Origin of the sequence: Streptomyces sp. NPDC005281 (assembly GCF_040607495.1) — a bacterium.
Taxonomy (GTDB): domain Bacteria; phylum Actinomycetota; class Actinomycetes; order Streptomycetales; family Streptomycetaceae; genus Streptomyces.
This window is the reverse complement of the sequence record NZ_JBEXGX010000031.1, coordinates 1-93968: the sequence shown is the minus strand read 5'-3', so window position 1 is coordinate 93968 and position 93968 is coordinate 1. Positions and strand designations below refer to the sequence as shown.

Here is a 93968-nt window from a genome sequence, read left to right as displayed (position 1 = left end):
CAGACCCGATAACTCAGACACGCGCCCAGACACCCGACCACCCCCTGGGACCACTACCCAGGAACCTACGCCCGAGGCCTAAAACAACGGCATTGCCCCTAGGGCCTGTCTGACAATTCCCGTCTGCCCTGCGACGCCATGCACGCTCCCCCAAGCTCTTCGAGCAGGGGGCACCCCCAGAGCACGCACCTGACGCCGCCGGGCCGCCCTTCGGGCGACGACGCGAATTGTCAGACAGGCCCTCGCGCCTCACCCGATCGAGAGCCTCCGGCACGGCGGAGTGCCGCTCCACCCGCCCGGCGCCCTGCGCAGAGCCCGAGCCGCGCCCGGCGCCTGTGCAGAGCTCGAGCCGTGTGGTCCTTCGGCCCTTCCGGCGGGCTCCCGGCGCGTATCTTGATCGCCATGCCGACCAGCTTTTCCGCCAGTCCGCTGCCCGCGTCCCGCACCGAGCCCGACGGCTCGGCCGTCATCCGCGTGCTCAGCTACAACATCCGCTCGATGCGCGACGACACCGACGCCCTCGCCCGGGTGATCAGCGCCTGCGCACCGGACCTCGTCCTGGTCCAGGAGGCGCCGCGCTTCTTCCGCTGGCGCAAGAAGCTCGCGCGTCTGGCCGCCGCCTCCGGCCTCGTCGTCCTGTCCGGAGGCGCCACCGCCTCCGGTCCCGCGCTGCTGTGCACCCTGCGGGCCACCGTGGAGCGCACCGAGGACGTCCTGCTCCCGCTCACCCCGGGACAGCACCGGCGCGGTTTCGCCACGGCGGTCGTCCGGTTCGGGGGCGCCCGGCTCGGTGTCCTGAGCTGCCATCTGTCGCTCCAGAAGGACGAGCGTCACGAACAAAGCGGCATGCTCCTCGACCGTCTCGCCGGTCTCGGCACTCCGCACGCCGTCGCGGGCGGAGACCTCAACGAGCGGCCGACAGGACCGGCGTTCCGCCGTCTCGCGGGGGTGCTCCAGGACGGCTGGGCCACCCGTCCCTGGGGCGGGGAGCACACCTGGACGTTCGCGGGCCCCCACCGGCGCATCGACGCCCTCTTCGCGACCCCCGGCGTCGAGGTCCTCGGCTGCGGGGTGCCGCTCGGCCTCCCCGGCGTGAGCGAGGCGGACCTGAGGGCAGCCACGGACCATCTGCCCGTCCTCGCCGCCCTCAGAGTGCCCGCGTCCTAGTACGGCGGCGCCGGGGGATGCCGGGGGGATGCCGGAACCTCCCGGACCGACCCGGGCCGTGGTCAGACGACCGCGCCGCGCCCCGGGTCGTCGCGGTCCTCGTCGTCGTCCTTCATGCGCGTCACCAGGGTGGCGAAGCCGCCGAGGAAACCGCCGATGCCGAGGGTGGTGAGCCACCAGGTCATGTCCCAGCCGAGCAGCACGGCCAGCAGAAGCAGGGCGGGGCCGCCGAGCACGCCGAGCCAGGCGAACTTCGCGGTCGTGTCCGCAGCGGGCAGCGGAGGCGGCTCGGGCGGGACGAAGTGGCCCTCGTCGTCCTCGTCGAAGTCGTCCTCGGACGACTCGGCCGCGCGGTAGTCCCGCGGTCCGCCGACACCGGGCGCGAACGCGATCGAACTGCCGAGCGGCCTGACGGCGGAGGGCTGATCGCCGGAGGACGCCTCCGGCTCGGAGCCTGCTCCCTGATCCGGGGCGTCGTCGCCCTCGTCCGTACCGTCCCCGGTGCTCTCGGCGCCCCCGCCGCCCGTCCCGGAGCCGGTGTCCGGCCCGGGTTCCGGGAGCGCGAGGTCCTCGATGGACCGGAACGGCCGCGAGCCCGGCGGGTCCGGCGGCTCCGCGCCGTAACCCGCGACGATCGACTTCCAGACGGCGTCCTCGTCGAAGGGCACGCTCTGCTCGTCGTCGGCGGACTCCCCGCGGGCATCCCCGAGCGACTCCCCGATCAGGTCCCCGGCGGACTCGGCGCGCGCGTCGCCCAGCTCCTCGCCGCGAGCCCCGTCGAGCGGCTCGCCGACGGGGACGCCCTTCTCCTCGGAATCACCGCGGTCCGCGTCGTGCTCAGCCACCGGCTGCCGTCCCTTCCTGCCTACCCACCCGACCGGTGTCGGCCTCCTTGCCGGCACCGGGCGCGAGCCGGGTGACGAAGGAGTGGCTCTCCTCGAAGATCCGGTCCGCGTCGTGGTCCAACGTCGCGACGTGGTAACTCTGTTCCAGCACGATCTCCGTCACGTCCGTGGAGGACACCCGGCCGAGGATGCGCGCCGAGTCGGCGGGGGAGACCACATGGTCCTGGAGGCTGTGCAGGAGCAGGAGCGGCTGGGTGACCTGCGGCAGCTCCGCGTCCACGACCCCGCACAGCAGGCGCAGCGAATGCGCGGCGTGCAGCGGCACCCGGTCGTAGCCGAGCTCCTCGGAGCCCTCCTTGGCGATGTCGCTCGCGATGCCCTTCACGGACGGAACGAGGTGACGGAGCACGGGCAGGGCGTGCGCGGTCAGGCCCTGCACCTTGTTGAGTGGGTTGACCAGCACGATGCCGCTGATCTCGTCGCCGTGCCTGGCCGCGAGCCGCAGGGCCAGCGCGCCGCCCATCGAGAGCCCGAGGACGAAGACCCGCGAGCAGCTCGCGCGCAGGGCGCGCAGCTCGCGGTCGACCTCCGCGTACCAGTCCTGCCAGCCGGTGACCTGCATGTCCTGCCAGCGCGTGCCGTGTCCCGGCAGCAGGGGCAGCGCGACGGTCAGACCGCGCTCGGCGAGATACTCCGCCCAGGGTCGCAACGACTGCGGGGAGCCGGTGAAACCGTGGCAGAGAAGGACGCCGACCTCTCCGCCCTCGTGGCGGAACGGCTCGGCTCCAGGAAGGACCGGCACCTCGGTCTCCTGTTCATGAGTGGGCTGAAAACGACTCCGGGTGTGCTTCACCGTACGCGACGGTACTGACACCGACCAGGGTCGTCGGGGCCTTTGACTGTGCTCCGGGTTAAGGTCTGATCCACGACACAGGAGGCACACGGGTGATCTACGGCGCAATGAAGTTTTCCATCGGAGGGCCGCTGAAGCTCGCCTTCAGACCCTGGGTGGAAGGCCTCGAGAACATCCCCGCCGAGGGCCCGGCCATCCTGGCGAGCAATCACCTGTCGTTCTCGGACTCGTTCTTCCTGCCTGCGGTCCTCGAACGCAAGGTGACCTTCATCGCGAAGGCCGAGTACTTCACGACCCCCGGCATCAAGGGCCGGATGACGGCCGCCTTCTTCAAGGGCGTCGGCCAGCTCCCGGTGGACCGTTCCGGCGGACGCGGCGCGGGCGAGGCGGCCATCAAGAGCGGCATCGGGGTGATCGAGCGCGGTGAGCTGTTCGGCATCTATCCGGAGGGCACCCGCTCGCCCGACGGCCGCCTCTACCGCGGCAAGCCCGGCGGCCTCGCGCGCGTGGCCCTCGCCACCGGCGCGCCCGTCATCCCGGTCGCGATGATCGACACCGAGAAGATCCAGCCGCCCGGCAAGCTGATGCCCAAGCTGATGCGTCCGGGCATCCGCATCGGCAAGCCGCTGGACTTCAGCCGTTACAGCGGCATGGAGCACGACCGGTTCGTGCTCCGCGCGGTGACGGACGAGGTCATGTACGAGATCATGAAGCTGTCCGGCCAGGAGTACGTCGACATGTACGCGACGGCAGCCAAGCGGCAGATCGCGGACGCGGCGAAGGCCGAGAAGGACGCCGACAAGGCGGCCAGGGCGGCACTCGCCCAGGCGGAGAAGCAGGCGGCGGCGGAACAGGCCGGTCCGGCGACGGGTCCCGGGGGCGAGGGAGAAGACGGACCGGCCGAGACGCAACGGTCCGGCTCCTAGGCGCGTCCGTAGGGACGTCGGCAGTGTGGGGTGGGGGGGCATGGCCAAGCGCGAGAGAGTCATGAGGATGTCGGTCGAGCAGCCGCTGTGGCGTGCGCTGACCGGGTACCGGGTGCTGACCGTGCTGTACGCGATCGGGCTCTTCGCCACCACGTACGACAGGTTCGCCCGCCCGTGGGTGGCCGTGGCGTTCTTCGCGTTCCTGCTCGTCTGGACGCTGGCCACGCTCCCGAGGGTCGCCGGCGCGGCCAACTGCACCAAGCGGTTCCTCGCCGCCGACCTCACCGTCGCGCTGGCCGGCATCCTGCTCACCCGTGTCGCCGACTCCGCCACGCGCATCGACTCGGGGGGCCCGACCCTGCCGTCGATATGGACGGCGGGCGCGGTCCTGGCCTTCGCGATCAAGGGCGGCTGGCGCTGGGCGGCCTTCGCCTCCACGCTCGTCGCCGCGGCCAACATCGTCGAGCGCGGCTCCCCGACCCGGGACACCGTGCACAACGTGATCCTCGTCTGGGTCGCCTCCATCGCCATCGGCTACGTCGTCGAGGTCGCCCGCGCCTCCGAGCGCACCCTCGCCCGCGCCCTGGAGATCGAGGCGGCCACCCGCGAACGCGAGCGTCTCGCCCGGGACATCCACGACGGAGTGCTCCAGGTCCTCGCCATGGTGCAGCGGCGCGGCACCGCGCTCGGCGGCGAGGCGGCGGAGCTCGGCCGCATGGCCGGTGAGCAGGAGGCCGCGCTGCGCACCCTGGTGTCGGGCGGTCTGGTGCCCGTCTCACGGGTGTCGGAGGACGCGGCGCTCGGCGCGGTCGTACGGGCCGTGGACGAGCCCGACGACGAGGATCCCGCGGGGCCGCTCGACCTGCGCGCCCTGCTCGCCCCGTACACCACGGCGCGCGTGACGCTCTCCGAGCCCGGCGCGCCGGTGCCCCTCGACCCGTCGGCGGCGCGCGAACTGGCCGCCGCCGTCGGCGCCGCGCTGGACAATGTCCGCAGGCACGTGGGCGCGGACGCCCGCGCCTGGATCCTGGTCGAGGACGAGCCGGACTCGGTGATCGTGACGGTGCGCGACGACGGCCCCGGCATTCCGGAGGGGCGGCTCGCACAGGCCGAGGGCGAGGGCCGCCTCGGAGTGGCGCTCTCGATCCGCGGCAGGCTGCGCGAGCTGGGCGGGACGGCGGAGCTGGTCTCCGTCCCGGGACAGGGCACCGAGGTCGAGCTGAAGGTACCGAAGGACGCGCGGGGGAAGGCCAGGACACGATGACGAAGGCGGCGGCAGGACGATGACGGGCGGGACGGCGGCGGAGCCGCGGGTGGGGGAGAACCCCGTCAGGGTCATGGTGGTGGACGACCACCCCATGTGGCGTGACGCCGTGGCCCGTGACCTGGCGGCCGCCGGGTTCGACGTGGTCGCGACCGCGGGCGACGGCGAGCAGGCCGTGCGCCGCGCGCTGGCCGCGGCGCCCGACGTCCTGGTCCTCGATCTGAACCTGCCCGCCAAGCCCGGTGTCCAGGTCTGCAAGGAGCTGGTCGGCGCCGACCAGTCCCTGCGGGTCCTGGTCCTGTCGGCCAGCGGCGAGCACGCCGACGTGCTGGAGGCGGTGAAGTCCGGCGCGACCGGCTACCTCCTGAAGTCGGCGTCCGCCGAGGAGCTGACCGACGCGGTGCGCCGGACGGCCGCGGGCGACCCGGTGTTCACCCCGGGCCTCGCCGGACTGGTCCTCGGCGAGTACCGCCGGCTGGCCTCGGAGCCCGTCGCCGCCACGGGCTCCGACGGGCCGCGGGCCCCGCAGCTGACCGACCGTGAGACCGAGGTGCTCCGGCTGGTCGCCAAGGGCCTGAGCTACAAGCAGATCGCCGAGCGCCTGGTCATCTCCCACCGCACCGTCCAGAACCATGTGCAGAACACCCTGGGCAAGCTCCAGCTGCACAACCGGGTCGAGCTGGTCCGCTATGCCATAGAGCGCGGTCTTGACGAGGCGTGACCGGGCGCGGACGACACCGCCGGGAGGGGCCGATGCCGCCCTTCGGGTGATCTGCACTGATCAACTACAGGACAATTCACCGGAACAGCCCTTCCGCACCATGCCGAAGTGACCTGGATCACTACTAGCGTGAGTCCGACAGCCAACTGTGGCGAAGGGACTTTCCATGCGGGTCGGAGTACTGACCGGTGGCGGCGACTGCCCCGGGCTCAACGCCGTCATCCGGGGCATCGTCCGCAAGGGCGTGCAGGAGTACGGCTATGACTTCGTCGGCTACCGGGACGGCTGGCGAGGGCCGCTCGAAGGCGACACCGTACGGCTCGACATCACCGCCGTGCGCGGCATCCTGCCGCGCGGCGGAACCATCCTCGGGTCCTCGCGAACCAACCCCCTCAAGCACGAGAACGGCATCCGCCGTATCAAGGAGAACCTCGCCAAGCAGGAGGTCGAGGCACTCATCGCGATCGGCGGCGAGGACACCCTGGGCGTCGCCGCGCGGCTCGGCGACGAGTACGGCATCAACGTCGTCGGCGTTCCCAAGACCATCGACAACGACCTCTCAGCCACCGACTACACCTTCGGCTTCGACACGGCGGTCAACATCGCGACCGAGGCCATCGACCGCCTCCACACCACCGCCGAATCCCATATGCGCGTCCTCGTCTGCGAGGTGATGGGCCGCCACGCCGGCTGGATCGCCATCCACTCGGGCCTCGCCGGCGGCGCGAACGTCATCCTCATCCCCGAGCAGCGCTTCGACGTCGACCAGGTCTGCGCCTGGGTGTCCTCGCGTTTCAAGGCGTCGTACGCGCCGATCGTCGTCGTCGCCGAGGGCGCCATGCCCAAGGACGGCGACATGGTCCTCAAGGACGGCACCCTGGACTCCTTCGGGCACGTCCGGCTCTCCGGGGTCGGCGAGTGGCTGGCCAAGGAGATCGAGCGACGCACAGGCAAGGAGGCCCGCACCACCGTTCTCGGGCACGTCCAGCGCGGCGGGACGCCCAGCGCCTTCGACCGCTGGCTCGCCACCCGCTTCGGCCTGCACGCCATCGAGGCCGTCCGGGACGGCGACTTCGGCAAGATGGTGGCCCTGCGCGGCACGGACATCGTCCGCGTTCCGATCTCGGAGGCCACCGCCAAGCTGAAGACGGTCGACCCCACGCTGTACGAGGAGGTCGGGGTCTTCTTCGGCTGACGGCGGCCCCTTCGCGGCCCGGGGGTATGGGACGTACATTCGGCCCATACCCCCAGAACGGGAGAAACCGGTGGAGATTCTGGCGTTCGGCGTCCAGTCCGACGAGAAGTCCCTGATCGAGAAGGCCTTCGAAGGACGCCACGAGGTCCGCTGTCTCGACGTCTTCCTCACCGAGGACACCGCGCCCATCGCGGCCGGCTACGAGGTCATCTCCACCAGCGTCAACTGCGGCCTCGGGAACCGTGTTCTCCAGACCCTCGCGGCCGGTGGCACCCAGCTCGTCACCCAGCGCTCCACCGGGTTCAACAACATCGACCTGGAGGTCGCCGAGCGCCTCGGCATGACGGTCGCCCGGGTCTCGTACTACTCGCCCTACTCGGTCGCCGAGTTCGCCTGGACCCTCGGCATGGCCGTCAACCGCCGTATCGTGCGCGCCGCCAACCGCACCCGCGACTTCGACTTCCGTCTCCACGGGCTGATGGGCCGTGACATGCACGGCCGCACCGCGGGCGTCCTCGGCACCGGGAAGATCGGCGAGGCCTTCGCCCGCATCGCCCACGGCTTCGGCATGAACCTGCTCGGCTGGGACATCGCGGAGAACCCGGCCTGTGTCGAACTCGGCATGGAGTACGTCTCCAAGGAGCGGCTTCTCGCCGAGTCCGACCTGATCTCGCTGCACGTCCCGCTGATCCCGCAGACCCAGCACCTCATCGACGCCGGCGCCCTGCGTGCGATGAAGGACGACGCCATCCTGGTGAACTCCAGCCGCGGCGGCCTGATCGACAGCCAGGCCCTCGTCACCGAGCTGCGCGAGGGCCGCTTCACCGGCGTCGGCCTCGACGTGTACGAGGCGGAGGCCGGGCTGTTCTACCTCGACAAGTCCCTCGAAACCGTCGAGGACGACACCCTGGCCCGCCTCGTCACCTTCCCGAACGTGTTGGTCACCTCGCACCAGGCGTACTACACCCGCGACGCCGTCGGCCAGATCGTCGACGCGACCGTCGGCAACGTCCTCGACTACACCGAGGGCCGCCGCTCCGAGAACGTGCTCGTGCCCCGCAGCTGACCGATCAGCTCCCGCACGACGGCGGCGCCGTTCAGTGTCAGCACCGACTCCGGGTGGAACTGCACGCCCGCGAACCCGGGACCGCGCAGCGCGTGCACCTCGCCGTTCGCGGCGCGGCTGACCTCGACGGTGTGCGCCGACAGCTCCACCAGCGCCTCGTCGTCGCAGCGCGCCGTGAAGCTGTTGTAGAAGCCGACGGTCTCGGGCCGCCCGAAGAGGTCGATACGGGTCTGCGCGCCCTGGTACGGCACGTCCTTCCGTACGATCTCCAGCCCCAGCCCGGCCGCGATCAGCTCGTGCCCGAGGCAGACACCGAGGACGCCGTACCGGTGTTCACGGAGCACCTCGGCGGTCAGCCCGCGCAGGAAACGCATCTTGGGGTCCGCCGCGTCGCCGGGGTCGCCGGGGCCCGGGCCGAGGACCACGGGACCCTCGTGCGCGAGGACCGCCTCGCGCAGTCCCGGTTCGTCGTAGCGGCGTACCGTCACCTCGAGCCCGGACGACCGCAGCACATGCGCGAGCATCGCGGTGAAGGTGTCCTCGGCGTCCACGACCAGCGCGTGCCCCGCGAGATCCCGGGACCGCTCCTGCATCCGCAGCCAGAACGGCGCCAGCGAGGCCCGCCGCCCGTCCAGCGACGCCCGTACCCGCGGATCGTCGCCCAGTGTCGGCCGGGCGCCGTCCGGGCGCGGCCGGCCGGGCAGCACCCCCAGCGCCGCCAGCACGCCCGCCGCCTTGGCGTGCGTCTCGGCGACCTCGCCCGCCGGGTCCGAGCCCCGGACGAGGGTGGCGCCGACCGGCACCCGCAGCCGGCCGTCCGCGTCGATGTCGGCGGTGCGGATGAGGATCGGGGAGTCGAGGGTCTGTGCCCCGGGTCCGCCGTCCGGCCCGTCCTCCCGACGCCGCCCGACCAGCGCCAACGCGCCCGCGTAGTAGCCGCGCCCGCCGACCTCGTGACGCTCGATGACCCGGCAGGCGTTCTGCACCGGAGAGCCGGTGACGGTCGCCGCGAACATGGTCTCCCGCAGCACGTCCCGCACGTCCAGCGAGGAGCGGCCGCGCAACTCGTACTCGGTGTGCGCGAGATGGGCCATCTCCTTGAGCCGCGGCCCGATCACCACCCCGCCCATGTCGCCGACCGTGCACATCATCTTGAGCTCCTCGTCGACGACCATCGAGAGCTCCTCGATCTCCTTGCCGTCGGCGAGGAACGCGAGCAGGTCCTCGGGCGTCGGACCCCCGGCCGGATAGCGGTACGTCCCGCTGATCGGGTTCATCACCACCGTCCCGGCGGACATCCGCACATGCACCTCCGGGCTCGCCCCGACCAGCGTCCGCTCCCCGGTGTGCACGACGAACGTCCAGTACGCGCCCCGCTCGCCGACCAGCAGCCGGCGGAACAGCGCCAGCGCGTCGGCCCGTCCGAATCCGGGGATCCGCCCCTCGTACGTCCGCCGGATCACGAAGTTGGCGCCCTCGCCGCGCCCGATCTCCTCGCGCAGCACCCGCTCGACGATCCCGGAGTACTCCTCGTCGCCGACGTCGAAGCCGCCGCCCTCGACGCGGACGTCGTGGGCCGGCAGCTCCGCCAGCGCCCTCGCGAGCGGCAGTTCGTGACGTTCCTCGGGGGCGAGCACCGTCAGCGGGGTGCCGTCGTCGCGGACGTCGAAGCCGCGCTCCCGGATCTGCCGGAACGGGATCAGCGCGAGCGCCTCGTCCGGGATGTCGGCGAGACGCTCCACCTCGCGCACCGGCCCCAGCAGCAGTTCCACCACGTCGTGGTCGCGGCCCGGAGTGCGGCGGCGCAGCAGGGCGAACGGACGGGGATCGTCCAGCAGGTCGAGCAGATTCATCGGTGCGGTCCTTCTCTCGAATCGTGCATCTCGGAGAGGAACGGCCCGGGTCCGCAAACACCGAAGGCCGCCCTCGGGCGGCCTTCGCGAAGTTTTTGTCTACGCGCAGTCAGCGGGCCGCCGGATGAGCGGTCCACCACCAGTTCTGGTTCGAATGCGCGAACATGCGCCGCACCTTACCCGAGGGTGAGGGGCGGGCAACAGCGTGAAACGGCCCCGCGAGGCGTTCCTACCGTCCGGTCACCGGCCATGGATGGCCAGACAGCCCGAACGCACCGAGAAACGAGAACCATGCACGCAGTCCGTTCGCCCCAGACCCGCAGGACCGGCGCCCGCGCCCTGACCGTGCTCCTCGCGGCGGCCGCCCTCGCCGCGGGATCCCTCGTCCCCGCGAGCTCCGCCCCGCGCGCGGGCGACTCCGAGGACCTCACCCAGATCGCCTACCGCGGTTACATCTTCACCGTCCCCGACTCCTGGCAGATCGTGGACCTGAAGAGGCATCCCGACACCTGCGTGCGCTTCGACCGGCACGCCGTCTACCTCGGCACCCCGGGCAGCGACCAGAACTGCCCGGCCAGGGCCACCGGCCGTACCGAGGCGATTCTGGTCCAGCCCGCACCCGTGGCGGCAAGGGCCGTCACCGAGAACCCGGTGGCCCGCACCTACCGGGCCACCGCCGACCGCATCGCCGTCACCGCCGCCTACGGATACGACCGCGCGCGCATCCAGGACGTCCTGCGCAGCGCCGGACTTCCCGTCGCCGGCGCACGGCGCGAGGGGCCCGCGGAACAGGCCGCGGCGGCCCCGCTGCCCACCGACGCGACCTCCTTCCGCGGCGAGGGCTTCGACGCCTGCACCGCCCCGAGCCAGTCGGCGATGGACGCCTGGCGCGACAACTCCAAGTACGGCGCCATCGGTGTCTACATCGGCGGTCTCAACCGTGCCTGCGCCCAGCAGCACCTGACCGCCGACTGGGTGCGCACGCAGTACACGCGCGGCTGGCGGTTCTTCCCGCTGTACGTCGGCCGGCAGCCCTCCTCCGACGGCGGCAGCTGCGGCGGCGGCTGCTCGGCGATCACCAGCCCGGTGCCGCAGGGCACCGCGGCGGCCGACGACGCCGTCAAGCAGGCGGCCGCGCTGGGCTTCGGCAAGGGCACGGTGATCTACGACGACCTGGAGCACTACGAGCCCGGAGGCAAGATCACCGACCAGGTGCTCGCCTACGTCCAGGCCTACACCGTGCGCCTGCACGCACTCGGCTACCGCTCCGGCGCGTACGGCAACACCTCGTCCCTGGTGTCCGACCTGATCGCCAACAAGAGCACCGTCACCCTGCCCGACGTGATCCACTTCGCTCGCTGGAACGGTGTGTCGGGCACGTCCGACTCCTCGATCCCCTCGGCCCTGTGGGCCAAGCACCAGCGTGTCCACCAGTACGTGGGCGACACGACCGAGACCCACGGCGGTGTGCGGATCTCCATCGACCGCGACCGGCTCGACGTGGGCTAGGGGACCCTGGAGCCTCTCCCCGGGCGGGCGTCGCGGCCGTCCGGGGAGCCGTCGTTCGAGCGCGGTTCGTCTCACTTGATGAGCATGTGGACGGGACGCCCGACCCGACCCCGTAATGTTGTCCGGGTGACCGTGAACGCTAAGTCCAGCGCGAGCGCTGGCAACACCTGGCGAAACCTGCCCGCGGCGCAGCAGCCCGAGTACCCCGATGCCGAGGCTCTGCGCGATGTGATCGCGGAGCTCGAGTCGTATCCGCCGCTCGTCTTCGCGGGCGAGTGCGACCAGCTGCGCGCCCGGATGGCGTCCGTCGCCAAGGGAGAGGCGTTCCTTCTCCAGGGCGGCGACTGCGCCGAGGCCTTCGACGCCGTGTCGGCCGACCAGATCCGCAACAAGCTCAAGACCCTGCTCCAGATGGGCGCCGTCCTCACGTACGCCGCCTCGGTCCCCGTGGTGAAGGTCGGCCGTATCGCCGGCCAGTACTCCAAGCCCCGCTCCAAGGGCACCGAGACCCGCGACGGCGTCACCCTGCCGACGTACCGGGGCGACTCGGTCAACGGCTTCGACTTCGACGAGAAGTCCCGCATCCCGGACCCTGAGCGCCTGAAGCGGATGTACAACGCGTCCGCCTCCACGCTCAACCTGGTGCGCGCCTTCGCCACCGGCGGTTACGCCGACCTGCGCCAGGTGCACGCCTGGAACCAGGACTTCGTGAAGTCGTCCCCGTCCGGCCAGCGCTACGAGCAGCTCGCGCGCGAGATCGACAACGCGATGAACTTCATGCGGGCCTGCGGGACCGACCCCGAGGAGTTCAAGACCGTCGAGTTCTACGCCTCCCACGAGGCGCTGCTCCTCGACTACGAGTCGGCGCTGACCCGCGTCGACTCGCGTACGGGCCACCTGTACGACGTCTCGGGCCACATGGTGTGGATCGGTGAGCGCACCCGTCAGCTGGACGGCGCGCACATCGAGTTCGCCTCGAAGATCCGCAACCCGATCGGGATCAAGCTGGGTCCGACGACGACGGCCGAGGAGGCGCTTCAGTACATCGAGCGTCTGGACCCGGACCGCGAGCCCGGCCGTCTCACCTTCATCGTGCGCATGGGCGCGGACAAGGTCCGCGACAAGCTGCCCGAGCTGGTCGAGAAGGTCACCGCCTCCGGCGCGACCGTGGCCTGGGTGACCGACCCGATGCACGGAAACACCTTCGAGGCGGCCTCGGGCCACAAGACCCGCCGCTTCGACGACGTGCTCGACGAGGTCAAGGGCTTCTTCGAGGTCCACAAGGGTCTGGGCACGCACCCGGGCGGCATCCACGTCGAGCTCACCGGTGACGACGTCACCGAGTGCGTGGGCGGCGGCGACGAGATCTTCGTCGACGATCTGCACCAGCGCTACGAGACGGCCTGCGACCCCCGTCTGAACCGCAGCCAGTCCCTTGACCTGGCCTTCCTCGTCGCCGAGATGTACCGCGACCAGTAGCAGATCAACAGGCCGCTCGCCTGTTACCGGCACCTGAAGTGGGGCGCGGATCACATACGATCCGCGCCCCACGCCACTTTTGCGGTTGCTGTGCGACGGGTAAGGTTAGGTTTGCCTCACCGATCATCGGGACGGCGCGACCCAACGATTCCGGCGGGAGGTGAACCGCGTGTACGTCTGCAGTTGCTTCGGGATCACCGAACAGCAGGTGAAGAAGCACGCGGAGGACGGCGCCTGTACTCCTCGGCAGATAGCCTCGGCCTCCAAGGCGGGCACGGACTGCGGTTCGTGCGTACGCCGGATCCAGGCACTGCTGGGCAGGGGCTCGTGTCCGCGCCGCGAACTGGCCGACCAGGGCATGCCGGTGCTCTCCGAGGTCCTCGGATCCACCGGGACGGGCGCGCGCGAGACCGTCGGGTACGGCACCGCCGGCCGCGAGGCCGCCTGACGCTCCGGACCTGGCCCTCGGGTCCTGGTTCCCGGCGCCGAAGCTCTGGCCCTCCGGTCCCGGCTCTCCTGTCCTAGCTCTCCGGCTGCTCGACGAGCTGCGCGATGTAGAGCGCCTCGCCGAGCTTCTCGACCAGCTCCAGCTGGGTGTCCAGATAGTCGATGTGGTGTTCCTCGTCCTCGAGGATCGACTCGAAGATGTTCGCGGACGTGATGTCACCCTTCGTGCGCATCACCTCGATCCCGCGCTTGAGGCGGTCGATCGCCTCGACCTCCACCTGCCGGTCGGCCTGGAACATCTCGGTGACGGTCTGCCCCACCCGGACATGGAAGAGCCGCTGGTAGTTCGGCAGCCCGTCCAGGAACAGGATGCGGTCGGTGAGCACCTCCGCGTGCTTCATCTCGTCGAACGACTCGTGCCGGGTGTACTTCGCGAGCTTCGTCCAGCCGAAGTTCTCCTGCATCTTCGCGTGCAGGAAGTACTGGTTGATCGCGGTCAGCTCACCGGTCAGCTGCTCGTTGAGGAATTCGATGACCTCGGGGTCGCCCTGCATCGCAGAGGCTCCTTCCAAGCGGGGTACTGGGCAGATTGCGCCGCATCTTCGCACCAGTGTCCCGGAGCGTCCAGTAAGTGCATGCTTACTACGAGTTGCCCCGATCCGGCCCGCGCTGGTCATGGGCACTGTTCCGGGTCTGTCAGGATGGAGTCATGGGTCAGCCGGTGGAGCGCGAATCTGGAGAAACGGCACAGTCGGAGCTTCCGCCGGGACAGCGACTTCAGCGCGGCTGGCCGGTCACGCACTACGGACCCGTCCCCAAGTTCCGCCCCGAACGCTGGGAGTTCCGGGTCTTCGGCGCCACCGCCGACGGCGGGAAGCAGTGCTGGACCCACGAGGAGTTCACCGCCCTTCCGTACGCCTCCGTCGTGGCCGATCTGCACTGCGTCACGAAGTTCAGCATGCTCGGGGCCGAATGGGGTGGCGTGCCCGCCCGTACGATCCTGGAGATAGCCCCGCCCGCGCCCACCGTCACCCATGTGATGGTCTGGGCCGAGTACGGGTTCAGCTCGAACCTGCGCCTCGCGGACTTCGCCTCCGGGCGCACCATCTTCGCCACCCACAAGGACGGCGAACTGCTGACGGCGGAGCACGGTTTCCCGCTGCGCCTGGTCGTCCCGCATCTGTACGCCTGGAAGGGCCCCAAGTGGGTGCGCGGCGTCGAGTACATGACCGCCGACCGCCGCGGCTTCTGGGAGGAGCGCGGCTACCACAACGTCGGCGACCCCTGGCGCGAGCAGCGCTACTCCTACCAGGAAGAGCCCGGGGACGGCCCCGAGCTCTGAGTCCTGGTGTCGCTCTCCGAGCGCGTCAGTGGTGGTATTCGTGGACCACCGCGTGGCCCTTGCCCCGGCCGATCAGCCACTTGTTGACGGGCGTCGTGACCGCGAAGGCGATCACCAGCGAGACCGCCAGCGAGAACCAGAAGACCGCGTCGGCCAGTTCCGCGTCCATCGCGGCCGGCCACAGCGTGATCACCCCGTTGTCGATCAGCTCCATCACCGCGATGGACAGGGTGTCCGCGGCCAGCGCCACCCGGAAGGCCGTACGGAAGTCGACGCCCGCTTTCAGCACTCCGCGCAGGGTGAGCGAGTAGCCGAAGAGGAAGGCCAGCACGATCGCCAGGATCGTCGTCGGCAGGTTCCCCCACCCGAAGGCCGTTCCCACGACCATGCCGAGCACCTCGCCGATGGCGCAGCCGGTGAGGCAGTGCAGGGTGGCCAGGGCGGCCATGGGCCAGGTGGCCGCGGCCGGTCCGTGGTGAGGGGTGTGCGCCTGCGGGCGCGTGTCCGCGCGGGTGTGTGCCTCGTGCCCCATGAGATCCCCCAATGTCGAGTCACGGCTGCTTGACGTAGGAGGAACCACATACCCCCCTGGGGTATTCCCGAGGCGCCGGACCGGCCGCGGGACCGTCTATCCGTCGCGGAGTTTCTTCAGTCGCTCCACGTCGGCCGCGTGACCTTCCTTCCCGCCGGGCGTCTCGATGATCAGCGGGACACCCTCCGTCGCGGGATGTGTCATCAGGGCGCGGAACGGGTCCTCGCCTATGTGGCCGGAGCCGATGTTCTCGTGCCGGTCCTTGTGCGCGCCGGCCACGTCCTTGGAGTCGTTGGCGTGGATCAGCTTCAGCCGTCCCTCGCCGACGGTGTCGACCAGCAGGTCGAGGGTCTGGTGCATACCGCTCGGTCCGGTCAGATCGTGGCCCGCCGCGAAGATGTGGCAGGTGTCGAGGCAGACGCCCAGCCTGGGGTGCGCGTCCAGGGCCTCGAAGTAGGGTCCGAAGTCCCAGGTGCGTGAGCAGAGGGAGGCGCCCTGGCCGGCCGTCGACTCCAGCAGGAGGAACGGGTCGTCGTCATGGGTCAGTTCGTCCAGCAGCGGCAGCAGGTGGGCGCGCACCTGCTTCAGGGCGACGGAGCGCTCCCGGCCGCCGGTGGCGCTCCCGGTGTGCACGACCACCCCGAGGGCGCCGATGTCCCGCCCGCGCCGCAGCGAGTGCCGCAGCGACTCCACCGACTTCTCGACCGTCGCCTCGGTGTGCGAGCCGAAGTTGATCAGATACGGGGCGTGGACGTACGCGGGGATCGAGCCGGCGGCGCACGCCGCGCGGAAGTCCTCGTCCTGCTTCGGATTCCCGGTGGGCGTCGCCCAGCCGCGCGGGTTGGCGACGAAGACCTGCACGGCCTCGGCGGCGAGGTCGCGGGCGTAGGCCAGGCCGACGGTGCTGAGGCCGCCGGCCACGGGGACATGGCCGCCGACGGGGTTGCGGAGCTGCTTGCTGGTCACACCCGCCAGGGTGTCACGGGCCCCCGGGCACCCCACGGGCGGTCCTGCGCGCGGATCTCGCGGGGGAGCGGCCTCCGAGCGGCTGCCCGTTCGGAGGCCCTGTGCCCCTGTGTCGCTGCGGTCCTGCGGTCCTGCGGCTCTGTGGTCCGTCGGATCCGCTCAGCGGATCTGGATCGTGATCGTCGAGCCCTTGGGCGCCGTGTCGCCGCCGTGCACCGACTGCTTCTTGACCGTGTCGCTGAAGAGCCCGAGCAGTCCGCGGTCCTTGGAGACCTGGAACCCGGCATTCTCCAGCGTCTTCGTGGCGTCGTCCACGCTGTCGCCCACGACGTTCGGGACCTCGATCATCTCGGGGCCCTTGGAGAGCGTCAGCGTCACCGTGTCGCCCGTGGCGGCCTTGAGACCGGCGGCCGGCGACTGCCGGGCGACCTGGCCCTTGTCGAACTCCGAGTGGACCCGCTCCACGGCGATCTTCACCTTCAGGCCCGCGCCCTCCAGCAGCGTGGTGGCGTCCTCCGCCGACGAGCCGGTGACGTCGGGCAGCTCCATCGGCCTGCCCTTGCTCACCACGATCGCGATCGCCGAACCCGAGTGCCGCAGGGTGCCCGCGGACGGATTCGTGCCGATCACGAAGCCCCTGGGCACGTCCTGGCTGAAATCGCGCGTGACCATGCCCGCCGCGAGCCCGTCGCCCTTGAGCACCTCTTTCGCCTTGAACAGCGCGAAGCCGTTCAGGTCCGGCACCTTCACCGTCCGGGGGCCGTCGGAGACGGTCAGCGTCACGGAGTCGTTGTCCCGGATCCGCTGACCGACACCGGGGTCGGTGTCGATGACCGTGCCGCGCTTCACGGTGTCGCTGTAGGCGTGCTTGACCCGCTTGACGTCGAGCCCGGCGTCCTGGAGCTGGTTCCTGGCCTGCTGCTCCGTCTTCGCCAGGACGGGCGGGACCTTGGTGAACTGGCCCGAGTTGATGTACCAGACGCCGGCGCCGAGGCCGAGGACCAGCACGATCGCGGCGACGACCAGCAGCATCCCGCGCCGCGGCCGGGCGCCCGGGGGCCGCGTGCCCGGAGGCTGGGTGGGCATGACCGGCGCTGTGGTGAACGGGCTGCTCTGCTCGAACCGGCTGGTCCGGTCGACAGCGCCGTCGTCCTCGTTCACCGGCAGCAGACGGGGGACGGACAGCGAGCGCGGGATCACGCTCGTACGGTCGTCGGCGTTGTCGTGGCCCACGGACAGGGCACCCGGCGGAATCGCGTCGAGCTGGTCGGCGGTGAGGCCGGCCCTCGCTTCGAGGACCTGGCCGAGCAGTGCCACCGCGTCGGCCGGGCGGATCTCGGGATTGCGGGCCGTGGCCGCGGTGACCAGTTCGTCCAGCGCGTACGCCATGCCCGGCACGGCGGCCGACGGAGGCGGCACGTCCTCGTGGAGGTGCTGGTAGAGAACCTGAGCGGCGGAGTCGGCGCTGTGCGGCTTGGCGCCGGTGAGCATTTCGTAGAGGACGACTCCGCAGGCGTAGACGTCGACCCGGGTGTCGGAGGTGCCGTGCTCGATCTGCTCGGGGGCGAGGTACGACACGGTGCCGAGGACGGTACCCGTCGTACTGGTCACCGTGTCCACGGCGCGGACGAGGCCGAAGTCCGCGACCTTGACCCGGCCGTCGTCCCCTATCAGGACGTTCTCCGGCTTCATGTCGCGGTGCACGAACCCGGCGCGGTGCGCCGCGCCGAGCGCGGCGAGCACCGGCTCAAGGATGTCGAGCGCGGCCCGGGGCTGGAGGGCGCCACGCTCGCGCAGCACGTCACGCAGGGTGCACCCGGCGATGTACTCCATGGCCAGATAGACGTACGACCCGTCCGCCCCCTGGTCGAAGACCTGCACCACGTTGGGGTGCGCCAGTCGCGCCACCGACTTGGCCTCGCGGATGAACCGCTCGACGAACGAGGCGTCGGCGGCCAGCGTCGGGTGCATCACCTTGAGAGCGAGCACGCGGTCGAGGCGGGTGTCCAGGGCCCTGTAGACCGTGGCCATCCCGCCGACCGCGATCCGTGCCTCGACGCGATACCGGCCGTCGAGCACGTGTCCGACAAGCGGGTCCTGAAGGGTCGTATCCACGCAGGTGAGTCTACGAGCCGCCACTGTCACGGCGCCCCGTTCGGCCGATACAGGGGCCCGACTGCAGCCGAGCTGTGACGCGCACCTGACGCACGAAGATCTGTTCGTCGTACAGATGTCCGATCAGATCCTGTCTGTCGCCGCAAGACCACAACACGACAACCTGCTGCGACTCCCCGGGCGGACCGGCGATCAGAACGCCGGGCGCTCCGGGTCCAGCGCCGCCATGCCCTCCGTTGGGGAGGACGCCGCCGCGAAGTGCCGCCGGGGGATGCGTCCCGCCCTCCGCGCCAGCCGCCCCGCCTCCACCGCGTGCCGCATGGCCTCCGCCATCAGCACGGGCTCCTGCGCCCGTGTCACCGCCGAGGCGAGCATCACCCCCGCACATCCCAGCTCCATGGCGAGCGCGGCGTCCGACGCCGTACCGGCCCCCGCGTCCAGGATCACCGGCACGCCCGCGTGCCCGACGATCAGCTCGAAGTTGTGCGGGTTGCGGATCCCGAGCCCGGACCCGATGGGCGAGCCGAGCGGCATGATCGCCGCACAGCCGACGTCCTCCAGCTTCCGCGCCAGGACCGGGTCGTCGTTCGTGTACGGCAGCACGGTGAAGCCGTCGTCGACCAGCGTCTCCGCCGCGTCCAGCAGCTCGATCGGATCGGGCAGCAGGGTGCGCTCGTCGGCGATGACCTCCAGCTTGACCAGATCGGTGCCCAGCGCCTCACGCGCCAGCCGCGCGGTCAGCACGGCCTCGCCCGCGGTGTAGCAGCCGGCCGTGTTCGGCAGGACACGGATGTCCAGCCGGCCGAGCACCGACAGGACCGAGCCGTGCACGGACGCGTCCACGCGCCGCATCGCGACCGTCGTCAGCTCCGTGCCGGACGCCACCAGGGAGCGCTCCAGCACGTCGAGGCTGGGCGCGCCGCCCGTCCCCATGATCAGCCGGGACGTGTAGGCCGTACCGCCGAGGACGAAGGGGTCGTCTGCCATGGGTCAGCCTCCTTGGACGGCGGTGAGGACTTCGACGCGGTCGTCCTCGGCGAGCGCGGTGGACGACCACTGCGTTCGAGGGACGACGGTCTCGTTCAGTGCGGCGGCCACCCCGGACGACGCCGGGGTGAGGGTCGCGACGAGCGCGTCCAGAGCGGTTCCTGCGGCGATCCGCCGCCGCTCCCCGTTGACGACGATGTTCATACGGGCAGCTCCGTGCGGGCCGTGGCGCCGAAGCGCAGGGGGGTGAAGGGGCGGGCTTCGGCGGGGAGTTCGCCGGTGGTCAGGACATGGGCCATCACATCGCCGGTCACGGGCGTCAGGAGGACACCGTTGCGGAAGTGCCCGGTGGCCAGCAGCAGACCGTCCAGCGCGCTCGGGCCGAGCATCGGAGCGTTGTCGGGCGAGCCGGGGCGCAGACCCGCGCGGGTCTCGACGAGCGGCAGCTCGGTGATCCCGGGGACCAGTTCGTGGGCGTCGCGCAGCAGTTCGTAGACGCCGCCCGCCGTCACGGTGGTGTCCCAGCCCAGCTCCTCGCTCGTCGCGCCCACCACGAGCTCGCCGTTCTCGCGCGGCACCAGGTAGACGTGGCTGCCGCGCACCACGGCCCGCACGGTGCGGCTCAGGAACGGCGCGTACCGCCGCGGCACGGTCAGCCGCAGCACCTGCCCCTTGACCGGGCGCACCGGCGGCACGGCGTCCTGCGGGACACCCGCCAGACGCCCGCTGAGGCTGCCCCCGGCGAGCACCACCCGGCCCGCGGTGAGTTCGGTGCCGTCCGTGGTGACGACTCCGGCGGCCCGGTCCCGTACGACCGTCAGGCGCTCCGCCCAGGTCCTGTGCAGTGCCACCCCGGCCCGCTCGCACGCCGTGACCAGGGCTCCCGCGAGGCGCCGCGGGTCGATCTGGTGGTCGCCGTCCACCCGCAGACCCCCGCGCACACCGGGCGCGAGCATCGGCTCAAGGCGGCGGCACTCGCGGCCGCTCAGCCACTCCGACTCCAGCCCCGAACGGACCTGGAGCGCGTGCAGTTCCCGCAGATGGGCGCGGTCGTCGGCGTCCAGCGCGACGGCCAGCGTGCCCGACCGGCGGTAGCCGAGATCCTCGCCGGTCGCCTCGGTGAGCTCGGCGGCGAAGTCCGGATAGCGGCGCGCCGAGGCGAGGTTGAGGCCCAGCAGGGTCTCCTCGCCGAAGTGCAGCTCGGTGACGGCGGCCAGCATCCCGGCCGCGACCCGGGCGGCCCCGCCGCCCGGCTCGGGGTCCACGAGCGCGGTGGTGAACCCGCGTTGCGCGGCCCGCCAGGCCGTCACCAGACCGATGATCCCGCCCCCGACGACGAGGACGTCCGACGAACGTGCAGACGGCATGGGCGTCCAGCCCCTCCCTTCGCCGGCATGACCCGGATCAGGTTCGTACGGTCGGAGGCCGCCAGCCTCCCTCTCAGCCCGGTGCGTCCGGGCTCCCGCGAGTGCTTTACGTTGGCCACCCTAGCCCGCCCCCGTCCGTCTCGGTAAGGGAGCCTCCGCCCGTGGCACGACCCCTCGACGGCCTCGTCCTCGCGCCCGTCGCCGACCAGGCCGCCGGCCAGGTCGGCACCCTCACCCGGTTCACGTACCACGAGGAGGACGGCGTGGTCTGGGCCGAGTACGCGGGCGGCGACATCGTCCGCGGACACCTCGTGGGCACCCGCGAGGGCGACCGCCTCGACTTCCGGTACGTGCAGCTCAAACGCGACGGGACCACCGCGTCGGGCCACTGCGTGTCCCTCGTCCTCGAACTGCCCGACGGCCGTGTCCGGCTGGAGGAGACCTGGACGTGGGAGTCCCGGCGGGGTTCCGGGACGAGCGTGGTGGAAGAGGTGCGCGGGACCCGCCGTGTGGAACAGGTCACCGAGCACGTCAGCTGACTGACGAATCGTCACGTGTCTATGGTGATCAGGTGAGCGATCAGACGCAGGCACAGTCCCCGTCGCGCAGGCCCACGGCACGGCGGGTCGTCGTGGTGGGCGCGGGCATGGCCGGGGTGCAGACCGCGGTCGCCCTGCGCGAACAGGGTTTCACCGGCACCGTCACGCTGATCGGCGCGGAGCCGCATCAGCCCTACGACCGGCCACCGCTGTCCAAGGCCGTCCTGCTGGGCAAGGCCGAGGGCTCCGCCTTCGACGTCGACTTCGAGGCCCTGGACATCGACCTCAGGCTGGGCAGCGAGGCCCTCGCCGTGCGGCCGGGCGACCATGAACTGGACACGGCCGGGGGACCGGTCCCGTACGACGTCCTGGTCGTCGCCACCGGCGCCGAGCCGATCCGGCTCCCCGGCGCCGAAGGCGTGCCCGGAGTGCATCTGCTGCGCACCCTGGACGACGCCGACCGGCTGCGACCCGTTCTCGCCCGGCAGCACGACATCGTGGTGGTCGGAGCCGGCTGGATCGGCGCCGAGTTCGCCACCGCGGCGCGCGAGGCGGGCTGCGCGGTCACCGTCGTCGAGGCCGCCGACCGGCCGCTCGCCGGAGTGCTGCCGGCCGAGGTGGCCGCCCCGATGGCCGCCTGGTACGCGGACAGCGGGGCCTCGCTGCGCACCAACGCGCGCGTGGAGCGTGTCGAGCCGGGCGCGGTGGTCCTGGACGACGGCTCCCGGGTGCCCGCGGGCGCCGTCGTGGTCGGGATCGGGGCGCGGCCCGCGACCGCCTGGATCGCCGGCTCCGGCATCGAACTCGGCGCCGACCGCGAGATCGTTGCCGACGACCACCTGCGCACCTCCCTGCCGGACGTCTACGCGGTCGGCGACTGCGCCTCCTTCCCGTCCGGGCGCTACGAGCGGCGCCTTCTCGTCCACCACTGGGACAACGCCCTCCAGGGTCCGCGCACGGTCGCCCTGAACATCGTCGGGGAGACCCCGGCCGCCTACGACCCCGTGCCGTACTTCTGGTCCGAGCAGTTCGGCCGTTTCGTGCAGTACGTCGGCCACCACGGGCCCGCCGACACCCTGGTGTGGCGCGGCGACCCCGCGGGCGTCTCCTGGTCGGTGTGCTGGCTCCGCGGGGAACGGCTCGTCGCCCTGCTGGCGGTGGGCCGCCCGAGGGATCTCGCCCAGGGCCGCCGGCTGATCGAGGCGGGTGTCGCCATGGACCCGGAGCTGCTCGTGGACCCGTCGAGGCCGCTGAAGGCCGCCACTGCCTGATCCCTCACCCCGCGGTCGGACGCCCTCGGCTTCCGACTGTCGGCCCGGGATGGCACGCTTGTCCCGTGACCGAGATTGACGCAAAGATCGATGCTCTCGTCCCCGCCTGGCTCACCCTCCCCGACATCGCCGAACAGTTCGGTGTCGAGGTGACACGCGTCCGGCAGCTGCTCAAGGAGGGCCAGCTGATCGCCGTACGCCGTGGTGAGAACCGCGCGCTGCATGTCCCCGCCGACTTCATCGACGTGGCCGAGCAGAAGGTCGTCAAGGGCCTGGCAGGCACCCTGACGCTCCTGAGGGACGACGGCTTCTCCGACGAAGAGGCCCTCGAGTGGCTCTTCACCCCCGACCCGACCCTGCCCGGCACCCCCGCGCAGGCGCTGAGCGAGAATCGCGGCACGGAGGTGAAGCGCCGCGCCCAGGCGCTCGCCGTCTGACCTTTTTCGAGACCGTCCGGCACGGGGAGCACGGCGGCGGGACCATCCCGGCCGCCGCGCTCCCCGCGCACCGACAACGGGGGACCCACGCATGCCCGAGAACGCCGCCACGACCGCGCGGGACCGCCTCGCCGACGCCCGTGTCTATCTGTGCACGGACGCCCGCAGACGCCAGGGCGACCTCGCCGAGTTCCTCGACGCGGTCCTGGCGGGCGGTGTCGACATCGTGCAGCTGCGCGACAAGGGCATGGAGGCGGGGGAGGAGCTGGAGCACCTCCAGGTCTTCGCGGACGCCTGTGCCCGGCACGGCAAGCTCCTCGCGGTCAACGACCGCGCGGACGTGGCCCACGCCGCCCGCGCCGGAGTCCTGCACCTGGGCCAGGGGGACCTTCCGGTTCCCGCGGCCCGCGCGATCCTCGGCGACGAGGTGGTCATCGGCCGTTCCACGCACGCCGCGTCCGAGGCCGAGGCCGCCGCCGTCCAGGAGGGCGTGGACTACTTCTGCACCGGCCCCTGCTGGCCCACCCCCACCAAGCCCGGCCGCCACGCACCCGGCCTCGGCCTGGTCCGCAGCACGGCGGCCCTCGGCACCGACCGTCCCTGGTTCGCGATCGGCGGCATCGACCTCGGCCGGCTGGACGAGGTGCTCGAAGCGGGCGCCCGCCGCGTCGTCGTCGTACGGGCGATCACCGAGGCCGACGATCCGGGCGCCGCAGCGGCGGAGTTCGCGAAGCGGCTGCGCACGGCGTAGGCCGCCGGGCATCCGCTCGGACAGCCGCCCGGCCGGGCGGCTGTCCGAGGGGTGGACAAGAAGTCGACAGTTCGGACAAAAGTCAGCGGTTCGGTTGGGTGACCGACGCCCGCTGGCTAACCTGCGAGTATGGCCCTCGGATCTGCTTCCACCAGGACTGATCGCGCGCGCACCGTGCGCGACATGCTCGCGACCGGCAAACAGACCTTTTCCTTCGAGTTCTCGGCGCCGAAGACCCCCAAGGGCGAGCGGAATCTGTGGAACGCCCTGCGCCGGGTCGAGGCCGTGGCCCCCGACTTCGTCTCCGTGACCTACGGAGCCGGCGGTTCGACGCGGGCCGGCACGGTCAAGGAGACCGAGCAGATCGTCCTCGACACGACCCTCACCCCGGTCGCGCACCTCACCGCGGTCAACCACTCCATCGCGGAACTGCGCAACATCATCGGGCAGTACGCGGACGCGGGCATCCGCAACATGCTCGCCGTGCGCGGAGACCCGCCGGGCGACCCCATGGGGGAGTGGGTCTCCCACCCCCAGGGTCTGACGTACGCGGCCGAACTCGTGCGCCTCATCAAGGAATCCGGCGATTTTTGTGTCGGGGTCGCCGCCTTCCCCGAGATGCACCCCCGCTCCGCGGAGTGGGACCTGGACGTCTCCCACTTCGTCGACAAGTGCCGCGCCGGCGCCGACTACGCGATCACGCAGATGTTCTTCCAGCCGGAGTCCTACCTCCGTCTGCGTGACCGCGTCGACGCGGCGGGCTGCGCGACGCCGGTCATCCCCGAAGTCATGCCCGTGACAAGTGTGAAGATGTTGGAACGGCTGCCCAAACTCTCGAATGCTTCGTTCCCGGACGCCCTGAAAGAGCGGATCCTCACAGTCAAAGACGATCCGGCGGCTGTACGCTCCATTGGGATCGAGTTCGCGACGGAGTTCTGCGCGGGGCTGCTGGCCGAGGGAGTACCCGGACTGCACTTCATCACGCTCAACAACTCCACGGCGACGCTGGAAATCTACGAGAATCTGGGCCTGCACCACCCGCAGCAGGCCTAGACCGGTCGCACCCGCGTACGACACACTGCGTAGCGGCCACTGGGAGAGGGGCGTACATGGGCTTGACGGTCCTCTATCTGGCATTCGGCATCGTCGCGCTGTGGCTGCTCGGCGAGGTGCTGTTGCAGTACAAGGCGCGGCTGCGGTTCCGGCTGCTCGCCTTCGTGGGCTTTCTCGGCGTGGTCCTCGGTGTCCTGATGCACTCGGTCCCGGTCATCGGCCTGGGCGCGGCCGCCTTCACGGTCGGCCAGACGTATGTGACGCTGTCGTTCCGCCAGGGCTTCGCACAGGGCTGGGCCATCAAGGGCCCCGGGGTGGAGGGCAAGCCCGGCAAACCCAGCAAGCGCCGCCGCGGCGAGCCGGAGGACGCGGACGCACCCGAGGACAACTCCGACCTCGAAGAGGTCGAGGTGGCCGCCTACCGGCGCGAGGACGAGTACACGGCCGACGAGGACGATGTCTTCACGCCCGCCCCTTCCGACCGCTTCGCGCCCCCGGAGCCGGCCGAGCCCACGGCCGCCGAGTCGACCTCGGTGTACGAACCGCAGCCCCTGCCCGAGGACACCGGCTCCTACGGCGTCTACGACGCCGCCGCGTACTCGGCCGCCGCCGACCAGTCCTACGCCGGCGCCTCCCAGTCCCAGGACCAGGAGGCCTACTCGACGGGCCAGAACCAGCAGGCCTACGCGACGGGCCAGAACCAGCAGGCCTACGCGTACGACGGCTACACGGGCTACGACCAGCAGCAGTACGGCTACGGCACCGGCCAGCAGCAGTACGCCACCTACACGGACCCGTACACCGGGCAGCAGACGTACACGGGCGCCACGTACGACCAGAGCGCCTACGCCGGCGGCGACCAGCAGTACGCGCAGCAACAGCAGCAGAACTACGGCCAGGACCAGTACGCCAACGGTACCTACGGTGGCGAGACCCCGTCCGGCGGTGTCTGGGTGCCGCAGCAGCGCACCGACGAGTACGGCGGCGAACTCCCGCCCGAACAGCAGCAGCAGTACCCGTACCAGGGCAACAACAACGGCAACGCCGGGTACGACGAGCAGTACCGCTACTGACCGGCCGGACAGCGGCCGAGGTCTCGCCCACCGCCTTCCGGCGTTCCCGCCGCGGTGCCGGTCACTGCGAGCCCTGGAAGTGCGGTCCCTCCACGATCAGTCCGGCCACCAGCGCGCCCGACATGCCCGCGTGCGGCAGACCGCCGCCGGGGTGTGCCCAGCCCCCGGCCGCGAAGAGTCCCGGGATCCGCGTGGTGTTCGACGGGTACAGCAGCCGGCCGTCCGCCGCGGCCAGCGCCGGGGCGGGAACCGCGCCACCCGCCACCCCGGTCGTCTCCGCGATGTCGGCCGGGGTGCGGACCTCGTGCCACAGGAGCCGGTCGCGCAGACCGGGCAGGGCCCGCCCGGCGGCGCCGAGAACCCGCTCCACGTCCTCCCCGGACACCTGAGCGCCGGACGGCACGGTGACGGTCAGTGTCACCGCCTCGTGCTCAGCGTCCGGCACGAGCGCCGGGTCGTCGGGACGTGCCACCACGACGGTCGGCGCCGCGGGCACCCCGGGGCGCTCGCCGAAGAGCCGCTCCAGCTCACCGTCGCGGTCGGCCGAGTGGACCACCGTCCGGTGCGCCACCCCGGCCGGCCGCCCGCCGCGCAGCGCGAGCAGCAGCGTCAGCCGGCTCGCCGCGCCGGGCCGCGGCGGTACCTCGTCACCGCCCCGGAGCCCGGCCCCGGTGAGGAGGCCCTCCGGTGCCACGCCCGCGACCACGAAGTCCGCCTCCTCGAACGTGCCGCCCGGGGAGAGCTCCACACCGGCGACCCGGCCGTCCCTCTCGGCGATCCGCTCGACCCGGGTGCCGAAACGGAACTCGACCTTGCGCTCCAGACACCGCTCGTACACGGCGCGCGCCAACTCCCGGATTCCGCCGCGCACGTACCAGGTGCCGAAGGCGTGGTCCATGTACGGCAGCACGGCGGCGCTCGCCGGGGTCGCGCGCGGGTCGAGCCCGTACGCCAGGGCGTGGCTCTCCAGGAGGGCCGTCAGGCGCGTGTCGCGCAGCTCCCAGGCGGCGACCTCGGCGAGGGTCCCGGCCCGGCGGGTGCGCAGCAGCTTCCGGTGCGGCACCGACGGATAGGGGTCGCGCTCGGCCAGCACCGCCCAGTCGGCCCACAGCGGCTCCTCAAGGAGCGGCCGGCGCGCACGGTCCCACGCCTCCCGGGCCCGCACCAGGAAGTCGCCCCACCGCGTGCCCGCACCGTCGCCAAGCGCTTCGTCCAGGGCGGCGACCACGCCCGCGCGCGAGGCGTTGGGCAGGGACACCCGGGTGCCGTCCGCGAAGACGTGGCCGGCCGCCGGGTCGACCTGGACCAGCTCGACGCACTCCTCCAGAGGCCGCTTCCCGGTCTTGACGAACAGGTCGCGATGGACCGCGGGCACCGGCAGCAGCCCCGGGCCCGTGTCGAAGACGAAGCCGTCCCGCTCGAAGCGGCGCACCGCACCGCCGTACGTCTCCGTACGCTCGTACACCACGACCCGGTGGCCCGCGACGGCCAGCCGGGCGGCGGCCGCCATCGCGCCCATCCCGGCGCCGATCACCGCGATCCGTCCCATGCCGGCGACTTTATCGGCCCCCACCGACAGCCCCCGTCAGTCGCGGTCCGCCCACGGCGCCCCGCCGTACCGCCGCCGCGCCACGGCACCCGTCCTGCGCTCCTCGCGGCGCTGCGCCCGGCGGCGCAGGAACCGTCTGATCCGCGAGACGAGGAAAAAGAGCACGGCGAGCCCGGTGCACAGCAGGACACCGGCGACGACCGCCGCGGCCCAGGGATGGAAGATCGCCAGCGTGACGATCCCCGCGACCCCGAGATCCTCGGCGGTGCTCAGCACGATGTTGCTGAAGGGTTCCGGCGAGGTGTTGACCGCCATCCGGGTCCCGGCCTTGACCGTGTGGCTGGCCAGGGCGGTCGAACCGCCGAGCACGGCCGCCGCCAGGTCCGGGACCGAGCCGCTCTGTCCGGCGAGCATCGCACCGACCCAGGCGCCCGCCGCGGGCCGGATCACGGTGTGCACCGAGTCCCACACCGAGTCGACGTACGGGATCTTGTCGGCGACCGCCTCGCAGACGAAGAGAACCCCGACTGTGACCAGGATCTCAGGGCGTTGCAGGGCCTGCGGGACGTCGTTGCTCAGCCCGGTGGCGCCGAAGACGCCGAGGAGCAGCACCACCGCGTACGCGTTGATGCCGCTGGCCCAGCCGCTGGTGAAGACCAGGGGGAGTACGGACACGGAGGGGATCGTAACCAGTCGGCGACGGCCGCGTCCTGGGTCTGAGCGCGCACGCCTGAGTATCCGTACCTACAGGGTGAGATGAGTAGCCGCACGGATGGGCCCGACCTGCGGGAACGGGAGAGTGGAGGCACGGAAAGGGGCGCGGCTCCGGCACCGCCGACACGGGGCGGCGGAACGGAACTCGCGCCCTTGGCCGCTCCTTCCGCCGGCCCGCTCGGCGGGAGCGAGACACGGGGGAACCCGGGGGACGACCGAACGGGGGCCCGACGGGGGTACGGGGGAGCACGGCGAAGCGCCGGTAGGGACGGCCCGTGGGGGACGCGGCCGTCCGGACCGGCGCTTCGTGGTTGCCGGGCACCCGGCGCTCGGAAACCCGTCCTCAGCGGTGGCCGCTCACGCGTCCCTGGAGGAGCCGGGACAGTGCCGCGTGGACGTCGTCCAGGGAGCGCTCCGGCTGGAACGCCTGCCAGTCCAGGGCGGCCACCAGGACCATCCCGACCAGCGCCGCCGCCGTCAGCGGGATGTCGATCTCGTCGCTGAGCTCCCCGCCCGCCACCGCGTCGCGCAGAACGTCCTCGACGACCGCCACCGCCTGCTGCCGCACCACCATCAGGGTGGACTGCCAGGCCCGGTTGGTGCGCCAGAGCTCCGCCACGTAGAGCTGGGTGAACGCCGGATAGCGGTTGATGAAGACGAGTCCGGCCCGGATCATCGCGTCCAGCGCGTCGACCTTGCTGCCGCCGTCCCGGTCCGTCTTCTCCGCCGCCTCCCGCAGCGACGCGGTGAGGAGCCCCACGCCATGGCGCAGCAGCTCTTCGAAGAGGACCGATTTGCTCGCGAAGTTGTAGTAGACCGTGCCCTTGGCGACCCCGGCCCGCTCGGCGATCTCGTCCACCGTGGTGGCGGAGAAGCCCTGTTCGGCGATCAGGGTGACGGCCGCCTCGTAGAGCTTCTGCCGGGTCGCCTCGCGGCGGCCGCCGCCGCCCGCCGTGGTGCTGCTGCTTTCCATGGCTCCGATTGTCACAGGAGCATCCGCGCGCGTGGTCACAGGCTCAGCTCCGGATGCAGCCGGTCGAGGGTCCACACCTGCCTGCGGCGGGCCGTCAGGGCGGTGAGGGCGAGCGCGCCCACCGTGAAGGCCGTCAGTACGGCGCACGCCGTCCGTACCGGCTCCAGGCCGCCGCCGGTGATGAGCCTGCGGAGGGCCTCGACGATGTAACTCATCGGCAGGTAGGGGTGGATCGCGTTGAAGAAGCCCGGACTGGTCTGGACGGGGTACGTGCCGCCCGCCGACGTCAGCTGGAGCATGAGCAGGGCCAGGACGAGGATCCGTCCCGCGGCCCCGAAGCGGGCGTTCAGCCACTGCACGATCGCCGCGAAGCAGGCGGTCACCAGGAACAGGAATCCGACCGTTCCCGCGGCCCGGACCATCTGGAGACCGATCGCCCAGTGCAGCACCGCCATCAGGGCGGCCGTCTGGAGCACGCCGACGGCGGCGACCGGCAGCCAGCCCGCCAGCGCGACGCGCCATGCCGAGGCGCCCGCGGCGAGGGCGCGCCGGTTCAGCGGCTGGATCAGCATGTACGCCACCATCGCGCCGACCCACAGGGACAGCGGGATGAAGTAGGGAGCGAAACCGGTGCCGTAGTTGGGTGCCTTGTGCAGGTCCCTGGAGGCCATGCGCACCGGGTCGGCCATGACCTCGGTACGCAGGTCGCGGTCGGGCTTGTCGTAGTCGGGGATCCGTCCGGCGCCGTCGTGCAGGCCGCCCGCCAGTTTCCCGGAGCCGCCGACGAGCTTGTACAGGCCCCCGTCGAGGTCGCCGGCGCCGGTCTTCAGCCGGCCGACGCCCTTGTCGAGGTCCGCGGCGCCGGTCCCGACGGTGCCGAGACCCTCGTGCAGCCGCTTGGCGCCCCGGGCGACCGCGGCCGCCCCGTCGTTCAGCTTGTCGATCTTCGAGACGGCGTCGTCGAGGTCCTCGGAGAGGTGCGGCGAGCGATCGGCGAGGGCGCGCGCCTGCTTCTCCAGCGTCGCCAGGTTCTTGTCCAGTTCGTCGAGGTCGCCGTCCTGGTCGCCGATCAGGGCGTTCACGTCGTCGGTGACCTTGACGACGTCCGCGGCGGCCTCCGCGGCCTTCGTCAGCTCGGGACAGGCGGGATCGGGAACCGGCAGGGTCTCGCATCGCGCGCGGTGGACGGCGTTCAGCGCGTCGGAGGCGGTGCGCGCGCCCTTGGCGGCGGCCGGAGCCGTCTTCACCAGGGTGCCGAGATTGTGGCGGATGCCCGAGGCCGAGTCGGCGACCAGCCGGGCCGTGTCGCCGATCGACTTCTCGTTGTCCTTCAGGAAGGGGCCCACCTTGTCCGCGACCCCGTCGACCTTGCCGGCCAGCGCCCGGGTGCCGTCCGCGACCTGGTGCGAGCCGTCCTCCAGATCACCGGCGCCCGTGGTGAGCTTCCTGAGGCCCCCGGAGAGCTTCCCGCTGCCCTTCTTGGCCTCCTTCAGGCCGTCCGCGAGATCCTTGGAGCCCTTCTTCGCCCTGCCGATGCCGCTGTTGAGCCGGTCGGCGCCCTCGGCCGCCCGCACGGTCTTGCCGTGGATGTCCGAGAACGAGATGAAGATCTTGTCGAGGAACGAACGCGAGGCCTTCGTGGAGGCGGCCGTGCGCACCTCGCTGAACACCGTGCGGGAGATCTGCCCGACGATGTAGTTGTTCGCGTCGTTGGTGCGCACCTGGAGCGCGCTCGTCTCGGGCGAGGTCCCGGAGCTGGACGCGATCCTCCTGCTGAAGTCGCCAGGCATGGTCAGCGACAGGTAGTACGTGCCGTCCTCCACGCCCCGGCGGGCCTCGGCCGAACTCACCTCGTGCCACTCGAAGGTGTCGCTGTCGCGCAGGCCCGCCGTGATGGTGTCCCCGACGATGACCCTGCGGCCGTCGGCCGTCGCGCCCTTGTCGTCGTTCACCAGCGCCACGGGGATGCGGTCGAGACGGCCGTACGGGTCCCAGAACGACCACAGGTAGAGGGCGCCGTAGAGCAGGGGCAGCAGCAGGAGCGCGACCAGGGCGGCGCGCGGGAGCTTGCCCCGGCCGAAGCGCCGGAGTTCGAGAAGGGCCAATTCAGTTGCGCGCATCGGCCGTGTCCCTGTCGTGTTCGTCGCTGTCGCTGTCGCTGTCGCTGTCGCTGTCGCTGTCGCTGTCGCTGTCGCTGTCGGAATCGGTGGCGGTGCTTGGGGCGGTGTCGGTGCCGGCGGCTTCGGAGGTCGCCGCGGAGTTGATGATGCCGACGGTGCCGGGGTCCGGGTCATCGGAGGTCTTCGCCGTGCCGGCCGGTGCGGTGGACACGACCACGGCGCCTTCGGGAGCCTCGCTGCACACCGCCACGACCGTCGTGCCGGACTCGGTGACGGACCTCAACAGGGCCCACATCTCGGACCGTTCGGCGTCCGAGAGCTTGAGGTCGGTGTCGTCGACGCCGAGCAGCAGCGGGCGGCCCATCAGGGCCAGCGCGAGGGACAGCCGCAGCGTTTCGAGCCGTTCCAGATCGCGTACGGCGGTCCTCGGACCCTTGGGCAGCGTGTCCGGGTCGAGCCCGGCGGCGGCCAGCGCTGCGCCGATCCGTGCCTCGGTCTCGGCCGCCCGCTCGCCCCGAGGGCGCAGCAGGGAGCGCAGCGAGCCCCCGAACCGCCTTTGCAGCAGGGCCCGTTCCCTCAGGTGCTCCCCGACGGTCAGCGCGGGGTCCAGGTCCGTGACCCCGGGCACGTGCGCGAGCGCGCTCGTCCGGCGCACCGCGGCCATCTGCTTCGGCAGTCTCGACGAACCCACGGTTGCCGTCCCCCCGGTGGCCTTCATCCGGCCCGTGAGGGCGAGCAGCAGGCAGGTGCGGCCGGATCCCGAGGGCCCCTCGATCGCGATGAGCGATCCGGGCTCCGCGTCGAGACGGACCCCGCGGAAAACCTGTCCGCGGGGTCCGTCGAGTCCGAAGTCTCCGGCCGCGATGCCCACTCCATGCGGACCGTCCACAGCTCCCCCATCCCCTGGAACACATCGAACCACTTTTGAACTGACTGGTCAGTGCAAAAACTATCCCGAACTTGCGCTCGAAGCAAAAGTGCAGGTCAGAACGGATTGTCAGTGGCATACCGCACGATGGGCACATACGGCCACAGTGCCGTCACACGACGACAGGAGGTTCGTCATGGCCAGCTCGTCCGCAGCCGCCGCCCGTCGGCGCCGCGCCACCGGCCCTGCCCCCTCACCGACCGGACCGGCGGGTGACGTCCACCCCGTGCTCCGCCGGGCCACGGCCCCGCCCGCCGCCCTCGACCTGCTCTCCCAGGCCCGCGCCGGACTCGACGAGGCGGCGGCCCTGGAAACGTCCAACGAGCGTTACGCGACAGCCCACTTGGCGGCGCTGCGCACCGCCGCCGCCGTCCTCGCCGCGCGTGCCCGCCCGGAGCCTGCCTCCCGGCGCCGGGCCCGAATCCGCAGTGCCTGGGAGGTGCTTCCGGAGATCGCCCCCGAACTGACCGAGTGGAGCGCGCTGTTCGCCTCCGGGGCCACCCGCCGTGCCCGCGCGGAGGCCGGCATCCAGGGCGCGGCCACCACCCGCGACGCCGACGACCTCATACGCGACGTCGCCCTGTTCCTGCGCCTCGTCGAGCGGATGCTGGTGCTCCAGCCCGTGCTGCCCCAGCCCCGCCGGGACCGCGAGCAGGACCGGGACCGGTGATCCGGCGCGCGTGAGACGGGGGACCGGTCACGGCGGCGGAGGCAATAGGGTGGAGGCGCCTGCTGCCTCCCCGCCGGGGGGCTCGAAGATCGCCCCGCCGTTCGACAGGCGGTGCCGCGCCGAGGAGTCAACTGCCGTGTCGGACCCGATGCGCCCACGCGCTTCTCTCCGTACCGCCGTCGTCTGGGAGGTCCTCCAGGACGCTTTGGACCGTCAGGTCAAGGCCGCCGGGCGGGAGTCGCTCGACGTACTCGACACGGGCGGCGGCAGCGGCAACTTCGCGGTGCCCGTGGCCCGCCTCGGTCACCGCGTCACCGTCGTCGACCCCAGCCCGAACGCGCTGTTCGCACTGGAGCGGAGGGCCGCCGAGGCCGGCGTCGCCGACCGCGTGCAGGGTGTCCAGGGAGACGCGCACGGCCTCTTCGACGTGGTCGAACGCGGCCGCTACGACGCCGTGCTGTGCCACGGCGTCCTGGAGTACGTCGACGACCCGGCCGAGGGCGTCCGCAACGTCGTGGACGCGCTGCGACCCGAGGGTGTCCTCAGCCTCCTCGCCGCGGGTCTGGGCGGAGCCGTGGTGGCCCGCGCGCTGGCCGGACACTTCAAGGAGGCCAGGCACGCGCTCGACGACCCGGACGGACGCTGGGGCGAGAGTGATCCCGTTCCGCACCGGTTCACCGCCGAACAGCTCACCTCCCTGGTCGCGGGCGCCGGCCTGCACGTGGCCGCCGTGCACGGTGTCCGGGTCTTCGCGGACCTGGTGCCGGGGGTCCTGGTGGACACCGAGCCGGGAGCCCTGGAGGCACTTCTGAAGCTGGAGGCGGCGGCCGCCGAGCTCACCGCCTTCCACTCGGTGGCCACACAGCTCCATGTGCTCGGTGAGGCCCGAGGGGCGACAGAGGACTGAGCGGCTCCCGTGGCGCGCCGCTGATCAGGGGCTTGGCGGCAGATGGAGTACGCCACAGACCACCCGATCGAGTGCGCGGCGCCGTATGATCGGGGGAGACCGTCCGGCATGACGGACCGTTCGCTGGGGAATGCACGCCTCAGCGCATCGGGGCGCCATGAAGGGTTCCGGTCGGTGAATTGGCGTAGAGGGCGGGTTTCACGGGGCCGATTCCCTGCCTATCCTGAAGGGGACCCCCGGTCGCCCCGGCGACTGCACGATGAGGAGGACTCCGTGCCGCTCTCGGAGCACGAGCAGCGAATGCTCGAGCAGATGGAGCGAGCGCTGTACGCCGAAGATCCCAAGTTCGCGACAGCGCTTGAGGGAAGCGGGCTGCGTACGTACACCCGGCGACGGGTCTACCAAGCGGTCGCGGGCTTCCTGGTGGGTATCGCGCTCCTCATGGCTGGAATGGTCGCGGTTCAGATCTGGCTGAGCGTGGTGGGCTTCCTCGTCATGCTGGGCTGTGCGGTGCTCGCCGTCACCGGCTGGCGCAAAGCCCCCAAGCCGGGTGAGCAGCCGGCCGCGGCGGGTTCGCCCGCCGCTGGCGGGCAGAGCCGACAGCGCCGTTCCGTGATGGACCGGATCGAACAGCGCTGGCAGCGTCGTCGCGACGAGCAGGGCGGCAACTGAGCCGTCGGCGTCGCCGCCGCAGACATACGCGTGAGGGGGTGTCCACCCGGAACCGGGTGGACACCCCCTCACGCGTATGTACGGTCAGAACCGCCGAGGCCCTCCCTCTCGCGGCACCGCCCCTCGGCCGGCCGGCCCCTGTCGGAGCGTGCCTGGACCGGCCCCGGCTCTGCCGGGGCCGGTCCAGGTGTCAGCCGTTCTGGCCCGACGGGCGGCGGAGCAGGGCCTGGAGACGGGCGGACAGCCGGGCTCTCAGCGTTCTCCGGGCGGCCGAGGCCATCCAGATCACCCGGACGGCCGAACGCGGGGCGAGAAGAGCGCGCAGACGGGCGAGCCCGCTCGCTGAGGTCCTGAAGGAGTTCCGTACCTGGCGCGCGTCGTTCGCGAGGCCCGCCACCGGCTGCGGGTGCGGAGCGTAGAGCACCTGCTCCACGGCCGCGGCCAGCCGGTGCACCGCGGCCTCGGCCTCCGCGTCGAGCTCCCCGAGCCCGACGATCCGCTCGGCCGCCTTCCTCGGCGTCTGCGACTCCTCCGGCGCGATCCCGAAGTCCCACGCCGTGTCGGTCACCTCCGACCAGGCCCCCAGCGTGTACGCCGCGACCTCCGCCTCGGTGCGGCCATGGCCGCCGAGCCGGACCGCGCGTACCCGTGTCCGCCACAGCATGGGCAGCAGCGGCACTCCCAGCACCAGTAGCCCGGCCAGAGTCAGCTCGAGGATCCTGGTCCAGGGCCAGTCGTCGTCCTGGGGACCGATCGCCACCGACGAGGACTGGTCCGGGCAGGCCGCCAGCTTTCGCAGCTGGGGCGAGCAGCTCGCGCTCGCCGACGGCTCGGCCGAGGGCGCCGCGGACGTCGAGAACGCCGGCTTCGGGGCGGCGGACTCGGCGTCGCCCGGTGTGTTCGTCTGGGTGTACGAGGGCACCGAGCCCCGGCTCGGGGTCGGCTCGAAGCGGGTCCAGCCCACGCCCTCGAAGTACAGCTCGGGCCAGGCGTGCGCGTCCCGCAGCCCCACCGACATCGAACCGTCCGCCTGCGGGGTCCCCGACGTGAAGCCCACCGCCACGCGGGCCGGAATCCCGAGCGTCCGCGCCATCGAGGCCATCGCGAAGGAGAAGTGGACGCAGAAGCCCTCCTTCTCCTTCAGGAAGTTCGCGATCGCGGCGGAGCCGCTGCCGGCCTGCACCTGGGTGTTGTAACGGAAGTCGCCGCTGACGGCGAAGTAGTCCTGGAGCTTGACCGCCTGCTCGTAGTGGTTGGCCGAGCCCGCGGTGACCTTGCGGGCTGTCCTCGCCACCACCGCCGGCAACGAGTTCGGGACCCTGGTGTACTCGCGCTTCATCGCGGGCGACGGATCCGGGGCGCTCGCCAGCTGCTGCGCCGTCGGTTCCACCATCAGGCTCGTGACCTCGTACTGCGCACCGCGGGTGTTCTGTCCGTGGTCGCCCACGAGGGTGCGCCCCACGGGTTCGTAGCGCCAGCTGCCCTTGATGTCGACCTTGCTGGCCGGATACGGCATCGGCAGCCAGTCCTGCGCGTACCAGTCGGCCGCCGCGATCCGGGTCCGGATCGTCGCCCGCTTGACCTCGCCGGACAGTCCGACCGGCGTCGGGAACGTCTTCGGCACGTCCACGATGTGGCGCTGGGCCGGCTTCCAGGCCGTGCCGTCGAAGTCGTCCAGCGAGACGATCCGCAGATACAGGTTCTGGGTGTCCGCGGTGTCCGTGCGGTATGTCATGACCGTGCGGTCCTCGTCCACGTTCAGACTGTCGCGGAGGGAGACCAGCGGGTTCACCGCGGAGATCGTGCCGCCGCCCCCGGTGCCGTTGCCGATACCCCGTCCCGCGCCGCCCAGCAGACCGCCGTCGAGCGAGGGCAGGGCGAGCGGCACGAACAGGGCGACCCCCAGTGCGACCGCCCCGATCCGCCGCCCCGTGCGGACGGGCGCCACGACACCGCTCGCGGGCGCCGGGCCGGGTGCGCGGGCCGATCCGCCGGAGCCGCCGAAGACACGGCCCCACTGCGAGAGCCGGTCCCGGCTCTCGGCCAGCAGCAGCATCAGATAGCCGGCTGCCGCCAGCAGGAACCACAGCCCGGCCGCGCCGCCGCCGGAGAGGCCCGCGGCGACCGAGTACAGGGCGAGCAGCGGAAGGCCCGCGGGCGCGGCGCTGCGGTAGGTCACGGCGAGGGTGTCGACCGCGAGCCCGATCACCAGGACACCGCCGACCACCATCAGCCGGATCCCGTCCGACAGCGGAGCCGGGATCGAGTATCTGCCGACGTCGTCGGCGCCCGCCTGGAGCAGGTCCGAGATGTGCTGGAACGCCTCGGGCCCGGGGACGATCCCGGCGAGGGCCTGATGCCGGGCGAAGACCAGTGTCAGCAGCATCAGCGTCACCAGTGCCTGGCACGCCACGGTCAGCGGCCGGGCCAGCGGGACCCGCCGGGTCAGCGCGCCGACACCGGTCTGCACCGCCAGCAGGAACGCTGCCTGTAAGATCCACGTCGCCGGGCTCACCAGCGGCAGCAGCGAGCAGGACGTCATCAGTGTGGCCGCCGCCGCGTACAGCGCCAGCCTTGCCCGCCCGCTCATACGCCACCGTCCCCCGCGTTCGTCCCCGTCGACGCCAGGTGCGTGCGCTGACGGTCCGCCTCGCGCCACAGGTCGGCGAGCGACGCCCCCCGCGGCACCGCCATGGCGGTCCACCCCGCCTCGCGCAGCATGCGCAGCGGGTCCGTGCCTTTGTCCAACGGGCCGGGCACATCGGTCGGTTCCCGTACCCACGACTCACTGTCCAGAAGGAACGCGACGGCTCCGCCGCTGCGCTGGCGCATCTTGCCGAGCACGGTCGCCTGCTCCTCGTCGAGATCGCCGAGGAAGGCGATCAGCAGCCCCTCGTTGCCGCCGCGCAGCACCTCGTACGCCCGGGAAAGGCCCGTGCCGTCCGAGTGGTCGACGACGGCGAGCGTGTCCATCATCATCCCGGCGGCGTCCGCCGACCCCTGGCTCGCGCCCGCGAACCCGTCGGCGCCCTCGCCGGGCACCGAGCTGCCGGTGTCCGTCAGAAGGCGCACCGAGAAGCCCCGTTCGAGCATGTGCAGCAGCGTGGACGCCGTCCCCGACACGGCCCATTCGAAGGCCGAGTCGGGTCCCGCGCCCTGGAACGCGATGCCCCGGGTGTCCAGCAGCACGGTGCAGCGCGAGCGCTGGGGCTGTTCCTCGCGGCGGACCATCAGCTCGCCGTAGCGGGCAGTCAGCCGCCAGTGCACGCGGCGCAGGTCGTCGCCGTAGCGGTACCCGCGCGGAATGATGTCGTCCTCGCCGGCCAGCGCGAGAGAGCGCTGCCGCCCGTCGCCGTACCCCTTCGCCTCACCGGCCAGCCGCGCCGCCGGCAGTGCCTCCACGCGCGGGATGACGGTCAGGGTGTCGTACGCCGAGAAGGAGCGGGTCAGCTCGCACATGCCGAACGGGTCGGTCAGCCGCAGCTGGAGCGGGCCAAGCGGATAGCGGCCGCGCAGGTCCGAGCGCACGCGGTAGGACACCTCGCGGCGGCCGCCCGCCTCCACCCGGTCCAGCACGAAGCGGGGGCGCGGACCGAGGACGTACGGCACCTTGTCCTGGAGCATCAGCAGGCCGGTGGGCAGCCGCGAGATGTTGTCCATGCGCAGATGCACGCGGGCCTCGGAGCCCGCGGGCACACGCCCGGGGGAGAGCCTGCGGCTGCCCGCGACCCGGTAGCGGGTGCGGTACAGCACGGTCGCGCAGACCAGCGGCAGCGCCGCGAGGAGCAGGCCGACCCGGAGCAGATCGTTCTGCCCCAGGACGAACGCGCAGATCGCGGCGGCCACTCCGGCCGCCAGGAACGAGCGGCCGCGTGTGGTGAGACCGGCGAGCGCGGTGCGCAGCCCGCCCTTGTCCTCGGCGGTTTGGCCCGTGCTCGCCTGTGTCATCACAGCCTCCGGGGCGGCTGCTGACCGTACGTGGGCGCGCCCCGGCCCATCGAGAGGCCGGACTGCTGGGGAGCGGCGGGCACCGGGGTGCGCTGGAGGATCTCCTGGACGACCTGCTCGGCCGTGCGGCGGTTCAACTGCGCCTGGGCCGTGGGCAGCAGGCGATGGGCCAGGACCGCGACGGCGAGCGCCTGGAGGTCGTCCGGCAGCGCGAACTCCCGGCCGCTGAGGGCCGCGGAGGCCTTGGCCGCGCGCAGCAGGTGCAGTGTGGCCCGCGGTGAGGCGCCGAGTCTGAGGTCGGGGTGGGTGCGCGTGGCCGCCACCAGGTCCACCGCGTAACGGCGCACCGGATCGGCGACATGGACCGTGCGGACCGCGTCGATCAGTTTCACGATGTCGTGCGCGTGGGCGACCGGCTGGAGGTCGTCCAGCGGGCTCACTCCGCCGTGGATGTCCAGCATCTGGAGTTCGGCTTCCGCGCTCGGGTAGCCGATGGAGACACGGGCCATGAAGCGGTCGCGCTGGGCCTCCGGCAGAGGGTAGGTGCCCTCCATCTCGACCGGGTTCTGGGTGGCAACCACCATGAAGGGGCTGGGCAGTTCGTAGGTCTGCCCGTCGATGGTCACCTGCCGCTCCTCCATCGACTCCAGGAGCGCGGACTGCGTCTTGGGCGAGGCGCGGTTGATCTCGTCGCCGATCACGATCTGCGCGAAGATCGCTCCCGGCTTGAACTCGAAGTCCCGGCGCTGCTGGTCCCAGATGGACACACCCGTGATGTCCGAGGGCAGCAGGTCGGGCGTGAACTGGATACGCCGCACCGAGCAGTCGATGGAACGCGCCAGCGCCTTGGCGAGCATGGTCTTGCCGACGCCGGGCACATCCTCGATCAGGAGATGGCCCTCGGCGAGCAGCACGGTCAGCGAAAGCCGTACGACCTCTGGCTTGCCTTCGATCACTCCTTCCACCGAACTGCGGACACGCTCCGCGGTGGTGGTCAGATCTGTAAGGCTCGCTCGATCGTCATAGGTCGTCACCCGGCCCTCCTCGGCCCGTTCGGGCCGACGCCCTGTGCGGACCGGCCCACCCCGAAACACGGGCACCACGCGCGAAAGGTTCCGCGTGACGCCACACCCGCATTCTTGTTGCCGTTACCGGTTCGTGTCATCCGCCTGTGGACAAGTGGCCGCGATATGTCAGTTCTTACGGCTCTTTGGGCACCGGACGGCCGGGGTTTTTTGTGAGGAGAGGGTCCCACGAGCTGCGGAGAACCGGCGACCGGGGGTTCGGCGGGCCCGGTCAGGAGGGGTCGATCTCCCGCAGCAGGCCGGTCGTGACGTCGAAGACGAAGCCGCGTACGTCGTCGGTGTGCACCAGGAACGGGGAGGTGCGCACGCGCTGCATCGACTGCCGTACGTCCTGGTCGACGTCGCGGAAGGCCTCGACCGCCCACGCGGGGCGCTGGCCGACCTCCATCTCCAGGTCGTGCCGGAACTCCTCGGTGAGGGACTCCAGACCGCAGCCGGTGTGGTGGATGAGGGCCACGCTGCGGGTGCCGAGGGCCCGCTGGCTGATGGTGAGGGAGCGGATCACGTCGTCGGTGACCACGCCGCCCGCGTTGCGGATGGTGTGGCAGTCGCCCAGTTCCAGGCCGAGCGCGGCGTGCAGGTCGATACGGGCGTCCATGCACGCGACCACGGCGACCCGCAGCACGGGGCGGGCGTCCATGCCCGGGTCGGTGAAGGCGGCGGCGTATTTGCCGTTCGAGTCGACGAGGCGGTCGGTGACCGAGGCCGCTGCGTCTATGGCGCCTTCGGGCTCGGTGGGAACGGATGCGGAAGTCGTCATACCTGCGACGTTACTGGTCACGCTCGGACCGGGCCTGCTGTGAGAGGGGACAAAGAATGTCATCGCGGCTTGTTGTGAGGTAATCCACACGGGCGGTGACGACGTGCCCGTTCGGGTGATTCTTTCGGATCCGTGGCTTCGGTCCGAGCCCCGTCCGCGACGCGCATGCCGGTTGATTGACCGCGAGACACCGTGGACTAAAGTGACGCGAAGCGGGAGGCGAGGCTCTCCCCGCTGGACTGTTTTCCCCAGGAGACCCGGCGACTTTCCGGAGTTTCCCCGCGTGCGCGGCGCGTACGTACGGCTCGGCCTCCTCCCGCTCCCGGTCGGCCGACGCCATTCATCCGGCGTCGACGGGCCTCCCCTTCCCGAGCGGGTGGGGACCCGGCAGTGCGTATGGCCGCGCCGGACCTGAGAGGGCCCGGAATGAAAGGGCGCGAAGCGCTTCCCGACGAGGGCGACAGCGGGCGACCGGAGGGACAGAGCCGTCACGTCCCGGTGATGCTCCAGCGGTGCCTGGACATGCTGGCCCCGGCCCTCGCCGATCCGGGAGCCGTGGTCGTCGACTGCACGCTCGGGCTCGGCGGTCACAGCGAGGCACTGCTCACCAGGTTCCCCGGAGTGCGGCTCGTCGCCCTGGACCGCGACAAGGAGGCGCTGCGCCTCTCCGGAGAGCGGCTCGCCCCCTACGGCGACCGCGCCGACCTGGTGCACGCCGTGTACGACGAACTCCCCGACGTGCTCGACCGTCTGGGCATCCCGCGTGTCCAGGGCGTCCTGTTCGACCTCGGTGTCTCCTCCATGCAGCTCGACGAGGCGGACCGCGGCTTCGCGTACGCGCAGGACGCCCCGCTCGACATGCGCATGGACCAGACGACCGGCATGAGCGCCGCCGAGGTGCTCAACACCTACCCGCCGGGCGAACTGGTGCGGATCCTGCGGGCGTACGGCGAGGAGAAGCAGGCCAAGCGGATCGTCTCCGCGGTCGTGCGCGAGCGCGTCAAGGAGCCCTTCACCAACAGCGCGCGGCTCGTCGAGCTGATCCGTGACGCGCTGCCCCAAGCGGCCAAGCGCACCGGCGGCAACCCCGCCAAGCGCACCTTCCAGGCGCTGCGCATCGAGGTCAACGGCGAACTGAGTGTCCTGGAGAGGGCGATCCCCGCGGCCGTCAAGACGCTCGCCGTCGGCGGACGGGTCGCCGTGCTGTCGTACCACTCGCTCGAGGACCGGCTGGTCAAGCAGGTGTTCGCGGCCGGCGCCGCCAACACCGCGCCGCCCGGGCTGCCGGTCGTCCCCGAGCGCTACCAGCCCCGGCTCAAGCTCCTCACCCGCGGTGCCGAACTTCCCACCGAGGAAGAGGTCGCCGAGAACCGGCGGGCGGCTCCCGCGCGGCTGCGGGGTGCTGAGCGCATCCGCGAGGAATCCGCCGAGTGAGGCGCGGGGAGAAGGAGGGGCCGTGAGCCGGGATGCCGAACTCGCGGAAGGCCGAGGGCCCGCCTTGCGGACCCGCCCGACGGCGGGGGCCGGAATTCCGGACCCACGGCTTCCTCGTGAGTGCGGGAACCGAACCCGCGACGGCTTCGTGAGTACGGGCACCGAACCCATGGAGCGGCCGTGAAGCCGGAACACCAGAGGCACAGGGAGGGCGCGTGAGCGGCAGACCCGAACTCAGGGGACGGGCCGCCCGGCTCGCGCGGCTCCTCCCGACCGGGGCCGGGCAGGCCGCCCGCACCCCCTTCGTCCTCCTGGTGGTCCTCCTCCTCGGCGGCGGCCTCATCGGGCTCCTGGTGCTGAACTCGGCGCTCAGCGAAGGCGCGTTCCGCCTCGACGACCTCCAGAAGGACACCAAGAGCCTCACCGACGAGGAACAGGCACTCCAGCGGGACGTGGACGCCTACTCCGCCCCCGACGCCCTCCAGCGCCGAGCCCGCGAACTCGGCATGGTCCCCGGCGGCGACCCGGCCTTCCTCGGCCCCGACGGCACGGTCAAGGGCGTTCCCGGCGCCGTCGGCTCCGCCGCGCGGTCCCCGATGATCCCCCCGCCCGAGGTCCTCGCCCCGGCCCCGCGCACCCCGGGCCCGGCAGCGTCCCCCGCCGCGCGGCGACCCTCCGCGGGAGTGTCCGCGACCAGGGTCCCCGTCCCGTCCACACAGCCCTCCACGACCCCCGGCAGGTGACGGAAGTGTCCGACAGGGAACCGCCGCGCCGCCGAGTCCCCGGCCCCGCCGGGCCGGCCCGCCCAGGTGGCCGGAGCAGGTCCGGCCCGGGCGGCCGGCCGGTGCGCCGCCCGGCCGCCGCCCGCTCCGAAGGCCCGCGCGTCATCCGGCTCGGCAGCCCCCGCCCCCGTCTGCGCATGGTCAGTCTCGCGCTGACGCTGGTGATGATCGCGTTCGTCGTACGGCTGCTCCAGGTGCAGGCCGTGGACGCGAGCACCTACGCCGCGAAGGCCGAGCAGAACCGCTACGTCGGGCGCACCCTGGCCGCCGAGCGCGGCGGGATCACCGACCGCGACGGCGTCGAACTCGCGACGAGCGTGGACGCGTACGACATCACCGCGGACCCGACGATGTTCACCCGCGAGGCCACGAAGGTGGACGACGCCCCCGAACAGGCCGCTGCCCTCCTCGGACCGATCATCGGCCAGGACGTGGACACCGTCGCCAGGAAGCTGCGGACGAAGAACACCCGCTACACCCTCCTCGCGCACCGCCGCACCCCCCAGGTCTGGCAGCAGATCAAGGACCTGAAGAGCACGCTGGGGGCCAAGGCGGGGACCGACAGCGGCACGGTCAACGTCCTCGCCGGCGTCCTCGCGGTACCGGCCAGCAAGCGGGTGTACCCGAACGGCGATCTCGCCGCCGGGATACTGGGCTGGGTCAACGCCGACGGCAAGGGCGGCGGCGGCATCGAGCAGCAGCTGAACAAGGAGCTCACGGGCAAGGACGGCAAGATCCGCTACGCCCAGTCCGGAGGCCGCCAGGTGCCGACCGTGGGCTCCACCGAGACACCGGCCGTGTCCGGCGCCGACGTCGAGCTCACCATCGACCGGGACATCCAGTGGGCCGCGCAGGACGCCATCAGCCGGCAGGTGAAGACGTCCAAGGCGGACCGCGGCTACGTGATAGTGCAGGACACCAGGACCGGCCAGGTCCTGGCCATGGCCAACGCGCCCGGCTTCGACCCGAACGACCTCACCCAGGCGAACGCGGCGGCCATGGGCAACGCCGCCCTCCAGGACGCCTACGAGCCCGGCTCCACCGCCAAGCTGATGTCGATGGCCGCCGTCCTCCAGGAGAACGCGGCGACCCCCGGGACCCATGTCGTCGTGCCCAACCGGCTGCACCGCGGCGACCGGCTCTTCCAGGACGACGTCGACCACGCCACCTGGGACCTCACGCTCAACGGTGTGCTCGCCAGGTCCAGCAACATCGGCACCATCCTGGCGACCGGCCAGCTCGGGAAGACCCAGAAACAGGCCAACCAGGTCCTGTACTCGTATCTGCGCAAGTTCGGCATCGGCAGTCACACCGGGCTCGGCTTCCCCGGCGAGACGGCGGGCATCCTCGCGCCCGCCGACAAGTGGTCGACCTCGCAGCAGTACACGATCCCTTTCGGCCAGGGCATGTCGATCAACGCGATGCAGGCGGCCTCCGTCTACTCGACGATCGCCAACGGCGGCGTCCGTGTCGAGCCGACCCTGGTGCGCGGTACGAAGGGACCCGACGGCCGCTTCACACCGGCCGCCGCGCCCGCGAAGAACCGGGTCGTGAGCGAGAAGACCGCGAAGGCCCTCGCCCGGATGCTGGAGTCCGTGGTGGACGACGAACAGGGCACCGGCATCAGGGCGCGCATCCCCGGGTACCGGGTCGCGGGCAAGACCGGTACGGCCAATCGCGTGGATCCGGCCACCGGCAAGTACCACGGCTACACCTCGTCGTTCGCCGGATTCGCCCCCGCGGACAAGCCCCGGATCACCGTCTACTGCGCGATCCAGAACGCCACGAAGGGCAACTACTACGGCGGCCAGATCTGCGGACCCGTCTTCAAGCAGGTGATGGAGTTCGCCCTGAAGACCCTTCAGGTCCCGCCCACCGGTGCCAAGGCGGCCCGGCTGCCCGTCGACTTCACGCCGTGACCGCCCCCGACCGCACGCTGTGATCAGCGCCTCCGCACAACGGACCAGGAACCACTCGTGACAACGATCACCCCGGACCCCGGGAACCAGCCCTCCCGGCACACCCCGTCCCCGCCCTCGCTTCGCCCCGGCGGGGGTGAGCCCGGTACGCTCACCGCCGTGCCACAAGCTGATCAGTCCCAAACCACCCAGAAGGGCGTTCCTGTGACATATCCGGGGCCGCCGCGGCCGGTTCACGTCCTGGCCACCCACATCGCGGAGCTGGCCGATCAGCTGGGCGCAGAGAAGCCCGAGAGCGACGTGGGGGTCACGGGCATCACCCACGACTCCCGCGCGGTGCGGCCCGGCGACGTGTACGCCGCCCTGCCCGGCGCCCGTCTGCACGGCGCCGACTTCGTGACCCAGGCGGCCGGCCTCGGCGCCGTCGCCGTGCTCACCGACCCGACCGGCGCCGGTCGCGCCGCGGCCACCGGTCTACCGGTCCTCGTCGTCGAGAACCCGCGCGGATCGATGGGCGAGCTCGCGGCCACCATCTACGGCCGCCCGGGGCGCGATCTCCTCCAGATCGGGATCACGGGCACCTCCGGCAAGACCACCACGGCCTACCTCGTCGAGGGCGGCCTGAAGACGGTCCGTTCCACCGGCCTGATCGGCACGGTCGAGACGCGCATCGGCGACGAGCGCATCAAGTCGGAGCGCACCACACCCGAGGCCACCGACCTCCAGGCCCTGTTCGCGGTCATGCGCGAGCGCGGGGTCGACTCGGTCGCGATGGAGGTCTCCAGCCACGCGCTGGTCCTCGGCCGCGTCGACGGCTGCGTCTTCGACGTCGCCGTCTTCAACAACCTCAGCCCGGAACACATGGAGTTCCACACGGGCATGGAGGACTACTTCCAGGCCAAGGCCCAGCTGTTCACGGCCAGGCGCAGCCGGCTCGGTGTCGTGAACCTCGACGACGAGTACGGCCGCCGTCTCGCCCAGGAGGCCACCGTCCCGGTCATCACCTTCTCCGCCGAGGGCCACCCGGACGCCGACTGGCGCGCCGAGGACGTCGAAGTCGGCCCGATGGACTCGACGTTCACCGCCGTCGGCCCCAAGGGTGAGCGGATCACCGCCCGCTCGCCGCTCGCCGGCCCCTTCAACGTGGCGAACACCCTCGCCGCGGTCGTCGCCCTCGCGGCCGCCGGGATCGACCCGCAGACCGCGGCCGACGGCATCGCCGCCGTCCCCGGGGTCCCGGGCCGGCTGGAGCGCGTCGACGAGGGCCAGCCCTACCTCGCGGTGGTCGACTACGCCCACAAGACGGACGCCGTCGAATCCGTCCTGCGCGCCCTGCGCAAGGTCACCGAGGGCAGACTGCACGTGGTGCTCGGCTGCGGCGGCGACCGTGACAAGACCAAGCGGATGCCGATGGGCGCGGCCGTGGCCCGGCTCGCCGACACCGCCGTCCTCACCTCCGACAACCCCCGTTCCGAGGACCCGCTCGCGATTCTCGCCACGATGCTCGCGGGAGCCGCCGAGGTACCGGCCCACGAGCGCGGCGAGGTCCAGGTCTTCGAGGACCGGGCAGCCGCCATCGCCGCGGCCGTCGCGCGCGCAAAGCCGGGGGACACCGTGCTCGTCGCAGGCAAGGGCCACGAGCAGGGCCAGGACATCGCCGGGGTGGTGCGTCCCTTCGACGACCGCCAGGTGCTTCGCGAAGCTATCCAGCAGACCCAGGGATGAACTTGTGATCGCCCTCTCCCTCGCCGAGATCGCAGCAGTCGTCGGCGGGCAGACGTACGACATACCGGATCCGGGGCTACAGGTCACCGGACCGGTCGTCAGGGACTCCCGTGAAGTGGAGTCCGGCAGCCTCTTCGTCGCCTTCGTCGGCGAACGCGTGGACGGCCACGACTACGCCGAGGCGGTGATCGAGGCCGGCGCTGCCGCCGTCCTGGCGTCCCGCCCCGTCGGCGTGCCCGCCATCGTCGTCGACGACGTGCAGACGGCTCTCGGCGCCCTCGCCCGCCATGTCGTGGAACGGCTCGGCGCGACCCTCGTGGCCCTCACCGGCTCCGCGGGCAAGACCAGCACCAAGGACCTGATCGCCCAGGTGCTGCGGAGCAAGGCGCCGACCGTCTTCACCCCCGGTTCCCTCAACAACGAGATCGGACTGCCGCTCACCGCGCTCAGCGCCACCGAGGAGACGAAGTTCCTCGTGCTGGAGATGGGCGCCCGCGGCATCGGCCACATCCGCTATCTGACGGAGCTCACCCCGCCGAGGATCGGTCTCGTCCTGAACGTGGGCACCGCCCACATCGGCGAGTTCGGCGGCCGCGAACAGATCGCGCAAGCAAAGGGCGAGCTCGTCGAGAGCCTTCCAGGGGACGGCGCCGCGATCCTCAACGCGGACGATCCCCTCGTACGCGCCATGGCGTCGCGCACGAAGGCGCGCGTGATCCTCTTCGGAGAGTCCGGCGAAGCGGACGTACGGGCCGAGAACGTCCGGCTCACGGAGAGCGGACAGCCTTCCTTCAGTCTTCGCACACCCTCCGGGTGCAGTGATGTGACCATGCGCCTGTACGGTGAGCACCACGTGTCGAACGCGCTCGCCGCGGCCGCCGTCGCCCATGAGCTGGGCCTGTCCGCAGACGAGATCGCCCGCGCGCTCTCCGAGGCGGGCTCCCTCTCCCGCTGGCGGATGGAGGTCACCGAGCGTCCGGACGGCGTGACGGTCGTCAACGACGCCTACAACGCGAATCCCGAGTCCATGCGAGCCGCCCTGCGCGCGCTCGCGGCGATGGGCAGGGGGAGGCGGACCTGGGCGGTGCTCGGTCAGATGGCCGAGCTCGGGGACGAGGCGCTCGCCGAGCACGACGCGGTCGGACGGCTTGCCGTCCGGCTCAATGTCGGCAAGCTCGTCGCGGTCGGGGGCAGGGAAGCGTCCTGGCTGCAACTGGGCGCATATAACGAGGGTTCGTGGGGTGAGGAGTCGGTGCACGTGTCCGACGCACAGGCGGCTGTCGACCTGTTGCGCAGCGAGCTGCGCCCAGGGGACGTCGTGCTCGTGAAGGCGTCCAGGTCCGTCGGGCTTGAACGGGTGGCGCTCGCGCTGCTCTCCGACGGTACCGAGGGTGAGGTTTCCGCCCGATGATGAAGCAGATCCTGTTCGCGGGAGTCATTGGCCTGTTCTTGACGCTGGTCGGCACTCCGCTGCTGATCAAGCTGCTGGCCAAGAAGGGCTACGGCCAGTACATCCGCGACGACGGCCCGCGTGAGCACGCCAGCAAGCGCGGTACGCCGACCATGGGTGGTATCGCCTTCATCCTCGCGACGATCATCGCGTACTTCCTTTCGAAGGTGATCACGGGCTACCCGCCCACGTTCTCGGGCCTGCTGGTGCTCGGTCTGATGTCGGGCATGGGCCTGGTCGGCTTCCTGGACGACTACATCAAGATCATCAAGCGGCGTTCGCTGGGCCTGCGGGCCAAGGCGAAGATGGCCGGACAGCTGATCGTGGGCATCTCCTTCGCGGTGCTGGCGCTGATGTTCGCCGACAACCGCGGCAACACCCCGGCCTCCACGAAGCTCTCCTTCGTCCAGGACTTCGGCTGGTCCATCGGCCCGGTGCTCTTCGTGGTCTGGGCGCTGTTCATGATTCTCGCCATGTCCAACGGCGTGAACCTGACGGACGGTCTGGACGGCCTCGCCACCGGCGCCGCGACGATGGTCTTCGGTGCCTATACGTTCATCGGCGTCTGGCAGTTCCAGGAGTCCTGCGCCAACGCGGCGACCCTGACCAACCCGGGTGCCTGCTACGAGGTACGCGATCCGCTCGACCTCGCGGTCGTCGCCTCCGCCCTGATGGGAGCCTGCTTCGGCTTCCTGTGGTGGAACACCTCGCCCGCCAAGATCTTCATGGGTGACACCGGTTCGCTGGCCCTCGGCGGCGCGCTCGCCGGCCTCGCGATCTGCTCCCGCACGGAGATCCTCGTCGCCCTGCTCGGCGGCCTCTTCGTCCTCATCACCATGTCGGTGGTCATCCAGGTCGGCTCCTTCAAGCTGACCGGGAAGCGCGTCTTCCGTATGGCCCCGCTGCAACACCACTTCGAACTCAAGGGGTGGTCCGAAGTCCTTGTGGTGGTCCGCTTCTGGATCATCCAGGGCATGTGCGTCATCGTCGGACTCGGCCTCTTCTACGCAGGATGGGCAGCCAAGAAGTGACCGACTGGCAGGGCAAGAACGTCACCGTCGCCGGCCTCGGCGTCTCGGGAATCCCGGCGGCCAGGGTCCTTCACGGCCTCGGCGCGCTCGTCACGGTCGTCAACGACGGCGACGACGAACGGTCCCGGGCACAGGCCGCCGACCTGGAGGCACTCGGCGTCACCGTGCGCCTCGGTGACGGCGACACCCTGCCCGAGGGCACCGAGCTCATCGTCACCGCGCCCGGCTGGCAGCCGGGCAAGCCGCTGTTCACCGCGGCCGCCGCGGCGGGCGTCCCGGTCTGGGGCGACGTCGAACTCGCCTGGCGGCTACGGGAACTGGACGGCCGGAAGGCCGCGCCCTGGCTCGCGGTCACCGGCACCAACGGCAAGACCACGACCGTCCAGATGCTCGCCTCCATCCTGAAGGCGGCGGGCCTGCGCACGGCCGCGGTCGGCAACATCGGTGTCTCCCTGCTCGACGCCGTCCTCGGCGAGGAGGAGTACGACGTCCTCGCCGTCGAACTCTCCAGCTACCAGCTCCACTGGGCGCCCTCGCTGCGCGCCCACTCCGGGACCGTGCTGAACCTCGCGCCCGACCATCTCGACTGGCACGGCTCCATGGAGGCGTACGCCGCCGACAAGGGCCGTATCTACGAAGGCAATCGGGTCGCCTGTGTCTACAACGTGGCCGACAAGGCCACCGAGGACCTGGTGCGCGCCGCGGACGTCGAGGAGGGCTGCCGGGCCGTCGGCTTCACCCTCGGTGCTCCCGGGCCCTCCCAACTCGGCGTCGTGGACGGCATCCTGGTCGACCGCGCCTTCGTCGAGAACCGGCAGAAGAACGCCCAGGAGCTGGCCGAGGTCTCCGACGTCCGCCCGCCCGCCCCGCACAACATCGCCAACGCCCTTGCCGCAGCGGCCCTCGCACGCGCCTTCGGGGTGCCTCCACGGGCCGTACGGGACGGACTGCGGGACTTCACCCCGGACGCGCACCGCATCGCGCACGTGGCCGACGTGGACGAGGTCGCCTACGTCGACGACTCCAAGGCCACCAACACGCATGCGGCGGAAGCCTCCTTGGCGGCGTACGAGTCGATCGTGTGGATCGCCGGCGGGCTCGCCAAGGGCGCGACCTTCGACGAACTCGTGGCCCGCTCGGCGAAGCGGCTCAGAGGCGTCGTCCTGATCGGCGCGGACCGCGCGCTGATCCGCGAAGCCCTCGCGCGACACGCCCCCGAGGTACCGGTGGTCGACCTCGACCGGACCGACACTGGGGCGATGCTCGCGGCTGTCCAGGAGGCCAGGAGGCTCGCCGGGCCCGGGGACACGGTGCTGCTGGCCCCGGCCTGCGCGTCCATGGACATGTTCGCCAACTACAACAAGCGCGGTGACGCGTTCGCGGAGGCGGTCCGCGAACTCGGCGCCTGACCCGGTTGCCTGGCCGGGCGGACCTGGGAGGGACGGACGCGTGACATCGCTGTGGACCAAAGACTCCGATGCCGGCTAGCCGCACCGGCCGCCCTCCCGTGCGAAGGGCCGGCCGGCCCTCCGCCGCGGGGATGGCGCGCGACAACCCCGTACGCCGTCTCTACCTGCGTGCCCGCAAGGCCTGGGACCGGCCGCTCACCGCGTACTACCTGATCCTCGGCGGCAGCCTGCTGATCACCGTGCTGGGCCTCGTGATGGTCTACTCGGCCTCCCAGATCACGGCGCTCCAGCTGTCGCTGCCCGGGTCGTACTTCTTCCGCAAACAGTTCCTGGCCGCCCTGATCGGCGGTGTGCTGCTGTTCGCCGCCTCACGGATGCCGGTGAAGCTGCACCGGGCGCTGGCCTACCCGATCCTGGCGGGCGCCGTCTTCATGATGGCCCTGGTGCAGGTGCCCGGGATAGGGATGTCGGTCAACGGCAACCAGAACTGGATCTCCCTCGGCGGCTCCTTCCAGATCCAGCCCAGCGAGTTCGGCAAGCTCGCGCTCGTGCTCTGGGGCGCCGACCTGCTCGCCCGCAAACAGGACAAGCGGCTGCTGACCCAGTGGAAGCACATGCTGGTGCCGCTCGTGCCCGCCGGCTTCATGCTGCTCGGCCTGATCATGCTCGGCGGCGACATGGGCACGGCGATCATTCTCACGGCCATCCTGTTCGGGCTGCTGTGGCTGGCCGGAGCGCCCACCCGGCTGTTCGTGGGCGTGCTGTCCGTCGCCCTGGCGATCGGCTTCCTGCTCATCAAGACGAGCCCCAACCGCATGTCCAGGCTGGCCTGCATCGGCGCCACCGAGCCGGGGCCGCACGACACCTGCTGGCAGGCCGTGCACGGCATCTACGCCCTCGCCTCCGGCGGTCTCTTCGGCTCCGGCCTCGGCGCGAGTGTGGAGAAATGGGGACAACTGCCCGAAGCCCACACCGACTTCATCTTCGCCATCACCGGGGAGGAACTGGGCCTCGCGGGGACGCTGTCGGTGCTCGCACTCTTCGCGGCTCTAGGCTATGCGGGTATCCGCGTGGCCGGACGCACGGAGGACCCCTTCGTGAGGTATGCCGCGGGAGGCGTGACCACCTGGATCACGGCCCAGGCCGTGATCAACATCGGTGCGGTGCTCGGTCTGCTGCCGATCGCCGGTGTCCCGCTCCCGCTGTTCTCCTACGGGGGTTCCGCCCTGCTGCCGGCCATGTTCGCCATCGGGCTGCTGATCGCCTTCGCGCGTGACGATCCCGCTGCGCGGGCGGCTCTCGCGATGCGGCAACCCCGCTTTGGCAGAAAGCGGGGTGCGGTGAGAGAGTCCGCAAGGGCCGCGGGGCCCCGGAGATGGAACACGATGAGACGGCGTGCCTCTGCGGCGCGTTCGTCCGGAGAGCGGTGAATTTCGGTGCATGTCGTACTCGCCGGCGGGGGGACCGCCGGCCACATCGAGCCCGCGCTCGCCCTCGCGGATGCCCTGCGCAGGCAGGACCCGACCGTGGGGATCACGGCCCTGGGCACGGAACGGGGACTCGAGACCCGGCTCGTACCCGAGCGTGGCTACGAACTCGCGCTGATCCCGGCCGTACCGCTGCCGCGCAAACCCACCCCGGAGCTGATCACGGTCCCCGGGCGGCTGCGCGGCACGATCAAGGCCGTCGAGCAGATCATGGAGCGGACCAAGGCGGACGCGGTCGTCGGCTTCGGCGGCTATGTGGCGCTGCCCGGCTACCTCGCGGCCAAGCGCCTCGGTGTGCCGATCATCATTCACGAGGCCAACGCCCGGCCCGGACTCGCCAACAAGATCGGATCGCGGTACGCGGCCCAGGTCGCCGTCTCCACGCCCGACAGCAAGCTCCGCGGGGCCCGTTACATCGGCATCCCGCTGCGCCGCTCCATCGCCACCCTCGACCGGGCCGCCGTACGGCCCGAGGCGCGCGCCGCGTTCGGGCTCGACCCGAACCTGCCGACGCTCCTGGTTTCGGGCGGCTCACAGGGCGCCCGCCGCCTCAACGAGGTGGTCCAGCAGGCGGCTCCCTACCTCCAGCAGGCCGGGATCCAGATCCTGCACGCGGTCGGCCCGAAGAACGAACTGCCGCAAGTGCACCAGATGCCGGGGATGCCCCCGTACATCCCGGTACCGTACGTGGACCGGATGGATCTCGCGTACGCCGCGGCCGACATGATGCTCTGCCGCGCCGGCGCGATGACCGTCGCCGAACTCTCCGCCGTCGGACTGCCCGCCGCCTACGTCCCGCTGCCCATCGGCAACGGCGAACAGCGGCTGAACGCCCAGCCGGTGGTCAAGGCCGGCGGCGGACTGCTGGTCGACGACGCGGAGCTGACCCCGCAGTGGGTGCAGCAGAATGTGCTGCCCGTGCTCGCCGACCCGCACAGGCTGTACGAGATGTCGCGTGCCGCCAGCGAGTTCGGCCGCCGCGACGCCGACGACCTGCTCGTCGGCATGGTGTACGAGGCGATCGCCTCACGCCGGCACTAGGGACGCACGAGGGAAGGCAGGGAGCGTGGCCGGACCGAGTACCGCCGAGCGCGGTGAACGGCAGAAGCTGGAGTCCGGCCCGCCCCGGCCGCCCCTCGCGGGGCGGCTCCGCCGCCTTCGTAGGCTCATCATCCTTTTGTTCGCGGTGGTGTTGGCCGGGGCCGCCGCGGTGTGGGTCCTCTACGGCTCCTCGTGGCTGCGCACGGAGCGTGTGTCGGTCTCCGGGACGCGGGTGCTGACCGTCGCGCAGGTGCGGGAAGCGGCCGGTGTGCCGGTCGGATCCCCGCTGGTCTCCGTCGACACGGACGCGATCGAGGCGCGGCTGCTGAGGCAACTGCCCCGGATCGACTCGGTCGAGGTCGTCCGTTCCTGGCCGCACGAAATCGGTCTGAACGTGACCGAACGGACTCCGGTCCTGATCGTCGGAAAAGGCGCGAAGTTCGTCGAAGTGGACGCCGGGGGCGTGCGGTTCGCCACGGTCACCGACGCCCCGAAGGGCGTGCCCGTCCTGGTACTGGCGGTGTCGAAGGGCGCCGCGCCGACCCGCTTCCCCGTCGACCGGCTGGTGCGCGAGGCGGTACGGATCGCCGGGGACATCCCGGACCGGGTCGCCCATGACACCCGTACCGTCAAGGTCCGTTCCTACGACGCCGTCTCACTGGAGTTGAGCGGCGGCCGGACCGTGCAGTGGGGCAGCGCGGAGAACGGCCGGGCCAAGGCCAGGACACTCCTTGCTCTCATGAAAGCCGATCCCGGAGCCCGGCACTTCGACGTGAGCGCCCCCACCGCCCCCGCCTCGTCGGGCAGTTGACCCGCATCCGTGCAGGCCAGCACCCTGGTTGGGCAGTGCTGTGCCTGATCACATAGGGTGAAAAGAAAAACGGGAGGTTCGGCGTGTTCGTTGAACGCGCACCGCTTGTCGACTTAGTGTCCTGTTCGGAAGAGTCCAAGGAACAGACACACTGGTAACCCTAAACTTCAGCGTTAGGGTTCGGGTCGGCGTTCGGACCGTCCCACTCGGCATCAGTCGTCGGATCGCGAGCGTGCGAGGCGACGACACGTAACTCGAGGCGAGAGGCCTTCGACGTGGCAGCACCGCAGAACTACCTCGCAGTCATCAAAGTCATCGGTGTCGGCGGCGGTGGTGTCAATGCCATCAACCGGATGATCGAGGTCGGTCTCAAGGGCGTCGAGTTCATCGCCATCAACACCGACGCGCAGGCGCTGTTGATGAGCGACGCCGACGTCAAGCTCGACGTCGGCCGGGAACTCACGCGCGGCCTCGGGGCCGGAGCGAACCCGGCGGTCGGCCGCAAGGCCGCCGAGGACCACCGCGAGGAGATCGAGGAGGTCCTCAAGGGGGCCGACATGGTCTTCGTGACAGCCGGAGAGGGGGGCGGCACCGGCACCGGCGGCGCGCCCGTCGTGGCCAACATCGCCCGCTCGCTCGGCGCCCTCACCATCGGTGTGGTCACCCGCCCGTTCACCTTCGAGGGCCGGCGCCGCGCCAACCAGGCCGAGGACGGCATCGCGGAACTCCGCGAAGAGGTCGACACCCTCATCGTCATCCCGAACGACCGGCTGCTGTCCATCTCGGACCGCCAGGTCTCCGTCCTCGACGCCTTCAAGTCGGCGGACCAGGTCCTGCTCTCCGGCGTCCAGGGCATCACGGACCTCATCACCACCCCCGGTCTGATCAACCTCGACTTCGCCGACGTCAAGTCGGTCATGTCCGAGGCCGGTTCGGCCCTCATGGGCATCGGCTCGGCCCGCGGCGACGACCGCGCGGTCGCGGCGGCCGAGATGGCGATCTCCTCGCCGCTGCTGGAAGCCTCCATCGACGGCGCCCGGGGCGTCCTGCTGTCCATCTCCGGCGGCTCCGACCTCGGCCTGTTCGAGATCAACGAGGCGGCCCAGCTGGTCAGCGAGGCGGCGCACCCCGAGGCCAACATCATCTTCGGCGCGGTCATCGACGACGCCCTCGGCGACGAGGTGCGAGTCACCGTCATCGCCGCCGGCTTCGACGGCGGGCAGCCGCCGGCCAAGCGGGACAACGTCCTCGGTTCGTCCACGGCCCGACGCGATGACCCCGCCCCGGCACGCCAGGCCGAGAGCCGCCCGTCCTTCGGGTCGCTCGGCAGCGTCACCCCCAAGGAGCCGGCTCCGCAGCCCGTTCCCGAGCCGGTCAGCGAGCTGCCGGTGTCCCCGCCGGTCCCGCCGTCCCGCTCCTACTCGGACAGCGCGGCCGAGGAACTGGACGTGCCGGACTTCCTGAAGTGATAGATCAGCGCTCCGCCGCGAGCACCGTGAGCGGCGCCCACTTCGCCTTCACCGACAGGTGGGGCGGGGTGAGCGCCGTTCCGTACGGGGAGCTCAACCTCGGCGGGGCGGTCGGCGACGACCCCGGCGCCGTGAGGGCCAACCGCGAACTGGCCGCCAAGGCCCTCGGGCTCGACCCGGCCCGGGTCGTCTGGATGAACCAGGTGCACGGGCCGGACGTGGCGGTCGTCGAGGAGCCCTGGGGCGCCTCGGAGATTCCCGCCGTCGACGCGATCGTCACGACGCGGCGGGGACTCGCGCTCGCCGTCCTCACCGCCGACTGCACCCCCGTCCTGCTGGCCGACCCCGTCGCCAAAGTGGCGGCCGCCGCGCACGCGGGACGGCCCGGCATGATCGCCGGCGTGGTTCCCGCGGCCGTACGGGCCATGGTGGAACTCGGCGCCGATCCGGCCAGGATCGTCGCCCGCACCGGGCCCGCCGTCTGCGGGCGGTGCTACGAGGTGCCTGACGCCATGCGCGCCGAGGTCGCCGCCGTGGAGCCCGCGGCGTACGCCGAGACCTCGTGGGGGACGCCCGCGGTCGATGTGACCGCCGGGGTGCACGCGCAGCTTGAACGGCTCGGCGTGCGCGACCGGGAGCAGTCGCCGGTGTGCACGCTCGAATCGTTGGACCACTTCTCTTACCGACGGGACCGCACCACCGGGCGGCTCGCGGGATATGTCTGGCTGGACTGATAGGGCATGACGGACCGTAAGGCTCAACTCGCCGCGAACCTGGCGAAAGTGGAAGAGCGCATCGCGGCGGCGTGCACGGCCGCCGGGCGCAAGCGCGAAGAGGTGACCCTGATCGTGGTCACCAAGACCTATCCCGCCGCTGATGTGCGGATCCTGTCGGAACTCGGTGTACGTCACGTGGCCGAGAACCGGGATCAGGACGCCGCCCCCAAGAGTGCGGAGTGCTCGGATCTGCCCCTGTTGTGGCATTTCGTCGGGCAGTTGCAGACCAACAAAGTGCGTTCTGTGGTCGGTTACGCGGATTTCGTGCAGTCCGTCGACCGTTCCCGGCTCGTCGTGACCCTCTCGAAGGAAGCGGAGCGGGCGGAGTGCGAGGTGGGATGTCTCATCCAGGTCGCGCTGGACGCGCAGGAGGGCGGCCGGGGCGAGCGGGGAGGCGTGGGGGTCGGCGGGGTCGAGGAGTTGGCCGCGCTCGTCGCGCGGTCCCCGGGGCTCCGGCTCGACGGGCTGATGACGGTCGCCCCGCTCACCGGTGAGTACGAGGGGCGCCGACAAGAGGCGTTCGAGCGGCTGATGGATTTGTCGACTGCCCTGCGCCGGGCCCATCCGGCTGCGAACATGGTCTCCGCAGGGATGAGCTCGGATCTCGAACAGGCCGTGGCGGCCGGAGCGACACATGTACGCGTCGGTACTGCGGTACTCGGAGTCCGACCCGGCCTCCGGTAACGTCGCCAAGAAGTCGGACCACAGCAGAAAATATGGTCATTACCGCCAAATGCGGGCATAACGACCTCGTGGATCGCGGGCACTTGGCAATTCGTCAGCCGATCCACCACAGAGCGGAGGACTCAGAGCATGGCCGGCGCGATGCGCAAGATGGCGGTCTACCTCGGCCTCGTGGAGGACGATGGGTACGACGGCAGAGGATTCGACCCCGACGACGACTTCGAGCCCGAGCTCGACCCGGAGCCCGAGCGTGACCGGCGACGGCACGAGCCGGTGCACCAGTCACATCAGGCGCACTCGTCCCAAAGAGACGAATCGGTACGAGTGGTGCAGCCACCGGCGCCCCGCGACCCGGTTCCGCATTCCGCCTCGCTCGCCGCGGAGTCCGGGCGCCCGGCGCGCATCGCCCCCGTGGCGTCCATCACACAAGAACGTCAGAGCCTGGAGAAGAACGCCCCGGTGATCATGCCCAAGGTCGTGTCGGAACGAGAGCCGTACCGGATCACCACGCTGCACCCCCGGACCTACAACGAGGCCCGTACCATCGGGGAACACTTCCGCGAGGGCACCCCGGTGATCATGAACCTGACCGAGATGGACGACACCGACGCGAAGCGACTTGTCGACTTCGCCGCGGGTTTGGTGTTCGGCCTCCACGGCAGCATCGAGCGGGTGACGCAGAAGGTGTTCCTGTTGTCGCCTGCTAACGTCGATGTCACGGCGGAGGACAAGGCCCGCATCGCAGAGGGCGGGTTCTTCAACCAGAGCTGAGACGCAGGACCGGAAACACCGCATGGGAAACAGGGGAGAGGGAAGCACGGATCATGAGCGTGGTCGGGCAGGTCTTCTACATCGCGCTGATGTGCTTCCTCATCGTGCTGATTTTCCGGTTGGTCATGGACTACGTCTTCCAGTTCGCCCGCTCATGGCAACCCGGCAAGCCGATGGTGGTCGTTCTGGAGGCCACCTACACTGTCACCGATCCACCGCTCAAGCTTCTGCGGCGGTTCATTCCGCCGTTGCGTCTCGGGGGCGTGGCGCTTGACCTGTCCTTCTTCGTACTGATGATCATCGTCTTTATCTTGATCAGACTTGCGCAGAGCGTGATGTGAGCGATGTGAACGATACGGTCTTGCCGAATGCCGACGACTACGTTGAGGTGAAGAGATGCCGTTGACCCCCGAGGACGTGCGGAACAAACAGTTCACGACCGTCCGCCTCCGAGAAGGCTATGACGAGGACGAGGTCGATGCCTTCCTCGACGAGGTCGAAGCCGAACTGACCCGCCTGCTGCGCGAGAACGAGGACCTCCGCGCCAAGCTGGCCGCCGCCACGCGCGCGGCCGCGCAGAACCAGCAGCAGCAGGGTATGCGCAAACCGCCCGAGCAGCAGGACCAGCAGGGCCCGCCGCAGGGTATGCGCGGGCCCGGCGCTCCTGTGCCCGCGGGGATATCAGGTCCGCCGCAGGGCATGGGCGGTCCCATGGGTGGTCCCATGGGCGGCCCGCCCCAGCTGCCGAGCGGTGCTCCCGCGCTGCCCCCGGGCCCCAGCGGTCAGGGTGGCCAGCAGGGTCAGGGTCCGATGGGCCAGGGCCCCATGGGTCAGGGTCCGATGGGCCAGGGCCCCATGGGTCAGGGTCCGATGGGCCAGGGCCCCATGGGTCAGGGTCCGATGGGTCAGGGTCCGATGGGCCAGGGCCCCATGGGTCAGGGTCCGATGGGCCAGGGCCCCATGGGTCAAGGCCCCATGGGTCAGGGTCCGATGGGCCAGGGCCCCATGGGTCAGGGTCCCGGTCAGATGCAGCAGATGGGCGGCCCCATGGGTCAGGGCCCCGGGCAGATGCAGCAGATGGGCGGCCCCATGGGCGGTCCGATGGGTGGCCCCATGGGCGGCCCCGGTCAGCACATGCCGCAGCAGGGCCCCGGTGGCGACAGCGCCGCCCGTGTCCTCTCGCTGGCTCAGCAGACCGCCGACCAGGCGATCGCCGAGGCACGCTCCGAGGCCAACAAGATCGTCGGCGAGGCCCGCAGCCGCGCCGAGGGTCTGGAGCGCGACGCCCGTGCCAAGGCCGACGCCCTGGAGCGGGACGCGCAGGAGAAGCACCGCGTCGCGATGGGCTCCCTGGAGTCCGCCCGCGCCACGCTGGAGCGCAAGGTCGAGGACCTGCGCGGCTTCGAGCGCGAGTACCGCACGCGTCTGAAGTCCTACCTGGAGTCGCAGCTGCGCCAGCTGGAGACGCAGGCGGACGACTCGCTCGCTCCTCCGCGCACCCCGGCCGCGGCATCCCTGCCGTCGTCCTCCGCGCCCTCGATGGCTCCCGCGGGTGCCGGCGCGCCGTCCTACGGCGGCAACCAGGGCATGGGCGGGGGAATGGGCGGGGGCATGGGCGGACCGTCGCAGGGCGGACCGTCCTACGGCGGGCAGCAGCAGATGTCGCCCGCGATGACCCAGCCGATGGCTCCGGTGCGGCCCCAGGGCCCGTCGCCGATGCAGCAGGCGCCCTCGCCGATGCGCGGGTTCCTCATCGACGAGGACGACAACTGACGGCCGCCGACACGCCATAGGCGTCGGCAGCATTCAGGGCGGGGCCCCCGGATTCCGGGGGCCCCGCCCTTTTGCGTGCCCGTCGGAGGCCCCCACGGGGGCCGGGGGGCGCGGCACGGTGGCGTGGGTTTCCGGAGCGGCGTACGGGCCCCGGCACCCCTGCGGGACCCTTGGGCCGCTCCGGCACGGTACGGGGTACGCCGAAGGCCCGGGGACCGCGGCGTGGGCCGGCCCGGCACGGCAGGGGGTATGCCGAAGGCCCGGGGCCACCAGGAAATCCTGGTGGCCCCGGGCCTTCGGTACTGTCCGGGCGTCCTGTGTCACGCCTTGCGGAGGCGGAACACCAGGGACAGGCCCTCGTCGGTGAACGGCTCCCCGTACGTGCCGTCGGCCTCGCTCTGGGCGAAGTCCGTGGCGAGGACCTCGTCGGCGATGAGACCGGCGTGCTCGCCGAGGGCCGCGACGACCGCCGGGTCCGTGGAGGTCCAGCGGAGCGCGATGCGGTCGGCGACGTCGAGGCCGCTGTTCTTGCGGGCCTCCTGGATCAGCCGGATCGCGTCACGGGCGAGGCCCGCCTGCCGCAGCTCCTCGGTGATCTCCAGGTCGAGGGCGACGGTCGCGCCGGAGTCGGAGGCCACCGACCAGCCCTCGCGCGGGGTCTCTGTGATGATGACCTCGTCCGGGGCCAGGGTCACGCTCTCGCCGCCGACCTCGACCGACGCGGTGCCCTCGCGCAGGGCGAGGGACAGAGCGGCGGCGTCGGCCTGGGCAATGGCCTTCGCCACATCCTGGACGCCCTTGCCGAAGCGCTTGCCCAGGGCGCGGAAGTTCGCCTTCGCCGTGGTGTCGACCAGTGAGCCGCCGACCTCGGAGAGTGAGGCGAGGGAACTCACATTCAGTTCCTCGGTGATCTGCGCGTGCAGCTCGGGGTCGAGCGTCGCGAAGCCGGTCGCCGCGATCAGCGCGCGTGACAGCGGCTGACGGGTCTTGACGCCGGACTCCGCGCGCGTGGCCCGGCCGAGCTCGACGAGACGGCGCACCAGCATCATCTGGCGCGACAGCTCCGGGTCGATGACGGACAGGTCCGCCTCGGGCCAGGACGACAGGTGGACGGACTCGGGGGCGTCCGGCGAGACCGGGACGACCAGGTCCTGCCAGACCCGCTCGGTGATGAACGGCGTCAGCGGGGCCATCAGCCGCGTGACCGTCTCCACGACCTCGTGCAGCGTGCGCAGCGCGGCCTTGTCGCCCTGCCAGAAGCGGCGGCGCGAGCGGCGGACGTACCAGTTCGAGAGGTCGTCGACGAACGCCGACAGCAGCTTTCCGGCGCGCTGGGTGTCGTACGCCTCCAGAGCCTGCGTCACCTGGTCGGTGAGCGCGTGGAGTTCGGAGAGCAGCCAGCGGTCCAGGACCGGACGGTCGGCAGGAGCCGGATCGGCCTCGCTCGGCGCCCAGTCGGACGTCCGCGCGTACAGGGCCTGGAACGCGACCGTGTTCCAGTACGTGAGGAGCGTCTTGCGGACGACCTCCTGGATGGTGCCGTGACCCACGCGCCGGGCCGCCCACGGGGAGCCGCCGGCCGCCATGAACCAGCGCACCGCGTCGGCGCCGTGCTGGTCCATCAGCGGGATCGGCTGGAGGATGTTGCCCAGGTGCTTGGACATCTTGCGGCCGTCCTCGGCGAGGATGTGGCCGAGGCACACGACGTTCTCGTACGAGGACTTGTCGAAGACCAGGGTGCCGACGGCCATCAGCGTGTAGAACCAGCCGCGGGTCTGGTCGATGGCCTCCGAGATGAACTGCGCCGGGTAACGGCTCTCGAAGAGCTCCTTGTTCTTGTACGGGTAGCCCCACTGTGCGAACGGCATCGAACCCGAGTCGTACCAGGCGTCGATGACCTCCGGGACGCGGGTCGCCGTCAGGCCGCAGCCGCCCTGCGGGCACGGGAAGGTCACCGCGTCGATGTACGGGCGGTGCGGGTCCAGCTCCGACTGGTCGGTGCCGGTCAGCCCGGTCAGTTCCGCGCGCGAGCCGACACAGGTGATGTGGCCCTCCTCGCAGGTCCACAGCGGCAGCGGGGTGCCCCAGTAACGGCTGCGCGAGAGCGCCCAGTCGATGTTGTTGTTCAGCCAGTCGCCGAAGCGGCCGTGCTTGACCGACTCCGGGAACCAGTTGGTCTTCTCGTTCTCCTCGAGGAGGCGGTCCTTGACGGCCGTGGTGCGGATGTACCAGGAGGGCTGCGCGTAGTACAGGAGCGCGGTGTGGCAGCGCCAGCAGTGCGGGTAACTGTGCTCGTACGGCACGTGCTTGAAGAGCAGGCCGCGGTTCTGGAGGTCCTCGGTGAGCTTTTCGTCCGCCTTCTTGAAGAAGATGCCGCCCACGAGCGGGACGTCCTCCTGGAAGGTGCCGTCGGTGCGGACCGGGTTCACGACCGGGAGGCCGTATGAGCGGCAGACCTTGAGGTCGTCCTCACCGAAGGCGGGGGACTGGTGGACCAGACCCGTACCGTCCTCGGTGGTCACGTACTCGGCGTTGACCACGAAGTGGGCGGGCTCGGGGAACTCGACGAGCTCGAACGGACGTTGATACGTCCAGCGCTCCATCTCGGCACCCGTGAAGGACTCGCCCGTGGTCTCCCAGCCCTCGCCGAGCGCCTTCTCGACCAGCGGCTGCGCGACGACGAGCTGCTCCTCGCCGTTCGTCACGACGACATAGGTGACGCCCGGGTGCGCGGCGACCGCGGTGTTGGAGACCAGCGTCCACGGCGTGGTCGTCCACACCAGGAGCGCGGCACGGCCCGCCAGCGGACCGGAGGTGAGCGGGAAACGGACGTACACGGAGGGGTCGACGATGGTCTCGTAGCCCTGCGCCAGCTCGTGGTCCGACAGGCCCGTCTCGTCGCGCGGGCACCAGGGCGCCACGCGGTAGTCCTGGACCAGCAGGCCCTTGTCGAAGATCTCCTTGAGCGACCACCACACGGACTCGATGTACTCGGGGTCCATGGTCCGGTAGGCGTCGTCCAGGTCGACCCAGTAGCCCATGCGGTTCGTCAGCTCGGTGAACGCGTCGGTGTGACGGGTCACGGACTGACGGCAGCGGTCGTTGAACTCGGCGATGCCGAACGCCTCGATGTCCTGCTTGCCGGTGAAGCCGAGCTCCTTCTCGACCGCCAGCTCCACCGGGAGGCCGTGGCAGTCCCAGCCGGCCTTGCGGCCCACGTGGTAGCCGCGCATGGTGCGAAAGCGCGGGAAGACGTCCTTGAAGACGCGCGCCTCGATGTGGTGGGCGCCCGGCATGCCGTTGGCGGTGGGCGGGCCTTCGTAGAACACCCACTCCGGCCTGCCCTCGGACTGCTCGAGGCTCTTGGCGAAGATCTTCTGCTCACGCCAGAAGTCGAGCACGGCGTGCTCGAGTGCGGGCAGGTCGACCTGGGCGGGCACCTGGCGGTACGTCGGCGCTGTCATCGGCGAGCTTCCTCCAACGGACTTTCTGCCTTCCGTCGGAGGGACGAGAGCCGTGTTGCTACGGACGCCGTGTGCGGCGCGCTCCCGCGGTACCACCCTCCTTGGCCCTCCGATGCGCCGTTCGCGCCGGTGAGCCCCCTCATTGGGGTCGCGATGCCGGGTCTACTGGCCCCAGAGGGGTGTTCTGCCGGCGGCTCCGGGGTGATCTTCGCGTCGCGCTGGCCCCCGGGCTTCCACCGTCCCCGGGTCGCTCCTGGCCGCGTACGCCGCTACTCGTCCCCATCCACGCTTCTCGCTGCGCCCAGTGTACGGCGCGACGGGGAGGGCGGCCGACCGGTTTTCCCGGGCACCGCCGTGGCCTGCGCGGTGACCCGAATGGCGAGGTCCGCGCGTCCGGATCCCGGGACGTCCGGTCCGGCGGATTACCCGGCGGGGAGCTGGGCACAACGCATGCAGACTCGCCTCGCGGGGCTCGCGCGGCGGGCGAATCGTGGTCAGGTCCCGTTGCCGCGGGCCTGGAGTCGATTTATCGTCCCAGCACGATTCGCGAGCAAGATCACGATATGTGAAGGGGCCGCGGCCATGGTGGCGAAGAAGACCGCCGTACATCAGTCGGCGTCGGGCAGATCCACGGGAGCGGCGGCCAAGGACACGGGCGGAAAGAGCGACGCGCGGACGGCCCCCGGGACGGACGGGGCGGCTCCCGCGAAGGCGGCCGGGACGAAGGCGGCGTCCTCCGGGACGGCGTCCGCGAAGGCCGTGGGCAAGAAGACAGCCGCCAGGAAGACCGGCGCCAAGAAGGCGGCCACCGCCGGGAAGCACGCGTCCGGGAAATCCGCGGCGGCGAAGAGCACGGGCACGGCGAGGAAGAGCACCGGTACGGCCGGCAAGAGCACCGGTACGGCCAGGAGGACGGCCGCTTCCGCGGCCCAGGGCGCGGCAGAGGCCGCGAAGACGACGGGAGCCCCGACGGTGGTTGCGAAGAAGACCCGTGGCACGGCCACGACTGCGAAGAAGGCCACCGCGGTCCCGAAGGCGAGGATCGCTGCGGTGGAGCCCGGCGAGCTCGCGGTACGCCCGGGGGAGGACCCCTGGACCCCGGAGGAGGTCGGCGAGGCCCGCGCGGAGCTCCAGTCGGAGGCGCTGCGGCTGAGCACCGAGATCTCCTCGTCGGAGGAGGCTCTCGCGGGCCTGATGCGGGACTCCGGCGACGGAGCGGGCGACGACCAGGCGGACACCGGTACGAAAAACATCACACGCGAGCACGAGATGGCGCTCAACTCGAACGCGCGCGAAATGCTGGAGCAGACCGAGCGCGCCCTGGAGCGCCTCGACGCGGGCACCTACGGGCTCTGCGAGAACTGCGGCGACCCCATCGGCAAGGCCAGGATGCAGGCCTTCCCACGGGCCACTCTGTGCGTCGAGTGCAAGCAGAAGCAGGAACGCAGGCACTGAATCCCGGGCGCCGCGCGGGAGCGCCCGCGCCCGGCGCTGCGTGTGGGCTCCTGAGCACCTGGGCCCGGGAGCGGGTGCCGTACCCTCGTCCTCAGTCAGGAACCTAGGTCGAGGGACTCACTCACGTGGCAGAGGCGGAGCGCATCATCGGTACGCCGGACATTCCAGGGCCGGCGGGCGCCGAACCGGACCAGTCCGGCGGGAACGCGGCGTCCGGCGACCGGGTCGGCGCCGACGCGCCGGCCCCGGCCGATCGGCCCAGGGGCAAGCGGCGGATCGCCGTGCTCTTCACGGTGGCCGTACTGGCGTACGCCCTCGATCTCGTCAGCAAGATGATCGTGGTGGCGAAGCTGGAGCACCACGACTCGATCGAGATCGTCGGCGACTGGCTGAAGTTCGAGGCGATCCGCAACGCGGGCGCCGCCTTCGGCTTCGGCCAGGCGTTCACGATCATCTTCACGGTGATCGCGGCGGCGGTGATCGTCGTCATCGCCCGGCTCGCCCGCAAGCTCTACAGCGTGCCGTGGGCCATCGCGCTCGGCCTGCTGCTCGGCGGCGCGCTCGGCAACCTGACCGACCGGATCTTCCGCTCGCCCGGCGTGTTCGAGGGCGCGGTCGTGGACTTCATCGCGCCCAAGCACTTCGCCGTCTTCAACCTCGCCGACTCGGCGATCGTCTGCGGCGGCATCCTGATCGTGCTGCTGTCCTTCCGGGGCCTGGACCCGGACGGCACGGTCCACAAGGACTGACCCGCCAGGGCCCCCGCCCGGGGCCCGTCGTACGGACCGTCCCACGGCCGGTACGACGCCTCGGAGAGGCCCCGGCGGGGCACTGGCGTTCGGGACGTGGTCCGGCGGTGTCCGAGCCGTCCGGCATACTCGACGGGTGAGTACCGTTCCCGAGATCCGCACCCTGCCCGTGCCCGACGGCCTGGAGGGCGAGCGTGTAGACGCCGCCATCTCCCGCATGCTGGGCTTCTCCCGTACCAAGGCCGCTGAGCTCGCCGCGGCGGGGAAGGTCACGGTCGACGGCTCGGTGGTCGGCAAGTCCGAGCGCGTGCACGGCGGCGCCTGGCTCGAGGTGGAGATGCCCGGGGCCCCGGCGCCCGTGCAGATCGTCGCCGAGCCCGTCGAGGGCATGGAGATCATCCACGACGACGACGACGTGCTCGTGATCGTCAAGCCCGTCGGCGTGGCCGCGCACCCCAGCCCCGGCTGGTCCGGCCCGACCGTCATCGGCGGCCTCGCGGCCGCCGGCTACCGCATCTCGACCTCCGGCGCGGCCGAGCGCCAGGGCATCGTGCACCGCCTCGACGTGGGCACCTCGGGCCTGATGACGGTCGCCAAGTCCGAGTACGCGTACACCTCGCTCAAGCGCCAGTTCAAGGAGCGCACGGTCGACAAGCGCTACCACGCGCTCGTGCAGGGCCACCCGGACCCGACCAGCGGCACCATCGACGCGCCCATCGGACGCCACCCGAACCACGACTACAAGTGGGCGGTCACCTCCGAGGGCAAGCCCTCCGTCACGCACTACGACCTGGTCGAGGCGTTCCGCGCCGCCTCCCTGCTCGACATCAAGCTGGAGACCGGGCGCACCCACCAGATCCGCGTCCACATGTCCGCCCACCGCCACCCCTGTGTCGGCGACCTGACCTACGGCGCGGACCCCACGCTCGCCAAGCGGCTCGGCCTCACCCGCCAGTGGCTGCACGCGGTGCGGCTCGGCTTCGAGCACCCCGCGGACGGCCGGTGGGTGGAGTTCGAGAGCGACTACCCCGAGGACCTTCAGCGGGCGCTCGACAAGGTCCGTGAGGAGAGCTACGCGTGAGCGGCGCTCCGGACGCGGCGGCGGACGTCCTTCCGGCGGCTGCCTACGAGGTGCGCGTCGCCGAGCACGCGGGCGACCGTGAGGCCTGTTTCGCGGTGCGCAAGGACGTCTTCGTCGGCGAGCAGGGCGTCCCCCAGGACATCGAGTACGACGCGTACGACGCCGGCGCCCTGCACGTGCTGGCGGTCCGCGAGGACGGCGTACCGCTCGGCACCGGGCGTCTCCTGGAGGGCGAGGCGGCCGCCGCGAAGGTCGGCGGGGATCCGGCCGTCGGCTCGCTCGGGCGGCTCGCCGTGACGCGCGAGGCGCGCGGGCTCGGCGTCGGCGCCGCGCTCGTGCGGGCCATCGAGACCGCGGCACGCGCGCGTGGCCTGGCCGCCGTGGACCTGCACGCGCAGACCCACGCGCTGGGCTTCTACGAACGGCTCGGATACGTGGCGTACGGTCCGGAGTTCGCCGACGCGGGAATGCCGCACCGCGCGATGCGCAAGGCGCTGTGAGCGGGGATTGACGTAGCGGCGTGGCACGCTTGAGGTCTGGTTCGCCCTTGATCGTCTAGACCCCGCCGGAGCGCTGACCATGGATCAGTTGGCCCTGCTGTTCGTGCTGCTGCTCGGGGCCGTGGTCAGCGTCCCGCTCGGAGAGCGGTGGGGCCTTCCCTCGCCCGTCCTGATGACCCTGCTCGGCATGGTGCTCGCCGTGCTGGACTTCGTCCCGAACGTGGACATCCCGCCGGAACTGATCCTGCCCGCGCTGCTGCCGCCGTTGCTGTACGCCGCGGTGCGGCGCACCTCGTGGAGACAGTTCGCCGCGAACAGACGCCCGATCTTCCTGCTCGCCGTGGCCCTGGTGTTCGTCACCACACTGGCCGTCGCGGGAGTCGCGAGCTCGATCGTGCCGGGCCTGCCGCTCTCCGCCGCCTTCGCGCTGGGCGCCCTCGTGGCACCGCCCGACCCGGTCGCAGCGACCGCCGTCGCGGGACAGCTCGGGCTGCCGCGCCGTCTGGTGTCGATCCTGGAGGGGGAGGGGCTCTTCAACGACGTGACGGCGATCGTGCTGTACCACGTCGCGATCGCCGCCGCGGTCAGCGGGGCCTTCTCGCCCTGGCGGGCCGGACTCGATTTCGTGCTCTCCGCCGTCGTCGCCCTTATCGTCGGGCTGGCCCTCGGGTGGACCGCCAACAGACTGATGACCCTGGTGGGCGACGCCTCCCTCCAGGTCGGTCTGACCCTGCTGGTGCCGTACGCCGCGTACGTGCTGGCCGAGGAGCTGCACGGGTCGGGGGTGCTCGCCGTGCTCGTCACCGCCCTGTTCCTCGCCGAGTACGCCACCGACGCCGACGACGTCATGACCCGGCTCGCCGGCTCGACCGTCTGGGAGGTGGTGGACACGCTCGTCACCGGCGTCGCCTTCGGGCTGATCGGCCTCGAACTGCACAACGCGATCCGCACGGCGTCGGGACGGTGGGGCGAGCTGCTCGGCTGGGCCGCCACGATCGTGGTCGTGGTCGTGTTCGTACGCCTGGCCTGGCTGCTGCCCGCGACCTGGCTGACGAAGCGGCTGCACGCCAAGCGGGACTACGACGAGGAGATCCCGACCTCGTGGCGGGAGACCGTGGTCATGTGGTGGGCCGGGATGCGCGGGGTCGCCTCCGTGGCCCTGGCGCTCGCGATCCCGCTGGAGATGGACGACGGGTCGCCGTTCCCCGACCGGGACGAGATCGTGTTCATCGCCTTCGGGGTGATCATGGCGACCCTGGTGCTTCAGGGGCTCACCCTGCCCTGGCTGGTCAGGAAGCTCGGGGTGCGGGCCGACGAGGACGTCGAGAAGGCCTTCGAGAAGGAGCTCGCGGTACGGGCCGCCAAGGCCGCGCGGCGAAGGCTCAGGGAGATCGAGGAGGTGGAGGAGCTGCCGGAGGAGCTCTCCGAGCAGCTCCTGCGCAGGGCCTTCGAGATCGGTGTGCGGATCAGTCCCGACATGGGGGACGAGGAGCGGCGCGAGGCGCATGTGCAGCGGGTCCGGCGGATGAAGCGGATGCGGCGGATCCAGGGGGAGATGCTGAGCGCGGCCCGGCACGAGGTGCTGTCCGCGCGGAGCGAGCCCGGGGCCGACCCGGAGATCGTGGACCGGGTCCTCAGACACCTCGACGTCCGCAGCCTGCGCTGACGCCTGCCGACGGTGCACCTGGGCCTCGCCCGGGCCCGGGCCTGCGCCGGACCTGGCCTGGCCGGCGCGTCCGATGCGTCGGCCCTGCCAGGCGCGTCAGGCCGGCCCGGCACGTCCGGTCGGCGCAGCACGCTGAACACGGGGGCGCCGGCCTGGCCAGGCCCGGCGGCGCAGCACGCTGAACACGGGGGGCCGGCCTGCGCCTTCGGAACGATGCGGAGTGGTTCTCAGCCTCGGCCGGGGCCCGTTCGGGGCGCTTCGTGGGTGTGGCGGACGTGGCTCGCGCGGGCCGCCACCGCGTCGGTCTCCGCGCGGCCCGTGCGCGGGTTCTGCCCCGGGAGCGACGCCGCCTCGGCGGTGTTGACGCGGGGGAGCGCGTAGGGGTGCCGCTCGGTCAGCCAGCGCATCATCTGCTCGCGGACCGTGACCCGTACCGTCCAGATGTCGTCCGCGTCCTTCGCGGTGACGAGGGCGCGCACCTGCATGGTGCTGGGCGTCGAGTCGGTGACGGCGAGGCCGTAGTCGCGGCCGTCCCAGGCCGGGCACTCGCGAAGGATGTCGCGCAGCTTCCCGCGCATCGCCTCCACCGGGGCGGAGTGGTCGAGGTGGAGGAAGACGATGCCGGTCATCTGGGGAGTGCCGCGCGACCAGTTCTCGAACGGCTTGGAGGTGAAGTACGAGACCGGCATGGTGATCCGGCGCTCGTCCCACGTCCGTACGGTCAGGAACGTCAGGGTGATCTCCTCGACCGTGCCCCACTCGCCGTCGACCACCACGGTGTCGCCGAGCCGCACCATGTCGCCGAACGCGATCTGAAGTCCGGCGAAGAGGTTCGAGAGCGTGGACTGCGCCGCGACACCGGCGACGATGCCGAGGATTCCGGCCGAGGCCAGCAGCGAGGCGCCGGCCGCGCGCATCGCCGGGAAGGTGAGCAGCATCGCGGCGGCCGCGACGACGCCCACGACCGCGGTGACCACCCGCTGGATCAGCGCGACCTGGGTGCGGACCCGGCGGACCCGGGCCGGATCACGGTGCGCGTTCGCGTAGCGGCTGTACGAGGTCTCGACGACGGCGCCGGCGATGCTGACCACCAGCCAGGCGGCGGCGCCGATGAGGATCAGGGTCAGTGTCCTGCCGATGCCGACCCGGTGCTCGACCAGGAGCCTCACCTGGCCGTAGGAGCCTCTGAGCAGGGCAGCGAACAGGACCAGCTGGAAGGGGACACGGCCGCGGCGGAGCAGACCCCACAGGGAGGTCTCGCTGTGCCGGTCGGCAGCCCGGCGCAACAGGCGGTCCACGGACCACCCGATGAGCAGGGTGAGCACGACCGAGCCGCCGACGACGATCACCGGGCGCAGTACGTTCTCCATGCCTGAGAACGTAACCGGCCCTCAGCGTCATGAACATGTGTTCTCCGGGCGGAACGGGGTATCCCAGGGGCCCGTCCCAGGACGCCCGGCGATCGGGCTCCGGTCACCCTCGCGCTGTGCCCGGCCCGGCGCTGTCGGTGCCGGCTGGCACCATGGAGTCCATGAACATCATGCTCTTTCACTCGACCTACGGTCTCCGGCCGGCGGTGCGCGCGGCGGCGGACCGGCTGAGGGCCGCGGGACACGAGGTGTGGACCCCCGATCTCTTCGAGGGACGCACCTTCGAGACCGTCGAGGAGGGCATGGCCTTCAGTGACGGGACCGGCAAGGACGAACTGCTGAAGCGGGCGGTGCTGGCCGCCGCGCCCTACTCCGAGCGCGGCCTGGTCTACGCGGGCTTCTCCCTCGGCGCCTCGGTGGGCCAGACCCTGGCCCTCGGCGACGAGAAGGCCCGCGGGCTGCTCCTGCTGCACGGCACGTCGGACATCGCCGCGAGCGCGTCGGTGGACGGCCTTCCGGTCCAACTGCATGTCGCCGAGCCCGATCAGTTCGAGACGGACGACTGGCTGAGCGCCTGGTATCTCCAGATGCAGAGAACCGGAGCCGACGTGGAGATCTACCGCTACGCGGGCGCCGGGCACCTCTACACCGACCCGGACCTGCCCGACTACGACGCCGAGGCCGCCGAGGCCACCTGGAAGGTGGCGCTCGGCTTCCTCGACTCGTTGTAGCGCTCCGCCCGCTGCGGGGCGGAGCGCCGGGGGCCTCAGCCCGGGAAGCATTCCTTCGGCGGGTGCACCAGCGACGGGAAGTGCCCGGACCACACCCAGCTCGTCGGCTGGGAGTCGTAGATCCTGAACCACCGCTCCCCCGACGGGGTGTGGGTGGTCGAGCACTGGATGCGCAGGGTGGTGCCCCGCGGCTCCGTGCGGTACCTCGTCGACGAGGAGGTGGGCTGGGCGTATATGGGAGAGCTTTCCGCCGTGGTCAGGTTGACGTACGCCGGCGCCGCCGCGGCGGCGTCCTGGGCCTCGGCGGAGGTGGTCGTGAGCCCGGCGAGGACCAGCGCGGCGCCGAGCACCGCGGACTTCGTCAGGACACTTTGGGGGGTGGCCATGTGACTCCAATCGTGGGCGATATTGACGGTCCGCAAATGTGTCAAGCCGTCAATATCCCTAATATTACGGAGACTTGATCACTCGCGATCATCGGCCCCTATGCGGGGTCGTACGTCCGTTCCACCGTCTGCGTGCCGGTGCGCGTGCGGTACGAACGGGCCCAGGACGAGGTCGCGTTCGGGTTCGTGCGGTCGGAGAGCACGTAGTAGTCCATCTGCGCGCGGTCGGCGGTGATGTCCAGGACGCCGTAACCGTGGCGGTCGGTGTCGACCCAGTGGACATGCCGGTTGGCCGCGCGGATGACCGGGGAGGCGATGGCGGAGACGACGCCCTCGGGGACCTTGACGATGTCGTCGAGGTTGTCGGAGGTCATCGAGGTGACCACGAACTCCGTGGCGGCGGAGGCGGACAGCGGGTACGTGCCGGCGTCCACCGGCACGTCGTTGGCCCAGGCCATGTGGATGTCGCCGGTCAGGAAGACCGTGTTGCGGATCGCGTTGGAGCGCAGGTGCGCGAGCAGTTCGCGGCGGTCGTCGGTGTAGCCGTCCCACTGGTCGGTGTTGACGGCGATGCCCTCCTGCGGCAGCCCGAGCAGCTTGGCGAGCGGCTTGAGCAGGTCGGCGGAGAGGGCGCCCACCGCGAACGGCGAGATCATCACCGAGTTGCCGACCAGACGCCAGGTGGTGTCCGAGGACTTGAGCCCGGACTTCAGCCAGTCGAGCTGGGCGCGCCCGGTGATCGTACGGTCCGGGTCGTCGACCGAACCGCTGGCGGTGGACGCCTGCTGCGACCGGAACGAGCGCAGGTCGAGCAGCGCGAGGTCGGCGAGCTTGCCGAAGCGCAGCCTGCGGTAGGTGGTGCCGGCGATGGCGGGGCGCACCGGCATCCACTCGAAGTAGGCCTGCTTCGCCGCCGCCTGCCGGTCCGTCCAGGCGCCCTCGGCACCCTCGGTGTGGTTGACCGCGCCGCCCGACCAGGAGTTGTCGGCGAACTCGTGGTCGTCCCAGATCGCGACGACCGGCGCCTTGTGGTGCAGGGCCTGGAGGTCCGGGTCGGTCTTGTAACGGCCGTGCCGGGTGCGGTAGTCGGCGAGGGTGAGGATCTCGTTGGCGGGGGAGTGCGGCCGTACGACCGTGCCGCGGGTCCCGTACTCGCCTGACTTGTACTCGTAGATGTAGTCGCCGAGGTGGAGCCAGGCGTCCAGGTCGCCCCGGGCCGCGAGATGGCGGTACGCCGAGAAGTAGCCGGCCTCCCAGTTGGCGCAGGAGACCACGCCGAAGCGCAGATTGGCCACCGAGGCGTCGGCGGCCGGGGTGGTGCGGGTGCGGGCGACGGGCGAGTCGGTGCCGCCGGCGGAGAAGCGGAACCAGTAGTCGGTGGCCGGCTGGAGACCGCGGATGTCCGCCTTGACGGTGTGGTCGGAGGCGGCCGTCGCGGTCGTGGAACCCTTGGCGACGATCGAGGTGAACGCCTTGTCCCTGGCGACGGTCCAGCTCACCTCGGTGTCCGGGCCGAGCCCGGAGCCGGGTATCGCCTGGGAGGCGGGCGTCACCCGGGTCCACAGGAGGATGCCGTCGGGCAGCGGGTCGCCCGAGGCGACGCCGTGCAGGAAAGAGGGCGCCTCGGCGGCGCGGGCGGGCAGGGCGGCCGCGAGCGGGGCGGCGAGGACGGCGGTGGCGGCCGCGGCCTTGACGACCGTACGGCGGCGCGGGGCGCGGGAGTTGAGCGCGCCCTCGAAGTCGGATGATCTCTGTCGACTGGTCACGGGCGACGAGGTTACCGAGCGGTACAGGCCAAGAGCGGGCGAACTGGAAAAGTTCGCCCGCTCTTCGGCTTTTCGCCGCTCGGGTCACACGGTTCACAGGGGCCGCCCGCGCCACCCGGCCTGCCGCGCCGGGCGGTTCGGGGAAGCGGCGGCGCCGGTCAGGCCTTGAGGGCCGCGTCGACGAGCGTGTTGAAGTCGGCGACCGTCATCGGGGCATTGCCGTTCGAGGTGGTGAGCATCTTGCCGTTCATCACCAGGCTCGGCGTCCCGGTGACGCCGTCCTTGTTGTTGTCCCACGACTTCGACATCGCCAGCGCCCAGGCGTCGTACGTGCCCTTCTTGACCGCGTTCTGGAACGCGGCGTTGCCCTTCAGCGCGAGGACGGTGTCCGCGACCTTGATCAGGTAGGCGTCGTCCTTGAACTTGTCCGTCGTCTCGTCCGGGTGCCACTTCGCCGAGTACAGCGCGGTCTTGTACTCGAGGAACGCCTCGGAGCTGACGTTCAGGGCGGCGCCCATCGCGCTCAGGGCGTTCTTGGAGCCCTCGCCGCGAGAGCCGATCTGGCCCTTGCCCAGCGCGTCGCCGTCGATGAAGGTGCCACCGATGTACTGGATCTTGAACTTGCCGTCGTCGAGGTCCTTCTTGACCGTCGTGCCGACGGTCTGCTCGAACGAGGCGCAGACGGGGCAGCGCGGGTCCTCATAGAGCTTGAGGGTCTTCTTCGCGGTGTCCTTGCCGATGACGACGGTGGTGCCCTTGGTGCCCGTCGTGTTGGCCGGCGCCACGACCGTCTTGGCGTCCTTCAGGCCCTCCCAGTAGCTGGGCTTGTTGTTCTGCACGACGGCGTAGCCGATGCCGCCCGCTATCGCGAGGACCGCTACGAGGGAGCCGGCCACGATTCCCTGGCGCTTGATCTTGTCGCGCTTGGCCTGGCGTTCGCGCTCCAGACGCAGCTTCTCGCGCGCCGCCGTCTTCGACTCCTGGCTGTTCCGCTTGCTCATGGTGGTGTTCTCCATCAGGGACGCGCACAACGTGGTACGCGGAATACGTAAAGGGGACTGCTGATACTCAGGGCTCAGGCGGGAACGGCCCTGAGGGGCGGTCCGCGGCGTCCCAGGGAGTGCACGAACAGGAGGGTGCGGGCGGCGGCCGGCCGGGGCGCGGTGCGCGGCAGCGGACGGGCCGGGGCGAGCCGTACGGTCACCGCGGCTACCGCGAGCAGCAGCGGCCGGAACGTCGAGGCGGCCACCGCGCGCAGCAGCTGGTCGAGGGCGCGCTCGCCCCGGCGCAGCCAGGCGGCCGCGAGCAGGCCGACGGCGACGTGCGCGCCGAGCAGCAGCCAAGGGGCGGCCGGGTCGGTGTGCGCGAGCAGGGCGGCGGCACGGCCGGGGCCGCCGCCGGCCACCCGGGACAGCGGGGTCCCCACGCTGCCGCCGCACAGCACGTCGAGGCCGACCGAGCGCAGCGGACCCGCGACCGGGCCGCCCGCTCTGCCGTAACAGACGTGCTGGCCCGTCGTGAACACGGTGTCGGCGGCCAGTTCCAGCGGGACGAGCAGGGCGGCGATGCGGCCGAAGCCGCGTTCACGGCCCGCGAGCGCGAAGGAGAGGGCGAAGACGGCGGCGCTGATCGCGGCCACGGTGGTGAGCGGCAGCGGCACCTGGGACAGCAGCACGTGCGACGCGGCGGAGAGCGTCACGACGACGGCCGTGAACACTGCCGCGCGTGCGGCTCTGAGCTGGGTCCCGGATATGTCCATAGCGGAGGCGAGTCTCCCACGCGCTCCCGTAAGCGTCCCCTAAAGGGTTCCTGTGCGTTACGGGAGCGTTGTGGGGCGACCGGTCGCGGGGCGTGCGGCCCCGCGACCGGCCGTGCGCTCTACAGTCCCGGGATCCGTCCGTTGCGGAACAGGTCCACGAAGATCTGGTGGTCACCGCGCGCGCGGCCGCCGTAGCTGTGCGCGAAGTCCACCAGGAGGTCGGCGAAGCCGTCCTCGTCGGCCGCGATGGCCGCGTCGATGGCCCGTTCCGTGGAGAACGGCACCAGGTCCGAGTGGCCGCTCTCGTCGTCCGCGGCCGCGTGCATCGTGGCGGTGGAGCGGCCGAGGTCGGCGACCACCGAGGCGATCTCCTCGAGGTCGTCGATGTCGCCCCAGTCCAGGTCCACCGCGTACGGGGAGACCTCGGCGACCAGCTGGCCCGCGCCGTCGAGCTCGGTCCAGCCCAGCCACGGGTCGGCGTGTGCCTGGAGGGCACGCTGCGAGATCACCGTGCGGTGGCCCTCGTGCTGGAAGTAGCCGCGGATCGCGGCGTCCGTGACGTGCCGGGAGACGGCCGGGGTCTGGGCCTGCTTGATGTAGATCACCACATCGTTCTCCAGGGCGTCGCTGTTGCCCTCCAGAAGGATGTTGTACGACGGAAGGCCGGCCGAGCCGATGCCGATGCCGCGGCGGCCCACGACGTCCTTCACGCGGTACGAGTCCGGGCGGGTCAGCGAGGACTCCGGGAGCGTCTCCAGATAGCCGTCGAAGGCCGCGAGGACCTTGTAACGGGTCGCGGCGTCCAGCTCGATGGAGCCGCCGCCCGGCGCGAAGCGGCGCTCGAAGTCGCGGATCTCGGTCATCGACTCGAGCAGTCCGAAGCGGGTCAGCGAGCGGGCGTCGCGCAGCGCGTCCAGGAGCGGGCCCTCGGCGGTGTCCAGCGTGAAGGGCGGCACCTCGTCGCTCTTGGCGCCGGTGGCCAGGGCGTGGATGCGCTCGCGGTACGCAGCCGCGTACACCCGCACCAGCTCGGTGATCTGCTCGTCACTGAGCGCCTTCGCGTAGCCGATGAGCGCCACCGAGGCGGCGAAGCGCTTGAGGTCCCAGGTGAAGGGGCCGACGTACGCCTCGTCGAAGTCGTTCACGTTGAAGATCAGACGGCCCTGGGCGTCCATGTACGTGCCGAAGTTCTCGGCGTGCAGATCGCCGTGGATCCACACGCGCGAGGTGCGCTCGTCCAGGTACGGGCCGCCCCGCCGGTCTTGGTCGAGGTCGTGGTAGAAGAGCGCCGCGGTGCCGCGGTAGAACGCGAAGGCCGAGGCCGCCATCTTGCGGAACTTCACGCGGAACGCGGCCGGGTCGGCGGCCAGGAGCTCGCCGAAGGCGGTGTCGAAGACGGCGAGGATCTGCTCGCCGCGTTGCTCGGCGCTGAGCTGCGGGTCCGACATCGCTGGGTGCCTCCTGGTGCAGGTGTTGCGGGACATGAACGGGACGGGCGCGCCGCCCCGGGACAAAGGGTCCGTCCACTTCCAACGGACGAAGATACGCGGGAGTGCCCGGGTTCCGGCAGCGAACGCACACCCCGGACACCGGTCTCCCGTACGACGGTACGGATGATCCTCCGCCGAGTGTCAGTCGCGCGTCATAGACTTCGACGCTGACCCCCCAGACTGTCCGCAGCCTGTAACCGATGGTTCTTCCTGGAGGCCGAAACCGTGTCGAAGCCGCCGTTCACGCACCTGCACGTCCACACCCAGTACTCGTTGCTGGACGGTGCCGCGCGGCTCAAGGACATGTTCGACGCGTGCAACGAGATGGGCATGACCCATATCGCGATGAGCGACCACGGCAACCTCCACGGGGCCTATGACTTCTTCCACACGGCGAAGAAGGCGGGTGTCACCCCGATCATCGGCATCGAGGCGTACGTCGCCCCGGAGTCCCGCCGCAACAAGCGCAAGATCCAGTGGGGCCAGCCGCACCAGAAGCGCGACGACGTGTCCGGTTCGGGCGGTTACACCCACAAGACGATCTGGGCGTCGAACCGTACGGGCCTGCACAACCTCTTCAAGCTCTCCTCGGACGCGTACGCCGAGGGCTGGCTCCAGAAGTGGCCCCGGATGGACAAGGAGACGATCTCCCAGTGGTCGGAGGGGCTCATCGCCTCCACCGGCTGCCCCTCCGGCGAGCTCCAGACCAGGCTGCGCCTCGGCCAGTTCGACGAGGCTCTGAAGGCGGCCGCCGAGTACCAGGACATCTTCGGCAAGGAGCGCTACTTCCTGGAGCTGATGGACCACGGCATCGAGATCGAGCGCCGGGTCCGCGACGGGCTCCTGGAGATCGGCAAGAAGCTCGGCATCCCGCCCCTGGTGACGAACGACTCGCACTACACGTACGCGCACGAGGCGACCGCCCACGACGCCCTGCTGTGCATCCAGACCGGCAAGAACCTCTCCGACCCGGACCGCTTCCGCTTCGACGGCACCGGCTACTACCTGAAGTCGACGGACGAGATGTACGCCATCGACTCCTCGGACGCCTGGCAGGAGGGCTGCGCCAACACCCTCCTGGTGGCCGAGCAGATCGACACCACCGGCATGTTCGAGGCGAAGAACCTCATGCCGAAGTTCGACATCCCCGACGGCTACACCGAGGTCACCTGGTTCCAGGCGGAGACCATGCGCGGCATGGAGCGCCGCTTCCCCGGCGGCATCCCGGACGACCGGATGAAGCAGGTCGAGTACGAGATGGACACCATCATCTCGATGGGGTTCCCGGGGTACTTCCTCGTCGTCGCCGACTTCATCATGTGGGCGAAGAAGCAGGGCATCGCGGTCGGCCCCGGCCGTGGCTCCGCGGCCGGTTCGATCGTCGCCTACGCCATGGGCATCACCGACCTCGACCCGATCCCGCACGGTCTGATCTTCGAGCGCTTCCTCAACCCCGAGCGCATCTCCATGCCCGACGTCGACATCGACTTCGACGAGCGCAGGCGCGTCGAGGTGATCCGGTACGTGACGGAGAAGTACGGATCCGACAAGGTCGCCATGATCGGCACCTACGGCAAGATCAAGGCCAAGAACGCGATCAAGGACTCCGCGCGGGTGCTCGGCTACCCGTACGCGATGGGCGACCGGCTCACCAAGGCGATGCCCGCCGACGTCCTCGGCAAGGGCATCGACCTGAACGGCATCACCGACCCCTCGCACCCCCGCTACGGCGAGGCGGGCGAGATCCGCGGGATGTACGAGAACGAGCCGGACGTGAAGAAGGTCATCGACACCGCCAAGGGCGTCGAGGGCCTGGTCCGGCAGATGGGTGTGCACGCCGCCGGCGTGATCATGTCCAGCGAGCCCATCGTCGACCACGCCCCCATCTGGGTGCGGCACACCGACGGCGTGACCATCACGCAGTGGGACTACCCGCAGTGCGAGTCGCTCGGCCTGCTGAAGATGGACTTCCTGGGCCTGCGCAACCTGACGATCATGGACGACGCCGTCAAGATGGTGAAGTCCAACAAGGGCATCGACCTCGACCTGCTGGCCCTGCCCCTGGACGATCCGACGACCTTCGACCTGCTTCAGCGCGGCGACACCCTCGGCGTCTTCCAGTTCGACGGCGGCCCCATGCGCTCGCTGCTGCGCCTGATGAAGCCTGACAACTTCGAAGACATCTCCGCCGTCTCCGCCCTGTACCGTCCCGGCCCGATGGGCATGGACTCGCACACCAACTACGCGCTGCGCAAGAACAAGCTCCAGGAGATCACGCCGATCCACAAGGAGCTGGAGAAGCCCCTCGAAGAGGTCCTGGCCGTCACCTACGGTCTGATCGTCTACCAGGAGCAGGTGCAGAAGGCCGCCCAGATCATCGCGGGCTACTCGCTCGGCGAGGCCGACATCCTCCGCCGCGTGATGGGCAAGAAGAAGCCCGACGAGCTGGCGAAGAACTTCACCATCTTCCAGGCCGGAGCCAAGAAGAACGGCTACAGCGACGAGGCGATCCAGAGCCTGTGGGACGTGCTGGTCCCGTTCGCCGGCTACGCGTTCAACAAGGCGCACTCGGCCGCGTACGGACTGGTCTCGTACTGGACCGCCTACCTGAAGGCGAACCACCCCGCCGAGTACATGGCCGGGCTGCTGACCTCGGTGAAGGACGACAAGGACAAGTCGGCCGTCTACCTCAACGAGTGCCGGCGCATGGGCATCAAGGTGCTGCCGCCCAACGTGAACGAGTCCGAGCAGAACTTCGCCGCGCAGGGCGACGACGTGATCCTCTTCGGCCTCTCGGCCGTCCGCAACGTCGGCACGAACGTGGTCGAGTCGATCATCCGCAGCCGCAAGGCGAAGGGGAAGTACGGCTCCTTCCCCGACTACCTCGACAAGGTCGAGGCGGTCGCCTGCAACAAGCGCACCACGGAATCACTGATCAAGGCGGGCGCGTTCGACACGATGGGGCACACCCGCAAGGGCCTCACCGCGCAGTTCGAGCCGATGATCGACAACGTGGTGGCGGTCAAGCGCAAGGAGGCCGAGGGTCAGTTCGACCTCTTCGGCGGCATGGGGGACGAGGACACCAGCGAGCCCGGATTCGGGCTCGACGTGGAGTTCACCACCGACGAGTGGGACAAGGCCTATCTGCTCGCCCAGGAGCGGGAGATGCTCGGCCTGTACGTCTCCGACCACCCGCTCTTCGGCCTGGAGCACGTCCTGTCCGACAAGGCCGACGCCGGCATCTCCCAGCTGACCGGAGGCGAGCACGCGGACGGCGCGGTCGTCACGATCGGCGGCATCATCTCGGGCCTTCAGCGCAAGATGACCAAGCAGGGCAACGCCTGGGCGATCGCCACCGTCGAGGACCTCGCGGGCTCCATCGAGTGCATGTTCTTCCCCGCGACCTATCAGCTGGTGTCGACCCAACTGGTCGAGGACGCGGTCGTCTTCGTCAAGGGGCGCCTCGACAAGCGCGAGGACGTGCCGCGGCTGGTCGCGATGGAACTCCAGGTCCCGGACCTGTCGAACGCGGGCACCAACGCGCCCGTGATTCTCACCATCCCGGCGCTGAAGGTGACTCCGCCGATGGTCAGCCGGCTCGGCGAGATCCTCAGCCACCACAAGGGCGAGAGCGAGGTCCGCATCAGGCTCCAGGGACCGAGCAGGACCACGGTGCTGCGGCTCGACCGGCACCGGGTGAAGCCGGACCCGGCGCTCTTCGGCGATCTGAAGGTGCTGCTCGGCCCGTCCTGCCTGGCCGGCTGACGCCGTACGGCCCGGTGGAGGGCGGGGAGACGTCCTGACGCAGATCCGCGGAGGCCGGAGAGGCACACCGACCGCGGACGCCGCCGCGGACATACAGACGCACCGAGGGGCGCATCCCGTACAGGATGCGCCCCTCGGTGCGTGCCTGGGCCTCGACGACCCGCGCGGCGGCCTCAGTTGTGGCCGAAACGCCTCTGATGCTTACGGGCAACATCGGCGGGGCTGCCCTGGGCCTGCGACATCGGCGACTGCTGTGCCTGCGCCGACGACCGCTGTGCCTGCTCCTGCGCACGCTCGGCCTGCGAGGAGCGGTCCTGCTGGCCGCCCTGCTTGCGATTCTTGTTCTTGGCCATGGTGATCTGCCTCCTGTGGGGGATCTAGGGGCCAGGGCCGCGACCAGATTCACATAGGCTGACAAGCAGCGCATTTCGTAGAATTACCGTGCGTAATAAGACCTGTCGGTAGGTGTTCATCCGGTCCGCCACGCCGAAGATCGAGTTCCAGCCGTTAACCTCCGCACGGTCGGGCAGACTCCAAGGAAGCCCGAAGCAAACCTCCCGGAAAGAGGGTGGATCGCGTGGACCGCTGCATCGTCCTGGTGGACGCCGGGTATCTGCTCGGGGCCGCCGCCAGTCTCCTCGCCGGGGAGCCCTCGCGATCCCGGATCACCGTCGACCACGCCGCCCTCATCCAGGGCCTGCGCGAGCGCGCCGAGTCCGACACCGAGCGGCCCCTGCTGCGCATCTACTGGTTCGACGGCGCCCCCGACCGCGTACCGCAGCCCGAGCACCGCAGGCTGCGCGTGATGCCACGGGTCACGGTGCGCCTGGGCGCGCTGACCCGCAGCGACGGGCGGTGGGCGCAGAAGGGCGTGGACGCCGCCATGCACGCCGAGCTGACCGAACTCGCGCGCAACAGGGCCTGCTCCGACATCGTGCTCGTGACCGGCGACGGAGATCTGCTGCCGGGCATGATGGCCGCCAAGGAGCACGGCGTGGCCGTACACCTGTGGGCCGTGCAGGCCGCGGACGGCGACTACAACCAGTCCGAGGACCTGGTGGCCGAGGCCGACGAGCGGCGGGTGCTCGACCGCGCCTGGATCACCAAGGCGGTACGCGCCAAGGAGATCGGCGGGATCTGCGCGCCGCCGCCGGTGCCCCGCCCCGAGATCGCCGCCATCCTCTCCGCGCCCCTGCCCGAGTCGGCTCTCGCCGCCGCGGCCGAGCGCTCCGCCCGGGAGAGCGAACACCATCAGGCGGCCGAATCGCAGAACGGCACCCAGGAACGGATGGCCGCCCCCAAGGGCGTCCCCACCCCGAAGGACCTGGCCGCGTTCCGCGGACCGGGCACCCAGCCCGCCCAGCACCCCACGAACGCGACACTGCGCTGGTCCTCGGACAAGGGCTGGGTCGACCGGCCCGGCGGCACCACGGAGTCCCCGGAGGCCGCCGCGCTGCCCACGCTCGCCCAGCTCACCTCCGCCGAGCAGCGGTGGGCGGACCGCGAGGAGGACATCACCACCGTCGGCGGCGACCCCTACGAGGTCGGGCAGGTCTTCGCGCGGCGCTGGATGGGCCGCCTCACCGATCCGAGCCACCTCCAGAAGCTGTCGGCGATGTATCCGAGGGTCCCCCACAGGGTGGACGGCGAGCTGCTGCGCTACGCGGCCCGCTTCGGGCTGCTCGCGCACAAGGACGACCAGATCGACGAGCACGACCGCTACGCGATCCGCGCCGGTTTCTGGCGCGAGATCGATGTGCGCACCGCGACGGAGCACGCGCCCGCCGGGGAGTGATCCCGGGCCGCCCGGGGGAGGCCGCGGAGGCCTTCGCCCGGGGCCCGCCACGGCCCCGATCGTGTGACAGGGCACCGGACCACGTACTCTCGTCCTTCGTGAGTACGCGCACGGCACAGACGGCACCGACGGGACGCAGGGCCGATGTCGTGTGCGCCGTGCGAGGTCTCACCAAGACCTATCCGGCCGTCCGCGGCCGCCGCGGCACCCCGGCGGCACCCGAGGTCAGGGCCACCGACGAAGTACGTCTGGACATCCGCCGGGGTGAGATCTTCGGGCTGCTCGGGCCGAACGGCGCCGGCAAGTCCACCCTCGTGCGCCAGCTGACCGGGCTGATGCGCCCCGACAGCGGCAGTGTCGAGATCCTCGGGCACGACATCGTGCGCCACCCCGAACGGGCGGCCCGCATCCTCGCCTACCTCGGGCAGGAGTCCACCGCCCTGGACGAGCTGACCGTGTCCCTCGCCGCAGAGACGACCGGGCGGCTGCGCGGGCTCGACCTGCGCGCGGCACGGGCCGAGCGGGACGCCGTCCTCGACGAACTGGGCCTGACCGCGCTCGCCTCCCGCCCCCTGAAGAAGCTCTCCGGCGGACAGCGCAGGCTCGCCTGCTTCGCCGCCGCGCTCGTCGGGCGGCGCCCGCTGCTCGTCCTCGACGAGCCCACCACCGGCATGGATCCCGTCGCCCGGCGCGCCGTGTGGGCCGCCGTCGACCGGCGCCGCGCGGAACAGGGCGCCACGGTCCTGCTCGTCACCCACAACGTCATCGAGGCCGAGACGGTCCTCGACCGCGTCGCCGTCCTCGACGAGGGACGCGTCATCGCCTGCGACACCCCGGCCGGGCTCAAGGAACAGGTCGCGGGCGAGGTGCGGGTCGACCTCGTCTGGCGCGAGAGCGCCCCGCTGCACGTCCCCGAGGTCGCCGCCCTGCGGGCCCGCGCCGTCGAGTCGGGCCGCCGCTGGACGCTGCGGCTCGCGCCCGAGGAGGCCCGCGCGGCCGTGGCCACGGTCACCGGCGGGGCCGCCTTCGCCGCGCTCGACGACTTCACGCTGGCCACGCCGAGCCTGGAGGATGTCTATCTGGCACTCGGCGGCCACGCGACGCAGGGACTGGTGAAGGCGTGAGTGTCCAGGGCGTGGAATCCGTACACGGGACGGGGCACTGTACGCGTGCGGAACAGGACGGCTGCCGGAGCGAAGGGGAGCAGCTCGACGTGAGTGTCGTACCCGCTGGAGTCCTGCCGGGCGGCGCGCTGCCCCTGGCCGAGGACGCCGGCCCCGCCGCGGAGCTGGGGCCGCGCGCGCGGCTGTGGCCCTCGCTGGCCGCCGTGTACCGGGCGCAGCTCTCCCGGGCCCGGGTCGCGCGGATCCCGCTGCTGTTCGTGGCGACCTTCCAGTCCCTCGGCATCATGATCATGATGCGTGGGGTGGTGGACGGTGGCGCCGAGGCGCGGGCCGTGGTCGCCGGGTCCACGGTCCTGGTCGTCGCCTTCGTCGCCCTCAACCTGCTGGCGCAGTACTTCGGGCAGCTGCGGGCCAGCGGCGGACTCGACCACTACGCGACGCTGCCGGTGCCGCCGGCGGCCGTGGTGCTCGGTGCCGCGGCCGCGTACGCGTCCTTCACCGTGCCCGGCACCCTCGTCACCGCCGCCTTCGGGTGCCTGCTCTTCGGGCTGCCGCTGGCCCATCTGTGGGTGCTGGCCGCGGTCGTCCCGCTCGCGGGCGCCGCGCTCGCCGGGCTCGGGGCCGCGTTCGGGCTGCTCGCGCCGCGGCCCGAGCTCGCCACGCTGCTCGGCCAGATGGGCATGTCCGCCGCCCTGCTGCTGGGCGTTCTCCCGGCCGACCGGATGCCGGCCCCGGTGCAGTACCTGCGCGACCTGCTGCCCTCGACCTACGGCGTAGAGGCCTTCGCCCGGTCCTTCGGGGCACGCCCCGACTGGGCCGTCGTCCTCGGTGATCTGGCCGTCTGCGCCGGAGTCGGCGCCCTCTCGCTGGCCCTCGCGGCCTGGGCCTACCGCCGGGCGGCCGTCCGGTGACGCGGCCGTCGGCGGGGCCTGGCACGATGGCAGGGTGACCGCTCCGCTGACTCCACCTCCGCCGCCGCACGAACAGTCCCCCGAGGACCGGCGGCAACCGCACCCCGACTGGCAGGCCCAGCCCGCCCCCGGCTCCGCGGGTCACCCCGTGTACCCGGGCGCGTACGAGGTCTCCTACGGACAGGACGGACCCGGGATGAAGACCGAACTGCGGGAGGCCGCCGTGATCACGGTCGCGGTCGCGCTCGCGGGGGCGCTGCTCGGGGCGCTCTGGGCGTGGCTGTCACCGCACGTGCCGCTGGTCGCGGACGCCACCGCGGTGTATCTGAAGGACACCGAGGGCGAGCAGGCGATCGGCGTCGACGGAACCTTCACCCTGCTCGCGCTCGGCTTCGGCGCGGTGAGCGCCCTGGTCGTGTTCCTCGTACGACGGCGTGGCGGGGTGCCCCTGGTGATCGCGCTCGCCCTGGGCGGCCTCCTCGGCTCGCTGCTCGCCTGGCGGGTCGGGATCTGGCTCGGACCCACGCAGAACGTGGTCGCGCACGCCAAGGCCGTGGGCAAGGGCGTCACGTTCTCCGCGCCGCTGAAGCTCGGGGCCAAGGGCGCGCTGCTGGCGTGGTCCCTGAGCGCCCTGGTGGTCCACCTCGGCCTCATGGCCCTGTTCGGCCCCCGGGACCCCGACCCCTACCAGCAGCACCCTTACCCGGCGACACCGCCGGGACCTCCGGCCGCCTAGGGCCTGCCGGACACGCTTAGGGAGTCAGGGCCGGCCGGGCGCCGGGAGAGCGGCTGCCCGGCCGGCCCTTCGGTTGCGGAGCGTGGGTCATGCGGGCCGGCGGCCGTGGTTGGAGCGGCCCTTCTTGATGCGCCACTTGCGTTTCCGCGTTCTCTTCGACATGCCACTCGTGCTTAACCGAGGAAGAGGCATCCGTCGAGGGTCCGCGCGCGCCACGACGGCCGCCGCCGACCACGGACCGCGGACGGTGCGGCGGATGCGGTCGGGGAGGGGCGCGTCGGTCACGGGGCGGGGTCGGTATGGCGGATGCCGTCGGGGGAGAGGCGTGCCCGTCACGTCCGGCCGACGGGTGCGGACACCGCCTCGGTGAGCTTGGCGAGGTCGGCCGGGGAGAGCTCGACTTCCAGTCCCCGGCGGCCGGCCGAGACGCAGATCGTGGCGTGCCCGGAGGCCGAGGCGTCCAGCACGGTGCGCAGCTTCTTGCGCTGGCCGAGGGGCGAGATGCCACCGCGGACGTACCCCGTCGTGCGCTCGGCCGCCGCCGGGTCGGCCATCACCGCCCGCTTGCCGCCCACCGCCGTGGCGAGGGCCTTGAGGTCCAGGGAGCCCGCCACCGGGACGACCGCGACCACGAGCGCGCCGTCCACGTCGGCCACCAGGGTCTTGAAGACCCGCTCCGGCGACACGCCCATCGCCTCGGCCGCCTCCTCGCCGTAGGACGGATGGGCGGGATCGTGCTCGTAGGCGTGGACGGTGAACGGGACGCCCGCCCCGGTCAGCGCCACCGTGGCGGGGGTGCCGCCCGACTGCTTCTTCGCCTTCTTGGCCATCGGTCGTCTCGCAAGCGTCAGTTCAGGCTCGTCGGGCCGCGCGTCAGGTCCGACGCGGGCAACGACGGCAGGTTACGGATGATGGCCGTCTCCGCGCGCAGCACTTTCAGTTCCTCACGCAGCCGGGAGGCCGTGTCGGGGGCCTGGAGCAGCCGCTGTCTGGCCGGGACGTCCAGCATCACGGCGGCGGCGACGAGGTAGGAGACGACGGCCGGTTCGTCCGGGAGGTCCGCGCCGGTCGACAGTGAGCGCTCGCGCGCTCCGGCCAGCCGCTTCTGGTACTGCCGGAAGGCGCGCAGGACACCCTCGGCGAGCGCGCCCGCCTCGTCGCCCGGTTCTTCCGGCAGTTCCTCGAGCTCGGCCGTCAGGAACGCCCCGGAGGCGTCCACCGACAGCAGCCGGACCCGTGTCGTGCCGGTCGCCAGCACCTCGAAGCTGCCGTCGGCGCGCTCCCGGATGGTCGCCGCGTCCGCGACGCAGCCCACCTCGTGGAAGGCCTTGAGCGGGTCGTCACCGAACCCGGCGGCGGGCCCGCGGTCGGGCAGGGCCGTCCCGTCGGGCATGCCGGGCGCGGTGGGCGAGAGCTCATGGCCGTCGCGGACGGCGACGACGGCGAATCGGCGGGATTCGTCCTCGGGCGTCTTGAGCAGATCGCGCATCATGGCGCGATAGCGCTCCTCGAACACGTTCAGAGGAAGCACGAGCCCGGGGAACAGCACCGAGTTCAGGGGGAAGAGCGGGAGCCGGACGGTGGTCACGACGGGAAAGCCTAATGGTCCACGGAGCGGACGAGCCCGCCGTACCCGATCCGCGGCAGCCGGCCCGGGGCTCGCTCCCGCAGCGGAAGCCCCGAGGCGACCTCCAGCCGGACTCCGTCGCGCAGCGCCAGGTACTGGCCGAGCGGGTCGTCGGAGACCTTGGCCCAGGGGAACGAGGTCACGTACGGGCCGATCAGACGCAGCTGCTCGAGCGCGTCCTGCCAGCGCTCCAGCCGGACCAGGACGTACGCCAGCAGGTTGCGCACCTCGGCGGGCCACGGGTCGGCGGCGGCGTAGGCCGCGGAGAGCGAGATCGCGAGGTCGGCCGCGGTGTCCAGGCGCTCGCGCGGCACCTCGGGACCGCCGCCCTCGGTCAGATAGGCGAAGGCCGCACGCACCGGCAGCGCCTGGACCAGGGAGCCGGGAAGCGCGTCCTGCGCGGCGGGCTCGGCGAAGTCGAAGCACTCGCTGTGCGAGCCGTACCAGGCGGCGGAGAGGTACTGGAGAGCGGCCACGTGCGCGCCGTAGTGGTGCGGGGAGCGCCGGACGGCCTGGGCCCACAGCTGTTCGAACTCGGTGTGCCCGACGTTGGTGCCGCGGGCGTGGTCGAGCGCGATCCGCCACGGCACCGGGTCGCGCGGATCGCCCTCGGCGGCGGACATGATGAGCGGGCCGACCTCGCGCAGCAGTTCCACCCGTGCGGGCGACTCCCATCCGCGCCGGACCGCCAGCTCGGCCCTGACGAGGAGCGCGTCCGGGTCGTGCGGATCGTCGGCCTGCCAATGCCGGAGCCATTCGTCACGGGAACGCGCGAAGGCGGCGAGGCGTACGGCGTACCGGTCGCGGTTCTCCCACTCCGCGGACCGGCGGGTGGCGGCCAGTAGTTCGGCCGCGGGGGCGTACTCGCCCCGGGCCGCCGCGACGAGTACGGGAGCCAGCCTGTGGTCGGGGGCGTCGAGCAGGACCTCCTCGTCGGCCGGCATTCCGGCGGCGAGGCGTGAGGTGTGCCGTGCCATCCGGGCGGTGCGGAGGAGCGCGCTCAGTAGTGCCATGGTGACGACCATTGAAAACCGCAGGTAGGAGCTGTGCCAGAGCTGATGAGTGACGCTTTCGTAAAACCGATAGGTTGTGCGCCGCGGAGTCAAGGACGGGTAAAGGCGTCGTCCGTTTCCGCTGTGCGCGGGCTGTGGGACGTCAGCCGCGGCGCAGCAGCCGGGTGGCCCCGGCGGCCACCGTCGTCGCCAGGATCCAGCCGAGGAGGACCACCACCGCGGCCAGCCACTGCCAGCCTCCGCGCAGCTGCCAGGAGCCGGCCTGGCCCAGGTCGACGACCGGCAGCAGCAGATCCAGGGCGTAGAGCGAGGCGTTCCAGGCGGGGTGCCCGTCGCCGTTGACCGACTGATGGCCGGCGTGCGCGAAGGCGACCGACGTTGCCGCCCACAGCACCGCCATCCACAGCGCGGCCCGGCCGGGCCGGTATCCGTAGGCGACCGTCCAGTCCTGGGCGTAGCCCCAGAGCTTGGCGGCCAGCGGCAGCGTCTCGCGGCGGCGGCGCTGCTTGGCGAGCAGCACCTCGCGGGCGTCCTCGTCCTCACCGGAGTCGCGCAGCACGGCGGCGAGGCGCTCGTAGGGCTCCGGGGCGTACTCGGCGGTGGCCGCCGCGATCCACTCCAGGCGCCGGGTCAGCGGGAAGGCGCCCTGCGGGACCAGGTTCTCGTAGGCGAAGCCGCCCATGTGCAGGCTGCCGGGGCCCGGCCAGCTGGACGCCCGGTCGACCAGGTTGACGATCCGCGCGCCGGAGAGCACGACCTTGCCGCGTGCGGGCCGCTCGCCGAGGAAACGCAGTTCGGGCGTCTGGACCCGCAGCAGCGACAGTTCCTGGTCGTCGTCGAAGGTGAAGCGCGCCCGGTCGAAGTCGACGGCGTCACCGAAGCGCCCGTCGTCCAGACGGATCCCGCCCTGGCACTCGAACCGCTGCACCAGCGTGCCGCGCGCCGGTGTGGTTCCGCCGGTCATCAGCGGATTGCCGAGGCCCGCGGGAGTCATGTAGAGCGTGCGGTTGACGGTCAGCTGGGGGGCGTTGAGGGCGAGCCGGGTGTACGGGTTGCTCAGCCGGCTGCCGCGCAGGCTCAGCGACACGCCGACGGTGGCGCTGCGCAGGCTGAGTTCGCCGTGCGACTCCAGCATCTCGGCCTGGAGGTCCTGCCCGACGGTCATGCCGTCGCCGGTGATCGAACGCCCGCGCCGGTCCCGGTAGACCACGGCCTGGTTGAGCAGCAGATCCGTGCCGATGTGCGCGTCGGTCAGCCGTACCCCGTTGTGGAAATGGCAGCGCGGCAGATGCAGGTCGCCCTCGGTGTGCAGCCGGGCCGCCTCCAGCCGGGGCACCGAGCAGTCCTCGAGACGCAGCGTCGTGAACCGGGACTCCGGAAGCAGCACCTCCTTCTCGAACCGGCACCCCTTCAGCTCCACGTACGGCACCACCGTGCCGCCCGCGAGGTCGAGCACACCGGTGATCCGTACGCCCGTCAGCTTCAGGGAGGCGACCCGGCCCTGTAGGGCGGGCGGCCCGTCGAGCAGCAGCCAGGCCACTATCCGGGCCCGCACGCTGCGCTCGGGCCCCCAGGGGTGGCCCCCGTGCGGATCGTCGGCGGTCGAGTCCCCGCCGCGCAGGTCGTACACGCTGCCGTTGCGGAACGCCTGCCACATCCCCGCCTCGGCGGCGGTCAGCTCGTCCGGCAGGTCCCCGGTGCGCAGGTCGGCACCCTCGGTCACGGCACGTCACTTCCTCCCCGGCTACCCGCGGGTTCGTACGTTCGTGCAATGCCCGTTCAGTGACGGCCCGAACGCTCCTGGTGAAGGGGATCATCCGCCGGAACCGGCAGTGGCTTGTATCAGCCATTGATACGGGCGTCCGGCGCCCTGCCGCGGTCTGAGAGAATTGAGTCCGTGATCTCCCGAATCGATCTGCGCGGCGACGCCCTCCCCGAGGGTTCCGCCCTGCGCGACCTGCTGCCCCGAGCCGACTTCGACGTCTCGGCCGCCCTGGAGAAGGTGCGGCCGATCTGCGAGGCCGTCCATCATCGTGGAGACGCGGCGCTGATCGACTACGCGGAGAAGTTCGACGGAGTACGGCTGGAGTCCGTGCGTGTTCCGGCCGAGGCCCTCGCCGACGCCCTGGAGCAGCTCGACCCGGCCGTGCGCGCGGCCCTGGAGGAGTCCATCCGCCGCACCCGTGTCGTCCACCGCGAACAGCGCCGTACGACGCACACCACCCAGGTCGTGCCCGGCGGCTCGGTCACCGAGAAGTGGGTGCCGGTCGACCGGGTCGGCCTGTACGCGCCCGGCGGCCGCTCGGTGTACCCCTCGTCCGTGATCATGAACGTGGTCCCGGCGCAGGAAGCCGGCGTCGGGTCCATCGCGCTCGCCTCCCCGGCCCAGTCCGGGTTCGGCGGCCTGCCGCACCCGACGATCCTCGCGGCCTGCGCCCTCCTCGGCGTCGACGAGGTGTACGCGGCCGGCGGCGCCACGGCCGTCGCGATGTTCGCGTACGGCACCGAGTCCTGCCCGTCCGTCAACATGGTCACCGGCCCCGGCAACATCTGGGTCGCCGCCGCCAAGCGCTACTTCACCGGCCGGATCGGCATCGACGCCGAGGCCGGCCCGACCGAGATCGCGGTCCTCGCCGACGACACCGCCGACCCGGCGCACGTCGCCGCCGACCTGATCAGCCAGGCCGAGCACGACCCGCTCGCGGCCGCCGTCCTGGTCACCGACTCGCCGGCCCTCGCGGACGCCGTGGAGAAGGAGCTGGAGCCGCAGATCGCGGCCACCAGGCACGTCGACGACCGGATCGTTCCGGCCCTGACCGGCCGGCAGTCCGCGATCGTCCTCGTCGACGGCATCGACGAGGGCCTCAGGGTCGTCGACGCTTATGGCGCCGAGCACCTGGAGATCCAGACCGCGGACGCGGCCGCGGTCGCCGACCGGGTCAGGAACGCCGGAGCGATCTTCGTCGGCCCCTGGGCCCCGGTCTCGCTCGGCGACTACGCGGCGGGCTCCAACCACGTCCTGCCCACCGGCGGCTGCGCCTGCCACTCTTCGGGCCTGTCCGTCCAGTCCTTCCTGCGCGGCATCCACATCGTCGACTACACGAAGGACGCGCTCGCCGACGTGGCCCATCACGTGGTGACGCTGGCGGAGGCGGAGGACCTGCCCGCGCACGGCGCGGCGATCAAGGCAAGGTTTGTCGGAGACGAACAAGTGTCGCGCGTCGGAGACGAACAAGTGTCGCGCGTCGGAGACGAACAAGTGTCGCGCGTCGGAGACGAAGAAACTTCGCGCGGCTGGAAGGTACCCGAGGGCAAGTGACCGGCATCGACGATCTCCCCGTCCGGGACGAGCTGCGTGGCAAGTCCCCCTACGGGGCGCCCCAACTGGACGTCCCCGTACGCCTGAACACCAACGAGAACCCCTACCCGCTGCCCGAGCCGCTCGTCGAGCGGATCGCCGAGCGGGTCCGCGAGGCCGCCCGCGGCCTCAACCGCTACCCCGACCGGGACGCGGTGGAACTGCGCACCGAGCTGGCCGCCTATCTCACGAAGACCGGCAAGCACCCGGTCGGCACCGAGAACGTGTGGGCCGCCAACGGCTCCAACGAGGTCATCCAGCAGCTGCTCCAGACCTTCGGCGGCCCCGGCCGCAGCGCGATCGGCTTCGAGCCGTCGTACTCGATGCACGCGCTCATCGCGCGCGGGACCGGCACGGCCTGGATCTCGGGCCCGCGCAACGAGGACTTCACCATCGACCTCGCCGCCGCCGAGCGGGCGATCGCCGAGCACCGGCCGGACGTCGTCTTCGTCACCACCCCCAACAACCCCACGGGCAACGCGGTCCCGCCCGAGACGGTTCTCGCGCTCTACGAGGCCGCCCAGGCGGCGAAGCCCTCCATGGTCGTGGTCGACGAGGCCTACATCGAGTTCAGCCACGGCGACTCGCTGCTGCCCCTGCTCGAAGGAAGGCCGAATCTCGTCGTCTCCCGGACGATGTCGAAGGCCTTCGGCGCGGCGGGACTGCGCCTCGGCTACCTCGCGGCCGCCCCGGCGGTCGTGGACGCCGTCCAGCTCGTCCGGCTGCCGTACCACCTCTCGGCCGTGACACAGGCGACCGCGCTGGCCGCCCTGGAACACACCGACACCCTGCTCGGATACGTGGAGCAGCTGAAGGCCGAGCGGGACCGGCTCGTCACCGAGCTGCGCGCGATGGGCTGCGAGGTGATCGAGTCGGACGCCAACTTCGTGCAGTTCGGACGGTTCGCCGACACCCACGCCGCCTGGCAGAAGATCCTCGACCAGGGTGTCCTGGTCCGGGACAACGGCGTACCGGGGTGGCTGCGGGTCTCCGCCGGAACCCCGAAGGAAAACGACGCGTTCCTCGACGCGGTACGTGAACTACTGGGCTCTGTGGGGGACGACCCCACACCCCCGAAGGAGCAGAGCGCATGAACCGCGTAGGACGCGTGGAGCGGGTGACGAAGGAGACGTCGGTTCTCGTGGAGATCGACCTCGACGGCTCCGGCAAGGTCGACGTGGCCACCGGCGTCGGCTTCTACGACCACATGCTCGACCAGCTCGGCCGGCACGGTCTGTTCGACCTGACCGTGAAGACCGAGGGCGACCTGCACATCGACTCGCACCACACCATCGAGGACACCGCCCTCGCGCTCGGCGCCGCCTTCAAGCAGGCGCTCGGCGACAAGGTGGGCATCTACCGCTTCGGCAACTGCACCGTCCCGCTGGACGAGTCGCTCGCCCAGGTGACCGTCGACCTGTCCGGCCGCCCCTACCTCGTGCACACCGAGCCCGAGAAGATGGCGCCGATGATCGGCGAGTACGACACGACGATGACCCGGCACATCCTGGAGTCCTTCGTCGCCCAGGCCCAGATCGCCCTGCACGTGCACGTCCCCTACGGACGCAACGCGCACCACATCGTGGAGTGCCAGTTCAAGGCGCTGGCCCGGGCCCTGCGTTACGCCTCCGAGCGCGACCCCCGCGCAGCCGGCATCCTCCCCTCCACTAAGGGCGCACTGTGACAGGCCTTTCCAGCATCCTCATCGTCGTCGGCCTCTTCCTCGCCGGCGGCATCTACTCCTTCGTCAAGCAGGACATGCCCAGGAGCCTCGTCGTGCTGCTCTCGATCGGCGCCGCGATGTGCCTCGTCGCGGGCGTCATGAGGCTGGAGGTGTGGAGTTGACCACGCCCAGGAAGGTCGTCGTCTTCGACTACGGCTTCGGGAACGTACGGTCCGCCGAACGCGCCCTCGCCCGCGCGGGCGCCGAGGTCGAGATCACCCGCGACTTCGACACCGCGATGAACGCGGACGGCCTGCTGGTGCCCGGTGTCGGCGCCTTCGCCGCCTGTATGAAGGGACTCAAGGAAGCACGCGGCGACTGGATCATCGGCCGGCGGCTGTCCGGCGGCCGGCCCGTCATGGGCATCTGCGTCGGCATGCAGATCCTCTTCTCCCGCGGCATCGAGCACGGCGTGGAGACCGAGGGCCTGGACGAGTGGCCGGGCACGGTCGGGCCCCTGGAGGCCGACGTCGTGCCCCACATGGGCTGGAACACCGTCGACACCCCGGAGGGCTCACAGGCCTTCGCGGGCCTCGACGCCGACGCGCGTTTCTACTTCGTCCACTCCTACGCCGTCCACGACTGGTCGCTCGAAGTCGGCAACCCGCTGCTGCGCGCCCCCCTCGTGACCTGGTCGACGCACGGCAAGCCCTTCGTGGCGGCCGTCGAGAACGGCGCCCTGTGGGCCACCCAGTTCCACCCCGAGAAGTCCGGCGACGCCGGAGCCCAGCTCCTCACCAACTGGATCGGAACACTGTGAGCAAGCTCGAACTCCTCCCGGCCGTCGACGTCCGCGACGCCCAGGCCGTCCGACTCGTGCACGGTGAGTCAGGGACCGAGACCTCGTACGGCTCCCCGCTGGAGGCCGCCCTGGCCTGGCAGAGCGCCGGCGCCGAGTGGCTGCACCTCGTCGACCTGGACGCCGCGTTCGGCACCGGTGACAACCGCTCGTTGATCGCCGAGGTGACCGGGGCGATGGACATCAAGGTCGAGCTGTCCGGCGGCATCCGCGACGACGAGACCCTCGCCGCCGCGCTCGCCACCGGCTGCACCCGCGTCAACCTCGGCACCGCCGCCCTGGAGACCCCCGAGTGGGTCGCCAAGGTCATCGCCGAGCACGGCGACAAGATCGCGGTCGGCCTCGACGTCCGCGGTACGACCCTGCGCGGCCGCGGCTGGACCCGCGACGGCGGCGACCTCTACGAGACGCTGGCGCGCCTCGACTCCGAGGGCTGCGCGCGCTACGTGGTCACGGACATCGCCAAGGACGGCACGCTCCAGGGCCCGAACCTGGAGCTGCTGCGCAACGTGTGCGAGGCGACCGACCGCCCTGTGGTCGCCTCCGGCGGGGTGTCCTCGCTGGACGACCTGCGCGCCATCGCCGAACTCGTACCGCTCGGCGTCGAGGGCTCGATCGTCGGCAAGGCCCTGTACGCCAAGGCGTTCACCCTCGAAGCGGCTCTGGCGGCGGTAGCCCGGTGAGCGCCGTACGCCGCGTTACGACGGGCGCGAACTCCGAGGAGGCCTTCGGGTACTCCCGTGCGGTGGAGCTGCCGAACGGCCTGGTGCTGGTGTCCGGCTGCACCTCCGTGGTCGACGGCGCGGTCATCGAGGGCGACCCGTACGAGCAGGCGGTCAACGCCTTCGGCGTCGCGTTCGCGGCTCTGGAGCAGCTTGGCCTCGGCCGTGAGGATGTTGTCCGCACACATATGCACATCACCCACGCCCGGGATGTCGACGATGTTGGCCGCGCCCACAAGGCGCTGTTCGACGACGTCCGCCCCGCCGCGTCCATGATCATCGTCGAGGGTCTGATGGACCCGCGTCTGGTGGTCGAGGTCGAGGTGGAGGCGTTCCGCCAGGGCGGGGACCGTACGGCAGGGACCGGCGAAGAGCACACAGAGCGGGGAGAAGCGCAGTCATGACCCTGGCGGTCCGAGTGATTCCCTGCCTGGACGTGGACAACGGCCGGGTCGTCAAGGGTGTCAACTTCCAGAACCTGCGCGACGCGGGCGACCCCGTCGAGATGGCCAAGGTGTACGACGCCGAGGGTGCCGACGAGCTCACGTTCCTGGACATCACCGCGTCCTCGGGCAACCGTGAGACCACCTACGACGTGGTGCGCCGCACGGCCGAGCAGGTCTTCATCCCGCTGACGGTCGGCGGCGGTGTCCGCACCGCCGAGGACGTCGACAAGCTGCTGCGGGCCGGCGCCGACAAGGTCGGCGTCAACACGGCCGCCATCGCCAGGCCCGACCTCATCCGGGAGATCGCGGAGCGGTTCGGGCGGCAGGTGCTCGTGCTGTCGGTCGACGCGCGCAGGACCGAGGGCGGCTCCTTCGAGGTGACCACCCACGGCGGCCGCCAGGGCACCGGCATCGACGCCGTCGAGTGGGCCCATCGCGCGGCTGAGCTGGGCGCGGGCGAGATCCTGCTCAACTCGATGGACGCGGACGGCACGAAGGACGGCTACGACATCGAGATGATCGAGGCCGTACGCAAGCACGTCACCGTTCCGCTCATCGCCAGCGGCGGCGCGGGCCGGCTCGATCACTTCCCGCCGGCCATCGCGGCGGGCGCCGACGCGGTGCTGGCCGCGTCCGTCTTCCACTTCGGCGACCTGCGGATCGGCGAGGTCAAGGAGACCCTGCGAGGGGCGGGTCACCCCGTCCGCTGACACACCGGCCGACGGCCGTCGCGGCCCGTATCGCGGCCCGTATCGCGGCCCGTATCGCGGCCCGCATCACGGCCCGCATCACGGCCCGCATCACGGCCCGCATCACGGCCCGCATCACGGCCCGCATCACGGCCCGCATCACGGCCCGCGCCCGAGCAGCTTTCGCTGCCGGGCGC

85 protein-coding genes, 1 pseudogene and 1 riboswitch are annotated in these 93968 nt (G+C 71.2%); of the genes and pseudogenes, 54 read left to right on the top strand and 32 right to left on the bottom strand.

Going from position 1 to position 93968, the window contains the following annotated elements:
• Positions 1-402 precede the first annotated feature (402 nt).
• Positions 403-1167 carry an endonuclease/exonuclease/phosphatase family protein gene (locus ABZV42_RS33585; protein ID WP_355989368.1) on the top strand — a complete coding sequence of 255 codons (765 nt, stop codon included), beginning with the start codon at positions 403-405 and terminating at the stop codon, positions 1165-1167.
• Positions 1168-1229: 62 nt separating this feature from the next.
• Here the strand turns inward: ABZV42_RS33585 and ABZV42_RS33580 are convergent, their stop codons facing one another.
• Positions 1230-2012, bottom strand: coding sequence for a hypothetical protein (locus tag ABZV42_RS33580; protein ID WP_355989366.1), 783 nt, complete (start codon positions 2010-2012; stop codon positions 1230-1232).
• The gene (locus ABZV42_RS33575; protein WP_356055196.1) at positions 2005-2814 is read right to left on the bottom strand and encodes an alpha/beta fold hydrolase; all 810 of its coding nucleotides are present in this window, start codon (positions 2812-2814) and stop codon (positions 2005-2007) included. Before ABZV42_RS33575 ends, ABZV42_RS33580 begins: the two co-directional genes overlap by 8 nt.
• Positions 2815-2972: 158 nt before the next feature.
• On the opposite strand from ABZV42_RS33575, the gene ABZV42_RS33570 reads away from it, so the two are divergent.
• The 5 genes from ABZV42_RS33570 to ABZV42_RS33550 all read left to right on the top strand — a co-directional run bounded on the left by ABZV42_RS33570 (position 2973) and on the right by ABZV42_RS33550 (position 8037).
• Entirely contained in the window at positions 2973-3791 is an 819-nt protein-coding gene (locus ABZV42_RS33570; RefSeq protein ID WP_356055194.1) for a lysophospholipid acyltransferase family protein, read from the top strand.
• Positions 3792-3831: 40 nt separating this feature from the next.
• Complete coding sequence (locus ABZV42_RS33565) at positions 3832-5055, top strand: DUF5931 domain-containing protein (RefSeq protein ID WP_356055193.1); 1224 nt, start codon at positions 3832-3834, stop codon at positions 5053-5055.
• A gap of 73 nt (positions 5056-5128) precedes the next feature.
• A complete protein-coding gene (locus ABZV42_RS33560) occupies positions 5129-5776 on the top strand; it encodes a response regulator transcription factor (RefSeq protein WP_355989382.1) in 648 nt (215 codons plus the stop codon).
• A 166-nt stretch (positions 5777-5942) separates the two neighbouring features.
• Positions 5943-6971: a 6-phosphofructokinase gene (locus ABZV42_RS33555; RefSeq protein WP_355989355.1), complete on the top strand. Its 1029-nt coding sequence runs from the start codon at positions 5943-5945 to the stop codon at positions 6969-6971.
• A gap of 70 nt (positions 6972-7041) precedes the next feature.
• Positions 7042-8037: a 2-hydroxyacid dehydrogenase gene (locus ABZV42_RS33550; protein ID WP_355989352.1), complete on the top strand. Its 996-nt coding sequence runs from the start codon at positions 7042-7044 to the stop codon at positions 8035-8037.
• On the opposite strand, the gene ABZV42_RS33545 is transcribed toward ABZV42_RS33550, so the two are convergent.
• Complete coding sequence (locus tag ABZV42_RS33545) at positions 7989-9890, bottom strand: anthranilate synthase family protein (protein ID WP_356055191.1); 1902 nt, start codon at positions 9888-9890, stop codon at positions 7989-7991. The two genes, ABZV42_RS33550 and ABZV42_RS33545, sit on opposite strands and share 49 nt — an antisense overlap.
• Before the next feature lie 109 nt (positions 9891-9999).
• The gene (locus ABZV42_RS33540; protein WP_351867684.1) at positions 10000-10056 is read right to left on the bottom strand and encodes a trp operon leader peptide; all 57 of its coding nucleotides are present in this window, start codon (positions 10054-10056) and stop codon (positions 10000-10002) included.
• 125 nt (positions 10057-10181) lie between these two features.
• Here ABZV42_RS33540 and ABZV42_RS33535 point away from each other — a divergent pair, with 125 nt between their 5' ends.
• From ABZV42_RS33535 to ABZV42_RS33525, 3 genes are all read left to right on the top strand, one after another.
• A complete protein-coding gene (locus tag ABZV42_RS33535) occupies positions 10182-11399 on the top strand; it encodes a glycoside hydrolase domain-containing protein (protein WP_355989346.1) in 1218 nt (405 codons plus the stop codon).
• Positions 11400-11525: 126 nt separating this feature from the next.
• Positions 11526-12878, top strand: coding sequence for a class II 3-deoxy-7-phosphoheptulonate synthase (locus ABZV42_RS33530; protein WP_356055189.1), 1353 nt, complete (start codon positions 11526-11528; stop codon positions 12876-12878).
• Positions 12879-13038: 160 nt separating this feature from the next.
• On the top strand, positions 13039-13326 hold the full coding sequence (locus ABZV42_RS33525) for a (2Fe-2S)-binding protein (protein ID WP_355989341.1): 288 nt from the start codon (positions 13039-13041) through the stop codon (positions 13324-13326).
• Positions 13327-13399: 73 nt separating this feature from the next.
• On the opposite strand, the gene bfr is transcribed toward ABZV42_RS33525, so the two are convergent.
• Complete coding sequence (bfr, locus tag ABZV42_RS33520) at positions 13400-13879, bottom strand: bacterioferritin (RefSeq protein ID WP_328555995.1); 480 nt, start codon at positions 13877-13879, stop codon at positions 13400-13402.
• A 155-nt stretch (positions 13880-14034) separates the two neighbouring features.
• Between bfr and ABZV42_RS33515 the strand changes: the two genes are divergently transcribed.
• Positions 14035-14667, top strand: a complete 633-nt coding sequence (locus tag ABZV42_RS33515) for a sulfite oxidase-like oxidoreductase (protein ID WP_355989337.1) — start codon at positions 14035-14037, stop codon at positions 14665-14667.
• Positions 14668-14692: 25 nt separating this feature from the next.
• On the opposite strand, the gene ABZV42_RS33510 is transcribed toward ABZV42_RS33515, so the two are convergent.
• From ABZV42_RS33510 to thiO, 6 genes are all read right to left on the bottom strand, one after another.
• Positions 14693-15115 (bottom strand): DUF4396 domain-containing protein, encoded by a 423-nt coding sequence (locus ABZV42_RS33510; RefSeq protein ID WP_356055200.1) that lies wholly within the window; start codon positions 15113-15115, stop codon positions 14693-14695.
• Between the two features lie 180 nt (positions 15116-15295).
• Complete coding sequence (locus ABZV42_RS33505; RefSeq protein ID WP_355989334.1) at positions 15296-16165, bottom strand: deoxyribonuclease IV; 870 nt, start codon at positions 16163-16165, stop codon at positions 15296-15298.
• 159 nt (positions 16166-16324) lie between these two features.
• A complete protein-coding gene (gene pknB, locus ABZV42_RS33500) occupies positions 16325-18280 on the bottom strand; it encodes a Stk1 family PASTA domain-containing Ser/Thr kinase (RefSeq protein WP_355989332.1) in 1956 nt (651 codons plus the stop codon).
• Between the two features lie 192 nt (positions 18281-18472).
• Positions 18473-19267, bottom strand: a complete 795-nt coding sequence (locus ABZV42_RS33495) for a thiazole synthase (protein ID WP_355989329.1) — start codon at positions 19265-19267, stop codon at positions 18473-18475.
• Positions 19268-19270: 3 nt separating this feature from the next.
• Positions 19271-19471 (bottom strand): sulfur carrier protein ThiS, encoded by a 201-nt coding sequence (thiS, locus tag ABZV42_RS33490; RefSeq protein ID WP_355989327.1) that lies wholly within the window; start codon positions 19469-19471, stop codon positions 19271-19273.
• Complete coding sequence (thiO, locus tag ABZV42_RS33485; protein ID WP_356055187.1) at positions 19468-20634, bottom strand: glycine oxidase ThiO; 1167 nt, start codon at positions 20632-20634, stop codon at positions 19468-19470. The genes thiS and thiO overlap by 4 nt, the downstream gene beginning before the upstream one ends.
• Positions 20632-20743: riboswitch (TPP riboswitch) on the bottom strand. Its footprint overlaps the gene before it by 3 nt.
• Before the next feature lie 52 nt (positions 20744-20795).
• Between thiO and ABZV42_RS33480 the strand changes: the two genes are divergently transcribed.
• The 6 genes from ABZV42_RS33480 to ABZV42_RS33455 all read left to right on the top strand — a co-directional run bounded on the left by ABZV42_RS33480 (position 20796) and on the right by ABZV42_RS33455 (position 25758).
• A complete protein-coding gene (locus ABZV42_RS33480; protein ID WP_355989322.1) occupies positions 20796-21173 on the top strand; it encodes a hypothetical protein in 378 nt (125 codons plus the stop codon).
• 32 nt (positions 21174-21205) lie between these two features.
• Positions 21206-22444, top strand: coding sequence for an FAD-dependent oxidoreductase (locus tag ABZV42_RS33475; RefSeq protein WP_355989319.1), 1239 nt, complete (start codon positions 21206-21208; stop codon positions 22442-22444).
• 65 nt (positions 22445-22509) lie between these two features.
• The gene (locus tag ABZV42_RS33470; RefSeq protein ID WP_355989317.1) at positions 22510-22881 is read left to right on the top strand and encodes an Rv2175c family DNA-binding protein; all 372 of its coding nucleotides are present in this window, start codon (positions 22510-22512) and stop codon (positions 22879-22881) included.
• Between the two features lie 91 nt (positions 22882-22972).
• Positions 22973-23632: a thiamine phosphate synthase gene (gene thiE / locus ABZV42_RS33465; RefSeq protein WP_355989314.1), complete on the top strand. Its 660-nt coding sequence runs from the start codon at positions 22973-22975 to the stop codon at positions 23630-23632.
• Between the two features lie 129 nt (positions 23633-23761).
• Entirely contained in the window at positions 23762-24685 is a 924-nt protein-coding gene (gene metF / locus ABZV42_RS33460) for a methylenetetrahydrofolate reductase [NAD(P)H] (RefSeq protein ID WP_355989311.1), read from the top strand.
• A 56-nt stretch (positions 24686-24741) separates the two neighbouring features.
• Entirely contained in the window at positions 24742-25758 is a 1017-nt protein-coding gene (locus tag ABZV42_RS33455) for a hypothetical protein (RefSeq protein ID WP_355989309.1), read from the top strand.
• Positions 25759-25819: 61 nt separating this feature from the next.
• On the opposite strand, the gene ABZV42_RS33450 is transcribed toward ABZV42_RS33455, so the two are convergent.
• The 5 genes from ABZV42_RS33450 to ABZV42_RS33430 all read right to left on the bottom strand — a co-directional run bounded on the left by ABZV42_RS33450 (position 25820) and on the right by ABZV42_RS33430 (position 32003).
• Positions 25820-27307, bottom strand: a complete 1488-nt coding sequence (locus ABZV42_RS33450) for an NAD(P)/FAD-dependent oxidoreductase (RefSeq protein ID WP_355989307.1) — start codon at positions 27305-27307, stop codon at positions 25820-25822.
• Between the two features lie 36 nt (positions 27308-27343).
• Entirely contained in the window at positions 27344-27982 is a 639-nt protein-coding gene (locus tag ABZV42_RS33445) for a DUF4126 domain-containing protein (protein WP_356055185.1), read from the bottom strand.
• Between the two features lie 382 nt (positions 27983-28364).
• A complete protein-coding gene (locus ABZV42_RS33440) occupies positions 28365-28994 on the bottom strand; it encodes a TetR/AcrR family transcriptional regulator (RefSeq protein WP_355989303.1) in 630 nt (209 codons plus the stop codon).
• Positions 28995-29029: 35 nt separating this feature from the next.
• Positions 29030-31114: a YhgE/Pip domain-containing protein gene (locus tag ABZV42_RS33435; protein ID WP_356055183.1), complete on the bottom strand. Its 2085-nt coding sequence runs from the start codon at positions 31112-31114 to the stop codon at positions 29030-29032.
• A complete protein-coding gene (locus ABZV42_RS33430; RefSeq protein WP_356055181.1) occupies positions 31101-32003 on the bottom strand; it encodes an ATP-binding cassette domain-containing protein in 903 nt (300 codons plus the stop codon). The genes ABZV42_RS33435 and ABZV42_RS33430 overlap by 14 nt, the downstream gene beginning before the upstream one ends.
• Before the next feature lie 175 nt (positions 32004-32178).
• On the opposite strand from ABZV42_RS33430, the gene ABZV42_RS33425 reads away from it, so the two are divergent.
• The 3 genes from ABZV42_RS33425 to ABZV42_RS33415 all read left to right on the top strand — a co-directional run bounded on the left by ABZV42_RS33425 (position 32179) and on the right by ABZV42_RS33415 (position 34291).
• On the top strand, positions 32179-32712 hold the full coding sequence (locus ABZV42_RS33425; protein ID WP_356055179.1) for an SAV_6107 family HEPN domain-containing protein: 534 nt from the start codon (positions 32179-32181) through the stop codon (positions 32710-32712).
• Between the two features lie 136 nt (positions 32713-32848).
• Positions 32849-33619: a methyltransferase gene (locus tag ABZV42_RS33420; RefSeq protein WP_355989293.1), complete on the top strand. Its 771-nt coding sequence runs from the start codon at positions 32849-32851 to the stop codon at positions 33617-33619.
• Positions 33620-33892: 273 nt separating this feature from the next.
• Entirely contained in the window at positions 33893-34291 is a 399-nt protein-coding gene (locus ABZV42_RS33415) for a DUF3040 domain-containing protein (RefSeq protein ID WP_355989290.1), read from the top strand.
• Positions 34292-34481: 190 nt separating this feature from the next.
• On the opposite strand, the gene ABZV42_RS33410 is transcribed toward ABZV42_RS33415, so the two are convergent.
• From ABZV42_RS33410 to ABZV42_RS33395, 4 genes are all read right to left on the bottom strand, one after another.
• On the bottom strand, positions 34482-36881 hold the full coding sequence (locus ABZV42_RS33410) for a DUF3488 and transglutaminase-like domain-containing protein (protein WP_356055177.1): 2400 nt from the start codon (positions 36879-36881) through the stop codon (positions 34482-34484).
• Positions 36878-38239 carry a DUF58 domain-containing protein gene (locus ABZV42_RS33405; protein ID WP_355988275.1) on the bottom strand — a complete coding sequence of 454 codons (1362 nt, stop codon included), beginning with the start codon at positions 38237-38239 and terminating at the stop codon, positions 36878-36880. Before ABZV42_RS33405 ends, ABZV42_RS33410 begins: the two co-directional genes overlap by 4 nt.
• Positions 38239-39273, bottom strand: coding sequence for a MoxR family ATPase (locus ABZV42_RS33400; protein ID WP_355988278.1), 1035 nt, complete (start codon positions 39271-39273; stop codon positions 38239-38241). The genes ABZV42_RS33405 and ABZV42_RS33400 overlap by 1 nt, the downstream gene beginning before the upstream one ends.
• Positions 39274-39535: 262 nt before the next feature.
• Positions 39536-40084, bottom strand: coding sequence for a carbonic anhydrase (locus ABZV42_RS33395; RefSeq protein ID WP_355988280.1), 549 nt, complete (start codon positions 40082-40084; stop codon positions 39536-39538).
• 426 nt (positions 40085-40510) lie between these two features.
• Between ABZV42_RS33395 and rsmH the strand changes: the two genes are divergently transcribed.
• The 16 genes from rsmH to ABZV42_RS33315 all read left to right on the top strand — a co-directional run bounded on the left by rsmH (position 40511) and on the right by ABZV42_RS33315 (position 58646).
• Positions 40511-41518: a 16S rRNA (cytosine(1402)-N(4))-methyltransferase RsmH gene (rsmH, locus tag ABZV42_RS33390; RefSeq protein ID WP_356055169.1), complete on the top strand. Its 1008-nt coding sequence runs from the start codon at positions 40511-40513 to the stop codon at positions 41516-41518.
• Positions 41519-41733: 215 nt separating this feature from the next.
• Positions 41734-42261 carry a hypothetical protein gene (locus tag ABZV42_RS33385; RefSeq protein ID WP_355988286.1) on the top strand — a complete coding sequence of 176 codons (528 nt, stop codon included), beginning with the start codon at positions 41734-41736 and terminating at the stop codon, positions 42259-42261.
• Between the two features lie 5 nt (positions 42262-42266).
• Entirely contained in the window at positions 42267-44219 is a 1953-nt protein-coding gene (locus tag ABZV42_RS33380) for a penicillin-binding protein 2 (RefSeq protein WP_355988288.1), read from the top strand.
• 57 nt (positions 44220-44276) lie between these two features.
• Positions 44277-45944: a UDP-N-acetylmuramoyl-L-alanyl-D-glutamate--2,6-diaminopimelate ligase gene (locus ABZV42_RS33375; RefSeq protein ID WP_355988291.1), complete on the top strand. Its 1668-nt coding sequence runs from the start codon at positions 44277-44279 to the stop codon at positions 45942-45944.
• 4 nt (positions 45945-45948) lie between these two features.
• Positions 45949-47355, top strand: coding sequence for a UDP-N-acetylmuramoyl-tripeptide--D-alanyl-D-alanine ligase (gene murF, locus ABZV42_RS33370; protein WP_355988293.1), 1407 nt, complete (start codon positions 45949-45951; stop codon positions 47353-47355).
• On the top strand, positions 47352-48425 hold the full coding sequence (gene mraY, locus ABZV42_RS33365; RefSeq protein ID WP_355988295.1) for a phospho-N-acetylmuramoyl-pentapeptide-transferase: 1074 nt from the start codon (positions 47352-47354) through the stop codon (positions 48423-48425). Before murF ends, mraY begins: the two co-directional genes overlap by 4 nt.
• A complete protein-coding gene (gene murD / locus ABZV42_RS33360) occupies positions 48407-49834 on the top strand; it encodes a UDP-N-acetylmuramoyl-L-alanine--D-glutamate ligase (protein ID WP_355988297.1) in 1428 nt (475 codons plus the stop codon). The genes mraY and murD overlap by 19 nt, the downstream gene beginning before the upstream one ends.
• Before the next feature lie 68 nt (positions 49835-49902).
• Positions 49903-51264 carry a putative lipid II flippase FtsW gene (ftsW, locus tag ABZV42_RS33355; RefSeq protein WP_355988299.1) on the top strand — a complete coding sequence of 454 codons (1362 nt, stop codon included), beginning with the start codon at positions 49903-49905 and terminating at the stop codon, positions 51262-51264.
• A 6-nt stretch (positions 51265-51270) separates the two neighbouring features.
• Positions 51271-52362, top strand: coding sequence for an undecaprenyldiphospho-muramoylpentapeptide beta-N-acetylglucosaminyltransferase (gene murG, locus ABZV42_RS33350; protein WP_355988301.1), 1092 nt, complete (start codon positions 51271-51273; stop codon positions 52360-52362).
• Positions 52363-52387: 25 nt separating this feature from the next.
• A complete protein-coding gene (locus ABZV42_RS33345; protein ID WP_356055154.1) occupies positions 52388-53173 on the top strand; it encodes an FtsQ-type POTRA domain-containing protein in 786 nt (261 codons plus the stop codon).
• Positions 53174-53448: 275 nt separating this feature from the next.
• Positions 53449-54642: a cell division protein FtsZ gene (gene ftsZ / locus ABZV42_RS33340; protein ID WP_355988305.1), complete on the top strand. Its 1194-nt coding sequence runs from the start codon at positions 53449-53451 to the stop codon at positions 54640-54642.
• Positions 54639-55376 carry a peptidoglycan editing factor PgeF gene (pgeF, locus tag ABZV42_RS33335; protein WP_355988308.1) on the top strand — a complete coding sequence of 246 codons (738 nt, stop codon included), beginning with the start codon at positions 54639-54641 and terminating at the stop codon, positions 55374-55376. Before ftsZ ends, pgeF begins: the two co-directional genes overlap by 4 nt.
• 6 nt (positions 55377-55382) lie before the next feature.
• Positions 55383-56102 (top strand): YggS family pyridoxal phosphate-dependent enzyme, encoded by a 720-nt coding sequence (locus tag ABZV42_RS33330; protein ID WP_355988311.1) that lies wholly within the window; start codon positions 55383-55385, stop codon positions 56100-56102.
• A 129-nt stretch (positions 56103-56231) separates the two neighbouring features.
• Positions 56232-56873, top strand: a complete 642-nt coding sequence (gene sepF / locus ABZV42_RS33325) for a cell division protein SepF (protein ID WP_355988314.1) — start codon at positions 56232-56234, stop codon at positions 56871-56873.
• A 53-nt stretch (positions 56874-56926) separates the two neighbouring features.
• A complete protein-coding gene (locus ABZV42_RS33320) occupies positions 56927-57214 on the top strand; it encodes a YggT family protein (RefSeq protein WP_326788310.1) in 288 nt (95 codons plus the stop codon).
• A 55-nt stretch (positions 57215-57269) separates the two neighbouring features.
• Positions 57270-58646 carry a DivIVA domain-containing protein gene (locus ABZV42_RS33315; RefSeq protein WP_356055152.1) on the top strand — a complete coding sequence of 459 codons (1377 nt, stop codon included), beginning with the start codon at positions 57270-57272 and terminating at the stop codon, positions 58644-58646.
• Positions 58647-58966: 320 nt separating this feature from the next.
• Here ABZV42_RS33315 and ileS read toward each other — a convergent pair whose 3' ends face one another.
• Positions 58967-62110, bottom strand: coding sequence for an isoleucine--tRNA ligase (gene ileS, locus ABZV42_RS33310; RefSeq protein WP_355988320.1), 3144 nt, complete (start codon positions 62108-62110; stop codon positions 58967-58969).
• Between the two features lie 582 nt (positions 62111-62692).
• Here ileS and ABZV42_RS33305 point away from each other — a divergent pair.
• The 5 genes from ABZV42_RS33305 to ABZV42_RS33285 all read left to right on the top strand — a co-directional run bounded on the left by ABZV42_RS33305 (position 62693) and on the right by ABZV42_RS33285 (position 67561).
• Complete coding sequence (locus ABZV42_RS33305) at positions 62693-63565, top strand: TraR/DksA C4-type zinc finger protein (protein WP_355988323.1); 873 nt, start codon at positions 62693-62695, stop codon at positions 63563-63565.
• 125 nt (positions 63566-63690) lie between these two features.
• Positions 63691-64314, top strand: coding sequence for a signal peptidase II (gene lspA / locus ABZV42_RS33300; protein ID WP_355988326.1), 624 nt, complete (start codon positions 63691-63693; stop codon positions 64312-64314).
• Between the two features lie 136 nt (positions 64315-64450).
• A complete protein-coding gene (locus tag ABZV42_RS33295) occupies positions 64451-65395 on the top strand; it encodes an RluA family pseudouridine synthase (RefSeq protein ID WP_355988329.1) in 945 nt (314 codons plus the stop codon).
• Entirely contained in the window at positions 65392-65895 is a 504-nt protein-coding gene (locus ABZV42_RS33290; RefSeq protein WP_356055150.1) for a GNAT family N-acetyltransferase, read from the top strand. The genes ABZV42_RS33295 and ABZV42_RS33290 overlap by 4 nt, the downstream gene beginning before the upstream one ends.
• Before the next feature lie 79 nt (positions 65896-65974).
• The gene (locus ABZV42_RS33285) at positions 65975-67561 is read left to right on the top strand and encodes a Na+/H+ antiporter (protein ID WP_355988335.1); all 1587 of its coding nucleotides are present in this window, start codon (positions 65975-65977) and stop codon (positions 67559-67561) included.
• 227 nt (positions 67562-67788) lie between these two features.
• Here ABZV42_RS33285 and ABZV42_RS33280 read toward each other — a convergent pair whose 3' ends face one another.
• Entirely contained in the window at positions 67789-68931 is a 1143-nt protein-coding gene (locus ABZV42_RS33280) for a mechanosensitive ion channel domain-containing protein (protein WP_355988338.1), read from the bottom strand.
• Positions 68932-69092: 161 nt separating this feature from the next.
• Here ABZV42_RS33280 and ABZV42_RS33275 point away from each other — a divergent pair, with 161 nt between their 5' ends.
• A complete protein-coding gene (locus ABZV42_RS33275; RefSeq protein ID WP_355988341.1) occupies positions 69093-69662 on the top strand; it encodes a dienelactone hydrolase family protein in 570 nt (189 codons plus the stop codon).
• A gap of 35 nt (positions 69663-69697) precedes the next feature.
• On the opposite strand, the gene ABZV42_RS33270 is transcribed toward ABZV42_RS33275, so the two are convergent.
• The 5 genes from ABZV42_RS33270 to ABZV42_RS33250 all read right to left on the bottom strand — a co-directional run bounded on the left by ABZV42_RS33270 (position 69698) and on the right by ABZV42_RS33250 (position 75021).
• Positions 69698-70048, bottom strand: a complete 351-nt coding sequence (locus ABZV42_RS33270) for a hypothetical protein (protein ID WP_355988344.1) — start codon at positions 70046-70048, stop codon at positions 69698-69700.
• Between the two features lie 98 nt (positions 70049-70146).
• Positions 70147-71814: an alkaline phosphatase D family protein gene (locus tag ABZV42_RS33265; protein ID WP_356055148.1), complete on the bottom strand. Its 1668-nt coding sequence runs from the start codon at positions 71812-71814 to the stop codon at positions 70147-70149.
• A gap of 158 nt (positions 71815-71972) precedes the next feature.
• Positions 71973-72815 (bottom strand): thioredoxin domain-containing protein, encoded by an 843-nt coding sequence (locus ABZV42_RS33260; protein ID WP_356055146.1) that lies wholly within the window; start codon positions 72813-72815, stop codon positions 71973-71975.
• Between the two features lie 74 nt (positions 72816-72889).
• Positions 72890-73573, bottom strand: a complete 684-nt coding sequence (locus ABZV42_RS33255) for a hypothetical protein (protein ID WP_355988353.1) — start codon at positions 73571-73573, stop codon at positions 72890-72892.
• A 119-nt stretch (positions 73574-73692) separates the two neighbouring features.
• A complete protein-coding gene (locus ABZV42_RS33250) occupies positions 73693-75021 on the bottom strand; it encodes a DUF2252 domain-containing protein (RefSeq protein ID WP_355988356.1) in 1329 nt (442 codons plus the stop codon).
• Between the two features lie 267 nt (positions 75022-75288).
• Between ABZV42_RS33250 and dnaE the strand changes: the two genes are divergently transcribed.
• A complete protein-coding gene (dnaE, locus tag ABZV42_RS33245) occupies positions 75289-78828 on the top strand; it encodes a DNA polymerase III subunit alpha (protein WP_355988359.1) in 3540 nt (1179 codons plus the stop codon).
• A 173-nt stretch (positions 78829-79001) separates the two neighbouring features.
• On the opposite strand, the gene ABZV42_RS33240 is transcribed toward dnaE, so the two are convergent.
• Positions 79002-79181 (bottom strand): hypothetical protein, encoded by a 180-nt coding sequence (locus ABZV42_RS33240; protein WP_326788325.1) that lies wholly within the window; start codon positions 79179-79181, stop codon positions 79002-79004.
• 224 nt (positions 79182-79405) lie between these two features.
• Between ABZV42_RS33240 and ABZV42_RS33235 the strand changes: the two genes are divergently transcribed.
• The 4 genes from ABZV42_RS33235 to ABZV42_RS33220 all read left to right on the top strand — a co-directional run bounded on the left by ABZV42_RS33235 (position 79406) and on the right by ABZV42_RS33220 (position 83394).
• On the top strand, positions 79406-80623 hold the full coding sequence (locus tag ABZV42_RS33235) for an NYN domain-containing protein (RefSeq protein WP_355988362.1): 1218 nt from the start codon (positions 79406-79408) through the stop codon (positions 80621-80623).
• A 149-nt stretch (positions 80624-80772) separates the two neighbouring features.
• On the top strand, positions 80773-81747 hold the full coding sequence (locus tag ABZV42_RS33230) for an ABC transporter ATP-binding protein (RefSeq protein ID WP_355988401.1): 975 nt from the start codon (positions 80773-80775) through the stop codon (positions 81745-81747).
• A 113-nt stretch (positions 81748-81860) separates the two neighbouring features.
• On the top strand, positions 81861-82658 hold the full coding sequence (locus ABZV42_RS33225) for an ABC transporter permease (protein ID WP_356055198.1): 798 nt from the start codon (positions 81861-81863) through the stop codon (positions 82656-82658).
• Positions 82659-82692: 34 nt separating this feature from the next.
• On the top strand, positions 82693-83394 hold the full coding sequence (locus ABZV42_RS33220) for an AAA family ATPase (protein ID WP_355988365.1): 702 nt from the start codon (positions 82693-82695) through the stop codon (positions 83392-83394).
• A 332-nt stretch (positions 83395-83726) separates the two neighbouring features.
• Here the strand turns inward: ABZV42_RS33220 and ybaK are convergent, their stop codons facing one another.
• From ybaK to ABZV42_RS33200, 4 genes are all read right to left on the bottom strand, one after another.
• Positions 83727-84224 carry a Cys-tRNA(Pro) deacylase gene (ybaK, locus tag ABZV42_RS33215; protein WP_355988368.1) on the bottom strand — a complete coding sequence of 166 codons (498 nt, stop codon included), beginning with the start codon at positions 84222-84224 and terminating at the stop codon, positions 83727-83729.
• 17 nt (positions 84225-84241) lie between these two features.
• Positions 84242-84982 (bottom strand): LON peptidase substrate-binding domain-containing protein, encoded by a 741-nt coding sequence (locus ABZV42_RS33210; RefSeq protein ID WP_355988371.1) that lies wholly within the window; start codon positions 84980-84982, stop codon positions 84242-84244.
• A gap of 11 nt (positions 84983-84993) precedes the next feature.
• The gene (locus ABZV42_RS33205) at positions 84994-86034 is read right to left on the bottom strand and encodes a hypothetical protein (protein WP_355988374.1); all 1041 of its coding nucleotides are present in this window, start codon (positions 86032-86034) and stop codon (positions 84994-84996) included.
• A gap of 142 nt (positions 86035-86176) precedes the next feature.
• Positions 86177-87757, bottom strand: coding sequence for an oxidoreductase (locus ABZV42_RS33200; RefSeq protein WP_355988377.1), 1581 nt, complete (start codon positions 87755-87757; stop codon positions 86177-86179).
• 174 nt (positions 87758-87931) lie between these two features.
• Here ABZV42_RS33200 and hisD point away from each other — a divergent pair.
• The 8 genes and pseudogenes from hisD to hisF all read left to right on the top strand — a co-directional run.
• Positions 87932-89230, top strand: a pseudogene (gene hisD, locus ABZV42_RS33195) (histidinol dehydrogenase); the annotation flags it as partial.
• A gap of 119 nt (positions 89231-89349) precedes the next feature.
• Positions 89350-90486 (top strand): histidinol-phosphate transaminase, encoded by a 1137-nt coding sequence (locus ABZV42_RS33190; RefSeq protein WP_355988383.1) that lies wholly within the window; start codon positions 89350-89352, stop codon positions 90484-90486.
• On the top strand, positions 90483-91076 hold the full coding sequence (hisB, locus tag ABZV42_RS33185; RefSeq protein ID WP_266757720.1) for an imidazoleglycerol-phosphate dehydratase HisB: 594 nt from the start codon (positions 90483-90485) through the stop codon (positions 91074-91076). The genes ABZV42_RS33190 and hisB overlap by 4 nt, the downstream gene beginning before the upstream one ends.
• Positions 91073-91237, top strand: a complete 165-nt coding sequence (locus tag ABZV42_RS33180; RefSeq protein WP_326788335.1) for a hypothetical protein — start codon at positions 91073-91075, stop codon at positions 91235-91237. Before hisB ends, ABZV42_RS33180 begins: the two co-directional genes overlap by 4 nt.
• On the top strand, positions 91228-91875 hold the full coding sequence (gene hisH, locus ABZV42_RS33175) for an imidazole glycerol phosphate synthase subunit HisH (protein ID WP_355988386.1): 648 nt from the start codon (positions 91228-91230) through the stop codon (positions 91873-91875). The genes ABZV42_RS33180 and hisH overlap by 10 nt, the downstream gene beginning before the upstream one ends.
• Entirely contained in the window at positions 91872-92597 is a 726-nt protein-coding gene (gene priA / locus ABZV42_RS33170; RefSeq protein ID WP_355988389.1) for a bifunctional 1-(5-phosphoribosyl)-5-((5-phosphoribosylamino)methylideneamino)imidazole-4-carboxamide isomerase/phosphoribosylanthranilate isomerase PriA, read from the top strand. The genes hisH and priA overlap by 4 nt, the downstream gene beginning before the upstream one ends.
• The gene (locus ABZV42_RS33165; RefSeq protein WP_355988392.1) at positions 92594-93040 is read left to right on the top strand and encodes a RidA family protein; all 447 of its coding nucleotides are present in this window, start codon (positions 92594-92596) and stop codon (positions 93038-93040) included. The genes priA and ABZV42_RS33165 overlap by 4 nt, the downstream gene beginning before the upstream one ends.
• On the top strand, positions 93037-93792 hold the full coding sequence (gene hisF / locus ABZV42_RS33160; RefSeq protein ID WP_355988395.1) for an imidazole glycerol phosphate synthase subunit HisF: 756 nt from the start codon (positions 93037-93039) through the stop codon (positions 93790-93792). The genes ABZV42_RS33165 and hisF overlap by 4 nt, the downstream gene beginning before the upstream one ends.
• Positions 93793-93968 lie beyond the last annotated feature (176 nt).

What these genes read in the sequence shown, in the direction of transcription:
- ABZV42_RS33585 (WP_355989368.1), top strand. Translation starts at nt 403, where the DNA reads ATGCCGACCAGCTTTTCCGCCAGTCCGCTGCCCGCGTCCCGCACCGAG.
- ABZV42_RS33570 (WP_356055194.1), top strand. Translation starts at nt 2,973, where the DNA reads ATGAAGTTTTCCATCGGAGGGCCGCTGAAGCTCGCCTTCAGACCCTGG.
- ABZV42_RS33565 (WP_356055193.1), top strand. Translation starts at nt 3,832, where the DNA reads ATGGCCAAGCGCGAGAGAGTCATGAGGATGTCGGTCGAGCAGCCGCTG.
- ABZV42_RS33560 (WP_355989382.1), top strand. Translation starts at nt 5,129, where the DNA reads ATGGTGGTGGACGACCACCCCATGTGGCGTGACGCCGTGGCCCGTGAC.
- ABZV42_RS33555 (WP_355989355.1), top strand. Translation starts at nt 5,943, where the DNA reads ATGCGGGTCGGAGTACTGACCGGTGGCGGCGACTGCCCCGGGCTCAAC.
- ABZV42_RS33545 (WP_356055191.1), bottom strand. Translation starts at nt 9,890, where the DNA reads ATGAATCTGCTCGACCTGCTGGACGATCCCCGTCCGTTCGCCCTGCTG.
- ABZV42_RS33535 (WP_355989346.1), top strand. Translation starts at nt 10,182, where the DNA reads ATGCACGCAGTCCGTTCGCCCCAGACCCGCAGGACCGGCGCCCGCGCC.
- bfr (WP_328555995.1), bottom strand. Translation starts at nt 13,879, where the DNA reads ATGCAGGGCGACCCCGAGGTCATCGAATTCCTCAACGAGCAGCTGACC.
- ABZV42_RS33515 (WP_355989337.1), top strand. Translation starts at nt 14,035, where the DNA reads ATGGGTCAGCCGGTGGAGCGCGAATCTGGAGAAACGGCACAGTCGGAG.
- ABZV42_RS33510 (WP_356055200.1), bottom strand. Translation starts at nt 15,115, where the DNA reads ATGGCCGCCCTGGCCACCCTGCACTGCCTCACCGGCTGCGCCATCGGC.
- ABZV42_RS33495 (WP_355989329.1), bottom strand. Translation starts at nt 19,267, where the DNA reads ATGGCAGACGACCCCTTCGTCCTCGGCGGTACGGCCTACACGTCCCGG.
- thiS (WP_355989327.1), bottom strand. Translation starts at nt 19,471, where the DNA reads ATGAACATCGTCGTCAACGGGGAGCGGCGGCGGATCGCCGCAGGAACC.
- thiO (WP_356055187.1), bottom strand. Translation starts at nt 20,634, where the DNA reads ATGCCGTCTGCACGTTCGTCGGACGTCCTCGTCGTCGGGGGCGGGATC.
- thiE (WP_355989314.1), top strand. Translation starts at nt 22,973, where the DNA reads ATGCCCGAGAACGCCGCCACGACCGCGCGGGACCGCCTCGCCGACGCC.
- metF (WP_355989311.1), top strand. Translation starts at nt 23,762, where the DNA reads ATGGCCCTCGGATCTGCTTCCACCAGGACTGATCGCGCGCGCACCGTG.
- ABZV42_RS33455 (WP_355989309.1), top strand. Translation starts at nt 24,742, where the DNA reads ATGGGCTTGACGGTCCTCTATCTGGCATTCGGCATCGTCGCGCTGTGG.
- ABZV42_RS33450 (WP_355989307.1), bottom strand. Translation starts at nt 27,307, where the DNA reads ATGGGACGGATCGCGGTGATCGGCGCCGGGATGGGCGCGATGGCGGCC.
- ABZV42_RS33440 (WP_355989303.1), bottom strand. Translation starts at nt 28,994, where the DNA reads ATGGAAAGCAGCAGCACCACGGCGGGCGGCGGCGGCCGCCGCGAGGCG.
- ABZV42_RS33435 (WP_356055183.1), bottom strand. Translation starts at nt 31,114, where the DNA reads ATGCGCGCAACTGAATTGGCCCTTCTCGAACTCCGGCGCTTCGGCCGG.
- ABZV42_RS33425 (WP_356055179.1), top strand. Translation starts at nt 32,179, where the DNA reads ATGGCCAGCTCGTCCGCAGCCGCCGCCCGTCGGCGCCGCGCCACCGGC.
- ABZV42_RS33410 (WP_356055177.1), bottom strand. Translation starts at nt 36,881, where the DNA reads ATGAGCGGGCGGGCAAGGCTGGCGCTGTACGCGGCGGCGGCCACACTG.
- ABZV42_RS33405 (WP_355988275.1), bottom strand. Translation starts at nt 38,239, where the DNA reads ATGACACAGGCGAGCACGGGCCAAACCGCCGAGGACAAGGGCGGGCTG.
- ABZV42_RS33395 (WP_355988280.1), bottom strand. Translation starts at nt 40,084, where the DNA reads ATGACGACTTCCGCATCCGTTCCCACCGAGCCCGAAGGCGCCATAGAC.
- rsmH (WP_356055169.1), top strand. Translation starts at nt 40,511, where the DNA reads ATGAAAGGGCGCGAAGCGCTTCCCGACGAGGGCGACAGCGGGCGACCG.
- mraY (WP_355988295.1), top strand. Translation starts at nt 47,352, where the DNA reads ATGATGAAGCAGATCCTGTTCGCGGGAGTCATTGGCCTGTTCTTGACG.
- murD (WP_355988297.1), top strand. Translation starts at nt 48,407, where the DNA reads ATGGGCAGCCAAGAAGTGACCGACTGGCAGGGCAAGAACGTCACCGTC.
- ftsW (WP_355988299.1), top strand. Translation starts at nt 49,903, where the DNA reads ATGCCGGCTAGCCGCACCGGCCGCCCTCCCGTGCGAAGGGCCGGCCGG.
- ABZV42_RS33330 (WP_355988311.1), top strand. Translation starts at nt 55,383, where the DNA reads ATGACGGACCGTAAGGCTCAACTCGCCGCGAACCTGGCGAAAGTGGAA.
- sepF (WP_355988314.1), top strand. Translation starts at nt 56,232, where the DNA reads ATGGCCGGCGCGATGCGCAAGATGGCGGTCTACCTCGGCCTCGTGGAG.
- ABZV42_RS33320 (WP_326788310.1), top strand. Translation starts at nt 56,927, where the DNA reads ATGAGCGTGGTCGGGCAGGTCTTCTACATCGCGCTGATGTGCTTCCTC.
- ABZV42_RS33315 (WP_356055152.1), top strand. Translation starts at nt 57,270, where the DNA reads ATGCCGTTGACCCCCGAGGACGTGCGGAACAAACAGTTCACGACCGTC.
- ileS (WP_355988320.1), bottom strand. Translation starts at nt 62,110, where the DNA reads ATGACAGCGCCGACGTACCGCCAGGTGCCCGCCCAGGTCGACCTGCCC.
- ABZV42_RS33305 (WP_355988323.1), top strand. Translation starts at nt 62,693, where the DNA reads ATGGTGGCGAAGAAGACCGCCGTACATCAGTCGGCGTCGGGCAGATCC.
- ABZV42_RS33285 (WP_355988335.1), top strand. Translation starts at nt 65,975, where the DNA reads ATGGATCAGTTGGCCCTGCTGTTCGTGCTGCTGCTCGGGGCCGTGGTC.
- ABZV42_RS33280 (WP_355988338.1), bottom strand. Translation starts at nt 68,931, where the DNA reads ATGGAGAACGTACTGCGCCCGGTGATCGTCGTCGGCGGCTCGGTCGTG.
- ABZV42_RS33275 (WP_355988341.1), top strand. Translation starts at nt 69,093, where the DNA reads ATGAACATCATGCTCTTTCACTCGACCTACGGTCTCCGGCCGGCGGTG.
- ABZV42_RS33270 (WP_355988344.1), bottom strand. Translation starts at nt 70,048, where the DNA reads ATGGCCACCCCCCAAAGTGTCCTGACGAAGTCCGCGGTGCTCGGCGCC.
- ABZV42_RS33260 (WP_356055146.1), bottom strand. Translation starts at nt 72,815, where the DNA reads ATGAGCAAGCGGAACAGCCAGGAGTCGAAGACGGCGGCGCGCGAGAAG.
- ABZV42_RS33255 (WP_355988353.1), bottom strand. Translation starts at nt 73,573, where the DNA reads ATGGACATATCCGGGACCCAGCTCAGAGCCGCACGCGCGGCAGTGTTC.
- ABZV42_RS33250 (WP_355988356.1), bottom strand. Translation starts at nt 75,021, where the DNA reads ATGTCGGACCCGCAGCTCAGCGCCGAGCAACGCGGCGAGCAGATCCTC.
- ABZV42_RS33240 (WP_326788325.1), bottom strand. Translation starts at nt 79,181, where the DNA reads ATGGCCAAGAACAAGAATCGCAAGCAGGGCGGCCAGCAGGACCGCTCC.
- ybaK (WP_355988368.1), bottom strand. Translation starts at nt 84,224, where the DNA reads ATGGCCAAGAAGGCGAAGAAGCAGTCGGGCGGCACCCCCGCCACGGTG.
- ABZV42_RS33205 (WP_355988374.1), bottom strand. Translation starts at nt 86,034, where the DNA reads ATGGCACTACTGAGCGCGCTCCTCCGCACCGCCCGGATGGCACGGCAC.
- hisB (WP_266757720.1), top strand. Translation starts at nt 90,483, where the DNA reads ATGAACCGCGTAGGACGCGTGGAGCGGGTGACGAAGGAGACGTCGGTT.
- hisF (WP_355988395.1), top strand. Translation starts at nt 93,037, where the DNA reads ATGACCCTGGCGGTCCGAGTGATTCCCTGCCTGGACGTGGACAACGGC.